This window comes from Streptomyces sp. IMTB 2501, from assembly GCF_001953885.1.
Taxonomy (GTDB): Bacteria; Actinomycetota; Actinomycetes; order Streptomycetales; family Streptomycetaceae; genus Streptomyces.
Window position 1 is genome coordinate 171,274 of the sequence record NZ_MQUS01000013.1, and the last position, 98,590, is coordinate 269,863.

Sequence of the window (98,590 nt, forward strand, 5' to 3'; positions counted from 1 at the left end):
GCGCCTGAACGCGCCCTGGCGCATCGGACGAGGCGCGCGCCTGAAGGTCGTACGCCTACAGGTCGTAGACGACCGTCACCGGCGCATGGTCGGACCAGCGCTCGGCGTGCGTGGCGGCGCGCTCGACGAAGCCCTTGACGGCCTTGCCGGCGAGACCGGGCGTGGTGACGTGGTAGTCGATGCGCCAGCCGGAGTCGTTGTCGAAGGCCCTCCCGCGGTACGACCACCAGGTGTACGGCCCCTCGGCCTCGGGGTGCAGGGCGCGTACGGCGTCGACGTAGCCCCCCTCCTCGGCAGCGAACACCCGGCCGAGCCACTCCCGCTCCTCGGGCAGGAAGCCCGAGTTCTTGGTGTTGCCGCGCCAGTTCTTGAGGTCGGCCTCCTGGTGGGCGATGTTCCAGTCGCCACAGACGACCACCTCGCGGCCGTCGGCGGCGGCCCGCTCACGCAGCGCCTTGAGGTGGACGAGAAACTCCCCCATGAAGCGGACCTTCTCGTCCTGACGCTCGGTACCGACCTCGCCGGAGGGCAGATACAGGGAGGCCACCGTGACGCCGGGCAGGTCGGCCTCGACATAGCGCCCGCTGCCGTCGAACTCGGCCGAGCCGAAGCCGACCCGGACGCGGTCGGGCTCACGCCGCGTGTAGAGGGAGACCCCCGCGCGCCCCTTGGCCGCGGCCGGGGCGTGCACGACGTGCCAGCCGTCGGGCTGGCGCACCTGCTCGGGCAGCTGGTGCGGTTCGGCACGCACCTCCTGCACGCAGACGACGTCCGCAGAGGTCTGCGCGAGCCACTCCACGAAGCCCTTCTTGGCGGCGGCTCGCAGTCCGTTCACGTTCACCGAGGTCACAGTCAGCACCAGGGCACGATACCGGCACACTGGACGGGGTCCACCCGCACAGCCCGACGATCACCGTCAGCATAGAAGTACGGTAGGCAGCATGAATATACGTCGTGTTCGTTTCGATCACCCCGACGCCGTCAAGCTCAACGACGAGGTCCAGGCCGAGTACCACGTGCGCTACGGCGACGGTGGCGACGCCACGGCCCTCGACGCCGCCGACTTCGACCCGCCCCGGGGCGCATATCTGATCGCGTACGACGAGCACGACCGCCCCGTCGCGACCGGTGGCTGGCGCAGCCAGGACCACAACGACGAGGGCAACACGGACGGCGACGCCGAGCTCAAACGCATGTACGTGATCGCGGGCATGCGGGGCCGGGGTCTCGCGCGCCGGATGCTCACGGCGCTGGAGGAGGATGCCCGCGCCGCCGGCCGCCTCCGCATGGTCCTGGAGACGGGCACCAAGCAGCCGGAGGCCATCGCCCTGTACACCTCCAGCGGCTACGAACCGTGCACGAAGTTCGGCTACTACCGCCACTACGAGGAGAGCCGCTGCTTCGCGAAGGCGCTCTGAGTCTGTAACTCGGATCACACCAGGCCCGCTTGAACCCAGGCGGGCCTGCGCGCGAGCCACGGCCGCGCACATAAACGATGGAGCCCCTGTCGACTACTGCCGACAGGGGCTCCATGCTGCGTGGACCTGAGGGGATTTGAACCCCTGGCCCCCTCGATGCGAACGAGGTGCGCTACCGGACTGCGCCACAGGCCCTTGCAACGAGTGAAACTTTAGCATCCCGATCGGGGTGCTTGGAAATCCGCTCCCTCACTGGTCACAGCGGGGGTTTCCGTAGGGGGCGCGCACGGCCCGGAGGGCGCCGAGGAGGGTGGGAGCGGGGTCACTCGTTGGCCGCGCGCGGGCGGTCGCCGTCCTCGTACTGATCGAAGAGGGGCGTGCGTCCGCGCTCGCGCGCCCGGCGCGCGGAGGCCGCGCGGCGCGCGTCGCTGCGGCCGTCCGCCGGGATATCTCCAGACGCGGACGCCTGCTCGCCCGCCTCGCCCTCCGGCGCCCGGCTCGCCCCGCGCTCCGGCGCGACCGAGCTGGAACGCGCCGAACTCCATGTGTCGGGCGCCCCCAGATCCACATCGGACGTGGCACGCGGCGCGACCGGCGCGGTCACGTACGTCGGCAGGGGCACCGGCACCGGGTCCCAGCTGTCCCCGCCGGGCCGCCGCTGGCGCTCCCGCTGCTGATCGACCCACTCGGCGTGATCCGTCTGCTCGACCAGTGCGCGCCGGTCCGCGGCGAGCGCGGCGAGCCCGGTCTCCGTCCCGGCCTCCGGGGCGTCCTCCGATTCGTCCGCGCCGGGGCTCGCGTCGAGGGACGCGCGCCGACGCGGCTGGCGTTCCCGCTCCCGCAGCCGCTGGGCCGCGACCTCGGCGCGCCGGCGGTCCATCTGGTAGGCGAAGCGACGGCGCTCCTGGGAGCGCAGGTACGCGATGTACCCGCTGAGCAACCCGGCCGGCACGGCGGGCACCCACAGGAAGGCGAGCCCGCCGATGGCGGCCCCGACGGCACCCAGCGTGAAGGCGAAGAAGAGCATCACGGTGGTGCGCCTACGGCGTGCAAGGACCTTCGAGCGCCGGGCGCGCGCTGCGGCCGCCTGGGCCGAGGGAGAACGCCGCGCGGGCGGCACCCGCTTCGACGCGGGCAGGGAGCCGGATACGGGCGCCGAGCCGGACGCGGGCGCCGACTTGGGCACCGGCGCGGCGGCTTGTTCGCGTGCCGGTTCCGCCCTCCCCGGCACCCCCGGCTCGGCGTCGGTGTGCACCTGACGTCGGGTCGGAGGCATGGCGAACGCCCGGACGTCCACCGAATCGGTGACGGCGCCCGGGTCGCCGGCGTCCGGCTCCCCCTCCTGGGTGGAGCGCGCCCGCAGGTCCTTGGCGTACCGGCGCTCCATTCCCGCCTTTCCGGACAGCAGCCGGATGGCGGTGCTGAAGCGTTCCGTCGGACGGGCCTCGTTCAGCTCGTCCTGCCTACGGAGCCACATCGGCACCAAGTAGGCGGCCCAGGCCCCGACAATGACTGCGTAGATGAGGCCGCTGCTGCTCACGCCTCACACCGTAGAGGGGTTTGCGCGAGGCCATCCGCCAATTGGGCCGGTGTGTCGCACGATCTGGCTGATATTTCCAGCATTTTTTGCGATCGATGCGATCAACGGGCTGCCACAGCCGCGAATTCAGCGCCCTGAGACGGTCAACGCCCGATCAATTTCGAACATATATTCAATTTCCGAGGGTTGGACGGGATTCCCCGCGCGTTCTACGGATTGCGCGCCGAGCCTGATGCGCCCGACGCCCCCGAGGCACCACTCGCGCCCTCTCCGTCGTCCGCGCGCCCGGTGCGCCGCTCTCCCTGAGAGCGTGCCCGCTGCCACCGCGCGAGCAACCCGTCGGGCACCTCTTCCGCGGTGAGCGCGAAGACCAGGTGGTCGCGCCAGGCCCCGTCGATGTGGAGATAACGGGGCCGGAGCCCCTCCTCGCGAAATCCGAGTTTCTCCACGACCCGGCGGCTGGGCCGGTTCTCGGGACGAATGCAGACCTCGATGCGGTGCAGTCCGACGGTGTGGAAACAGTGGTCCACCACGAGCGCGACAGCCGTCGGCATCACCCCGCGCCCGGCCACCGCCTCGTCCACCCAGTAGCCGATGTGCCCGGAGCACATCGATCCCCAGGTGATCCCCGCGACCGTCAACTGCCCGACGACCCGCCCCTGGTATTCGATGACGAACGGCAGCATCCGGCCCGCGTTGGCCTCGGAACGCAAGTGCCGGACCATCTGGCGGTAGGTCGGCCGGTGCGCGATCGGTCCGCTCGGCGTGGGCGGCGGGATGGTCGCCTCCCAGGGGCGCAGCCAGTCCCGGTTGCGCCGGTTCACCTCGCGCCAGGCCCGCTGGTCGCGCAGCCTTATCGGCCGGAGGACGACATCGCCGTCCGCCAGCACGACGGGCCAGGATGGGCTGTTCAGCTCGCACCCCCGCTACTGGGTCTGGGGTGGTCGCCGCCGCGGATCTGGTCGACGGCGTGGATCAGCAGGGGCTCCAGCACGGCCAGGCCGTCCTTCACTCCGCCCGTGGAGCCCGGCAGATTGACGATCAGGGTCCGCCCGGCCACCCCGGCCAGGCCTCGCGAGAGCGCCGCTGTCGGGACCTTCTCCCGCCCGAACGCCCGGATGGCCTCCGCGATGCCCGGCACCTCGCGGTCGATCACCGCGCGGGTCGCCTCGGGCGTGCGGTCGGTGGGCGAGATCCCGGTGCCGCCGGTGGTGACGATGGCGTCGTACCCGGCGTCGACTCCCGCGCGCAGGGCCGCCTCCACGGGGTCCCCGTCCGGAACGACCTGGGGGCCGTCGACGTCGAACCCGAAGCCCTTCAGGCCGTCGGCGATCAAGGGGCCGCCCTTGTCCTCGTAGACTCCCGCGGCAGCCCTGTTGGAGGCGGTGACCACCAGAGCACGGTAGGTCATGCCCGGCTCCAGTCGCCCGACTTGCCGCCCGTCTTCTCCTCCACCCGCACGTCCGTGATGATCGCTCCCTTGTCGACCGCCTTGACCATGTCGATCACGGTGAGCGCGGCGACCGTCACGGCGGTGAGGGCCTCCATCTCGACGCCCGTACGGTCCGTCGTCTTCACGGTGGCCTGGATCTCCACGGCGTCGTCCGCGACCGACAGATCCAGTTTCACACCGGACACCGACAACGGGTGGCACAGCGGGATCAGGTCCGGGGTGCGCTTGGCACCCATGATGCCGGCGATGCGCGCGGTGGCGAGGGCATCCCCCTTGGGCACTCCCTCGCCGCGCAGCAGCTCGACCACGCGGGGTGAGACGAGGACGCGCCCACTGGCACGGGCGGTGCGCGCGGTCACGTCCTTGTCGGATACGTCGACCATGCGGGCCGCGCCCGCCTCGTCGATGTGTGTCAGTCCGTCCTGCGTACTCATGCTGTGTGCCGCTCCCGGTCCGGGCCCGTCCACGGTGCGGTGCACGGGCCTGTTGTGCGCGACACGGTACCGCCATGTCCGCGCAGGCACCGGTCCAGGACCCCCGTGGGCCTGGCGCACGCGCACCCGCGCGGGCCTCAGCCGAGCAGCACGACCTCCACCTCGGCGCCGGGCTCGACGGACTCGACGTCCTCGGGAACGACGATCAGCGCGTCGGCGTGCGCCAGCGCCGCGATCAGATGCGAGCCGGAACCGCCGACGGGGGTCACCTCGCCGTCGCCGTACGCACCGCGCAGGAACTGCCGACGGCCCTTGGGTGAGCTCAGCGCCTTGTCCGCCTTCAGGATGGCCCGGACCCGGGGCCGGTTCACTTCCGTGAGGCCCATCAGGGCGCGGATGGCGGGGCGGACGAACAGCTCGAAGGAGACGTACGACGACACCGGGTTGCCCGGCAGGGCAAGCAGCGGTGTGTGGTCGGGGCCGACGGAGCCGAAGCCCTGCGGCTTGCCGGGCTGCATGGCGAGCTTGCGGAACTCCACGCCGCTTCCCGCCTCGTCCTCGTCGCCGACGTGCGACAGCGCCTCCTTGACGACGTCGTACGCCCCGACGCTCACCCCGCCCGTGGTCACCAGCAGGTCGGCGCGGATGAGCTGGTCCTCGATGGTGGCGCGGAGGGTCTCTGCATCGTCGGCGACGGCGCCCACCCGGTAGGCGATGGCGCCGGCGTCCCGCGCGGCGGCGGTGAGGGCGAAGCTGTTGGAGTCGTAGATCTGGCCGCGGGCCAGTTCCTCGCCGGGCTGGACGAGTTCGCTGCCCGTGGACAGGACGACCACGCGCGGGCGCGGGCGCACGCGTACCGTGCCGCGGCCGATCGCGGCCAGCAGTGCGATCTGCGGTGGGCCGAGGACGGTCCCGGCCTCCAGGGCGCGGTCGCTGGCCTTCACGTCGCTGCCCTTGGCGCGCACATGCGCGCGTGCCTCGGCGGGGCGGTGCACGCGCACGTGCCCCTCGGCACCCTCGGGAGCCAGGCTGCGGGCCCGCATGCCGCTCACCGGACCCTCGCCGAGCCCGCCGTCGGTCCACTCGACGGGGACCACGGCCTCGGCGCCGGGCGGCAGCGGGGCGCCGGTCATGATGCGGGCGGCCTGGCCGGGCCCGACCCGGACCGGGTCGAGCGCGCCCGCCGCGACGTCGCCCACGACCTCCAGGACGGCCGGGAACTCCTCGCTGGCGCCCGCGACGTCCGCGACCCGCACCGCGTACCCGTCCATGGAGCTGTTGTCGAAGGGCGGCAGGGACACCGGCACCGTGACGTCGTCGACCAGGACGCAGCCCTGGGCGTCGAGCAGCTGCAGCTCGATGGGTTCGAGGGGGCGGACGGTCTCGAGGATGTCCTCCAGGTGCTCGTCCACCGACCACAGATGGTCCGGGCCGGCGGGGCGGGTCGCGGCGCTGCTCAAGATTGCTGCATCTCCTCGGCTACGTAACTGCGAAGCCAGGTCCGGAAGTCCGGGCCCAGGTCTTCACGTTCGCACGCGAGTCTGACAATGGCACGCAGATAGTCGCCACGGTCGCCGGTGTCATAGCGGCGGCCCTCGAAGACGACGCCGTGCACCGGTCCGCCGACCTTCTCGTCCGTGGCGAGTTGCTGGAGGGCGTCGGTGAGCTGGATCTCGCCGCCACGGCCCGGCTCGGTCTTGCGCAGTATGTCGAAGATGTGCGGGTCCAGGACGTAGCGGCCGATGATCGCGTAGTTCGACGGGGCGTCCGCCGGATCCGGCTTCTCGACCATCCCGGTCACCTTGACCACGTCGCCGTCGGCGGTCGTCTCCACGGCCGCGCAGCCGTAGAGGTGGACCTGCTCGGGCGCGACCTCCATGAGGGCGATCACGCTGCCGCCGTGCTGCTCCTGCACCTCGATCATGCGCTGGAGGAGCGGGTCGCGCGGGTCGATCAGGTCGTCGCCCAGGAGCACCGCGAAAGGCTCGTGACCGACGTGCGGGGCGGCGCACAGCACGGCGTGCCCGAGACCCCGGGGGTCGCCCTGGCGCACGTAGTGCATGGTCGCCAGGTCGCTTGACTCCCGCACCTTCGCCAGCCGCCCGGCGTCGCCCTTCTTCTGGAGTGCCGATTCCAACTCGTAGTTGCGGTCGAAGTGGTCCTCAAGCGGACGCTTGTTGCGCCCGGTGATCATGAGGACGTCGTCGAGCCCCGCCGACACGGCCTCCTCGACCACGTACTGGATCGCGGGCTTGTCGACGACCGGCAGCATCTCCTTGGGAGTGGCTTTGGTGGCCGGCAGGAACCGGGTGCCGAGGCCTGCCGCAGGGATGACAGCCTTGCTGATCCTGGGGTGCGACTGAGTCATGTCCGCCACCATATCCGGTGTCTTTGTAGGAAAACTGTGACTCCGGTTGGTTGACCCTTTATGACCGCATTGAACAATCAAGAAGGACGCGAGAACGACCCGTGGAACACAACGGACGCACGAGCGAGCCTGACAAGCGCATGTTGCGGCGGGAGTTCCTCTCGGTGAGGAACAGGTTGACACAGGATGACGTCGACGCAACAGGGCGCGCGCTGGCGGAGCGTGCGCTGGGGCTGCCCGAGCTGGCGCATGCGCGCACGGTGGCTGCGTACGTCTCCGTGGGGAGCGAGCCCGGCACGCCGGCGCTGCTGGACGCGCTGCGCGCGCGGGGCGTGCGGGTCCTGCTCCCCGCGCTCCTGTCCGACAACGACCTGGACTGGGGCGAATACACCGGCCCGGGCTCCCTCGCTCGGGTCCAACACGGCGGGAAAATGGCGCTTTTCGAGCCCTCCGGCACGCGTCTGGGCCCGGACGCGGTGACGGCCGCGGACGTCGTTCTGCTGCCCGGACTCGCGGTCGACGAGCGCGGGATGCGCCTGGGGCGCGGCGGAGGGTCGTACGACCGCGTACTGGCCCGTCTGGAACGCGCGGGCACACGCCCCCGGCTCGTGGTGCTGCTGTACGACACGGAGGTCGTCGCGCACGTCCCGGCGGAGGCGCACGACAAGCCGGTGCACGCGGTGGTGACGCCCTCCGGCGTGCGCCGCTTCCCGAGCGCCTGACCGAGCGCCGCCCCCACGCCCCGCCGCGCCGACCGGCAGTACAGCGCGCCCCCTACGGTGCGGCACTGCCCCGGACGACGAAACGGCCCTCCACGCGTGCGCGTGGAGGGCCGTTCTCCGTGCTGTGCCGTCAGTGGCTCACGGCTTGAGGACGAGTGTGTCGCTCGTGCTCTGGTCGACCGCCTTGTCCGAGAACGACCAGGGCAGCAGCTCGCCCCTGGCCCACAGGCTCGTCTGGTCCGTGTAGTGCGCGCTGAAGGCGTGCCCGGAGGCGCCGGTCAGGTTGATCCACTTGGACTTGTCGAGATCGGCGAGGTTGACGACCATCCGCATGGACGGCACCCAGACGACGCTGTAGCCGCCGGCGGCGTTCCAGCCGGTCGCGTTCACCGTGGCCTCGCCGCCGCTGAGCCTCCAGGGACCGCGGTTGAGGATGTACTGCAGGACCTGGGGGCCGTCGGTGCCGAGTGTCTGGTTCTTCAGGAACAGCCGGTGCAGCCGGCCCCAGCTCCAGGTGTCGATGTCCTTGCCGAGCTTGGCGGTCAGCTCCCAGCGGGCGTCGATCATGGCGCGCGCGAAGAGCTGGTCCACGTTGTTCGCCGCGGGACGGGTGCCCGACTTCGGCGTCTTCCACCAGTCGCTGTCCGGCTTGTCCATCAGGGTGCGCACGACCTCGAACCAGCGGTCCCCGCCGTCCGGCTGCGCCTGGTCGGTGTCGCGCTCACCGCACTCGCGCACCTTGGTGTTGTCGTCGACCGGGCCGGTGCTGTCGATCTTGTTGACCCACAGGCACTGTCCGCCGACGCGCAGCTCCTTGGGGAGCTTGTTGCCGAAGGCGAGCTTGAGGATGTTGCGCCAGACGGCGTTGAAGTAGGCGGCCGCCGCGGAGTCGGCTTCCTGGGTGTAGTCCCAGCCCTCAAGCAGCTTCTGCGCGTCTCGCACGTTCTTGTCGTCGAGGTTGATCTTCAGCAGCCTGGGCACCAGGAGTTTGGCGATCTCGCTGCTGTTGTCCAGCTGCATCTGCCGCATGTCGTCGGTGGAGATCTTGCCGCCGTCCTTGATCTTGGACTCGATCAGGTCGGTGATGCGCTGGCTGCGGGTGCCGTAGCCCCAGTCAGTGGTGAGCGCGTACGGGTACTTGCCCTTGTCGACCACGGCCTGGTTGGCGGTGACGATGTAGCCGCGCTCGGGATCGAACTCGTACGGCAGCTCGTTCTGCTTGATGAAGCCCGTCCAGCGGTACTTCGAGTCCCAGCCGGGCGCGGGGACGGAGCCGTCGTCGACGGCGGAGCGGGTGGGGATCCTGCCGGGCAGCGTGTAGCCGATGTGGCCGTCGGTGTCGGCGTAGACCAGGTTCTGCGAGGGCACGTCGAAGAGGGCGGCGGCCTGGCGGAACTGGCTCCAGTCGGCCGCCTTGTCGATGGCGAAGACGGCGTCCATGGCGGTGCCCGGGTCGAGCGCGGTCCACCTCAGGGCGATGCCGTAACCGTCGCCGCGGTCGGGGGCGGCGGTGTTGACCGTGGCCCGCTTGCCCACCTGGACGAGTTCGTCGTCGCGGTCGGACAGCAGTGGCATGCCGTCCTGGGTCTGTCGCACGACGATCGTCTTGGACGCTCCGCCGGCGACCTGGATGGTCTCCTCGCGGGTCTTGAACGGCCGGATCTTGCCGTCGTACAGGTAGCCGTTCGCGCTGACCTTCTCCAGGTAGAGGTCGGTGACGTCGGCCCCGGAGTTGGTCATGCCCCAGGCGATGTCGGCGTTGTGGCCGATGACCACACCGGGCATGCCGGCAAAGGTGTAGCCGGTCACGTCGTACTGGCATGTGCTGGAGACGCTGCGGCAGTGCAGGCCCATCTGGTACCAGACGGACGGCAGCGACGCCGACAGGTGCGGGTCGTTGGCGAGCAGCGGCTTCTTGGTGATGGTGTACTTCCCGGACACCACCCAGGAGTTGGAGCCGATGCCCTGGCCGTTCACGCCGACGGCGGTCGGGACGTTGTCCAGGACGTTGTAGAGGCCCGCCAGCTGGCTCGTGAGCGCCGATCCGGTCTTGGACGAGGTGGAGGAGCCGGTCGCGCCCTTCGTGGCCCCAGAGGCGCTTGTGGCGCCGCCGGTCGTACCGGTCGCGCCCGTCGCGCCGGTGCCCTGGGAGGTGCCCGTGCCGCCGCTCTGCCGGAAGGACTTGGTCAGCTGGCTGTACTGGCCTTCCTGGACGATCGGCTTGTTGCGGCTGTACGGGTACTCCGGGTACAGGTCCTGGATCTGCTGCGGGCCGAGCCGGCTGGTCATCAGCGCGCGGTCGATCTCGTCCTTCATGTTGCCGCGCAGGTCCCAGGCCATCGCCTTCAGCCAGGAGACGGAGTCGACCGGAGTCCACTTGCCCGGCTTGTAGTCGTTGGTGAAGCCCAGAGCGGCGTATTCGAGGGAGATGTCCTTGCCGTCCTTGCCCTGAAGGTAGGCGTTGACTCCCTTGGCGTACGCCTGGAGGTACTTCTTCGTGGACGCCGACAGCTTGGTGTCGTACTCCTGCTCGGCGATCCGGTCCCAGCCGAGGGTGCGCAGGAACTCGTCGTTCTTGACCTGGCTCTTGCCGAACATCTCCGACAGGCGCCCGGACGTCATGTGCCGGCGCACGTCCATCTCGTAGAACCGGTCCTGCGCCTGCACGTAGCCCTGCGCCATGAACAGGTCCTCGTCGGAGGACGCGTAGATCTGCGGGATGCCGTTGCCGTCCCGCTTGACGTCGACCGGCCCCGACAGGCCGTCGAGCGTGATCGAGCCCTTGGTCTGCGGGAAGGAGGCGCGGACGGTGCTGATCGACCAGTACGCGCCGTAGGCGATGCCTCCGATGATGGCCAGTACCAGCACCAGCACGATCAATCGGGCTTTGCGCCCCTTCTTCCTGCCGGACTTGGCGGGCTTGTCACCCGTTGTGGCGGTGGTGTTGGGGGGCATCGCTGTCCTTGCTGTCCTAACGCGAGCGGCAGGTCGGGCTGTGACTTTGAATGAGCGCTGGAGCAACCATAGGCGCAGGGCCCTGTGCCGCTTGACGCGGAGTGGGGAACCAGCGCGCACGAGCGTTCGATCTTGCCTCCACGAGCGTCAAGAAAGCGTCAAGACTTAGGTAAGGTAACGAAGTACTTGGGTGCGGTGCGCCGCAGCCTCGGGTCTTGTGTACGTGAGCTCGCGCGCCCGGCGCGCGAGCCAAGGAAGGGAACCGCCGCTGACTGTTCACCATCTCAACCAGCTCTTGCTCGTCTGCTCCGTGGTCCTGCTCGTCGCCGTCGCGGCCGTGCGGATCTCCTCCCGCAGCGGGCTCCCCAGCCTGCTCGTCTACCTGGCGATCGGCGTCCTGATGGGCCAGGACGGCCTCGGTGAAATCCACTTCAACAGCGCCGCGGCGACCCAGGTCATGGGGTACGCGGCCCTGGTCGTGATCCTCGCCGAGGGCGGTCTCGGCACGAAGTGGAAGGAGATCAAGCCGGTCCTGTCGTCCGCCTCGGTCCTGGCGACCCTCGGCGTCGCCGTCAGCGTGGGTGTCACCGCGGCCGGCGCGCACTACCTGGTCGGGCTGGAGTGGCGGCAGGCGCTCATCATCGGCGCGGTGGTGTCGTCGACGGACGCGGCGGCGGTCTTCTCGGTGCTGCGCAAAGTTCCGCTCCCCGCGCGCGTGACGGGCACGCTGGAGGCGGAGTCCGGCTTCAACGACGCCCCGGTGGTCATCCTGGTCGTCGCCTTCTCCATGGCCGGCCCGGTCGAGCACTGGTACGTCCTGCTGGGCGAGATAGCCCTGGAGCTGGCCATCGGCGCGGCCATAGGCTTCGCGGTGGGCTGGTTCGGTTCCTGGGGGCTCAAGCACGTGGCCCTGCCCGCCTCCGGCCTCTACCCGATCGCGGTCATGGCGATCGCCGTGACGGCGTACGCCGCCGGCGCCCTGGCGCACGGCAGCGGCTTCCTGGCCGTCTACCTGGCCTCGATGGTGCTCGGCAACGCCAAGCTTCCACACTGGCCGGCTACGCGTGGCTTCGCCGAGGGGCTCGGCTGGATCGCCCAGATCGGCATGTTCGTCCTGCTCGGCCTGCTGGTCACCCCGCACGAACTGGGCGACGACGTCTGGCCCGCTCTCGTCATCGGGCTGATCCTGACCATGGTCGCCCGGCCGCTGAGCGTGGTGCTCAGCCTGGCGCCGTTCCGCATGCCGTGGCAGGAGCAGACGCTGATGTCCTGGGCGGGACTGCGCGGCGCCGTGCCCATCATCCTGGCCACCATCCCGATGGTGAACGGCGTCGCCGACAGCCGTCGCATCTTCAACATCGTCTTCGTCCTGGTCGTGGTCTACACCCTCGTCCAAGGGCCGACCCTGCCCTGGCTGGCGCGCAAGCTGCGCCTGGGCGAGGAGGGCGAGGCCTCCGACCTCGGCATCGAGTCGGCGCCTCTGGAGCGGCTGCGCGGGCACCTGTTGTCCATCTCGGTCCCCGAAGGCTCCAGGATGCACGGCGTGGAGGTCAGCGAGCTGCGCCTGCCGCCCGGCGCCGCCGTCACCCTCGTCGTCCGCGAAGGAAAATCGTTTGTTCCGCTGCCCACGACGGTGCTGCGCCAGGGCGACGAGCTGCTCGTCGTCGCCACCGATCCGGTGCGCGACGCGGCGGAGCGGCGCCTGCGCGCAGTCGCCCACGGCGGCAAACTGGCGGGCTGGCTGGGAGCGAACGGGGCGGGCAGGTCGCGTTAGGAGGTCTTCTCTCAGCGTTCATATCCGGATCCCAGGGTTCACATCCCGTGAATTCCCAGGTACCCACGCCAATGGTGCTCGTTTTCACAGCCGAGGAAGGCGGCACTCCCTGTACCATGAAGGCGCACCCTGATCGAACCAACTCTGCCTGACGCAGAGCTGGCGCGACCGTATGGCGGCCGCATCGTCCCCACCCGCAGTGGGCGCCGGCATCTACCGCAGTCCGCGCAAGAGGACAGCTCTCGGCGCCCTGGCCCACCCAGGCCCGCGCTACCAGGCGGCAGAAAGGCACGGGCCGTGGTATCCACGGTCACCACCACCGAGCCGGAGAAGACCTCCCCGGCCTCGTCCCGCCCGGGATACGGACAGCTGCTGCGCACCCGCGGCGCCTGGACCTTCCTGCTCCCCGGCTTCGCGGCGCGCCAGCCGTTCGCGATGCTCACGATCTCCATCGTGCTGCTGGTGCAGCACACCACCGGCTCGTACGGCGCCGCGGGCGCCACCGCGGCCGTCACCGGTGTCTCCATGGCGCTGTTCGCGCCGTACAGCGGCCGCCTCGCCGATCGCCACGGCCAGCGCGCCGTACTGATGCCCGGCATTCTGCTGCACACGGTGTCGGGCCTGTCGCTGACGACGCTCGCGCTGGCGCACGCGCCCCTGTGGGCGCTGTTCCTGGCGGCCGTCCCGACCGGCGCCTCGGTGCCGCAGGTCGGCCCCATGGTGCGTGCGCGCTGGGGCGTGAAGCTGCAGGGCTCGCCCCTGATGACCACCGCGGCGGCGTTCGAGTCGGTCACGGACGAGCTGACCTTCGTCTTCGGTCCGCTGCTGGCGACCGCGCTGTGCACCACCGTGACGCCGGCGGCAGGCCTGGTCACGGAGGGCGCGCTGACCCTCGTCGGCGGTCTGCTGTTCGCCGCGCAGAAGGGCACGCAACCGCCGGTGACCGGTGAGAGCGGGCACGCGCGCGTGCAGCACGCCTCAGCGTTGCGCGTGCCGGGCGTGCGCGTGCTTGCCGTGACCTTCCTCGGTATCGGGTCCGTCTTCGGCGGCATGCAGGTGTCGCTGGCGGCGTTCACGGAGTCGATCGGCGAGCCCGGCCTGAACGGCGTGCTGTACGGCGTCTTCGCCGCCGGAAACATGCTGTCCGGCATCGTCTGCGGCGCGATCGCCTGGAAGACCGCCCCCCAGCGCCGCCTGGTCGTCGGCTACACGGCGCTCGCGATCATCGCGTCCGCCCTGTGGACGGCGCACTCGGTGCTGCTGCTCGCCGGGCTCGGCCTGCTGGTCGGCATGTGCATCGCGCCGGCGCTGATCACCGGCTACACGCTGGTCGAAAGCCTGGTCCCGGCCGGCGCCCGCACGGAGGCCTTCACCTGGCTGACCGGCGCGGTCGCGCTCGGTCAGGCGGCCGCCGTCACGGTCGCCGGTCAGCTGGAGGACCGGCTGTGGGACGGCGCGGGATTCCTGGTGCCGATGGCCGGCACGGTGCTCGCGCTGGCGACCCTGCTGTCGCTGCGATCAAGGCTGGTCACGCGGCAGCAGAACCGCACCGTCGCACGTGGCGTCGGTCACCGCGTGCCGGTGACGGTGGACTGATCCCCGGGAATGCGTCACTATGGACCGTCGTTAGCACTCATTGAGTGAGAGTGCCAGGAGGAAGACAGTGCCGACCTACCAGTACCAGTGCACCGAGTGCGGCGAGGGCCTTGAGGCGGTGCAGAAGTTCAGCGATGACGCCCTGACCGAGTGCCCCAACTGCAGTGGCCGCCTGAAGAAGGTGTTCTCCGCGGTCGGCATCGTCTTCAAGGGCTCCGGCTTCTACCGCAACGACTCCCGCGGCTCCACGTCGAGCAGCAGCCCGGCGTCGAAGTCGTCGAGCACGTCGTCGGCCGGCTCCTCCCCGTCCGACTCCAAGCCGTCCTCGTCGAGCTCCGCCAGCAGCTCCGCGGCCTGACCTCTCTTCCCCGGACCCTGCCGTCGTACGACGGCAGGGTCTTCGGCGTTCAACGGCACCGGCTCCCGCGCTGTTTTGCCGCCCGCTAGTGTGCTGGTCATGGCGAACGCAGAGATCGGCGTAATCGGCGGTTCGGGCTTCTACTCGTTCCTCGACGACGTGACCGAGGTCCAGGTGGACACCCCGTACGGGCCGCCCAGCGACTCCCTCTTCTTCGGCGAGATCGCCGGCCGGCGGGTCGCCTTCCTGCCCCGGCACGGCCGCGGCCACCACCTGCCGCCGCATCGCATCAACTACCGCGCCAACCTGTGGGCGCTCCGCTCCGTCGGCGTACGGCAGGTCCTCGGCCCCTGCGCGGTGGGCGGACTGCGGCCCGAGTACGGCCCCGGCACCCTGCTGGTGCCGGACCAGTTCGTGGACCGTACGAAGTCCCGGGCGCAGACGTACTTCGACGGGTTGCCGCGTCCCGACGGCACCGTGCCGAACGTCGTGCACGTCTCCATGGCCGACCCGTACTGCCCCACCGGGCGGACGGTCGCCCTGAAGGCCGCCCGGGGGCGGGACTGGGAACCGGTGGACGGCGGCACGCTGGTCGTGGTCGAGGGGCCGCGCTTCTCGACGCGCGCCGAATCGTTGTGGCACCAGGCGCAGGGCTGGTCGATCGTGGGCATGACCGGTCACCCCGAAGCGGCGCTCGCCCGGGAACTGGAGCTGTGCTACACGTCGCTGACCCTGGTAACCGACCTGGACGCCGGCGCCGAAACCGGCGAGGGTGTCTCGCACGAAGAGGTGCTGCAGGTCTTCGCGGCGAACGTGGACCGGCTGCGGGGCGTGCTGTTCGACGCGGTGGCGGCACTGCCGGAGACCGGGGCGCGGGACTGTCTGTGCGTGCACGCGCTCGGCGGGATGGACCCCGGCTTCGAGCTGCCGTAACGCACGCGCGAGCAGTTCCCGTGGTGCTGTGCACGAGTCCCGTGGTGCTGTGCACGAGCACCGTCCGGACAAGCACCCTGTGGACAAACAGCGGACGAGCCAGTGGACAACCACGCGGAACTGCCCGTTCGGGTGGGCGAGTTGTCCACAATCCGTCCGTGATCCACCGGCTCCGGCGGGATTCGGCGCGAGGCCTCATCGTGGCATCGCAAGCCGAAATCCTCGTCGCAGGCGGTGATCCCCATGCCTCGGTCCTCGTCGTCCTCGAATCCGTCCCCGACTTCGCCCTGGCCCTCTCCTCCCTTTGCTCGTTCTCCGCGCTCTCGCCCTTCTCCCTCATCCACCCGCTCTCCTTTCCCGCCTCCCCTCCGGCTCCCGCGCCCGCTGGGCACGGATGCCCCGGCCACCTGTGAGGTTCCGCAGTTCCCTCCGGTGCGCGTACGCGGCGGGCGTTACCAGCTGCAGCGGCTCGTACGGCACCGCAGGCGGGCCATCGCGGCCGGCCTCGCGGTGACCGCGGCCGCGCTCGTCGCCGCGGGACCGCACACCGCTCCCGAACCGCACCGCGCGGAACAGGCCCGCGGTCATCCGGTCACAGAGCAGGCACGCCGGCACGCGGCCGTGGAGACGGTGACGGCGCCGGTGCGGATCGCCGACGCGGCCGCGGTCCAGCTTCTACGGCCCGGTGACCGCGTCGACGTGATCGCCGCCGAGGACCCCTCGGCCGGAGGCGTCGCCCGGGTGCTCGCGCGCGGTGTACGGGTGACCAAGGTGCCCGAGCCTGTGGAGGGCGGGGCCGAGAGCGGGGCGCTGGTCGTGTTGTCGGTGCCGCGCGCCACTGCGGCACGGCTCGTCGGCGCGAGCGCCACGGCACGCCTGGCGGTGACGTTGTGCTGAACCGACTCGGACGCTTTCCCGGCGACTTGCTGTCAAGTCGCCGGATCGAGCGATCGGACTGGACACCATGGCCTCATCGTGCCGTAGGTTGCGGAGCGTTTCGTTCCACAACCTGTGCATGCGAGGAGAGTCCCCTAGGTGAGCGCGAAGCAGGAACCGAGCGTCTGGCAGGGTTTCAAGGCCTTCCTGATGCGCGGCAACGTCGTCGATCTGGCAGTCGCGGTGGTCATCGGAGCCGCGTTCACGAACATCGTGAACTCAGTGGTGAAGGGGATCATCAACCCGCTGGTAGGCACGATCGGCACACAGAACCTGGACAACTACAGCACGTGTCTCAGCCCCTCGTGCAAGGGGACGCACGGTATCCAGCTGATGTGGGGCTCCGTTCTCGGCGCCACCCTGACCTTCGTGATCACGGCCGCGGTGGTGTACTTCCTGATGGTGCTGCCGATGTCCAAGTACCTGGCGCGGCAGGAGGCCCGCAAGAAGGCGCAAGCGGGCACGCAGGAGGTCATCGAGGTGACCGAGCTGGAGGTGCTCAAGGAGATCCGCGACGCCTTGGTCGCGCAGCGCGGGTCCGGGCACGACGAGCACTAGCCGCGCTCCTACGGACGGCTCAGAGGTGGTGGGGCGGCTTCTCGTCGAGGAAGCGCTTCAGGTCGGCGGCGCTGCCGCCGTCCGTGCGCTCGCCCCAGCCGCGATCGGTGTCGTCCGAGGACTGCTGGTCCAGCGGGTCGTCGAAGACCAGCGCGGGCTTCGGGTCGCTGGGCTCGGATTCGGGGGCGGCGCTCATGCCTCAAGGGTACGGCCCTGGCCCGAGCGGCCGGGCGGAGTGCTCAACTCGGGCGCAGGCCGGCCTTCCGCCCGAGCCGTCCGGAGACGCCGGCGAGGATGCCGGCTCACACTGCGCGGAGGCCGTGGGCGGTGAAGATGTTCTGGGCCGGCGTGGTCTGGTCGGCCGTGGGGCGCGGGGTGTCGAGGCGTGCTCAGCGGAGTCATCACGCTTCGCCCTCTCGGTCCTCCCGGCCCACACAGGGAGCCGTGGAAGGTGCGGCTGATGACGTCGAGCCGCTGCTCGCGGGGCAGCCGGGAAGCTCACCTGACCTGGGGATTCGTTCGCGACTTTGAATCCACGCCTGTTTGTGAATCCGTTCACAAGATTTTGGGGCGGTTTTCTGCTGTCCTGAGAGGCATGACGTCGAGTTCCGCTCCGGCGCCCGCCTCCCCGGGCGCACCACAGTCCTCCGGACCGCTGCGGCGGCTCACCGCGCGAGGGCGCGACGAGGCGCACCGGGTCTCCTCACCGCTAGAGCTCTTCTTCGACCTGTGTTTCGTCGTGGCGGTCGCGCAGGCGGGTGTGCAACTGGTGCACGCCGTCGCCGAGGGGCATGCGGGCGACGGCATCCTCAACTACGCCATGCAGTTCTTCGCCATCTGGTGGGCCTGGATGAACTTCACCTGGTTCGCCTCGGCGTACGACAACGACGACGCGCTCTACCGGGTCGTCACCCTGGTGCAGATCGCCGGCGTCCTGGTGCTGGCCGCCGGAATCTCCCAGGCCTTTCAGCGTCACGACTACCTGGTGGTCTGGCTCGGCTACCTGATCATGCGGCTGGCGATGGCCGCGCAGTGGCTGAGAGCCGCGAGATCGGCCGAGGGCGCCGAGAGAGCCATGGCGTCGCGGTACGCGTGCGGTGTGCTGCTGTGCCTGGTCGGCTGGCTCGGACTGGTGGTGTTGCCCGGGCCCGCGCGGCCCTGGGTGTTCCTCGTGATGGCGATCGTGGAAATGTGCGTGCCGCTGTTCGCCGAGAAGAACTACGAGACTGCCTGGCATCCCCACCACATCGCCGAACGGTACGGCCTGTTCACCATCATCGTGCTCGGCGAGACGATCTCCGCGGCGACCGTCGCCGTGAAGTCGGCCGTGGACGAGCACGACGCGCTGGGCGAGTTGCTGCCGATCGCGGCGGGCGGGCTCCTGATCGTCTTCTCCGCGTGGTGGATCTACTTCGTTGTGCCCATCCACGGCCATCTGCGCTCCAACGGGCAGGCGTTCCTGTGGGGCTACGGGCACTACCTCATCTTCGCCTCCGCCGCGGCGATCGGCGCCGGCCTGGAGGTGGCCGTGGAACACGCGGTCGGCAAGACCCACATCTCCACGCTGTCCGCGTCCGCAGCCGTGACACTGCCCACGGCGCTGTATCTGCTGACCGTCTGGGGGCTCCACTCAAGGCACTTCAAGGTCGGCATCGCCCAGCAGCTGGTGCTGCCGGTCACGGCGCTGCTGGTGATCTGCTGCACTTTCCTGGGCGACTGGGCCGTGCTCGCGGCGGGGCTCGTGTCCGCGGCCGCGGTCGCGACCGGAGTGACGCTGACGGCGCGTATGACCGGCCGGGAGCGCGCGGCGAGCGCCACCGCGCCGGCCGGCTGAGTCCTCGGCGGCGCTTGCAGGGGCGAGACTGGCGTCCATGACAGTTGACGCAATCACGGACGTCGCCGGAGTGCGGGTGGGGCACGCCACCCGCAGCGGGGACGGCTGGCTCACAGGCACCACGGTCGTCCTCGCTCCGGACGGTGGCGCAGTCGTCGCTGTGGACGTGCGCGGCGGCGGCCCCGGCACCAAGGAGACCGACGCGCTCGACCCGCGCAACGTCGTGACCCGGGTCGACGCGGTGGTGCTGACCGGCGGCAGCGCGTACGGGCTCGACGCGGCGTCCGGTGTGATGGCCTGGCTGGAGGAGCAGCGGCGCGGAGTGCGGGTGGGGGCGGACCCGGCGCATGTCGTGCCGGTCGTGCCCGCCGCGTGCGTCTTCGATCTGGGGCGCGGCGGAGACTTCCGCGCGCGACCGGACGCGGGCACGGGACGCGCGGCGGTGGAGGCCGCAGCGGATACGGCGCCGGGGGCGCGGGTGCCAGAGGGGTGCGTCGGGGCCGGCGCGGGCGCCGTGGCGGGACGGGTCAAGGGCGGGGTGGGCACCGCGAGCACGGTGCTCGACTCGGGGATCACCGTGGCAGCGCTGGCTGTCGTGAACGCTGCGGGGTCGGTGATCGAGCCCGGGACGGGGGCGCTGTACGGGGAGTTGTGTCAGGGGCGGGTGGAGTATCCCGCGGAGAGTGTGCACGAGGCCGCGCGCCGGCGCCTCGACGAAGCCGCCGTCAGGATGGTGCCGCCCCCGCTCAACACGACGCTGGCGGTGGTCGCGACCGACGCGAACCTCTCCAAGGCGCAGGCGCAGAAGCTGGCGGGCACGGCGCACGACGGGATCGCGCGCGCCATTCGGCCGGTGCACCTCTTGCACGACGGTGACACGGTGTTCGCACTGGCGACCGGTGCACGCTCGCTCACCGAACACCCGTTGGAGCTCAATGGGATCCTCGCCGCCGGCGCGGATGTCGTGACGCGCGCGATCGTGCGGGGAGTACGCGCCGCCGAGTCGGTGGACGGGCCGGGCGGGACGTGGCCGTCGTACAGGGAGTTGTACGGGGCGCGGTAAGGGCGGTGAGGGCGCAGGGCCGCGTCTCCACCCGTGCGCACCGCCCGCGTGTCTGTCAACGGTCGGCGTGGCGGGCCGAGTTGGGGCGGCGGTGTGCTTGACGGGGCTAGGGCGGGAGCGGGGGCGGGACCTGCCGGTCGGGCTCGAATTGTCGCGGTTCTGTCACGTGATGGCGTTCACGGGAGCGGGAAGGAACGTCCCCGGCCTCAGTGCCCTCTTTCTCCACGTACTGGAACGGATCACGCACATCACATGTACCTGGAGCAGCTCGTGACAACGCCGGACATTACAGCGCGGCGCGCACTGGGGGCCTGTGCCGCCCTGATGGTCGGCGCCCTCACCCTGACCGCCTGTGGTGGCAGCGCCAATGCGACCAGCGACGGCAAGGGCGGCAAGGACTCCCCCAGGACGTCGACGGCGAACATCGTGATCTCGGCCAAGGACGGTTCGACCGACGCGTCCATCAACGCGACCGGCGTGAAGGTCAGCGGCGGCAAGCTGACCGACGTGAAGATGACCGCGGCAGGGACGGGGCAGGCCGTGGCCGGGGCGATATCGGCGGACGGCAGCAGCTGGAAGCCGAAGGAGCAGTTGGAGCGCGGGACGAAGTACGAGATAGGCGCGACCGCGAAGGACGCGGACGGGCGCACGGCGGCGGCCAACTCCATCTTCACCACCGTCACGTCGGCGAACAGCTTCATCGGCACCTACACGCCGGACAACGGCGCCACGGTCGGGGTGGGCATGCCGGTGTCGTTCACGTTCGACAAGTCGATCACCGACAAGAAGGCCGTGCAGTCGCACATCAAGGTCAACTCCAGTGGTGGTCAGCAGGTGGTCGGGCACTGGTTCGGGGACCGGCGGCTGGACTTCCGGCCGCAGGAGTACTGGAAGGCCGGTTCCAAAGTCACGATGAAGATCGACCTGGACGGGGTCGAGGGGGCGAAGGGCGTCCACGGAGTGCAGAAGAAGACCGTCTCCTTCACCATCGGGCGGTCGCAGGTCTCCACGGTCGACGCCAACACGCAGACGATGACGGTGGTGCGGGACGGCAAGACGATCAAGTCGGTGCCGATCTCCGCGGGCAGCGCGCAGCACACCACCTACAACGGGCAGATGGTGATCTCCGAGAAGTTCGTGCAGACCCGCATGAACGGCTCGACGGTCGGCTTCGGCGGTGAGTACGACATCTCGGACGTGCCGCACGCGATGCGGCTGACGTCGTCGGGGACGTTCATCCACGGCAACTACTGGTACAGCAAGGGCAACCCGCCCTTCGGCCGGCAGGGCACCAGCCACGGCTGCATCGGCCTCGCGGACGAGCAGGGCGCGCAGGGGGCGACCTCGGCCAAGTGGTTCTTCGACAACACGCTCGTCGGGGACGTCGTGATCATGAAGAACTCCCCCGACACGACGGTCGCCCCGGACAACGGGCTCAACGGCTGGAACATGTCGTGGAGCGCCTGGACCGCCGGAAGTGCCGTCTGAACGGGAGCTTTTACGGCAGCTTTTGACGCCACGTGGGGCCGCGCGGGAACTTTTCGCGCGGCCCTCGCGTTTTCCCGGCATACGTTTTCTCGGTTCAGGGACATGATGTCCGACTGAGGGGCTACGGTATGCACCCACAAGGTGACATGCAGCAACGCCGGGAGATGCCTTGAGCGTTCCGTACGAGACGGCAGCGTACGAACCAGCCGAGTCGCCCGAGTCTCCGGAGGAGCATCTCGCGCGACTCCTCGGTCGCGCCCTGAACTCCTTCGAGCTGCCCGACGAAGTGATACGGCAGCTCGACTGCGCGCTGGCGCACGACAGTTCGCTGCACTCGGCGTACCACAGCGCGGGGCTCCACCGGGAGACGTACCGGCACACCTGGCTGCTCGCCGACGGCAGCGCGGTCACGCTGTGGGAGCTCGTGCACAACCCGGTGCCGGGCGCCGCCCCGGAACACGAGGTGTACGTCGACGAGGAAGAACTGCAGACGGCCACCGCGCGAATCGGGCTGCCGCCGGACACGCCGGAGTTCGAGCTGCCCGCGCTGATGCGGCTGTGGGCGATTCCGGAGCCCCGGCACGTATTCGCCTCCGACGACTCGGCGGACCACGCGCGCCGGCTTCTGCGCCGTGCGGAGAATCCGGACCGGCCCGATGCGGAGACGGCGGCACTGCTGGCGACCGCGACCGCGCACGAGATCACGCAGGCCTTCGGGCGCCCGGGGCGCACCGGGCGTGCGCGGCTGAGCTACGCGCTGTACGAGCACGCGTTCCTGCTGCCGGACGACCGTGAGGTCTCCCTGTGGGAGGTCGAGCACACGGCGACGCCGGACGGGCGGCACATGTGCGAGGTGTACATGTCTGAGGACTCGGCCCGGGACGCCATGGAGCGGCGCGCGGCGCGGCAGGGGTAGCGCGCGCAGAGGGGTGCGCCCGGTGTGAAGGGCGCTTTGAGGGTTCGGGGGCCGTTTCTCGTCGTCAGCCGTTGGCGAGTTGCCGTGCCAGGCCCGCGAAGGCGTCCTGCTCGGCGGGGGGCAGTTCGACGGACTCCAGAGCGGGGCCCGTCCGCCTCTGGCGCGGCAGGGCCGGGAGCGCGGTGGTGGGGCGCCGCGAGGGGGTCTGGAGGCCCGTGCGGCGCAGCAGGCGCGTCAGGACGACGGTCCAGGCGACGGCGGCCACGGCGAGGACGGCCACGCCGATCAGCTGGAGAGTCGAGGCGTGCTCAGGCATGCGTCCCAGTACACACCACGGTCCAGGACTGTGGTCCCGGACCGTGACGTATCTCGCAGGTGCCGTGAACAACTCACAGCGAACTAAAGGGACAAGGTGCGGCGGGGCGGTACGCCGGTCAGGCGGCCACGGGCTGCTTGGTCTCCTTCGTCGGGGTGGCCGCGTCCGAGGCGGGGTCGGTGGCCGGGCTCTCGGGGGTCTGCTTGCGCATGCCCTTGAGGAGGACGACCAGCGCGGTGGTGGCGCAGACGCCGGCCGCGATGGCGACGAGGTACAGCAGCGGGTTGCCGATCAGCGGGACGACGAAGATGCCGCCGTGCGGGGCGCGCAGGGTGGCACCGAAGGCCATCGAGAGGGCGCCGGTGAGGGCGCCGCCCACCATGGCGGACGGGATGACCCGCAGCGGGTCCGCCGCGGCGAACGGGATCGCGCCCTCGGAGATGAAGGAGGCCCCGAGGACCCAGGCGGCCTTGCCGTTCTCGCGCTCGGTCTGCGTGAACAGCTTGCCCCGGACGGTGGTGGCCAGGGCCATCGCCAGCGGCGGGACCATGCCGGCCGCCATCACCGCGGCCATGATCTTCATCGCGGAGTCGCTGGGGTTCGAGACGGCGATGCCAGCGGTGGCGAAGGTGTAGGCGACCTTGTTGACCGGACCGCCCAGGTCGAAGCACATCATCAGGCCGAGCAGGGCGCCGAGCAGGATCGCGTTGGTGCCGGTGAGGCCGTTCAGCCAGTCGGTGAGGCCCTTCTGGGCGGTGGCGATGGGCTTGCCGATGACGACGAACATCAGGAAGCCGACGATCGCCGAGGAGATCAGCGGGATCACCACCACCGGCATGATGCCCCTCAGGGCCGCTGGGATGTTGACCCTCTGGATGGCCAGCACCACGCCGCCGGCGACCAGACCGGCCACCAGGCCGCCGAGGAAGCCCGCGTTGATGGTCAGCGAGATCGCGCCGCCCACGAAGCCGGGGACCAGTCCAGGGCGGTCGGCCATGCCGTAGGCGATGTAGCCGGCCAGGACCGGGACCAGGAAACCGAAGGCCACGGCGCCGATCTGGAACATCAGGGCACCCCAGCTGTCGGCCTGGGTCCACACGAAGTGGTCCATCACCGACGGCGCCTTGTTGATCTTGTATCCGCCGATCGCGAATCCCAGGGCGATGAGAAGGCCACCCGCGGCGACGAACGGAACCATGTAGCTCACGCCGCTCATCAGCCACTTGCGGAGCCTGGTGCCGTATCCCTCGGTGGAGTCGCCCGCACGCTCGACCGGTGTGCTGCCCGACGCGGGCGCCAGGGCGCTCGTCTCGCCGCGCGCCGCCTTCTCACGGACCTCCGTGATGAGTTCGGCGGGTCGGTTGATCCCGGCCTTCACTCCGACGTCGACGGTGGGCTTGCCGGCGAAGCGGTCCTTGTCGCGTACGGGGACGTCGTGCGCGAAGATCACACCGTCCGCCGCGGCGATCACCGCCGGGTCCAGCCGGGTGAAGCCGGCCGAGCCCTGCGTCTCGACGATGAGTTCGACGCCCACCTCGCGTCCCGCGTTCTCCAGGGACTCGGCTGCCATGTAGGTATGCGCGATGCCGGTCGGGCAGGACGTGACGGCGACGATACGGAAGGGGCGCTCGCCGGAGTCCGAGACGGAGCCGGCGCCCGCCGGGGTTTCCTGCGCCGGGGCGGATGCGCCCGGCGCCTGCGCCGTAGTGGCCGCCGCGGCGCCGGCGGAGGCCGCCACCGGCGCCGCAGCGGTGTCTTGGGAGACGCCCGCCTCGCTCGTAGCGCTCACGGCGCCCTGAGCAGCGGTCGTCGAGCCGGTCGCGCCCGCGCTGACGTCCGCGCCCTCCCCCGCGGCCGACGGCGCCTGCGGCGCGCTCGGGGTCTCGTCCCCGCGGATCAGCGCCGCCGCCGTCTCCGCGTCGGTCGCCGCGCGCAGGGCCGAGGTGAAGTTGGTGTTCATCAGCTGGCGGGCCAGTGAGGAGAGGATCGTGAGGTGGGCGTCGTCGGCGCCGGCCGGGGCCGCGATCAGGAAGATCAGGTCGGCCGGGCCGTCCGGGGCGCCGAAGTCGATGCCTGCGGCGCTGCGGCCGAAGGCGAGGGTCGGCTCGGTGACGTGGGCGCTGCGGCAGTGCGGGATGCCGATGCCGCCGTCGAGGCCGGTCGGCATCTGGGCCTCGCGGGCGGCCACGTCGGCGAGGAAGCCCTCCAGATCGGTCACCCGGCCCTGGGCCACCATGCGTTCGGCGAGGGCGCGTGCCGCCGCTTCCTTGGTGTCGGCCGACAGGTCGAGGTCGACCAGGTCCGCCGTGATCATGTCGCTCATCGCGGGCTCCTATGCACGCGTATCGCCCGGGGAGAGGGGTGGGCGGAGATGGGGACGGGGGTGCTGTGGGGGGAGGCGGTGGGGATGGCGGCCGTGGGGAGTGACGGGGAGTCCCGCCATGGCCGGGTCGGGGTGGGCGTGAGGGACCGGATCACGGGGGTCATGACACGGGCTCCGTCAGTTCGCGGTCGAGGGGGATCTCGGCCGTGACGGTCACCGCCGCCGGGTCCAGGTCGGTGGGGGTCGGCATGACGCTGCCGGGGAGCTGGACGGCGGCGGCGCCGTGGGCGACGGCGGAGGCGAGGGCCTCGGGGCCGGTGCCGCCGGCGATCAGGAAGCCGGCGAGGGAGGAGTCGCCGGCGCCGACATTACTGCGGACGGTGTCCACGTCGGCGGTGGCGAACCAGGCGCCCGTGTCCTCCACGAGGAGCTGCCCGTCGGCGCCCAGGCTCGCGAGCACGGCGCGTGCGCCCATGCCGCGCACCTCCTCGGCCGCCTTCAGCGCGTCGCCCACGGTCGCCAGGGGGCGCCCGACGGCTTCCGCGAGCTCCTGGGCGTTGGGCTTCACCACGTCCGGCCGCGCGCGCAGCGCCTCCAGCAGCGCACGCCCAGAGGTGTCCATCGCGATGCGCGCGCCCCCCGCGTGCGCCTCCGTGACCACATCGGCGTACCACGAGGGCGCGAGCCCCCGGGGCAGGCTCCCGCAGCACGCGATCCAGTCGGCATCGCGGGAGTGCTCGCGGACGGTGACCAGGAGCAGGGCCTGCTCGGCCGCGGAGAGCTCCGGACCCGGCGCGTTGATCTTGGTGAGCACCCCGTCGGACTCGGCGAGCGCGATGTTGGAACGGGTGGCTCCGGCGATCGGGACCGGCGCGACCTCGATGCCCTGCGCGTCGAGCAGATCGGCGATGAGCGCCCCCGGAGCACCACCCAGGGGCAGAACGGCAACCGTGCGCCGCCCGGCGGCCGCGACGGCGCGCGAGACGTTCACGCCCTTGCCGCCGGGGTCCATACGCTCGGTGTCGGCACGGATGACCTCGCCGCGCTTCAGGGCCTGGACCTCGTAGGTGCGGTCCAGGGAGGGGTTGGGGGTGACGGTGAGGATCATGCGCGCACTACTTCCGTGCCGCCGCGCTCGATCGCGGCGGCGTCTTCGGGGCTCAGCCCGCTGTCGGTGATCAGCAGGTCCACATCGCTCAGGTCACCGAAGCGGGCGAAGTGCTCCTGACCGTGCTTGGCGGAGTCGGCCAGCAGTACGACGCGCCGGGCGGCGGCGACGGCGGCCCGCTTGACCGCGGCCTCGGCGAGGTCCGGGGTGGTCAGACCGTGCTCGGCGGAGAAGCCGTTCGCCGCCACGAACAGCACGTCGGCGCGGATCTCCCCGTACGCGCGGAGCGCCCAGGCGTCCACGGCGGCGCGCGTGCGGTGGCGTACGCGCCCCCCGACCAGATGGAGCTGGATGCCGGGGTGGTCGGCGAGGCGGGCGGCGATGGGGAGGCTGTGCGTGACGACGGTCAGGGAGGCCTCCAGCGGGATCGCGGCGGCGACCCGGGCGACCGTCGTACCGGCGTCGAGGATCATCGTGCCCTCGGTCGGGAGTTCGGCGAGGGCGGCCTTGGCGATGCGGTCCTTCTCGTCGGCGGCGGTGGACTCGCGCTCGGCGAGGTCCGGTTCGAAGTCGAGGCGGCCGACCGGGATGGCACCGCCGTGCACCCGGCGGACGAGACCGGCGCGGTCGAGGGCCTTCAGATCACGGCGGATCGTTTCCGCGGTGACCTGGAACTCCTCGGCGAGCGACAGCACGTCCACCCGGCCGCCGTCACGGGCGAGCCGGAGGATCTCCTGCTGCCGTTCCGGTGCGTACATGTCGTTGGCCTCCGCCTCGGTGTCCGTTCGTGGTGCCCGTTCCTGGCGTCCGTTCACTTCCGAGTGATGCCCGAACGTGTGGTTTCACTGCGAGGCTACGCCCGGATTTCTGGAAAGTAAACAGGTTCGGATTCCAATCGGGCACGAACGGACTTCCGACCCTGCGCGGAGGGTCCTGCGGAGGGTTCACGCGGACAGCGCGAGGGCCCGGCACCTGGTCGGTGCCGGGCCCTCGTCGTGCCTGGTCAGGGCACCAGTTCGGGTTCCTTCTGCAGCACCGGCGGCTCGGCGTCCACCGCCCCCTCGACATGCTGCGCGGGCCGCTTCGGCAGGGCGGACATCAGCAGGAAGATCGCGCCCATGATCCCGGCGACCCACCACAGCGCGTACTGGAAAGCGTGCACGAAGGCCGGGCCGACCTGCGCCGGGGCCAGTCGGTCGCCGATCTCGCCGAAGAACACGACCGACACGAGGCCCAGGCCGAGCGCGTTGCCCATCTGCTGCACCGTGTTGATCAGCCCGGACGCGGAACCGGCGTGCTCGCGCGGCACCTCCGAGAGCACCGCGTCGGTCAGCGGGGCGACGATCAGCCCCATGCCGGCGCCCATCACGACCAGCGGCAGCGCCATCTGCCAGGAGGCGATGGCGAGGCCGTACCGGTGCGCCTCCCACAGATAGAGCAGCACACCCGCGCCCATCACCAGCGCGCCCGCCTGGAGCACCTTCCGCCCGAACTTCGGGACCAGCTTCTGCACCGACATCCCGGCCGCAGTCGACACCGAGAGGGAGAACGGTACGCCGGTGAGCCCGGCCCGCAGCGGGGTCCAGCCCAGGCCGATCTGCATGTACAGCGTCCAGACCAGGAAGAAGATGCCGAGCGCGACACCGAAGACGGTCTGTACGGCGATGCCCGCGGCGAAGCTCTTCACCCGGAAGAGGGACAGCTCGATGAGCGGGGAACCGTCGCCGGCCGCCTTCCGTTTTTCGTACGACACCAGCGCCACGAAGACGACGAGCGCACCGGCCATGCAGCCGTACCCCCACAGCGGCCAGCCCAGCTCGCGGCCGCGCGTGAGCGGGTACAGCAGCATCAGCAGGCCGAGCGAGACCAGGGCGACACCGACGAGGTCAAGCTTCAGGGCCTTGGGGGCCTTCGATTCCGTGATGAAGCGGCGGCCCAGGATCCAGGCCAGGACGCCTACAGGGAGGTTGATGAGGAAGATGGGCCGCCATTCGAGGCCGAACAGGTTCCACTCCGTCAGCAGCGCGCCCAGCAGCGGGCCGGAGACCGCGCCCAGACCGACGACCGCGCCGAACATGCCGAACACCTTGCCGCGTTCATGGGCCGGGAAGGTGGCGTGCACGATCGACAGCACCTGCGGCACCATCATCGCCGCCATACCGCCCTGCAGGAGGCGCGAGGCGACCAGCATCTCCGGGTTCGCGGCGAAGCCGCACAGGGCGGAGGCGAGGGTGAATCCGCCGATGCCGATGAGGAACAGCCGTTTGCGGCCATGGATGTCGCCGAGACGGCCGCCGGTGATCAGACCGGCGGCGAAGGCCAGGGCGTAGCCCGCGGTTATCCACTGGATCTGGCTGACCGAGGCGTCCGCGCTCCGCTGGATGGACGGGATGGCGATGTTGACGATCGTCACGTCGACCAGGTCCATGAAGGCTGCGGTCATGACGATCGCCAGAGCCAGCCAGCGGGTTCGGTCGGGTGAACGGTCGGGCAGCGCCGTGGGGGCTCCCGAGTCGTCCCGGCCGCCCGTCGTCTGCGGCTTGTCGCGCTCAGCGGCGGGTCCGCTGATGGACGCAGTCCCGCGATCCTTGAGGGTGTTGTCGTCGTGCGAAGTCATGACATGAAGGTAGGACGCGATTAGGTCAGATTGTGTCCTAGTCGTGCGGCATGCTCGTAGGTATGACTACCGACACACCCGCCCGGGTGCTGCAGCTGCTCTCGCTCCTCCAGACGCCTCGCGAGTGGCCCGGTGGGGAGCTGGCCGAGCGGCTCGGGGTGTCGCGTCGTACCGTGCGGCGGGACATCGACCGGCTGCGGGAGCTGGGGTATCCGGTTCAGGCCACCAAGGGTGCGGACGGCGGGTACCGGCTGGTCGCGGGCAAGGCGATGCCGCCGCTGGTGCTGGACGACGAGGAGGCGGTGGCGATCGCGGTGGGCCTGAGGGCCGGTGCCGGGCATGCGGTGGAGGGCGTGGACGAGGCGTCCGTACGAGCCCTGGCCAAGCTGGAGCAGGTGCTGCCGGCCCGGCTGCGCCACCGGGTTTCCACGCTGCAGGCGGCGACAACTTCGCTGACCAGCGGGGACGGACCGAGCATCGCGCCGGAGACGCTGACCGTCATGGCCTCGACGGTGGCGGGGCACGAGCGGCTGCGGTTCGCCTACCGCGACAAGGACGACAGCGAGTCGCGGCGGCTGACCGAGCCGCATCGGCTGGTGTCGACCGGGCGACGCTGGTATCTCGTCGCCTACGACCTCGACCGCGCCGACTGGCGCACCTTCCGGGTGGACCGGGTGAGGGAGCCGTTCGCGACCGGAGTCCGGTTCGCGCCACGGGAGTTGCCGACGGGCAGCGCCGCCGAGTATCTGCGGCGGTCCATCCATCGGCGACAGGAGACGTATGAGTTCGCGGTGCGGTTCGCCGCGCCGGCGGCGCAGGTCTCCACACGGGTGCCGGCCTGGCTCGGGGTGCCGGAAGACGACGGCAAGGGCGGTTGCGTCCTGCGGGGCACCTCCGGCGAACCCGTGGAGTGGCTGGCGATGCGGCTGGCGATGGCGGGGTGCGAGTTCGCGGTGCGAAGGCCGGGTGAACTGGCTGAATGCGTACGGGAGTTGGGGGGACGGCTGAGTCGGGCGGGTGGTTGAGCCGGGTGAGGTGTGAGTCGGGTGGGTGATTGAGTCGGGTGGGTCGTCGAGCCGTGCGGGAGGTGAGTCGGGCGAGGGTTGGGGCAGGCCCGTGGGGCGGCCGATCCTGAGGCCCCGGTAGTTTCGGCCTGCGTGAGGTCCCCGGCTGGGGCGAACTAGCGCCCCGGCAGGCAACGTTTGCCCGTCAAGGAGCGGCGTCCGGTGCGTGCTCTGGGGGTCCCCCCGGCCGAAGGCTGGGGGAGTGCCGGCCGGAGGCCGTACCCGATGGGCTGGGCGTACGTGGGCTTTCGGCCGGTGCGGCGAGAGGGCGTGCCGGGCGTCACGACGGGGCGAACGTCGCCTGTTGGGGCACTAGGTGTCGTCCTGGGTTTGCCCGCCCCATCCGAAGCCCCGCAAGGATCCGAGGTTGTGCAGCGCCAGGGCTGCGGGGCCTTCGGGGCCGGTGGGCGGGGAGGAGGTAGCGGCCCAGGACTCCACGGCCACGCGGACTGCCGCGCCGGCGACAGCCGCGGCGAAGCGGAGGTCCGGGGTGATCGGCCCGGGGGGTGTGGACGGTGTGGGACACGGGGCAACGTTGTCGTTCGCTTCGCGTCCTACGCGTCCATCGTGGCCTCCCCGGCCTCCGGATTCTTCGCGGTCTTTGGCCGCCTCGGCTCCGCCGGCTCCGCTTGTGCCAACTTCACTACTCTTTGGGCCAGTTGACCGGGACATCAGGATCTCGGCCAGGGTCCGGTCCGACTCCTGGCACACCTCGGCCCAGACCTTGCGCAGGGCGGGGCTGGCGTCGGCCAGGCGGATGAGGGTGCGGACCCATTCCCAGGACGCCGCCGACACACCGGCACCGGGGGTGAGGGTGTGGTGGACGGCGTGTTCCAGGGCCTCCGGGACGGTGAGGTGGGCCGGGGCCGCACGGACGGCTTCCGCCCAGCACCGGGCGCCCGCCGCGTAGAGAGGGGCGACCGCTTCCTCCTTGGTGGCGAAGTAGCGGTAGAACGTACGCGGTGCGATGCCCGCGGCCTGGGCGATGTCCTCGGCGCGGGTGGCCCGCAGGCCCTGGCGGACGAACAGGGCGGCCGCCGCGCGGGCGATCTCCGTCCGGGTCTCGGCCTTCCGGCGCTCGGTCAGCGAGACCGGCGCGGAAGCGGGAAACTGCTGGTGGGCGGGGCTGGGGGTGGTGCTCACTCCGGCAGGCTATGCCCATGTGGCAGAATCTGCCATCCGGCGGTCCACCCCGGGGTTCAGGTACGGGGTGGGCCGCCATTCCAAGTTCCAGGTTCCGGCAGCGCCCCATCACCCGCGAGGACTTGAGTCTCCCCCAGGGGGAGACCGGAAGGTGGGGCTCATGCATGGCGGCATCTCGTACTCGATCGGTGAACTGGCCCGGTGTACCGGGCTGTCGGTCAAGACCATCCGCTTCTACTCGGATCAGGGCCTCGTGGTGCCGGTGAGCCGCACCGCGGCCGGATACCGCCGTTACGCCCCCGACGCCGTCGCCCGGCTCGCGCTCGTGCGAACGCTGCGCGAACTGGGCCTCGGCCTGGTGGTGATCCGGCGGATCGTGGACCGACCGTTCGACCTCGGCCGGGTCGCGGCCGAGCAGGCCGCCGCGCTGGACGTGCAGATCAGTGTGCTGCGCCTGCGCCGGGCGGTGCTCTCCGCCGTGGCCGCCCGGCGTGAGCCGAGCCTTGAGGAGATGGAAATCATGCACCGGTTGGCGACCCTGTCCGAGGCGGAACGGCGCCGTCTGATGGACGGTTTCCTCGACTCCGTCTTCACCGCGCCCACCGCGCCCGACTCACCGGAGGCCACAGCGCCCGGCTCACCGGAGGCCGCCGCGTCCGGCTCATCGCAGGCCGATGTCACCGACCCGCCGCCGCCGGAGGCTTACGTGACCGACGCGCCTGGGCCCTACGTACCTCACCCTTCCGAAGCCGCCCTGCGGCGTTCCCTCACGCCCGAACTGCCCGGCGACCCGACAGAGGAGCAGGTGGCGGCCTGGGTGGAGCTGGCCGAGCTGTCGCTCGACGACGGGTTCCGGGCCGCCCTACGACGCCTGGTCCAGGACCATGCCGGGCACCGGCCCGGGCACGAGGGCGGAGACAAGGGCGGGGGCGGCAGGCCGCCCGTTCCGGACCTCGTCGCCGTCACCCGAGATGTCGTCGACACCGCCTTGGCCTCCGGTACCAGGCCCGAGGCCCCGGAGGCGGATCCCGTCGTCGCGGACCTGATCACCCGGTGCGCCCTCGTCTCCGGACACCCCCGCCACACCTCGCCGCGCGAGTCGCCCGAGTCGCCCGAGTGGCTGCTCCGGCGTCTGCAGGCCGCCCGCGACCCCCGCCGGGACACCTATCTCCGTCTGCTGGCCCTCGTCAACGGCTGGCCGGCTCCGCAACCGGTGACCCCGGTGATCGACTGGGCGGCCACGGCGCTGCGCGCACGGGCGGCTGTCTGACGGAAAAGGGCGGCCGGGAACAGCCCCCAACGGTCAGGCAGCACCGAGCAGTTGGCCAGAACCTCAGCCCTTTGACGGCCCTATGGGCACCCTGCGAACGCCGACACAGAAGAAGCCGGGCTTCGGCACCCGGGGGGACAGGTGCCGAAGCCCGACTTGGGAAGGTCCCGGCGCCGGGGGGGATTGCGTCGGGACGTGGCTGGGGGTGGGGTGGGTCGTGCAGGACGAGCGCGTGGGGTCGGCCGGTCTGTTCGGTGCGGTGCGGTGCGGTGCGGTGGGGGGAGTGCGATTCCCTGGGCCTGGCTGCTGCTGGACCCGGAGAGGTTGTTCCCGCGGGTCCGGGACTTGAAGCGATGGGACCACGCCATGTTTGCGCCGTCTTTCGCCACCGGCGTGCGCGGCCCCCAGGCACCGTACGCCCACTGGCGCCACCCGCCCCCGAACACCGTGCCCACGCACCGTACGCCCACCAGGGCCACCCGCCGCCAAGCAGCGCACCCCCGCACCGCACGCCCGCAGGCGCCACAGTCGGCCAGGCACGGCACACCGGAGAACCGCAGGCACGGCCCAAAGGCTGCCGGACACCAGAGCCCGCCAGGCGCCGTACATCCGGCGCCTGGCCCATTCAGCCGTGCCGTTACGCCGCCGCGTCGAACCCCGTGTCCCGCGCCAGCTTCTTCAGTTCGAGCAGCGCGTGCTTCTCGATCTGGCGGATGCGTTCGCGGGTCAGGCCGTGCTCCTTGCCGACCTCGGTCAGGGTTCGCTCGCGGCCGTCATCGATGCCGTACCGCATCTTGATGATGGAGGCCGTGCGCTGGTCCAGGCGGCCGATCAGGTCGTCCAGTTCCTCGCTGCGGAGCAGCGTCAGCACCGACTGCTCCGGCGACACCGCCGACGTGTCCTCCAGCAGGTCGCCGAACTGGGTCTCGCCCTCGTCGTCCACCGACATGTTCAGCGAGACGGGGTCGCGGGCCCAGTCGAGGACGTCGGTGACGCGCTCCGGCGTGGTGGCCAGCTCCGCGGCGATCTCCGCGGGCTCCGGGTCGCGGCCGTTCTCCCGGTTGAACTCGCGCTGGACGCGGCGGATACGGCCCAGCTCCTCCACCAGGTGGACGGGGAGCCGGATGGTGCGGGACTGGTCGGCGATGGAGCGGGTGATGGCCTGACGGATCCACCAGGTGGCGTACGTCGAGAACTTGAAGCCCTTGCGGTAGTCGAACTTCTCGACGGCGCGCACCAGGCCGGCGTTGCCCTCCTGGATCAGGTCGAGCAGAGGCAGGCCGCTGCGCGGGTAGCGCCGGGCGACGGCGACGACCAGGCGGAGGTTGGAGCGGATGAAGACGTCCTTGGCCCGCTCGCCGACGGCGACCAGCGCCTCCAGTTCCTCGCGGGTGGCGTCCGACCTGGACTCCTCCTCGCCGTCGAGGACCTGCTGCGCGAAGACACCCGCCTCGATGGTCTGGGACAGCTCGACCTCCTTTGCGGCGTCGAGCAGCGGCGTACGCGCGATCTCGTCGAGGTACATGCCGACCAGGTCGCGGTCTGCGATCTCGCCGCCATGAGCGCGAACACTGCTTGCCGAGTCGGCCGTCTCGCCGGTGGCGGACTGACGACGGGCGACGGCACGGGTTGCCATGCGTGCTCCCTTGCGATGGTGGGCTGGCGGGTGGTCCTGACGAACGCTCGGCACCGGGGGGAGTGTCTCTGGGACTCTCTCCGAGCACCCTGCATCCGTGGGAAACAACGACTGGAATCCGGACAGAATTCCCAACCCGCCCCCCAATTTTTCTGATCATGCAGTACCCTGTCCGCCACCGGGGAGGCAGCATGCCGACAGAACGCACAGAGGTGCAGGTCAGGGCGGGAATCGAGGGAGACCTCGACGCCCTCACAGCGATCTACAACCACTATGTACGCGAGACGGCCATCACATTCGATACCGCGATCTTCACCCCGGAAGAACGCCGTCCTTGGCTGCTCTCCCACCCGGAAGACGGCCCGCACCGCCTCATGGTTGCCACGGATGCGGAATCACAGCAAATCCTGGGGTACGCCACATCCAGTCCTTACCGACCGAAGCCCGCGTACACGACATCCGTGGAGGTTTCGGTGTACGTCGCCCAGGACTCCGGCCGGCGCGGCATCGGGACGCTGCTCTACGACGCCCTCTTCAAGGCGCTGGCCGACGAGGACGTGCACCGCGCCTACGCCGGGATCGCCCAGCCCAACGCGGCTTCCGAGCGGCTGCACGCCCGCTTCGGCTTCCGCCACGTCGGCACGTACCGCGAGGTCGGCCGCAAGTTCGGCCGCTACTGGGACGTGGCCTGGTACGAGAAAGAGCTGTAGCCCCGCCGAAGAGCCGTGGCGGCCCGCCGGAGAGCCGTAGCCCCCGCCGAAGGACCGTGACCCCGCCGCGGCTCAGCCGAACTGCACCGACCGCTTCGCCATCCCCATCCAGAACCCGTCGATCACCGACTTCTGCGCGTCCAGCTCGCCGCCCGCCTCGGCCGCGCCCATGGTGACGAACAGCGGGGCGAAGTGTTCGGTGCGCGGGTGGGCGTAGCGGCCGGCCGGGGCCTTGTGCAGGAAGTCCAGCAGGGCGTCCCAGTCCCGGGCCTCCAGGGCTCGCCGGCCCCAGTCGTCGAACTCGGAGGACCAGCTGGGTACTCCGCTGCCCGCGTATCGCAGGGCGGCCAGGTTGTGGGTGAAGAAGCCGGAGCCGACGATCAGCACACCCTCGTCCCGCAGCGGGGCGAGCTTGCGGCCGATGTCCATCAGGCGGACCGGGTCGAGGGTGGGCAGGGAGATCTGGAGCACCGGAATGCCGGCGTCGGGGTACATCTCGACGAGCGGGACGTAGGCGCCGTGGTCGAGGCCGCGGTCCGGGATGTCCTGGACGGGGACGCCGGGGGCGCGCAGCAGCTTGCGGACGGAAGCGGCCAGCCCGGGGGCGCCGGGGGCGGCGTACCGGACCTGGTAGTAGTGCTCGGGGAAGCCCCAGAAGTCGTAGACGAGCGGGACGGTGTCCACCGCGCCCAGGGCGAGCGGGGCCTCCTCCCAGTGGGCGGAGACCATGAGGATCGCCTTGGGGCGGGGCAGGGCGGCGGACCAGGCGGCGAGCTGACCGGGCCAGACGGGGTCGTCGGCGAGGGGAGGCGCGCCGTGACTGAGGTAGAGGGCGGGCATGCGCTCCTGGGCGGCGGACGTGACGGCGGACATGGCTACGGCTCCCGGTCATCCGAATGCTTTAACTCTCAAGTTCTACGCCAAACCGTACGCCCGACTTGTTCAAGTTTCAAGGAGCTGACTCGTACAGTGGGACACATGAACACGGCATCCGACTCCGCCGCACAGCCCCGCTGGCTCACCGACGAGGAACAGCGCGTCTGGCGCGCCTATCTGCACGCCACCACCCTGCTGGAGGACCACCTCGACCGGCAGTTGCAGCGCGACGCGGGCATGCCGCACATCTACTACGGCCTGCTCGTCGGCCTCGCCGAGGCCCCGCGCCGCCGGCTGCGGATGACCGAGCTGGCGATGCAGGCGAAGATCACCCGGTCCCGGCTGTCGCACGCGATCGCGCGGCTGGAGAAGAACGGCTGGGTGCGCCGCGAGGACTGTCCCTCCGACAAGCGCGGCCAGTTCGCGGTACTCACGGACGAGGGTGTCGAGGTGCTGAAGCGCACCGCGCCGGGCCATGTGAACGCCGTACGGCAGGCGATGTTCGACCGGCTCACCCCTCAGCAGCAGAAGGCCCTCGGCGAGATCATGGAGATCGTCGCCGAGGGCCTCCAGCCCAACGAAGCGGGTGCGGACCTGCCCTGGCTCCGCTAAGTCACCGTACGGAAATCACCGTACGGACCGGGGTCAGTGGGCCACCACCGGCACCGGCACCTCGTCCTCGACGCCCTCGCCGCGGATCACCTCGGTGCCGCCCGGACGGCCGGCGTTGACGAAGGTGAAGGCGATCAGGGCGGCGAGCCCGAGGATGCCGACGGCGAACCAGATCGCGGTGCTGTAGCCGTGCACCATGGCCTGGAGACCGACCAACTGCTGCTGCGGCTTGGTGGCCGCACCGGCGATGTGGTCCTTGAAGTACGACGTCTTGGCGGACGCGGCGATGGTGTTCAGCAGGGCGGTACCGATCGCGCCGCCCACCTGCTGCGAGGTGTTCACCATCGCGGAGGCGACACCGGCGTCCCGGGGCTCGACACCCGTGGTGGCCAGGGACATGGCCGGCATGAACGCCGTACCCATGCCGAGGCCGAGCAGCAGCATCGCGGGCAGCAGGAGCATGCCGTACGAGGAGTCGATCTTCAGCTGGGTCAGCAGCAGCATGCCCACGCCGGCGACCAGGAAGCCGGGGCCCATCAGCAGCCGGGGCGCGATCCGGGTCATCAGGCGGGTGCCGATCTGGGTGGAGCCCGTGATCATGCCGGCGATCATCGGCAGGAACGCGAAGCCCGTCTTGACCGGCGAGTAGCCCTTCACGACCTGCAGGTAGTAGGTCAGGAAGAGGAACAGGCCGAACATGCCGATGATGGCGAGGCCGAGGGAGAGGTAGATACCGCCGCGGTTGCGGTTGCTGACCACGCGCAGCGGCAGCAGCGGGGCCTTGACCCGGGATTCGACCGCCACGAAGGCGAGCAGCAGCACCGCGGACGCGACGAACATCGAGACGGTCACGGTGTCACCCCAGCCGTCGGACTCGGCACGGGTGAAGCCGTAGACGAGGGCGACCAGACCGAGGGTGGACAGGATCACGCCGGGGATGTCGAGCGGGGCGCGGTTGCGGCCGCCCTCCGGCTCGCGGATGACGAAGTAGGCGCCGGCCGCGGCGGTCACGGCGAACGGGACGTTCACGAAGAAGGTCCAGCGCCAGTTCAGGTACTCGGTGAGGAAGCCACCGAGGATCAGGCCGACAGCACCGCCGCCGCCGGCGATGGCGCCGTAGATACCGAACGCCTTGGCGCGCTCCTTGGCGTCGGTGAACATCACCGCGAGCAGGGAGAGGGCGGCCGGGGCGAGCAGCGCGCCGAAGACACCCTGGAGGGCGCGGGCGCCGAACATCATCGGGCCGCTGGTGGCGGCGCCGCCGAGCGCGGAGGCGAGGGCGAAGCCGGCCAGGCCGGTGACGAAGGCGCGCTTACGGCCCCACTTGTCGGCGATACGGCCGCCGAACAGCAGCAGACCACCGAAGGCGAGGGCGTAGGCGGTGACCACCCACTGCCGGTTGCCGTCGGATATGCCGAGGTCGGTCTGGGCCGAGGGCAGGGCGATGTTCACGATGGTGGCGTCGAGGACGACCATCAGCTGGGCGAGCGCGATGAAGACGAGCGCCTTCCAGCGGTTGGCGTCGCCGGCCGGTGCGGCGGCGCCGGGAGCCTTGAGGGCTGTTTCGGACATGGGGATACCCACTTCGGGACTTCGTGACGGAAAAACGGAAGACAGTGGACGCGGCTCGTCGACGGTGACGGCCGGGGGTCGGCGGTCGGGCGTTGTGGTGGACTGGGGTGCGGGGCCGAACTAATCGGTCAGGACGCGCGCAGCTCCTCGATCGTCACGGCCTCGCCCGGCAGGGCGGAGCGGGCGGGTGCCCGCAGCCCGTCGAGGAACAGCTGCAGATGACGGTGGACGAAACGGTCGCCGCGCAGACAGTCCGTGCCGGCCGGGGGCCGGCTCAGCTGGGCCACGACGATCATCAGGTCGCCGACGCCGACGTCCGGCCGGAGCTGCCCGGCCGCCCTGGCCCGCCCCATGACCTCCTCGATGAGCTGCTCGACGCGCTCGCGGGAGGCCTGCAGGTCGGGATGGTGCTGGTCGAAGGTGCTGGAGATCATCGGGCACAGCGCGCTGATCCGCTCGTCGGCGGAGGCGTGCACGAAGCGCTCCAGTGCGGCGAAGGCGTCCCCGGTCTCGGCGAGGGCCAGCTCGGCCGCCTCGGCCGTACGGTCCATGACGGAGCAGACGACCTCGCGGACGAGGGCCTCGCGGTCGGGGAAGTTGCGGTACACCGTGGCGTTGCCGACGCCGGCCCGGCGGGCGATCTCGTCGAGCGGCACATCCGGGCCGTGCTCGACGAACATCTCCCGGGCGGCGGTGACGATCCGCTCCCGGTTGCGCACGGCGTCGGCGCGGGGCCGGGTCACCTTGCGCGGTGCGGGGGCGGTCGCGGTCGGCACGGCGGACTCCTCGGAAGCGATGAGGGCGATCCGGGGAGCTTCTCCCCGTTTCGCTCGGACACAGGTCCAAACGGGGAGAGGCTCCCCGGTTATTTCCCGACCGTCAAAAGAATCCCTGTGACCTGAGACACACACATCTCCTGCCGGGATTCACCCTGCTGCGGGCCGGCTTTCCCACGGTCGGTCTCCTCCAGCGCGCGCCCCGCACCCCGCCGCCACAGGGTGATCGCAAGGGTGCAGCCGGAGAACGGCGGCTGCCGTGGAGCGAGAGGTCCATGCATGCAGCCGCAGCCGCGCCCGGTATCCCTCTCCATATCCGGGGGGCGCACGACCGGCGGACGCGGGCGCATACGCGCGCGCCGGGTGGCCGCTCTCGCCGCGGTGACCGCGCTGACCCTCGCGGTCAGCACCTCGGCCGGGACCGGACACCTGCCGGCGCCCACCACCGCCGGGCCCGTCGGCCTGGCCCGCTCCTCCGCCCTCGCCCCCTGTACCGTCCACGCCGGTCTGGACATCCAGATGACCGAGGGCCTGCCCACCCCGCACGGCTACGCCCGCTCCACGGGCACGCTGCACGCGCTGACCCTGATGATCGACTTCTCCGACGCGCCCGGTGAGGGCAACGCCATGGACCGCTTCCACGAGTTCTTCCCGCAGACCGAGGAATGGTTCCGCACCGCGTCGTACGGCCGCCTGCGCTATCAGGCGGAGACTCCGGTCAACGGCTGGCTGCGGATGCCGAAACCCTTCAAGGCGTACGGCATCGAGCGCGGCGCGCCCTTCGATCCCGGCTACCGGCAACTGGTGAAGGACATGGTGGCCGCGGCCGGCCCGAAAGTGGACTTCCGCTCGTACGACATCCTGAACGTCCTGGTCACCCCGAACGCCGGCCCCTCCGCGCTGGACACCGTCCTGTCCGTGACCTTCGCCGGGAACGGTGACGCCCCGGTCGCCGACGGAGTCCCCGTCTCCAACGCGTCGTTCATCTACTCCCGGCAGGACGACGGCTCCGGCTCCTACGCCCGCACCGGCTACCGGGTGCTGCCGCACGAGAACAGCCACACCTTCGGGCTGCCCGACCTGTACACGCAGGAGGGCGGTGGTGCGGTCGGGCACTGGGACATCATGAGCGAGGACTGGGGGGCGGACAACGATCTGCTCGGCTGGCACAAGTGGAAGCTGGGCTGGCTGGACGGCTCCCAGGTGGCCTGCGCGGCGACCCGGGGCAGCACCGAGTACCTGCTGACGCCGCTGTACAAGCCCGGCGGCGGGAAACTGGTCCTCGTGCCCGTCAGCACGCAGAGCTCCTACGCGCTGGAGGTGCGCGCACAGGGCGGCAACGACGAGGCGGTGTGCCGGCCGGGCGTGCTGATCTACAAGGTGGACGGCACGATCGACACCGGCCGCGGCCCGGTCACCGTCTACGACAGCCATCGCAACAGCGGCGGCTGCACCCGCAGCCCCAACGTCCAGGCCGAACTCTCCGACGCCACCTTCACCTCCGGCGAGAGCTTCAAGGACCCGCGCCACGGCATCACCGTGGAGATCCTCGACACGGACGCGGACGGGAACTACCGGGTGCGGGTGACTCGGGGGTAGGGAGACGGGCGGGCGGGGGGATTACCTTAGGCGTGCCCGTATGCCGTACCGGAGAGCCGATGCCCGCGAAGACCGCACTGGATGCCGACGCCCGTGGTGAAGCGGGGGAAGCGGTCGGGCCGTTGGTGCGCGGGGTCGGTGTGCTGCGGCGGCTGACCGAGGCGGGCGGCACGCTGAGCCCGAGCGCGCTGGAGCGGGCCACCGGGCTCGCCCGGTCCACGGTCGACCGGATCACCGCGACCCTGGCCCGCATGGGCTACGTCCGTCCCGACGGCCGGGACGTCGTCCTCACCGCCGGTGTGATGGAACTGGGCAACGCCTATCTGGCCGCCCTGCGACTGCCCGCGCTGCTCGGCGCCCGCGCCGACGCCCTCGCCGACGAGCTGGACGAGTCGGTGTCGCTCGCGGTCGCCGACCTCGACGGGATCCGGTTCATCCACCAGGCCACCCGCCGTCGCGCGATGTCGGTGAGCTTCCGGATCGGCGACCTGCTGCCGGCCGAACGCACGGCGCCGGGGCCGCTGTTCGCGACCGGGTGGACCGAGGGCGACTGGGCGCGGTGGCGGGAGCGCCGGGCGGCGGATCCGGCGGACGCGGCCTTCCCCGCCGTACCGCCCCGCCAGACGCCCGCCGACGACTTCGCCTTCGCACGGCGGGTGGAGCGGGCGCGCCGGGACGGCTGGGCGGTGGACGACCAGCTGATCGAACCGGGTCTGGTCGCCGTGTCCGTACCGGTACGGGAGCCGGGCACCGGCCGCCCGGCCTGCGTGGCGAGCGTGGTCAGCCACACCAGCCGGCACTCCGCGGCCGGCCTGCGCACCAGCCTCCTGCCGCGCCTGCGTACGGCGGTGGCCGCGATGGAGGCCGAGCTGCGTACGGCGCCGCCGCCGGAGCCGGGGCCGCCGCCCGCGGGCCTGGCGACCTGGACGGCGGCCTCCAAGCATGAACTGGGCCGGGAGTTCGTGGAGTCGCTGGCTCGTGGCCTGACCGTGCTGACCGCTTTCGGGGCGGACCGCCCGGCGCTGACGCTGACGGAGGCGGCACGGGCGACCGGCCTGAGCCGGGCCACCGCCCGGCGCGCCCTGCTCACCCACGAGCACCTGGGCCTGGTGACCGCGCACGCCGACCGCACCTTCACACTCACCCCGCGCGTCCTGGACCTCGGCTTCCCGCCGCTGTCCCGCACCACGCTCGCCCGGCTCGCGGCGCCCCGGCTGCGGGCCCTCGCGGACCGGGTGCACGAGCCGGCGGGGCTCGCGGTGCTGACGGGGGACGGTGCGGAGATCCAGTACACGGCCGGGGCGGGCACGAGCCGGGTGCTGACGGTGGACGTCACCGTGGGCGCGCGTCTGCCCGCCGCCGCGACCTCGCTCGGCCGGGTGCTCCTCGCGGACGCGGACCCGCCGTCCCCCCAGTTCGCCGAGGTACGTGCCCGGGGCTACGCCCTGGTCGACGAGGAGCTGGAGTCGGGACTGCGGTCGATCGCGGTACCGGTGCGCGACCGGACGGGCCGTACGGCGGCCGCGCTGAACGTGACCACCCACCCGGCCCGCCGCACCCTGAAGGACTGCGTCCACACCCTCCTGCCCGAACTCCGCGCCACCGCCGACGAGATCCAGCGGGACCTGCACACGGCGTCGCGATTCACACGGGTGGCGCCGAGGTGAGCGAAGCGGGCTCCGGAGTCTTCACGTCCACCGGTGGTGCGGCGCGGCGTTCCGGGCGGGCCGCGAGGACCGCCACCGCGATCAGCAGGGCGATGAGGGCGCAGGTCACCGCATCGAGGGTGCCGCCGAACAGCGACTGGCTCAGGTAGACCAGGCCGGGCAGGGTGCTGAGCAGGACCATGGCCGACAGGGGTTCCGCGCGCTGCAGGCCGATCTGCAGCAGGAGCAGCGGGAGGGCGACCGCCCCGAGGGCCGTCAGCGCCATGAGGGGCAGGGCCGGCCCGGCGGACGCGGTGCCGCCGGCGCCGAGGAACAGCAGGGCGCCCGCGCAGACGTAGGTCAGGTGGAAGCGGTGGGTCATCACCCAGGTCGGCTCCGCGCCCGCCTGCCCCAGCTGCCGGGACAGCCGGGCCAGCAGCGCCGCCGAGACGCCCGACAGCGCGACCAGGGCCGTACCGCCGAGCGCGGCGCCGTCGAGGGTGCCGGCCCTGCCGTCCAGTCGCAGGGCGATCGCCCCCGACAGGACCAGGAGGCCGAGTGCCGCGGCCACCCTCCCCGGTCCCGGCCGCCCCTCGCCGCGCACCAGACCGGTGCAGATCACCGCGAGCGGCCCGACCCCTGACTGCACGCTGCTGGCGAGCGCGGCCGGAACCCAGGCCAGCGAGACGTAGAAGCCGAGGAAGGTGACGGCGGTGGCCAGGTTCATCAGCGCCATGAGCCGGACGGTCCCGCGGCCGCGTGGCGTGGGGCGCCGGGTCGTACGGCGGCTGCGCACGGCGTGCAGCGCGCCGCAGGCCACGGTGGCGGTGACGAAGGCGATGCAGGAGAACTGCAGGCTGCCGCCGAAGCCCAGCCGCCCGGAGAGAAAGCCGTCGGCGAGGGCCTGGAGCAGGACCGAGACCAGGATGAGGGCGGTCGGCACGTCAGCTCACACCCTCCAGTACGGGCCGCGGTGCCGCCTCGGCCAGCCGGAAGAAGCGGCCCTCGTCCTCGATGGCGTGCAGTGTGGCCAGCGAGTCGAGCAGCACCGTCTCGTCCTCGTGGACCAGGAAGGCGATCCCGGAGGTGCCGGTGGTCAGGTAGCGGTCGCGCACCGGCTCGCCGATGACGGGGGCCCGGTCCAGGCTGTGGAAGCCGGGCAGCCGGCGCAGCACGCGCAGGCCGTCCACCGCCTGCAGCACCCCTTCGCGGTGGGGGCGCAGGAACGCCTTGGCGACCGTGCGCGGCGGCGCGTACGGCTGCTCGAACCGGGCCGCGAACTCGGCCGGCCGCAGATAGCGCTCCACCACCAGGTGCTGCTGGCTGTAGGAGAGCGCGGAGAAATACGGGTCCGGTGCCAGGGAGGGGCCCATGACCCGGGAGTTGACCTCGATCAGCCGGGGTCCGCGCGGAGTCAGCATGACCTCGGTGTGGGCGGCGCCCTCGCGGATGCCGAGCGCGTCGAGGCAGTCGAGGACGTAGGCGGTCAGCTCCTGTTCGGCCGCTGTCAGGGCGGGCCGGGAGATGATGTGCCGCAGCACCGGGGCGCCCTCGATGTGGTCGATGCGCTCGCGGTAGACCTCGGTGAGCAGATGACGCCCGTGCAGGCTCACGGTGTTGACGATGTACTGGGTGCCGGCCAGGAACTCCTGGACCAGTACCTCGTCGTTGACCTCGCCCATCAGGTTCCGCTCGGCCGCGATCGCGCCGAACGCCTCCTGGGCCTCCTCGCGGCTGTGGCAGATCCGGCAGCCGTCGCTGCCCGCGCTGTTGCGCGGCTTGATCATCAGCGGATAGCCCTCCTGCCAGGTGTCGAGCGTGGTGCGCAACTCCTCGCCGGTGCGGACGGAGACGGTGCGCGCGGCCGGGACACCGGCGGCCCGGAGCGCCTCCACCATCAGCTGCTTGTCGCGCCGTGCCTCGATCAGTTCGGGGCGGTGGTGGTCCAGGCCCAGTGCGGCGGCGAGGGTGTCGGCGAGGATGACGCCGTACTCGCTGGCCGCGATGACCGCGGTGGGTCCGAGGGCACGCAAGTGCGCGAGGGTGGTCGGCAGGTCCTGGTGGAGCAGCTTGTGCGGGGAGGTCCGGTCGGCCTCCCAGGCCTCGCGCAGCTCGGGTTCGTAGAGGTGCAGGCAGTCGGCGCCCTCCTCGCGGAAGGCGCGGGCCAGTTCGGCGCCGGTGGAGACGGGGTTGACGAGAACGATCACGGGAGTCTGCTTTCGAAGGGGCGGGCGGGGGTCAGGCGGCCAGCACGCTCGGCGCGGTCCGGGCGGTCGCGGTGAGCTGGGCGGCCACGCGCTGGGCCTGTTTGGCGGCCGTGTTGAGGTAGTTGACGATGGCGGTGCGCGGATGCGCGGCGGCGCCCAGCACCCAGATCCGTTCGACGGAGCCGCGCTGCGGATCGCACAGCCGCAGCTCCTCGGTGATCGCCGGGGCGGCGCCGTGGGTGACGGAGGGGCCGATCCGGTAGTGGCCGGGGGCGGCCATGTCGAGCTGCGGGGTGTGGAATCCGGTCCCGCACACCACGTGGGTGAAGCGCTCGCGGCGGCCGTCCGGCCACTCCACCTGCCAGCCGTCGTCGTCCGCCGCGGGCTCGATACCGACGGGGTAGCCGGGCGCGAGCGCCAGTCGGCCGGTGTCCAGATGGCCGCTGAGCAGGCGGGCGTTGCGGGCCGGTATGGAGGAGATGTACCGGGACATCAGTCCCCGGTACCGGGCCAGCACCTCGGCGCGCAGGGCCGGGTCCCACGGCGCGGTCCACGCGTTGATCGCGTCGATGACCTCGGCGATCACGTCCTGCCAGGGCACCCGGCCGGCCGCGGCCAGGGCCAGCTCCTCGCGCAGCCGCTCGTCCGGCACGGCCGCCGCCGAGGTCTGCGCCCGCAGCCCCAGCCCGGATCCGGCGCGGCCGATCGCCCGCAGCAGCAGCCGGGTCAGCTCCCGGTCCAGGTCCTCGGCCCGCGGGTCGAGCCGCTGCCAGCGGCGGGAGTCGAGCAGCGGCCGGTCGGGGCGGCACAGCCGGGTGCGTACGGCGGGGAGTCCGCCGGACGGGGAGGCCATCACCGTCCGGCGGCCGCCGGCGCACAGCACCAGGGCGGCGTCGATGGCCGACAGCTTGGTGCCGAGGACCAGCACCTCGGCCTTCTCCGGCAGCGCACGAAGGCGGTCGGTGGGGTACGGCTGGGGCAGCAGCCGCGGATGGCCGTCGTAGGGGCGCAGCAGCTCGGGCAGCCGGGGCCGGTCGAGGCCGAGGCAGACCAGGACGTCGGTGGCGGACAGCCGTCGGCCGTCGGCGAGTTCGACGCGGTAGCCGTCCGCCGTGGACCGCACGGCGGTGGCCCGCGCCGGGTGGTGGGACACGGCGATGCCCTGCCGTTCGGCCTCGCGCCGGCCCGCCAGATAGCGCTCCCGGCAGTAGTGGCCGACGAGATAGCGCGGCACGAAGTCCTCGGGCCGTGCGGCCCAGCCCCGCTCGGTCAGATAGTCGAGCAGGTCGGAGGGGCCGTCAGGACGGAGGGAGGTGACGTCTGCCGAGGTGTTGCACAGCAGCATCGGATCGGTGACGCCGAAGGCATGGCCCAGGCCCACCGGATTCGGGTCGACCGTGGTGACGGAGGCGATGCCCGGCGTCCGTACGACCTGGGTGAAGGCAGCGACCGCGGTGGCCCCGCCGCCGATGATGACGATCTCGCGATGCATGGGCGAACCATTCGTGGGACTCAGGGGACTCAGGGGACTCAGGGGACTCATGGGACTCATGGGGGGACACTCGGACTCCAGACGATGATCTGACGTCGCGTCAGGCTCCTACGGGGTGACGGGCGGGGCGGCGCGGGGCGACGGCCGCGTGCAGCGCCAGCGCGTCCTCGGCCCGATTGAGGGTGATGAAGTGCAGCCCGGGCACGCCCTCCGCGACCAGTCGCGCGCACATCGCGTGCGCGTGCTCCATACCGATCCGGCGTACGGCGGCCGGGTCGTCCCGGTGCCGGTCCAGCCGGGCGGCGAGTTCGGCGGGCAGGGGGGCGTCGCTGAGCGCGGCGAACCGGCGCAGCTGCTTGTGGTCGGTGATCGGGATGATCTCCGGGACGATCGGGGTCGGGCAGCCGGCGGCGGCGACCCGGTCGCGCAGCCGCAGACAGGCCTCGACGCGGAAGAACATCTGGGTGATCGCGTAGTCGGCGCCGGCCCGGCACTTGTCCACGAAGTGGCGCAGCTCGGTGTCCGGGTCGGCGGACCGCGGGTGTCCCTCGGGGAAGGCGGCCACGCCGATGGAGAACTCCCCGCAGGACCTGACCATCTCCACCAGTTCCGCCGCGTGCCTGAAGCCCTGCGGGTGGGGAATCCACTCGCCGCCCGGATCGCCCGGCGGATCGCCGCGCAGCGCGAGCACATTGGTGATGCCGGACTCGGCGTACTGGCCGATGATGTTGCGCAGTTCGGCCCGCGAGTGGCCGACGGCCGTCAGGTGCGCGACGGGGGTCAGCGTGGTCTCGGCGGCGATCCGTTCGGCGATGCGCACGGTCTGGTCCCGGGAGGTGCCCCCGGCTCCGTAGGTGATGGAGACGAAGGCCGGTGCGACCGCCTCCACCCGGCGCAGCGCCTTCCAGAAGCGGCGCTCGGCGAGTTCGTTGCGGGGCGGGAAGAACTCGAAGGAGTACGAGGTGTCCCCGGCGGCGATGACCTCGCCGAGCTTCGGCTGCGACGCCTGGTGCCGGACCATGATGGTGTCCCCTCTCTGCAGCTGTGGGCTCAGCGGGCGTTGAAGTACTTGGCTTCGGGGTGGTGGATGACGAGGGCGTCGGTGGACTGCTCCGGGTCCAGCTGGAACTCCTCCGACAGATGGACGCCGATCCGCTCCGGCTTCAGCAGTCCGGCGATCTTGGCGCGGTCCTCCAGGTCGGGGCAGGCGCCGTAGCCGAGGGAGAAGCGCGCCCCGCGGTACTTGAGCGCGAACATGTCCTTCATCTCCTGCGGGTCCTCGCCCGAGAAGCCCAGCTCGGCCCGGACCCGGGCGTGCCAGTACTCGGCGAGTGCCTCGGCCAACTGGACGGACAGGCCGTGCAGTTCGACGTACTCGCGGTAGGAGTCGGCGGCGAACAGCTCGGCCGCGGCCGTGGAGACGCGGGCGCCCATGGTCACCACCTGGAAGGCGACGACGTCCTTCTCGCCCGACTCCTCCGGGCGGAAGTAGTCGGCCAGGCACAGCCGGCGGCCGCGGCGCTGGCGGGGGAAGGTGAAGCGGGTGTGCTCCTGGCCGTCGTCTCCGAGCACCAGCAGGTCGTTGCCGCTGGAGGTGGCGGGGAAGTAGCCGTAGACGACGGCGGGTTCCAGCCAGCCCTCGGTCTGCAGGCGGTCCAGCCACATCCGCAGCCGGGGCCGGCCCTCGGTCTCCACCAGCTCCTCGTAGGAGGGGCCGCCGGTGCGCGCGGCCTTGAGCCCCCACTGGCCCTTGAACAGCGCGTCCTCGTCCAGCCAGGAGGCGTAGTCGGCGAGGTGCAGCCCCTTGACGACGCGGTCCCCCCAGAACGGCGGCACGGGCACCGGGTTGTCCGTCGCCACGTCCGAGCGCCGCGTGGACACGTCCGGCTCGGCGACCTCGACGCGTGCGTGCCGGCGCTGTTTCAGCTCGGGCAGCGCGGCGCCGGGCACCCCGCGTTTGACGGCCATCAGGGCGTCCATCAGGTGCAGGCCCTCGAAGGCGTCGCGGGCGTAGCGGACCTCACCGTCGTAGATCTCGTGCAGGTCCTGCTCGACATAGGCGCGGGTCAGGGCGGCGCCGCCGAGGATCACCGGGAAGTCGGCGGCGAGGCCGCGCCGGTTCAGCTCCTCCAGGTTCTCCTTCATGATCACCGTGGACTTCACCAGCAGCCCGGACATGCCGATCACATCGGCCTTGTGCTCCCGGGCCGCCTCCACGATGGCCGAGACCGGCTGCTTGATGCCGATGTTGACCACGTCATAGCCGTTGTTGGACAGGATGATGTCGACGAGGTTCTTGCCGATGTCGTGGACGTCGCCCTTGACCGTGGCCAGCACGACGGTGCCCTTGCCCGCCCCGCCCCTCCCGTCCTCGGCCTTCTCCATGTGCGGTTCGAGATGAGCCACCGCGGCCTTCATGACCTCGGCGGACTGCAGCACGAACGGCAGCTGCATCTGGCCGGAGCCGAACAGCTCGCCGACCGTCTTCATGCCCTCCAGCAGCACCTCGTTGACGATCTCCAGCGCCGGCCGGACGGTCAGCGCCTCGTCCAGGTCGGCTTCGAGACCGGTGCGCTCGCCGTCCACGACGCGCCGCCGCAGCCGCTCCTCCAGCGGCAGCGCGGCCAGCTCCTCGGCCTTGCCGGCCTTCAGGGACGTGGCGGTGGCGCCCTCGAACAGGGTGAGGAAGCGCTGCAGCGGGTCGTAGCCCTCCCGGCGCCGGTCATGGATCAGGTCGAGGGCGGCCTCGCGCTGCTCGGCGGGGATCCGGGCCATCGGGAGGATCTTGGCGGCGTGCACGATCGCCGAGTCCAGGCCGGCCGCCACGCACTCGTCGAGGAACACCGAGTTCAGTACGATCCGCGCGGCCGGGTTCAGGCCGAAGGAGATGTTGGACAGGCCCAGCGTGGTCTGTACGTCCGGGTGACGCCGCTTCAGCTCGCGGATCGCCTCGATGGTCTCCACGCCGTCGCGGCGCGACTCCTCCTGCCCGGTGCCCAGCGTGAACGCGAGACAGTCGACCAGGATGTCGTGCTCGGGAATGCCATGGCGGCTGCCCAGGGTCTCGATCAGCCGCTCGGCGACCGCGACCTTCTTCTCGGCGGTCCGGGCCTGGCCCTCCTCGTCGATGGTCAGCGCGATCAGCGCGGCGCCGTACTCCTGCGCCAGCCGCGCGATCCGGGTGAAGCGTGAGTCCTCGCCGTCGCCGTCCTCGAAGTTGACCGAGTTCAGCACCGCGCGTCCGCCGAGCATCCGCAGCCCGGCCTCCAGCACCCTCGGCTCGGTCGAGTCCAGCACGATCGGCAGCGTGGAGGCGGTGGCCAGCCGGCCGGCAAGCTCCCGCATGTCCTCGGTGCCGTCCCGGCCGACGTAGTCCACGCACAGGTCCAGCAGGTGCGCGCCCTCCCGGATCTGCTCCCGGGCGATCTCCACACAGGTCTGCCAGTCGGCCGCGAGCATCGCCTCGCGGAACCTCTTCGAGCCGTTGGCGTTGGTGCGTTCGCCGATGGCCAGGTAGGAGGTGTCCTGCCGGAACGGCACCGACTGGTACAGCGAGGCCGCCGACGGCTCGGGCCGCGGGGAGCGCGGGCTGAGGGCGCGGCCGCGCACCCGGTCCACCACGGCCCTCAGGTGCTCCGGCGTGGTGCCGCAGCAGCCGCCGACCAGGCCGAGGCCGTAGTCCTGGACGAACACCTCGATCGCGTCGGCCAGTTCGGCCGGGGCCAGCGGATAGTGCGCCCCGTCGGAGGTGAGGACGGGCAGCCCCGCGTTGGGCATGCAGGACAGCCCGATCCTGGCGTTGCGGGCCAGATGGCGCAGATGCTCGCTCATCTCCGCGGGGCCGGTCGCGCAGTTCAGGCCGATGTGGTCGATGCCGAGCGGCTCCAGCGCGGTCAGGGCCGCGCCGATCTCCGAGCCGACCAGCATCGTCCCGGTCGCCTCGACCGTCACATGGACGAGCAGCGGCAGCGCGAGCCCGGCCTCGGCCATGGCCCGCTTCGCCCCGAGAACGGCCGCCTTCGCCTGCAGCAGGTCCTGGCTGGTCTCCACCAGCAGGGCGTCGGCGCCGCCCGCGATCAGCCCCGCCGCGTTCAGCCGGTAGCCCTCGTGCAGCGGCTCGTACGGCACATGGCCCAGGGTGGGCAGCTTGGTGCCGGGGCCCAGGGCGCCGAGCACCCAGCGGGTACGGCCGTCCTGCGCGGTGAACGCGTCGGCGGCCTCCCGGGCGATCCGCGCACCCGCCTCGGCCAGTTCGAGGATCCGGTCCCCGATGCCGTACTCCCCGAGCGCCGAGAGATTGGCGCCGAAGGTGTTGGTCTCCACGCAGTCGACGCCGGCCGCGAAGTACTCCTCGTGGACCGAGCGGACGATGTCCGGGCGGGTCACGTTGAGGATCTCGTTGCACCCCTCCAGCTGCTGGAAGTCCGCGAGCGTCGGGTTCTGCGCCTGCAGCATGGTGCCCATGGCACCGTCACCGACCACGACCCGGGTGGCGAGCGCCTCGCGCAGCGCGGCCACCCGGACGCGACGAGCGTCGGCACTCATACCGCCACCGCCATCCGCTCCACCGGACGCGCGGCCACCTGCTCGCCGTAGGCCCGGCGCAGGCGGTCGATCACGGCAGCCGGGCCGAGGCTCAGGTCCTGTGAGCCCACCGCCTCCAGCACCAGCGTCGCGCAGGCGCTGCCCAGCCGGGCGGCGTCCTCGTCGCCGAGCCCCCGGCTGACGGCCGCGAGGAACCCGGCCCGGAAGGCGTCCCCGATACCGGTCGGGTCGGCGACGGCCTCGGCGGGTACGGCGTCCACGGTCACCGTCGGCGCGCCCAACCGCTGGATACGGGCACCGAGCGGGCCCAGCGTGGTGACCCAGGCACCCACCCGGTCCAGCACCTCCGCCTCGCTCCAGCCGGTGCGCTCCAGCAGCAGGGCGGCCTCGTACTCGTTGGTGAAGAGGTAGCGGGCGCCGTCGACCAGCGAACGGATCTGCTCCGGGCTGAGCCGGGGCAGCTGCTGCGAGGGGTCGGCGAGGAAGGGGACGGCGAGTTCCCGCGCCTCCTCGGTGTGCCGGACCATCGCCTCCGGCGCGTTGGGCGAGATCACGACCAGGTCGAGTCCCCCGGCGGTCTCGGCGACCGCGCGCAGCGAGATCCGGTCGGCCTCGGCCATCGCCCCGGCGTAGAAGGAGGCGATCTGGTTCTGGTCGAGGTCGGTCGTGCACATGAAGCGGGCGGTCTGGGCGGTGCCGGACACATGGACACATCCGGTGTCCACGCCGTTCTCCTCCAGCCAGGCGCGGTAGGGGCCGAAGTCGCTTCCGACGGCGCCCACCAGCAGCGGGCTCAGCCCGAGCCGGCCGAGGCCGAAGGCGATGTTGGCGGCGACCCCGCCGCGGCGCACCTCCAGATGGTCCACCAGGAAGGACAGCGAGACCGTGTCGAGGCGGTCGGCTATCAGCTGATCGGTGAACCGGCCGGGGAACTGCATGAGGTGGTCGGTGGCGATCGAACCCGTGACGGCGATGCGCACGGTCTGCTCCTTGTCTCGTGCGGGGTGGTCTCGTGTGAGGTCGTCTCGTACGAGGCGGTCAGGACTGGGCGGCGGCGCGCAGGTCGGCGGCGCGGTCGGTGCGCTCCCAGGTGAAGTCGGGCAGCTCGCGGCCGAAGTGGCCGTAGGCGGCGGTCCGGGCGTAGATCGGGCGGAGCAGGTCGAGGTCGCGGATGATCGCGGCCGGGCGCAGGTCGAAGACCTTGGTCACCGCCTCCTGGATGCGCGCCACCGGCACGGTCTCGGTGCCGAACGTCTCCACGAACAGGCCGACCGGCTCGGCCTTGCCGATCGCGTAGGCGACCTGGACCTCGCAGCGGGAGGCGAGCCCGGCCGCGACGACGTTCTTCGCGACCCAGCGCATCGCGTACGCGGCGCTGCGGTCCACCTTGGACGGGTCCTTGCCGGAGAACGCACCGCCACCGTGGCGGGCCATACCGCCGTACGTGTCGATGATGATCTTGCGGCCGGTCAGGCCCGCGTCTCCCATCGGGCCGCCGATCTCGAAGCGGCCGGTCGGGTTGACCAGCAGCCGGTAGCCCTCCGTCTCCAGGGTGATCCCGCTCTCGGCGAGGGCCCTCAGCTCGGGCTCCACCACGAACTCGCGGATGTCGGGCGCCAGCAGCGACTCCAGGTCGATGTCGGCGGCGTGCTGCGAGGAGACGACCACCGTGTCCAGGCGTACGGCCCTGTCGCCGTCGTACTCGATGGTGACCTGTGTCTTGCCGTCCGGGCGCAGGTAGGGGACGGTCCCGTTCTTGCGGACCTCGGCCAGGCGGCGGGAGAGCCGGTGGGCCAGGTGGATCGGCAGCGGCATCAGCTCGGGGGTGTCGTCGCAGGCGTAGCCGAACATCAGACCCTGGTCGCCGGCGCCCTGTTGGTCCAGCTCGTCGTCATCACCGTCCACACGGGTCTCGTAGGCCGTGTCGACACCCTGCGCGATGTCGGGCGACTGCGCGCCGATCGACACCGACACACCGCAGGAGGCTCCGTCGAAGCCCTTCTTGGAGGAGTCGTAGCCGATCTGCAGGATCCGGTCGCGGACCAGCGTCGCGATGTCCGCGTAGGCCTTCGTGGTCACCTCACCGGCGATGTGCACTTGGCCGGTGGTGATCAGCGTCTCCACGGCGACCCGGGAGGCCGGGTCGGCGGCGAGCAGGGCGTCGAGGATGGTGTCGCTGATCTGGTCGGCGATCTTGTCGGGGTGGCCCTCGGTCACGGACTCCGAGGTGAACAGGCGGCGAGACATGGTGGATTCCCTTTGCTGGTCGGGGAGTTGGCAGACGTTGACGGCTGGTCAGTAGCGGTACTGCTCGGACTTGTAGGGGCCCTCCACCGGCACACCGAGGTAGTCGGCCTGGACCGGGGTCAGGGTGGTGAGCTCGACGCCGAGGGCGGCCAGGTGGAGGCGGGCGACCTTCTCGTCGAGGTGCTTGGGCAGCACGTAGACGCCGACCGGGTAGTCCTCGGGCTTGGTGAACAGCTCGATCTGGGCGAGCGTCTGGTCCGCGAAGGAGTTGGACATCACGAAGGAGGGGTGGCCGGTGGCGTTGCCCAGGTTCAGCAGGCGGCCCTCGGACAGCACGATGACCGTGTGGCCGTCCCGGAAGCGCCACTCGTGGACCTGCGGCTTGACCTCGGTCTTCACGATGCCCGGGATCCCGGCGAGGCCGGCCATGTCGATCTCGTTGTCGAAGTGGCCGATGTTGCCGACGATCGCCTGGTGCTTCATCCGCTCCATGTGGCCGGCCATGATGACGTCGCGGTTGCCGGTCGTGGTGACGAAGATGTCGGCGATCCCGACGACGCTCTCCAGGGCGGCGACCTGGTAGCCGTCCATCGCGGCCTGGAGCGCGCAGATCGGGTCGATCTCGGTGACGATGACGCGGGCGCCCTGGCCGCGCAGCGACTCGGCGCAGCCCTTGCCGACGTCGCCGTAGCCGCACACCACCGCGACCTTTCCGCCGATCAGGACGTCGGTGGCGCGGTTGATGCCGTCGACGAGGGAGTGTCGGCAGCCGTACTTGTTGTCGAACTTGGACTTGGTGACGGCGTCGTTGACGTTGATCGCCGGGAACAGGAGGGCGCCGTCGCGGTGCATCTCGTACAGACGGTGGACGCCGGTGGTGGTCTCCTCGGTCACCCCGCGGATCTCACCCGCGAGCGCGGTCCAGTCGAGGGTGCTCGCCTTCAACAAGCTCTGTACGACGGCCAGTTCCTCGTTGTCGGCGGGCGGGAGCTGGCCGGTCTTCTGGTACTCGACGCCCTTGTGGACGAGGAGGGTGGCGTCACCGCCGTCGTCCAGGATCATGTTCGGGCCCGCCTGGCCCGGCCAGGTCAGCGCCTGCTCCGTGCACCACCAGTACTCCTGGAGGGTCTCGCCCTTCCAGGCGAAGACCGGGATGCCGGCGGCGGCGATCGCCGCGGCGGCGTGGTCCTGGGTGGAGAAGATGTTGCAGGAGGCCCAGCGGACCTGCGCGCCCAGCGCCACCAGGGTCTCGATCAGCACGGCGGTCTGTACGGTCATGTGCAGGGAGCCGGTGATCCGGGCGCCGGCGAGGGGCTGTGCCTCGGCGTACTCCTGGCGGATCGCCATCAGGCCGGGCATCTCGTGCTCGGCGAGGGTGATCTCCTTGCGGCCGAACTCGGCCAGGGACAGGTCGGCGACCTTGAATTCAGCGGTGTTCAGGGCGGTTTCGGACATGCCGGTACTCCAGACGGGGTCAGCGGGGCAGGGGGCATCGACGGTGCGGCCCGCGCGTGGGCTGCCGCTGATGCGGGTCAGGTGAGGGTGAGGTCAGTGATGTCCGGCGGTGCCGGAAGGGTCACTGTGCGGCGGTGCCGGAGAAGTCCTCGACGATCAGGGCCTCGGGCAGATCGCGGGCGCGGTCGAGGACGAGCGAGGCGAGGGCGATGTCGAGGGAGCCCAGACCGAAGGGGGCGTACACGGCACGGCGGTCCGGGGTGCGCCGGCAGTCGCCGATGAGCACCTCGCCCACGGCGCGGATCGCGGCACGCTCCACCGTGCCGGCCTCGACGGCGAGGGCGAGCGAGGTGCGCTCGCGCAGGGCGTGGGAGACGTCGTCGACGAAGTGCTCGGCGCCGGCGAGGGCGTCGGCGGTCAGGTCCCGCAGGGACATGTGCAGGACGGTGGCGTGCGGGGCGAGCAGGTCGAGGCTGTCGATGTGCGGGGTGATCGCGGTGGTGGTGAGCAGCACCAGGTCGGCGTCGGTCAGTGCCTCCTCGGCGCTGTGTGCCACACCCAGCCCGGCCCTGCCGGCGAACCGGCCGGCGAAGGCCTCGGCGCGCTCGGTGGCGAGGTCGAAGACCACGGCCCGGTCCCACGTCCAGCCGTCGGCGAGGAACGCGGAGACCGTGTTCGCGGCGATGTACCCGCTGCCCAGGATCGCGACCTTGGCGGCCCGCCGGGCGCCCGCGGTCAGCGCGTTGGCGCCGACCAGGGCGGACAGCGCGGTGCGCAGCCCGCTGATCCGGGCGCCCTCCAGGAGGGCCACCGGGAAGCCGGTGGCCACGTCGTTGAGGACGATGGCCGCGGAGGCCCGGGGCAGCCCGAGGCTGAGGTTCTCCGGGAAGCTGGAGATCCACTTGATGCCCATGGCCGGGGTCGGCTCGGGCACATAGGCGGGGAGGGCGATCACCCGTTCCCGCGCCTCCGCGTCCGGGCGCAGGAACAGGCTCTCCGGGTTGACCAGGCGGTTTCCGACGGACTGGACGTAGACCTCCTCGACGATCCGGAGCGCCTCCGCGTGGGCGTCACGCAGGACGTCCTCGACGAGGGCGCCCGGTATGACGGCGAGGGGCGTTGCAGCGGTCATGAATCCTCATCTCCTGGATGTTCATGACTCCCCGCGGCTACTTCCACAGGGAGAACTTCTTGGTGAGCGGATCGAGTTCGTCGCGCCGACCGAACGCGGCCACGGCGTAGTACTCCAGCTCCTCCTCGGGCAGGGCGGCGACCCGCTCCAGCTGTTCGGCGTAGGTGTCCCCGGTCATCGCCGAGACGAAGTCGTTGACCAGCAGCCCGGCGGCGCTCGCCTCGGCGCGGAAGCGGCGCAGTCCGGCCGCGCGGCCCTCCAGGACGACCAGGGAGAGGCCGGAGATCGGCGCGTGTGTGCCGCCGTCGGCGTCCAGGAAGTTCAGGAAGGACATCTTGGCGGCCAGTTCGGGGTGCTCGGCCGCGGCCTTGGCGGCCAGGCCGAGAGCGGTGTGCGTGGCGGCGTTGATCGCCACCCCGGCGGGCAGCTTCGCCTTGAGGACCACGGCGAACTTCCAGTCCGCGGCGACGTCGGTCGGCTCGATGATCAGGTGGGACACCCGGGCTCCTTGAAGGGTTCGAATTGATGGAGAGTCAAATTATCGGTCAGGCCGTGGACTTGCCGCCCGGCACCAGCCGGAACTCCACCTCGCCGACGACGGTCGGGCTGAGCCGGTAGCCGGGCCGGCCCTGGAGCACGTCGTCCGGTTTGAGGCCCAACTCGGTGCTGCGGTCCAGCTGTTCCTGGCAGACGGCCCGGAACCGCCGTACCACCTGGACCACGGCACTGCTGGTCCGTCCGGTCCGCTCGGCCAGCTCGGCCGCGGAGAGGTAGGGGACCTCGCGCTCTTCGGCGCGGGCCTCCTTCAGCTCGCGGCCGAGTTCGCCGAGGATCGCGACGAGTGCGGCGGGAGCGGTCTCGTAGATCAGGATTCCGTTGATCCACAGGCTCTCCCCGTAGCAGGCGAGGTCCACCTCGGCGGGCAGCTCCCGTCTGCTGCGCAGGTCCCGGCGGAACACCCCGAACGCCGGCATGAAGTCCGGCACCCGGTGGGCCGCGCGGGCCCCGAGGTAGTGCGCCAGCGGGGTCTGCAGTCCGGCCTGCGGCGGCACCTGGAGAGCTTCCACGACGGCTTGCAGGGGGCCCGGCACCAGCCGGCGCAGCTCGGCGAGCTGCCGGGAGAGCCAGGACGCGGTGGCCGCCTTGCCGTAGAGGGCGAAGTGGAGCATGCCCGCGTCCAGCAGGGCGATGTCGGCCTCCTTCTCCAGGCCCGCGGCCTGCAGGCGCTCCCTCAGGTCCATCGCGGTGCGGATCAGATCGGCCGACCGGATCCGCAGCTGGCTGGCCTGGAGCAGGCCGCGCCAGCGGACGTGCACGGTGAGCAGCAGGGGTGCGACCGGTTCGGGGCCCTCCAGGTGCCGGACCAGCCGGTGGAAGATCTCCGGGTAGGGCGAGTCGAGATAGCCCAGCCAGCCGAAGGAGAACAGGTCCAGTGCCGCGTCGAGGTCCCGGCGGGAGCGCGAGCCGGCATAGGCCAGCAGGCTCTCGCTGACCCGTACGTAGCGGTGCAGCAGCGCCCGGTCGTCGGGGCCGAGCCCCTGCGGCCCCACCGCCGCCGAGTCCACGAACGAGCTGTACCCGCCGCTTCGTACGTCACCGAGGTGGAAGGCGTAGGAGGAGCCCTCCGTGGCCGGCCGGTGCCCGGCCGACGCGATCACGTCGTCCACGTACCGGCGCTGCTCGTCCAGCACCCGGACCGCCGCCTGGACCTCCCCGGCGAGCAGCCGGGCGATCACCAGGTCGGTGTAGAGCCAGGCGGCATCCGCGTAGTAGGAGTATTTCCGGTATTTCTCAAGGCTGGTCCCGAAAGCCGCGAGCGCCTCCTGGACGGAGCCGCGGGCGCTGTCCTCCAGTCCCCGCTTCCAGGAGACGTACGAGGTCTCCAGGAATTCCTCTCCGCTGCCCTCGATCCCCAGTGCCGAGGCCAGCCGAGAAAAGGCTGCGGGGAAATCGGAGCGGACGTATTCCGCCCAGCCCTGGCTGATGGCGTCGGCCGCCTCCAGGAGGATCTCCGCGGATTTCTCCTCGACCCCCCGGTAGATCAGCTCGACGGTCTCCTTGATCCGGGGCAGGACCCGGCCGGTGTAGAGGATGGAGGTGTCGGCGTACCGGTCGGCCACCGCGCGGAGTTCGAGCGCCGACGGTCCGCCGCCCGCCAGGCCGGCACAGACGCCGGCCAGGCACAGCAGCATGGCCACGTCATGCTCGTCCGTGCGCTGCAATTCGCTGTCGGCCAGCTGCCCGACGGCGGCGAACGCCGGCTCGACAGCGGCCGGCCGGCCACCGCCGCGCACGAACTCCTGGAGTTCGTCCCGGATCTCCGAGACACTCTGCATTGGCATGCCCCAACCCTCTAGAATTCCCTGAAATTCCTTCGGAATTCCGCACAGTTCGCTGTATTTATTTCATCCGACTCCAGAGAGGATAGCGCTCCCGGAGAGAGCGGAGCCGGCCGCGTCGCCGCCGGGCGGTGCCACCCCGATCGAGCGCAGCCAGTGGTCGTTGTAGACGGTGCCGGCGTACTTCTCCCCGCCGTCCGCGCAGAGGCAGACCACGAGTTCGGCCTCGGGATGGGTCTCCAGGTACCGCACACAGCCCGCGAGGACCGCGCCGGCCGAGGCGCCGATGTGCAGTCCGGCCTCCCGCAGCACCAGGCGGCAGTAGTGCGCCGCGCTCCGGATGTCGGCGACCTGGAGGTGGTCGACGAGGGAGTCGTCGAGGAACGCCGAGGGCCGGCTCGCTCCGATGCCGGAGAGGTGCCGCCGCCCGGGCCGGCCGCGGAAGGCGACCGAGCCCTCGATGTCCACCGCGACCATCTCGGTGGTCGGGCTGTGCTCCCGGAAGTACCGGCTGACGCCGGCGAACGTCCCCCCTGTGGAGATCGCGGCGAAGACCGCGTCCGGGGACTTCGGCAGCTGCCCGAGCAGCTCCGGGCCGGTCAACTCCCGGTGTACGGCGGGGTTGTCGGGGCTGCCGTACTGGTTGGTCCAGACGTAGCGGGGGTTCTCCTTCAGGAGTTCCGCCACCCGGTCCAGCCGGGAGAGGAGGTATCCGCCGGAGGCGTCCCGCTCGGTGACCGTGACCACCTCGGCGCCCAGTTCCGACAGCCGCCGCAGACTCTCCGGCGCCACCAGCGGGTCCACCACGGCGGTGAAACCGATCTGCAGATAGCGCGCCAGCATCGCGAGCGCGATGCCGAGGTTCCCGGAGGTGGACTCCAGGAGCCGGTCGCCGGGCCGCAGCCGTCCCGACTCCAGCAGGCCGCGCACCAGCCCGTAGGCCGTGCGCGCCTTCACCGAACCGGCGAGGTTGTGCCCTTCCAGCTTGAGGTGGACGGTTCGCGGGCGACCGTCGACGTTCAGGGTGACGGGCGTGACGGGGGTGGGGCCGAGGAGCGCCCTGAAGTGGCGCAGACGCTCCTGCAGCGCCGACCCGGCCGGGCCTTCGACCGTGGTCATCCGGCTCAGTCCACCGGGGTCGCGTAGACGATCCAGTTGTCGTGGGTGTGCGCGTAGGGACGGAAGTCGCCGTGCGGCGGGTCGTCCCAGGACACGCGCTCCAGCGCGATGATCTCCCACCCGTCGAACAGGGCCCGGATCTCCTCCTCGCTGTAGTAGCGGAAGAGGGTGTCCTTGTAGGCGAAGGTGTTCGGCGCGATCTCCTCGCCCTCGCCGTAGGTGTCGTCCTGCGGGGTGAAGGCGTTGGTGACGAAGATGCCGCCCTCTACCAGGAGCCGGCGCGCCTCGGTGATCAGGGCGCTCGGGTCCTGGATCTGGCCGAAGACGTCGAAGCAGGTGACCGCGTCCACCGAGGCGTCGATGAGCGGGAGTTCGGTGGCGTCCGCGCGGAGCAGGAAGGAGCGCTGCCGGATGATCCGGCGGGCGTGCTGCAGACCGGTCGGCGCGATGTCCACACCGAGCGCGGTGAAGCCGGCGTCCACCAGCGCCGCGAGGTTACGGCCGTCACCGCAGCCGAGGTCGACGACCGTACGCGCCTCACGTGCGGTGAGCGCCTTGATGGCCTGCGGGATCACGGGGATCGGGTCGTCCTGCCAGAGCGGCCCTTCGGACTGCTGCTGGTACGCGGCCTCCCAGCCGTACTGGAGATCCTTGTACGAGACGTCCGTGGTCATGCTTTCCTCCACAACTGAGGGAAATGCCTGGGTGTTCGGTCCGGCCGGAGAACCTTGTCGGTGCGTTCCCCCTGCCGCAGGAACAGATTGCAGGGGGGCTGCCAAGCGACGGCCAGAGCGCGACCAAGCGCCGGTGAAGCGGGCTCGGGAGACTGGAAAGCCCCTGTTCACAAGGGAGTTCACGACTGCTGCCGCAACACAGCGAGGGCCGGTGCGGACCTCCGTTCGGAGATCGCGCACCGGCCCTCGGTGAAAGCCCGTGTCCGTGTCACATCCCCGGCCGGGGGTGTGACACAGGCCCTGAGGGAGTGTCAGGCCGCAGGCGGCTCACGGTCGCGGCACAGCGCCTCGACCATGTCCCAGAGCAGTTCGACGTCGTCCTGTACGGCGCCGGCGGCGTCCGGGCCGCCGATCCCCGCGTGGCTGGCGAGCAGCATCGCCCCGACCGAGAGCCGGGCGAGCCCCTCGGCCGAGGTCCACCGGGGTACGGCACCGGCCCGCTGGGCGTGCCGGAACTCCTCGGTCAGTCCGCCGAGCAGTTCCTGTGCGAAGCCGGGCTGTGCGAAGGGGTCGTCGGGCTGCTCGGCGAGGATCCGGAAGACCGCGTGGAACCGCGGTTCCTCGTGGTGCCGGCGGGCCAGCCCGGCGAGCAGCCGGCGCAGCGCGGACGCGGCCGGGATCCCCGGCCTGCGCGACGCGTCTGTCACCTGGCGCCAGGACTGCCCTGCCTGGCGCACGAGTTCGGCCGCGAGTTGCTCCTTGCTGGTGAAGTGGCCGTAGAGGGCGCCCTTCGTCAGCCGGATGCGTTCGGCCACGGTCTGCATGGTGGTGCGGCCGTAGCCCTGCGCGGAGAATTCCTGGGCCGCCGCGTCGAGGATCCGCTCACGCGTTCTGATGGCCCGTTCCTGTTTCACCCTGACCTCCCCAACCCTCCCCGTCCTTGTGTCACTCGACAGGAACAACATACCTTCTCAACGGTATGTTATTTGTGGATCCGAACGAGCCTCTCTACGCCCGGGAGCCACTGCCAGCCGTCCCGTGCCGCGTGCCCGGCCAGTGCGGGGTCGTCCCCCACCACCGTGGGGTGCCCGCACAGCCGGAGCAGCGGCAGATCCGAGCTGTGGTCCCCGTACGCATGGCAGTTCGCCGGATCGGCGCCGTGCCGTGCCATCACCTCGGCCGCCGCGTCGGCCTTGGCGGCGCCGATCATCGGGCGCGTGATCTCGCCGGTCAGCCGGCCCCGCCCGTCCGTCAGCTGCTCACAGCCGAGCACCAGCCCGGCACCCAGATCACGGGCGAGCGGCAGCAGGCAGGCCCGCGGCGCGCCGGACACCAGCACGACCGGATCACCGGCCGCCCGGTGCGCGCGCAGCGCGGCGAGCGGCGCCGGGAGGAAGGGCTGCGCGGTGGCCCGGAAACCGGCGTACCAACGGGCCCCGGCCCGCCTCAACTCCGTGGCGGACACACCGGCGAAGAGCCGGTAGTAGTCCCGGTTGCGCTCCTCCCGCGCCGCCCCGGCCGCCGTCGGCAACGCCCGCCCGGCGGCCAACGGCGCGGTGCGCGCGGCGGTGGACCAGTACTCCCAGAAGAGGGCGGGAGTCGTCACGGTGGTGAGGGTGTGGTCCACGTCGAAGAAGGCGATGCGGGCGGGGTGGGGGTGGAGGAGGGGATGGGTGGTGGAGCTGGGGTCGCCGTGCGGGTGGGGAGCGCGGTGGGCGTTGGTCATCGGAAGTCTCCGGCGGGGAAGGAGGGGTTGGCCGGGGTGGCCGTACCACCATCCGCGCCCCACCCCGAAGTCGCCGTTTCCCCCGCCTCGAAGGCCGCCGTCCGCTCCGCCATGAAGGCCGCCGCAGCCGCGCCGAAGGCGAGGGTGGCGTGCGAGGCGCCGGTGGTGAGGTCGCGCCAGGCGCGCTGGAGGGGGTCTCCGTCGAAGTGGACCCGGGTGCCGCCGGCGCGGAACAGGCGGTCCACCGCGGTCGTGCACAACTCCGCGGCCAGGGCGGCATCGCGCTGGTTGCGGGCCACCGCGTCCGGCCCCCTGTCGGCCGCGTCCGCCCGGTCGGCGGCGGCGCCCAGGAGCAGCCGGGCCGCCTCGATCTCGCCGTCGGCGCGGGCGAGCACCTCCGGCGCCACGGCCCCGCGCGGCCCCGGCCGCCCCACCCGCCCCGCCTGCTCCGCGGCGAACGCGTACCGCCAGGCACCGCGCGCCGCCCCCAGGATCGGCGCGGCGAACTGGAGCGGGGCGACGAGCCGGAAGGGCACGGCATGACAGCGGGCCACCCCCGCGCGCACGGTGTCGAGATCGGCGAGGGTGAAACTCCGGTGGCGCGGCACCCGTACGCCCGCGCCGCCCGCGACGACCGTGTTGCTGCCCGTGCCGCGCAGCCCGAGGCTGTGCCAGCTGTCCTTGATCACCAACTCCCGCCGCGGAACCGCGAAGCAGCGGACCTCGGGGCCGCCGCCGTCCGCCCCGTCGACCCGCACGGCGACCAGCACCCAGTCGGCGTGGTCGACACCGCTGGCGTAGTGCCACTCGCCCGAGATCCGCCAGCCCTCCCCCTCGGGGACGGCCCGTCCGGCGGGCGGTACGACGGCGGCGGCGATCCGCACGTCCGGGGAGGTGTCCCACAGCTCGCGCTGACCTCGTTCGGGCAGGTAGGCGGCGAGCCGTCCGTGCGCGGCGTACAGGGCGGCGCACCAGGCGGTGGCGACGCACTCCTCGCCCAATGCCGCGACGGCGTCCACGAGTTGCCGGAAACCACCGGCGGCCCCGCCCCAGCGGCGCGGCACGAAGTGGGCCGGAAATCCGGCGGCGGTGATCTCGGCGGCGAGGTCCGGGGACAGCCGCCGCTCCTCGTCCACGCGGGCCGCCGAGGCCCGGGCCGACCGGGCCAGCCGTGCCACCCGCTCCGTCCGCAACCCGCCCCCGGCGAGCTGTGCGGTGTCCATCAAGGTGCCCATGCCCATGCGTTCCCCTCCCCCGGCCCGCCCGGAGGCGAGCACACACGGCTCACACAGAGAGCGCATGGCTCCATCACCTGCGCCCGTGGCAAATATACCTACAGGAAGGTATATTAAAAGTGGTACCGGCGCACCCCTACATCCGAACTCACGGCCGTGTACCGAAGGAGCGCGATCACCGTGACCTCGAAGATCACGATCCCGGGCTGGACAGGCTCCCCCACCGAGGACCGCCTGCCCGACCTGCGCCAGGAACGGGCCGTGCAGACCCGCGCCCACGTACTGCGCGCCGCGGCGGAGGAGTTCGCCGAGAAGGGCTTCAAGAGCACATCCATCCAGGACGTGGCCAAGCGCGTCGGCATGACCAAGGGAGCCGTCTACTTCCACTTCCCGAACAAGGAGATCCTCGCCATCGCCGTGGTCGAGGCGCACTACTCGCGCTGGCCCGAGCTGCTGGAGGGCATCCTCGCCGAGGGCCACGCGCCGCTCGACACCGTGGTGCGGGTGCTCGACGGGGCCGCGGAGGCCTTCGCCACCGACATCGTCGTCCAGGCCGGCGCCCGGCTGCAGCTCGAACGCTCCCTGATCGACGCCCAGTTGCCCCAGCCGTACGTCGGCTGGACCCAGCTCCTCGCCCACCTGCTGACCAGCGCGAAGGAGGCCGGTGAGCTGCGGGCGGGCGTCGACCCCGAGGCCGCCGCCCGCGCCCTGGTCTCCGGCTTCTTCGGCGTCCAGCACGTCTCGGACACCCTCACCGGCCGTGCCGACCTCCTGGACCGCTGGCCGGAGTTCCGCGACCTCGTCATGACCTCGCTCCGGGCCTGACGAGCCCCTCCGGAGGAGGAGCCGCGGTACGACCACCGCGGCGGCCGCACTCTCCGGATCCCCGAGGAGCACAGCCGCCGGACCACACCCTCCGGACCACGCCCTCCGGTCAAGATCTGGGCTTCTCAGAGGCTGCGGGCGGTGATGTCGCCGCAGGCGGTGGTCACCCGGATGTTCAGACCGGGGGTGCCGTCGGCGTTCTTGAGCGCGTTGCGGATCCGGCCGGAGGAGGTGCCGGCGTCCAGGGAGGCGGAGACTCCGGCGGCGGCACCGACCGACACGTCGCCGGCCTGGGTCCGCAGCGTGACCGTGCCGCGCACGGCCTCGGCGATGCGGATGTCGCCGTGCTGGGTGCTGATCTCCGCCGGGCCGCCCAGACGGCCGACCGAGACGTCACCGGCCTGGAGGCTGAGGCGGACGCCCTCGGTCTCGTCGAGTTCGACCGAGCCCTGCGCACCCTCGAAGGTGACGTCGCCGAGCCGTCCGACACCCCGGAACTCGGCGCTGGCACCCTTCGCCTGGACACGGGAACCGGCGGGCAGCTGGATCGTCACCTCGATGAGTCCAAAGTGGCCGAGGAGCCGGTTCTTCGCCGCCGGGGCCTCGACCCGCAGAACACCGTCGCCGTACACGACCTCCATCTGCTCCGCCGCCTTCACGTCGCGGCCCTTCGAGGCGTCCGCGGGCAGGACCTCGACCGTGGTGTCACCCCGGTCGGCGGCGATCAACCGGACGCGCCCCGCGGGGATGTCGAGGACGGCGGCGATCGGGGCGGGGGTGTCGAACTTCCGCATCGCGCTCTGGCTCTTCTGCATCGTGCGCTCCTTCGTCCCGTTGTTTCTGATGATGGAAACGCTACGTTGCATTCATAGATTCGGCAACGATGTCGTTGCGAACAATCGCCATCACAGCAGCTCAAGACAGAGAAATCGTTGCAACGGTTTTGAATCTAATGCAACACCCGCCACCTCGTTCGTTGCATTGAATGGGGAGTGAACGCTATGTTGGAGGCATCAGGGAAGCGTGAAGGGAGATCGCGATGCCGGGAGGCAGGCTCACCCAGCAGGAACGTCAGCAGATCGCGCTGGGACTGGCCGACGGGCTCGCCTACGCGGAGATCGCCAGACGCCTCGACCGCCCCACCTCGACGATCACGCGTGAGGTGATGCGCAACGGCGGCCCCACCACCTACCGCGCCGACCTGGCCCACCGTGCCACCGAACGCCGCGCCCATCGCCGCAGGCAGACCGCACCCCGGGACCCGAAGGCGCTCCCGCAGACCCACGGGCGCGACGCCGAGGCCGTGCGCGAGTACGAGGAGGCGTTCACCACCCTCCTCATGCAGCAGGGCCTGCCCAAGATGATGTCCCGGGTCCTGACCTGCCTCTACACCACCGACGCGGGCAGCCTCACCGCGTCCGAGCTCGTCCAGCGCCTCCAGGTCAGCCCGGCGTCCGTCTCCAAAGCGGTCACGTTCCTCACCGGCCAGGGCCTCATCCGCCGGGAACGCGACGAACGCCGCCGCGAGCGCTACGTCGTCGACACCGACGTCTTCTACCAGGGGATGATGGCCGCCGCCCGGTCCAACGCCCAGCTCGCCGAGACCGCGCGGCAGGGCGTCGGCCTCCTCGGCCCCGACACCCCGGCCGCCGACCGCCTGGAGAACATCGCCCGCTTCGTCGACTTCGTCGCCGAGAGCATGGCCCGCGCCGCGGAACAGGCCCGCGACATCCTCTCCACGAAACCCGGAACGACCCCGGACGGCACAGCCACGCCAAGTCCAGATCGCGGATGACTCGCGGGCAGGACGCCGAGGCCGTCGCCCCCTTGGCCCGGAAGCGGCTGCCAGAGCCCGACGCCGTCGAGGGGGCAGGGTCCTTCCATACCGAAGGAGTCAGGGCGCTTCCACGTCGGAGAGCCCTGTCCGCCCGCTCAGGACCCGTCCGGCGGATCCCGTCGCAGACGCGGGGCCCGGCACACCCTCCCCCACTGCCTCAAGGGTGGGGGCACCCCCAGCCGCGTTGTAGTCGGTTGCCGACTCCCCCACACCCGGCTTCTCCCCTACGCCCGGCTTCTCCCCCACGCCCGACCTCGCTCGAACGGGAGGGCCCCCACCGCGTCGCCGCCCTCCTCCGCCTCGCAGCTGGCCGCACCACCCCCGCTCACCAGCGCCGATGAGGCGCCGTCGATGTCCTGCGACCTGAGCCGCCGGACAGGCCCTGGCGCCGTACGCCCCACGACATCAGCGACTCACACATCGTCATCCGCCGACGACCGCACCGGACAGGCAACCGGAACCCGGAGCATCACCGGCCGGCTCCCCCTGAGCCAGGCGCGTGCCGCCAGGCCGGTCCGGCGCAGCAAGGCGGTCAGGATGGGGCGCATCGCCGTCAGGCCCCGCTGTCCGGCCGTACCCGCAGGACACCCTGCGCGACGATGTCGCCGTTCTGCGCCGCCGCGACCCGGACGGGCACCGTGCCGTCGGCGCGGGCCGGTTCGGGGGCCGCGTGGATCTCGGTGGGCAGGCCGAGTTCGGCGTACCGGAGGAACTCCATCGCGCAGCCGACGAGCAGCGGCCGGCCCCCGGACCGGGCGAACGCGGCCTGCCGCATCGCCTCCAGGACGACCATGCCCGGTACGTGGTCGACGGGGTGGTCGAAGAGCACGGGGTGGTCGGGGTCGCAGCGCAGCAGCCAGCTGCCCGGCCGGTCCGTGGCGGAGAGCACGACGTCGCCCGCGCTCTCCTGGCCGACCAGCTCCGGTGCGACGGGCGGCGGGAGTTCGCCGCACAGCGATGCCGGACCGGCACCCGTGTCGCCGCCCGCACCGGTGCCAGCTCCCGCGGCCTGCCCGCGCAGCCGCCGGTAGACCGACGGCGAGACACAGGTGAAGCCGCAGTGCGCGGAGCCGACCTGGACCATGTCGCGGTAGAGGTCGATCCGGTATTCCAGGCCCAGCAGCCGCTCGCCGCGGCGCTGGATGTTCTCGCAGCGGGTCTCCAGCATCAGATGCGCGGGGGCGGCGCCCCGGGCGAGGCCCTCCGGCGTGATGTCGAACTCCATCCCGTTGAGGATGAAGGGGTTGGCGAGCGGGACCTGGTAGCCGGTGTGGCCAATGATCAGGCCGGCCTGCCGGATCGTTTCAGCGAATATCAACGGGTCGTGGAAGCCGTGCCGGCTGCGGTAGAAGCTGTGCTGCCGGGGCCACTGCGCGCTGATCAGGAAGCGGTCGGGGCCGTCGGGATGGATGCTCGTGAGGAAGACCTCGGAGACCGAGGCCCGGTGCACCAGGCTGCGCGGAACGGGCTGCTCGAAGAGCCCCGAAGGAGCAGCGGCAGCAGGGTCGACCAGCGTGTTGCTTGAGTGGCGCATGACAGAGTCAGCCTCCTAGTGGCACCTCAGTGGGCAACTTGGCTCGCGAAAAAAAACCTACGGGACAGAATATTCACCGCTCAAGCGGTGTCTCACATCCCAAGATCGCTCAACAACCCACAGGCCAAAGGGGACTCGACCCCTCCGGCCGTGGACTGTTGTTGACCGCCGAACGGCGAGCAGTTATAAAACCTTCTCGAAGGTATCTTACGAGGGACTGGAGGGACGGACCGTGGAGTTCTCCGTGCTGGGACCCGCCGAGGTGCGTGACGGAATCGAGGACCTGACCCCCGCGGCGGCCATGCCGCGCCGTGTGCTCGCCACCCTGCTGCTCAACGCCGGCCGGGTCGTCTCGCACGCCACGCTCATCGAGGAACTCTGGGACGAGGAGCCGCCGCGACTGGCCCGGAAGACCATCCAGACCTACCTCTACCAGCTGCGCAAGGCCCTGGCCTCGGGCCCCTCGGGCTCACCGGGCGAGGGACGGCAGTGGCTGGAGACCCGCCCGAACGGGTACCGGCTCCTGCTCCAGCCCGGCGAGCTCGATCTGCACGTCTTCCAGCAGCGCGTCGCCCTCGGCCGCTCCGCACTCGCGGACGGCGACCACGCCAGGGCCGCCCAGCTGCTGCGCGAGGCGCTCGGCCTGTGGCGCGGCGACGCGCTCGACGACGTACCGCACGGCCCCGTGCTCGCCGCCGAAGTGGCCCGGCTGGAGGAGACCCGGCTGGCCACCCTGCAGCAGCGGATCGAGGCGGACCTGCGCCTCGGTCTGCACCGCGAACTCGTGGGCGAACTGCAGACGTTGACGCGCCGGCACCCGCTGCGGGAGGAGTTCTCGGCGCAGCTGCTGCTCGCCGCGTACCGCTCCGGGCTGCGCGAGGAGGCGCTCAGCTGCTACGCGCGGCTGCGCCGGGCCGTCGTGGAGCACACCGGACTCGAACCCTCCGAGCGGCTGCAACGGCTGCACAGCGCCGTACTCGCCGACGCCCCCGGTCTGAGCGCGCCGGAGCGGCCCGCCGCGCCCCGGCCGGGCTCCCGCCCGATCCGGCCGGCCGAGATTCCCGCCGGTATCGCCGAGATCGTCGGACGGGCGGCCGAGACGGAGGCACTGGAACGCCAACTGGCCCGCCCCGCCGCGCTCGTCCCGCTGGTCGGCGCCCCCGGCACCGGCAAGACCGCGCTCGCGGTGCACGTGGCGCACCGGGTGCGCGAGCGTTTCCCCGACGGGCAGCTCTTCCTCACCCTGCACGACGCCGAGGGCCGGCCGCTCGAACCGCTCGCGGCACTGCGCAGCATGCTGCGCACGATCGCGCCCGGTGAGCCGCCGGACTCGCTGGAGGAGGCCGCGCGGATGTTCCGCAGCTGGACGGCCGACCGCCGGGTGCTGGTCTTCCTCGACGACGCCGCCTCCGTCCAGCAGGTGCTCCAACTGCTGCCCAGCGGGCAGAAGTGCGCCACGATCGTGACCAGCCGGCGGCGGCTCGGCGGGCTGCCCGGCAGCGGCGGCGTCCGGCTCGGCCGGCTCACCGCGAAGGACGCGCTGGCCCTGCTCGGCTCGGTCGCGGGGCGCGAGCGGGTGGAGCGGGAGCGGGGCGCGTCGGCCGAACTGGTCACGTGGTGCGAGGGGTTGCCGCTGGCGGTGTGGGCCGCGGGTCAGCGGCTGGCCGCGCGCCCGGCGCTCGGGGTGGGCGAACTGGCCGCGCGGATGCGGGCGGAGCGGCAGCGGCTGGGCGAGCTGCAGGCGGGTGACGTGGACGTACGACAGCGGATCGGGGCCGCGGTGCGACGGCTCGGCGGGGCCGACGAGCGGGCGCTGCGGGCGCTGGCCGCGCTCGGCGACCGAGGGCTGGACCTCGGGGAGCTGGGCCGCGCGCTCGACCTCGCGCCGGAGCGGACGGAGGCGCTGGTCGAACGGTTCCTGGACGCCCATCTGATGCTGGACGGCGACACCGAGACGGGCTTTCGCATCCCGGCCCTGGTCAGGCTCGCCTGCCTCGGCCCGGCCGCGTCCGCGCCCGCCGCGACCTGCCCCCAGTCGACCACCCCGCCCCGCCCTCTCCCCGACCGCCGCCTCTCCCCCCGCTCCCGCCGGACCGTTCCCGCCGGGTCCCGTGCGCATTGCCGTACGGCGTCGTACTCGGTACGGGACTGAGGGGTACGGCGTACGGGACTGAGGGGTCGGCGTCGTACCGGGTACGGGGCCGTCCCGGTCCTCATCCGTCCGTCGGCACCACCCGTACCTCCAGCCCTGCCAGGAGTTTGTCGGCCAGCGGGCCCGCGTCCGACGGGTCGGGCGTGCCGACGACGAAGACGCCGTGGCGTTCGAGGTTGGAGGTGGTGGGGTGGAGCGTGGCGCCGGGGGCGACGGCGAGGTCGGCGGTGTGGACATCGGGGTGGGAGGCGATGTCGGACCAGCCGGTGACGGATGAGACCGTGCCGGAGGGGAGCGTGACGAAGCGTGCCGCCGCGCCACGCGTGGGCGCCTCGGGCAGGGTGACGGGGCGGCCCAGCAGGTCGTCGAACCAGGAGCCGTAGAGCTCCAGGCCGGGGTTGACCCACTCCGTCATCGCGTGGATCCAGTCGCCGCCCTGGCGCACATGCAACTCCCCGAGGACCACACCCTCCCCGGTCAGCCAGCACTCCACGTGGAACGGGCCGTGCCGCAGGCCCAGCGCGGTGAGCGCGCCGACGACCTCCACGGTGATCGCCTCCGTCACCTCGGGGCCGATCGGCGCCGGCATCGTATGGCCGCACTCCACGAAGGACACCGGCAGCACCTGCTTCGCGGTCACCGCGAGCACCCGCGGCCGCCCGCCGGCGATCAGCCCTTCGACGCTGAACTCGGGGCCGCCGACGAAGGTCTCCACCAGCGCGACGCCCTCCGCGTCGCAGGACTCCGAGAACGCCGCCGCCATCCGCCGCGGGTCCTCGACCTGCTGCACTCCCTCGCTGCTCGAACCGCTGCGCGGCTTGATGATCACGGTGCCGCCGACCTCGCGGTGGAAGTCCGCCGCCTCCCGAGCGCTCCGGCACAGCCGCAACTGCGGCTGACGGAAGCCCAGTTCGCGCAGGCGTTCGCGGCAGACGTCCTTCAGCCGCACCGTCCGTACCGCCTCGGGCGGATTGCCCGGCAGGCCGAGCGCGGCCGCGACCTCCGCGGCGGCGACGACCGCGTACTCACGGAAGGCCAGCACCGCGTCGATGCGGTGCCGTTCGGCGTAGGCGGTCGCCCAGGCCACGCAGGACTCGGCGTCGGTGAAGTCCAACTCGGCGATGTCGTCGGCCAGTTGGGTCAGCTCGGGGGCGGCGGCCAGGTTCTCCGGGAGGTCCGTCAGCACGATCCGGCTGCCCCGGGCGCGGAGTTGGGCCAGGGCCCGCGCGCAGATGTCGTGCACGTACCCGGTCGCCGCTCCGGCGGCCCCGCCAATGATCAGTGTCGTGGTCATGGTTCCTCATCACCTCGGTGTACGACGGCCCTTCACATCTGTCATCTTAGATGCTTAAGATGACATCGCCAAGACATCGAAGCCACTCAAGATGACTTGTTGAAAGTGACTTGCCCTCTCTTCCCGCCGTGACCGCCCTGCCGGCCCTGACTGCCCGAGGAGCGCCATGTCCGCCCGCAGCACCCACCAGACCGCCCTGATCATCGAGCCGAACTCCTCCGGGATCGGCCTGGTCGACGCCGCCCGCCGCCTGGGGCTCCGGCCGCACGTGTTCGACCGCAAGCCCGTGACCGAGCTGCCCGCACAGGTGCGCGCGGCCGTGCACTCCGGCTGGGCCGACTACACCCGCGTCGAGATCCGCGACCTGCCGACCGTGCTCCGGGCGAGCCGGGAGCTGGCCGCCCGCACCGACCTGGTCGCCGTGGTGCCGGGCTACGAGTACGCCGTGGACACCTGCGCCCACCTGGCCCGGGACCTCGGCCTGCCCGGCCTGGCCCCGGAGGTGGTCGGGGCGCTGCGCGACAAGAAGCAGATGAAGGAGGTGCTGGCCGCGGCCGGCGTCCTGGTGGCCCGCAACCACCTGGTCGGCACCGACGCGGACCCGGTCGCCGTACTGGCCGACGTGGGCACACCGGCCGTACTGAAGCCGGTCGACGGCTCCGGCAGCCAGTACGTGCGCCGCGTGGACGGCGCCGCCGAACTCGCCGACTACTTCGCCGAGGTGCGGGCCAACCCGATCGAGGACTACGGCAAGCTGCTCGGCCCGAGCCTGCTGGCCGAGAGCTACGTCCAGGGCCCCGAGTACAGCGTCGAGGGCTACGTCGAGAACACCGGCGACGGACCGCGCGTCCACGTCCTGGCCGTCACCGAGAAGCAGCTGGGGCCGGAACCGACGTTCGTGGAGGTCGGGCACGCGGTGGACGCGCCGGTCTCCCCCGCCGACCGGGCGCGACTGGCGGACACCGCGCGGCGGGCGGTCCGCGCCCTGGGCATCACGGTCGGCTGCTTCCATCTGGAAGCACGGCTGACCCCGTCCGGGCCCTACGTCATGGAGGTCGGCGCCCGGCTGGGCGGGGACCGGATCCCGTGGCTGGTCCAGGCGGTGTGGGGCGCGGACATGTGGGAGCTGGCGGTGCGCTCCTTCGCCGGTCTGCCCCAGCCGGCCCGGCCGGCGAACGAAGTGCCGCAGGGAGCGGCCGGGGTGCGCTTCTTCAGCGTCGAGGAGGAGGCCGTCTTCGAGGACCCGGACGGGCTGCTCTCCCGGCTGCTGAAGGTCGAGGGCTGCATCGAGGCCGAGGTCACGGCGGCGGCGGGCGCGGTTCTGCGGCCGGCCGTCGATCTGCACAGCCGGTTCGGGCACATCGCACTGGCCGCGCCGAGCCGGACGGAGCTGGAGCGGCGCATCGCGCAGGTCGACCGCTACGTCCGCGAGGCCGTACGCCCGGCAGTCCCCGCAGCGGCCGCCGTTCCCGCCTACATCGCCCTCCCCGACTACGCCGCCGCCGGCGCGCCCGTCACCATCACGGCCTGCGCGGTCTGAGCCGCCTGCCCCCGCAAGGAGAAGGACCACCATGAAGATCCTGATCGTCAACCGCTGGGACGACGACCACCAGAGCGACTACGCCTCGCGCATCGACCACGAGCGGCACCAGGTCAGCTACGTGACCGTGCCCAGGCATGTGCCGCGCATCCCCGCCGCAGCCGAGCACATCCAGGTGGTGCCGAACCTGGCCGACCCCGACCCGGTGATCGCCGCAGCCGAGGCCGCCCACCGGGCCTGCGGCCCCTTCGACAAGCTGCTGGCGCTCTCCGAGTTCGACCTGCTGACCGGCGCCACGATCCGCGAGCGGCTCGGCATACCCGGGCCGGGCACCGAGGACGTCCTGCTGTTCCGGGACAAGACCCGGATGAAGGCCAGGGTCGCCGAGGCCGGACTGCGCGTGCCCCGGTTCCGGGAGATCACCTCGGTCGCGGAGGCCGAGGCGTTCCGCGCGGAACTGGGCGGCCCGGTGGTGGTCAAGCCCCGCACCGGCGCGGCCAGCGTAGGCACCTTCGTGGTCCGGCCGGAGGAGGACCTGGCCGCCGTACTGCACGAGACGGATCTCGGCGACTACGAGATCGAGGAGTTCGTGCAGGGCCCGGTCTGGCACGTGGACGGCCTGATGGCGGACAACCGCATGATCTTCGGCCGGGCCTCGCGCTACATGGACACCTGCTACGGCTTCTCCCAGGGCCGCCCGCTCGGCTCCGTCGTCCGGACCGGCCCCGAGGCCGACGCGCTGCTCGCCTTCACCGAGGCCTGCCTGCGCGCCCTCGGACTGGACCGGGGAGCCTTCCACTTCGAGCTGATCCAGACCACGACCGGCCCGGTCTTCCTGGAGGTCGGGGCGCGGTTCGGCGGCGGCGAGATCCCCTGGGTCTTCCAGGACGTCTACGGCGTGGACCTGATCGGTGACTGGATCCGCCTGGAACTGGGCGAGCCGCCCACCACCCTCCCCCCGGCCGACCGGCCCGACACCGAGCACGGCGGCTTCCTCCTCGTCCCCGAACCGCGCGGCAAGCGACTCGTCTCCCGGCCCTCGATGGTCGGCGCGGTACCGGGCCTGTACACCGAGGAACTTCCCGCCCCCGGCCACGAGTTCGACGGCAAGGGCGGCTACCGCTTCATCCTCGGCCGCTTCCGCTACCGCGGCCCGAGCGCGGAGGCGGTCGAGCGGGCGATCCTGCGGACGCAGAGGGAGTACGACTGCGTACTGGAGGACCTCGACAGCGCGTACGACGGTCCGGGTGAGGTCGACGCGACGGGCACGGCCGTGGCCGTGGACGTGACGGACACGCCGGTGCCGGCGTCGGCCGGGGTGGGGTGACCGGCATGCTGACCGCGTACCGCCGGATCTTCTCCCGTCCCGGGGCCCTGGCCTTCAGCTCGGCGGGCCTGACGGCCCGTCTGGGCGTGGCCATGACCCGCTTCGCGATCGTCGCCATGCTGGCCCAACGGCCCAGCGCCTACGCCCTGGCCGGGGCGGTGACGGCCACCCAGGCCATCAGTTACGCCGTCGTCGGCCCGCGTCTGGCCCGCGCCGTGGACCGGCACGGGCAGCGGCGGGTGCTGCTGCCGGCCGCCGCGGCGGGCAGTGCCGCGCTGACCCTGCTCGCCCTCTGCTCCGCGCTGGGCGCGCCGAGTTGGACGCTGTTCGTGGCGGCGGCCGGGGCGGGTGTCATCCCGAATGCGGGGTCGATGGTCCGCGCCCGCTGGGCCGCGCTGCTCGGCGGCACGGAGGACCTGCACCCGGCCTACTCGCTGGAGTCGGTGGTGGACGAGGTCGTCTTCACCATCGGGCCCGTGCTCGCGATCGGCCTGGCCACCACCGTCGCCCCGCAGAGCGCGCTGTTCACGGCCGCCGCGCTGCTGCTGCTCGGCTGCTGGCTGCTGGCCCGGCAGACGGCGACGGAACCACCGCGTGCCCCGCGGGCCCACACCGAGCGCCGCGGCAGCGCACTGCGCTACCCCGGCATGCCGGCCCTCGTCCTCACCTTCCTGGCGATCGGCGCGATCTTCGCCTCCGTCGAGGTGGTCACCATGGCCTTCGCGGCGGACCTCGGCCACAGGGAACTGGCCAGCCCCGTGCTGGCGGTCTACGCGGTGGGCAGCGCGGTGGCGGGCCTGGTGTACGGCGGCCTGCGTCCGCCGGGCACGCTTCGGCAGCGGGTGGTGGTGGGAGCGGCGCTCATGACGCTGACCATGCTGCCGCTGCTGATGACGAACGGCCTGCCGGCCCTGGGCGTGGTGCTGTTCGTCGCTGGCGGCGCCTGCGCGCCGACCCTGGCGACCGCACTGGGCCTGATCGAGGCGACGGTGCCGCGCGAGCAGGTGACCGAGGGGATGACCTGGTCCAGCACCGGCCTGGGCTTCGGCATCGCGCTCGGCGCGGCCCTGGCCGGCCAGGTGGTTGCCACGGCGGGCCCCCGCACGGCCTTCGCCGTCCCCGTGGCCTTCGGCCTCCTGGGCGTCGCCGCGGTCGCCCTGGGCCTGCGCGGGGTGGACACCCGGAACGGCACCCGGACGACGAGCGAACAGTCCGGGGTGACGACGGCGACCGTACCGGCGGAGGTGTGAAGTCCTCGTTACGGGGGCGGAGTTGGAAAGCCGGGGCTGCCCGGCGGAGAGCACGGCGACCGACCACCACCCAAGGGACGCTCAAAGGGACGTCCACACAGACGTCCAGAGGGGCGTCCGGGTGAAGGGACGTTCAAGTGCCGGACAAGCCGGCCGCCCGGCCGTTACCGGCCCGGCCCACCCGTCTGTTCTGCTGGAGCGGCACGGGCCGACGACCTCCCGGACCACGCCCGAGCTTCTTCGCTGCCGACCGCAAACGAGGTGTGCTGCTCATGTTCGTACTGGTCGATCCCGTCTTCAGCGGCGCCGATCTGGCCCGCGCCTTCAAGGAACTGGGCGCCGACTGGATGCCCCTGTACACCGACGGCCCCGGGCGGGCGACGGGCGGCGGGGCGGCCGTGGCGGTCGAGCGGAAACCGGCGTCGGTGGTAGCCGCAAGCCGCTTCGGCACGGAGTACGCGGAGCGCCTGGCAGCGGAACTCGGCCTGCCGCAGCAGGATCCGCGGCAGGCCGTGGCACGCCGCAACCTGGCCCGGATGGGACAGACGCTACGGGCCGCCGGCATACCGACGGTGCAGGGGGCGTCGCTGACCACGGACACGGCCGCGGAGCCCGGACCGACCCTGCCCGCGGCCTGGGACACCTGGCCCGCCGTACTCCGGCCGGACTCCGCCGCGGACGCGGGCGTAGCCGTGGAGGTACAGGACGCCGAACGGGCCGGACACGCGCTCACGGCGCTGCGCGCGCTCGCCCCGACTGCGGCGCTCCTGCACATGTCCGCGGGGGACGGCACCTACCAGGTGCACACCGTCAGCTCGGCAGGACGGCACCTGGTCGCGGAGGTCCAGCGACACCACGAGACGGTCGCGGACGGCGTGATACGACGGCGGCACAGCGAGAGCCTGGCCGGGCTGAGCGAGCCGGAGCGGCGGTTCCTCACCGTCGTACCGGACTGCCTGGACGCGCTCGGCATCCGCGAGGGCGCCGCCGTGACGGAACTGCGGCTCGGCCCCGACGGACCCGAGGTGGTCCGGGTACGGTCCGGCCTCGACGGCCCGCGCGGCTCGGACGACCCCTACTTCGCCGCCTTCGGCTTCACCCGGGCCCACCTGCTGGCCGAGAGCCTGCTGCACCCGGACCGCTTCGAACAACGCCTGACGCGGAACTTCACCCGCCCCCGCGCCCTGATCCGAATCGACCTCCGCCCGCCGCAGGGCGCCTACGGCCGCCTGAGCGCGATCCCGGGCCTCAACCGCCTGCGCCGCCTGCCGGGTTTCCACAGCGTGACGTCCCTGCCGTCCTTCGGCACCCCCGCACCGACCGACGCGCTCTCCCCCCTCTCCTGGGGCGCGGCGTACTTCGTCCACGAGGACGAAAGCCTGCTGCGCAGCGCGGCCGCCGTGGTCCACGCCATGGAGGACACGGGCGACCTGTTCACCTTCTCCTCCTGATCACCCACCACACCGTCCCATCCGCTACCCTGTCAGGGACCGTCCCAGCGACGGTCCCCGCAAGGCCCGCCTTCGTAGCTCAGGGGATAGAGCACCGCTCTCCTAAAGCGGGTGTCGCAGGTTCGAATCCTGCCGGGGGCACAGAGAAACACCAGGTCAGGAGCCCTTCCGTCCAGCGGACGGGAGGGCTCCTGCGCTTGCAGCACACATATGGCACACATGCCGTGCGCGCGGATGGTGGGGAGCTGTGCAGGATGCCCGACAGGGATGAGCTGGCCAGGCGCCGGTACCAGAAGCTGGTCGACCGACTTGAATCGATGATGCGGGCGGCCCTGAAGCCGCAGTTCAAGGGCTACCGCGGGCAGCTGATCCTGAGCGGCGACGATCTTGCGGAGCTGGGCGACCTCAAGGATGTCCGGCACGCCGCTCGGGAAGCGGGACGCCGTCTCGGCTGGAAGACCACCACCCGTCTCGTCGGTGACCGTCTCTTCGTGCTGGACGAGCGGAAGGTACCTGAGGAGATCAAGCAGCTGGCCGGCGACGAGGCCGCTGCTGCAATCGACCGAGCCCGGCATGAGAGCCAGCGACCGCGCGGCTGACCTGATCCGAGGAAGACGCAAGGGGCCGCCTGTGACTGAGCGCGCTAGTTGGCCACTGTGTACTTCAGTTGGGCGCTGCGCGCTCAGTCCGATGCCCTTATGCCTGCTGCTTAAGGCGGGGTGATCAGAGGCGGCATGCCCAAGAAGCCGCGTTCGACCTCCTGGGGATGCCGGTGGGGGCACGCTATTTGCTGATCTTGGTGACCTGGCCAGCGCCGACGGTGCGGCCTCCTTCGCGGATGGTGAAGCGCAGACCCTCCTCCATCGCGACGGGCTGGATGAGACTGACCGTCATCGTGGCGTTGTCACCTGGCATGACCATCTCTGTGCCCTCCTGGAGGGTCACGACTCCGGTGACGTCGGTGGTGCGGAAGTAGAACTGCGGGCGGTAGTTGTTGAAAAAGGGGGTGTGCCGGCCGCCCTCGTCCTTGGACAGGATGTAGGCGGTGGCCTCGAACTCGGTGTGCGGGGTGACCGAGCCGGGCTTGATGATGCACTGGCCGCGTTCGACGTCCTCACGCTTGATGCCGCGCAGCAGCAGGCCGACGTTTTCACCGGCCTGGCCCTCGTCGAGCAGCTTGCGGAACATCTCGATGCCGGTGACCGTGGTGGTGGTCTTCTCGGTCTTGATGCCGATGATGTCGACGGTCTCGTTGACCTTCAGGACACCACGCTCGATGCGACCGGTGACGACCGTACCGCGACCGGTGATCGTGAAGACGTCCTCGATCGGCATCAGGAACGGCTGGTCGACGTCGCGCATCGGCTGCGGGACGTTCTCGTCCACGGCCTTCATCAGTTCGACGACGGTCTTGGTCCACTCCGGGTCACCCTCAAGCGCCTTGAGTGCGGAGACCTTGACGACGGGCAGATCATCGCCCGGGAACTCGTACTCGCTCAGGAGCTCACGGACTTCAAGCTCGACGAGCTCCATGATCTCCTCGTCGTCGACCATGTCGGCCTTGTTCAGGGCGACGACGATGTAGGGAACGCCGGACTGGCGGGCCAGGAGCACGTGCTCCTTGGTCTGCGGCATCGGGCCGTCGGTGGCGGCGACCACCAGGATCGCGCCGTCCATCTGGGCGGCACCGGTGATCATGTTCTTGATGTAGTCCGCGTGACCCGGGCAGTCGACGTGGGCGTAGTGACGGGCGGCGGTCTGGTACTCGACGTGCGCGATCGAGATGGTGATACCGCGCTGACGCTCCTCCGGCGCCTTGTCGATGTCCTCGAACGGCGTGAACGGGTTCAGGTCCGGGAACTCGTCGTGCAGCACCTTCGTGATCGCCGCCGTCAGCGTCGTCTTGCCGTGGTCGACGTGACCGATCGTGCCGATGTTCACGTGCGGCTTGGTCCGCTCGAACTTCGCCTTCGCCATGTGTCGTCTCCTCGCGCCTGGGCGGCGGTGCGCTGTTGCGAACCCGCCTGGCTCTTCTGTCCGATGGGCTGACGCACGAGTGCGGTACCGCTCAGCGCCGAACCACTCCATAGCCCACGACTGCCGGTAACCGCACTCGCACACTTGGTGATCATAGGGGTGCTCGCTGCAGGCGCACGCCGATGGCCCGACCCTCACCGTGCAAGATCACGCGGAAGGGGATCACCGAAGCCGCGGCATCCCGACTGGGCGTGCGAGCGGCCAACTGAAGTACACAGTGGCCAACTGGCGCGCTCAGTCATACCGCCACCGCGGCAGCACGGCGGGGCGGCCCCTTCGGCTACGGCTCCCCGGCACGGATCAGGCACACATCACGCGGCATCGCCCTCCAGGGCGGCCACTTCCTCAGCGGCCTCGCGAGCCTTCCGCTCCGCCTTCTCCAGCTTGGCCTTCGCCTTGGCCAGTTGCTTGGAGCGGCGCTTGTGCATCTTCTTGGACACCTCGTCCAGGCGGTCCGGGAAGAGGTGCCCGTACGTGTCCAGGGTCAGCGTCGCGGACTTGTGGCCCAGCATCGTCTGGACGACGTTGACGTCCGCGCCGCTGGCGATGGCCAGCGAGGCCGCCGTGTGTCGCAGCTTGTGCGGGGTGACCTTGAGGTGCCCCAGCCCGGCCTTCACGACCGCTGGCGCGAAGAACCGCTGACGGAAGTTACGGGCCCGCAGCGGTCCGCTTTGCGGGGCAGCGAAGAGCAACTCCTCATCTCCCCGCCCTTGGACGTGGGGCTTCAGCTCCTCGGCCAGGAACCGCGGGATCGGCACGGACCGACGCTCGTGGTTCTTGGGGGTGTCGAGGTAGAGCTTGCCGTTGTCCTCGGCGTACGCCTCGACGATGTGGGCCCGGCAGGCGTCCAGGTCGACGCGGCCCACCTTCAGCGCGGACGCCTCGCCCCAGCGCAGGCCGGTGTACGCCAGCAGCAAGATGAACACCCGGTAGGCGCCTGACGCGTTGGCCAGCGCGTCGACCTGCATGTCGTCGAGGTACACGTGGTCAGCCGGCGCCGCCTTCGGCAGGGGCACGCCGACAGCCGGGTTCACTGCCAGGCGGCGGGCCTTGACCGCGTAGCCGAGAACGCGGCTGAGGACCACGTACGCCTTGCGGACCGACCGGGGGCTGAGCTTCCTGCCTCCGGTCGCCTCGCCGGACAGCAGGTCCGCGAGCCACTCGGCAATGTCCTCGAACTGGATGCGGTCCAGCGGAGTGGTGCCCCACCTGGGGATCACGTGGACGTCGAGAACGCCGCGGTAGCGACAGCGGGTTGAGCGCTTGAGGTGGAGCTGCGCAGCCAGCCAGGACTCCGCCACCTCTGCGAACTTCACCCGCGCGGCTGCAGGATCGCGGTAGGAGCCGTCATTGAGACGGGACTCCATCCTCGTCCGCTCCGCCTCGGCGTCGACCTTGCGGGCGAAGGTCTTCATCTTCGGCTTGCCGTCGGGGTCGTACCAGCGCACGCGGTAGCGCCCCGGTGGCGTACGGCCCGCCCGCTTGGCTTCCGCCACGGCCCGTGCGTACGCCACGTGCCCTATGCGGTCCTCAATCCAGACCCGCGCCAACTAGCACCCCCTCCAGTCATCACGGGACACCGATGGGAGCGGCAGGAGCAGGGTTGTGGGAGGGACGCCGAGCGCAGTGGCGATGGCGACGAGGTCGTCGATGTCGCAGCGGCGGTGTGCGCGTTCGGTGCGGCTGAGGGCGGTGTTGGTCATCGGGCGGCCCAGTGCGGTGCAGTGGGCGGCGAGTTGGTGCTGGGTCAGGCGGCGCACGAGACGTAGGTGCTCGATGGCGCGGGCGGTGTGGAGGCCGGCGGGGCCTATTTCGACAGGTCGGGTTGCCATGACAGTTAGCTGTAACTTGCAGCCGGACGCCTTGGCAAGGGTTTACTCACAAACTCCGTAATAGTCGTTCGGCAGCGAAGTGGCATTCGTCTCGCCGAATTCCGGTACATCACGAGCCTTTTCGGCTGGGAGGGCGTGCTATGTTCCCTCCGCATCCTGGAGGTGGGCGATTTGAGCGGCTATCGGACGGGGTGTCCGGCGGCCTGGCCGCGTTACTCCTGACTGCTGGTAGCTGCCTCTGAACTGCGGGGGGGGCAGATTCCGACCCCCCGAGGGGTCACTTTCCGGCAGAAAATTTCAGGCACTGCGGGAGCGATTTCGGCAACCGGGGATCCGCCCTTACTGTCTTGCTCTCACCGGTCACGCCGAGAGAAGTAGTACAGGGTTTCTGAGTTAACTCTGGACTTTTCCCCGGGTGGTGTGGCTGTGTTGTCCAGGCCCGTTGTTCAAGACCGAAAAGGAGCCCTGTGCCGAAGACCTCTCCCCGTAGCACCGACGACCCTGACACCGCTGCGGCTGCCAAGCGCGGCCCGCTGGCCACCCCTACGGAGGTCGCCGCGTACCTCGGGGTGCCGGTGAAGACCCTCTACCAGTGGAAGTACCGGGGCATCGGCCCCAACGTGCACAAGGTCGGCCGCCACCTGCGCTACCGCTGGCACGAGGTGGACGCCTGGCTGAAGAGCCAGGCCACGTACGACCTCGCGGTCTGACCCCGGCCTTTCAGGGACAGCGAAACGGCTCTCGGCGAGCCACCGCCGAGAGCCGCACAGTCCCTGCCCCATCGCCCCTGAATGACCGATCCGATGGGCCGGGCCTTGCCCGTCCGGCCCACTAGGGAGGAACGCCTGTGGACGAACCTACGTCCTCCACCACCCCCACCACATCCCCGACGCCCACCTGGCCGCCCGTCGCCGCCCCCGGCCAGGCAGCCCCCGCAACGCCCGAACCCTCGCCCGCCGAGGACGCGAAGCCGCCCCAGGCTCCAGAGGGCGCCGCCCTGCTGGACGAGCTGCGGGACGCCATCGCCCGGTACGTGATCCTGCCCAGCAGCGAGGCGCTGACCGCCGTCACGCTGTGGGTCGCGGCCACGCACATCCAGCCCGCCCTCCAGCACGCGCCCCGTCTCGCGGTGGTCGGACCGGCGAAACGGTGTGGCAAGTCCCGCCTGCTGGATGTGATCACGGAGACCGTGCGCGAGCCGCTGATCACGGTCAACACCAGCCCGGCGGTCGTCTTCCGCGCCATCGGCGATGACCCGCCCACCCTGCTGGTGGACGAGGCCGACACCATCTTCGGCAGCATCAAGGCCGCCGAGAAGAACGAGGAGCTACGCGGCCTGCTCAACGCCGGCCACCAGCGCAACCGGCCCGCCCTGCGCATCTCCGGCCCCGAGCACAAGCCGCAGGCGTTCCCCACCTTCGCCATGGCAGCGCTCGCCGGCATCGGGGATCTACCGGACACGGTCATGGACCGGGCGGTGGTGATCCGCATGCAGCGCCGCAAGGACGGTGAGCGGGTCGAGCAGTTTCGCTCCCGCCGGGACATCCCCGCCCTGCACGGCCTGCGCGACCGGCTGACCGGCTGGCTGCGCCCCCTGATGGACACCGCAGCGGACCTGGTACCGCCGATGCCGGTGCAGGACCGGGCGGCAGACACCTGGGAACCGCTCGTCATCGTCGCGGAGCTGGCAGGCGGCGCCTGGCCCGAGCAGGCCCGCACCGCGTGTGCAGCCATGTGCGCGGCCGAGGCAGGCAAGGACGACGAGTCGAACCTGAAGACCCGCCTGCTGCAGGACATTCACCGCGCCTTCGCACGCTGTGGTGATCCCGACATCATGCGCACCCGGGACCTGCTGGACGAACTCCTCAAGGACCAGGAGGCGCCGTGGGCCGAGTACGGCACCGCCGGTCTGAGCCCACGCCACCTGGGCATCCTCCTGAAGGACTTCGACATCAAGGCCGCCACGCACCGCTTCGAGGGCGGTCGGCAGGCCAAGGGCTTCGCCCGCCTCCGCTTCACCGACGCCTGGGCGCGCTACTGCCCGGAGGAGCCGGCGCCCGAGGACGACGACGAGAGCACCACCCCCAGTCCGGGCCTGCACCCGTAAAGACTCGTCGCACTCGTCGCGTCGCAGGTCAGCCCCGCGACGAGTGTCGTCGCCGTGACGAGTCCACTCGTATCACGCCGACCTTCCGTACCTGCTCTGACCAGGCACGCGACGAGTGCGACGAGACCACACCACCTCCCACCAGCCTCACCCTGTGCCCATGGCACCCGCTCCCCGCCTGGAGTACCCCGCTTGCCTTCACGCACCACCCCCACCCCCGCGCCGATACTGACCGCAGCGATCCGCATCGGGGTCGCCCTGGTCGGCACGATCGGCTTCGCCCTCTCCTACGACGCTCTGCGGCAGATGGCCGTCGCCATCCACGTCCGCGGAATACTCACGTACGCCTTCCCCCTCGTGATCGACGGTTTCATCGCCATCGGCGTCGCCGCCCTGCTCATCCTGCGCACCGCACCCTGGCGGTCCCGGTTGTACGTCTGGGCACTCGTCGGCATCGCCACGATCACCAGCATCTGGGCCAACGCCCTGCACGCCGTCCGCCTCAACGAGCAGGCTCACACCACCGGGCTCCACCTGGACGACGTCACCGTCGGCGCCCTGTCAGCCATCGCCCCGCTGGCCCTGGCCGGAGCCGTCCACCTCGACCTCGTCATACGCCGCCACCCCGCACGCCACGTTCAAGAGGCCGCCGCCACAAAGAGCCACAACGCCCCCGTGCACGGCCACAGCCACACCGTGAGCGCCGCGCCGAATCCGCCATCCGAGGGCGACGCCGGTCTGCCGGAGCATGCAGAGATGCCCGATGTGGCCGGTCACCCTGGCGACGTGGTGCGGGACGCCGTCAATGTGCCGCAGGCCCAGAGACCACTCGCCACGGCAGAGAGCCACGAGCGCGACGGCATCTTCAACGAACTCCTCGCCCTCGCCCGCACGGCACCGCTGGGGCGCGGAGGCCGTGCTTCACGCCGCAACATCGAGACGGCGATCCGAGACGCTGGCTTCCCCATAGGCAAGGACCGCCTGACCCAGATCAAGGACCGGGTGCAGGCCGAACTCGACCAGGCCACCCGTCAGCGGCACGCCGAGCCCGACAAGGAACCCGCCGGCGCCCTCTGAGGATCCCAGCCGCGCCTATCACCCTGCGTACTCGGCTTCTCTCGCTCGTCCCCACGCTGCCCCGTACAGGGCCGAGCAGCACTTCGAATCGCATGGCCGTCGCGCCTGCAACACCACATGGAGAACCGCTCGATGTCCAACCTTCACACTGAACTCCCGGCTAGCCAGCAGGAGGTGACCACCACCGTCACCCAGCCAGCAAGGTATGCCGCTGGACCGTCCAAGGGCGGCCTCGACGGGGATGTCTCCGCCCCGGGGGTGGCGGAGGCGCTCGGGCACCGGGGGGCGCCCGAGGGGGGACAGCCCACCGGCACCGCTGCCGCCCAGCTGCCTCGTGCCGCCGAAGCTGCCGCCCTGCACCGCGTCGCCCGACGCCGTAAGCCCGACCCGAACGGCCAGCGCAAGCAGCGCGTCGACGCACGCTACAGCCTCGAGGAGAAGGCCAAGATCCTCGGCCAGGCCCGGAAACTGAACGTCAGCGGCGCCTACCTCGTCGGCGCTGCGGTCATGGCCTACATCGACGGTGACCTCACCCTGCCCGGCCAGCGCACCCCGCTCGACGACTACATCGACGAACTCAACGCCCTGCGCAGCCAGGTCGCAAAGATCGGCAACAACATCAACCAGATCGCCCGGAAACTCAACTCCGGCGGCCGTCCACACCCTGGGGACACCGCCGTCCTGGCCCAGGCCGAACGCACCCTTACCGCAGTCCGCGCAACCATCGGCGACATAGCGACAGCCGCGAACCAGGCCGTCTCGAAGAAGGCGGCCTGGTGATCGCGAAGATCGGCAGCGGCAAGGACACCGCCGGCCTGATCCGCTACCTGTTCGACACCAAGAAGGCCACAGACCACACCGACCCCCACCTCGTCGCCTCCTGGGACGGCTTCGCCCCCGACCCCGGCCGCGCCGACGACTTCGCCGCCACAAAGAAGCGCCTTGTGGCCGACCTCGACCTGCACGTCAAGCAGGCCCGACAGCACGGCCGCGCCCCAGAGAAGCACGTGTGGCACTGCTCCATCCGCGCCGCCACAACCGACCGCCACCTCAGCGACGAGGAGTGGGCCGACATCGCCCGCCGAGTCGTGGCAGCAACCGGCATCGCACCCGACGAAGACCCGGACGGCTGCCGCTGGGTCGCCGTACGCCACGCACCCGACCACATCCACATCGCCGCCACCAAGGTCCGCGGCGACCTGCGCACCGCACGCCACTGGAACGACTACCTCACCGCCGACCGCGAACTGGCAGCCGTCGAGAAGGAATACGGCCTGCAGCAGGTTGTGCGCGGGGATCGCACCGCCGCCAAGCGACCCACCCGAGCAGAGCAGGAGAAGGCCCGCCGCCACGGTCGGCAGAAAACCTCCCGCGAACAGCTGCGCACCACCGTCCGTCAACTGGTGTCCGTAGCCGCCAGCCCGGAGGAGTTCCTCCACCTGCTCGACGGGGTCGAGGGTGTCCGCGTCGACGTTCAGCGCTTCCCCTCCGGGGACGTACGCGGCTACAAGGTCGCCATCGAAGGCGACACCAACGCCGCAGGCCAGCCAATCTGGTTCTCCGGCTCCCAACTCGCCCCCGACCTGTCCTTCCCCAAGATCGCCGAACGCTTCACCGGCATCGACACCCCACCCGCCATCGGGGCGGGCAGCCGGCGCAGGCCGAACCCCTGGCACCAGGCCACCGCAGCGGCCGAACGCATCCCCGACCACCTCGACCGCAGCAACGACACGGTGGCCCAGGCGCACATCGCGGCCTTCGCCGAGGCCCTCGACGTCCTGCCGCTGATCGCCCCCGCCCACCAGCGAGCACAGCTTCAGCAGGCGGCCCTCGCGTTCGAACGCGCCTCCCGCTCCCGCATCCGCGCCCAGCAAGACCAGGCCCGCGCCCTGCGTAACGCGGTACGCGCGCTGCGCACCGCGCCGGTCACCGGCGACGGGAGCGGGCTGGCGATGTTCCTCGACATGGCCGTCCTGGTCGTCATCGCCGCCGCCCGCTGGCACCAGGCCCGCCGACACGACCAACAGGTCGCAGCCGCCCACCAGACCCTGATCCACCTCCAGGCTGCCTACGAGCATGCTGCGGCTCAGCCACTGGCCGCACTGGCCCAGCGCACGCCACCGGCCCGCACCATGGAACGCCACGTCCAGCATGTACGAGCCGTCCTGCCCGACCATGCCGATCAGGTCCTCGACGACCCCGCATGGCCGGCACTGGCCGCCGCTCTCACCCAAGCCGAGACCGCCGGCCACGACCCCCGCCAGCTCCTCCAGCACGCCGCCGACCAGCGCGCACTGGACGACGCCCGCTCCGCCGCGAGGACTCTCACCTGGCGCATCCAACGCCTCTCCCAAAGGCACGCACCCAGTGACCGAGCGCGAGCCGCCCAAGCTCGCACGGCCGCGATAGCGCAACCGGGGCAGCCTGCCGACCCTGCACTGAGCCGCTCCCACCAGCCCACTGCGGCTGCGGCACGTCCCCGACACCGCTGATCCGGGCGCAACCGCCTCGCTTCAGCGAGGCGGTGCGGCCGAGACCGAGACCTTCAGCTCTGCCGTTCCCTGGCGAGTTTGGCCAGCAGACCATCGACACTGCCGGTATGGACGATCACTTCCTCGTCCTCGGCCGGGATGTCGAACCGGGCGAAGAAGTCGTCGAGGGCCTCGGGGGTGACGGTGAGGGCGTTGGCGTCTTCGCGCTGGTTGCGCCCGGCGAGGCGCCGAAGCAGTTCCTCCCGGTCGGCGGGGAGGTAGACCACCACGGGGTGGCCGCCCCCTTCGCGGGCGGCCTGCTGCCAGGCGTCGCGCTCGGCGCGGCGCCACAGTCCGTGGTCCAGGACGATGTCGTGGCCGGCCTGGAGTTCCTTGATGAACCGCTGGCGGATCGTCTCGACCACGGGCCGTTCGCGCTCGAAGTAGGTGTGCTCGGGGTAGTCCACGCCGTAGCGGCCATGGAGGCGGTGTACTTCCTCGTCCACGGACAACCGGGTGAAACCGTGCGCTGCCAGCGCCTGAGCGACGGTGGTCTTCCCGGAGCCGGTCAGGCCGGCCAGGAGAACGGCGAGGGGCACGTGCTCATCCCTTCCGCAAGGAGCTGTCCGCGAACATGGGCCATTGTCGGTCAATCCTGGCCGCTGTAGGCGTACGGCCGCCAGGCGGTGACGATGGCACGGGCCTCGGCGTGCCAGTTCGCGGGCATCCGGGCCAAGCTCACGCGGCGGAAGGCGAACCGCGGGTCGCTGGTGTTGATGCCGCCGCCGTGCTCGCCGAGGTGGGCCAGCAGGCGGCGGGCTTCGGCGAGCCGGGCCGGGGAGGCGGTCTGCCAGGTCCCATCCGCCGAGTGTGTGGCCCTACGTTCGATGTCCTGCCGCACGCCGTCGCGCCACTTGAAGTGGTGCACTGCGCAGATGCGGTCCGGATCCGGGCGGTGACCGGGAGCCCGGTGGTTACCGGAGGCCACGGTGACGTCGTGGCGGGCCAGGACGATCTTGCGAGGATCGGCGTTCAGGAGCCTGTGGGTGAGGTGGCCGCCGAGGGGATAGGCGTGGTCAAGTCCGCCTTCCGGGCGCCAGCCGGTCAGGCGTCCACTCGCGGTAACCCGGTCGAGCATGAGCCCGCCCACCACACTGTGACCTGTCTTCTCTGCGTGCGCGATCACCTGGTGCAGCGGGCCGGGGTACTGGTGGAACTCGTCGGCGTCTGCGAGCAGGTGCCAGCCCGGTCCGGCTCGGTGACGCAGCGCGTCTCGCAGTTCGCTGTTGGTGTGTTCGTGCCAGGGACCGGTGCTGGTGTGGGCGGGGATGATGCCCGCCTCCCGGGCGGCAGCCTGGAGTTCGTGCCGACGGATGTCGGGGACGTGCTCGGGGAAGTGGAACGCGATCAGGAACCGCTCGATGCCCAGCTTGCGGTAGTGGCGGGCCCAGGCTGCCAGCAGCGGAGGCTCGATGGGGCCGATCACGGCGATCAGGGCGGGAGGCATGCTCAGCATCGGGACCCCTTCGTGTGCAGGGAGGCGAAGGTGCGGGTGAGGAGGTCGGCCTGTTCGGCGGCCGAGCGCATGCCCAGCAGGGCGGGCGCGTCGGTGCCGGGGGGTTCGGGCGGCTGACGGATGACGTCGTGCAGGGTGCCGACGAGGGCGTCCGGATCGCCGGTGGGGAAGGGAAGGGCCCACGGCTGCCCGCGCAGGCGGGCGGTGAGAGCCGGGTCGTGGTCGGAGAAGATCAGCGGGACGCCGAGGCGGGCGGCGTCCATCACCAGCCCTGATTCCTTGGCCACGCCGGGGCGCCGAGCGACCAGGACGGCGTCGGCGGCGCCGTAGATGAGCCGGAGCACGTTGTCCGTGACCGGGCCGGGAACGATGTGCAGCCGCAGGAAGGGCAGGTTCCGCCACCGCTGAAGGACCTGCTCGTCGAGGGGGTGGCCGGTGACCACCAGGTGCAGCGGTTCCTTCAGCCGGGCCAGGGCGGCGTCGATGGTGTCGATGTCCTTGTAGGGCCACCAGCCGCCGACCAGGCAGACCACTGCGTCAGGGGCAGGGATGTCGAACGCGGCCCGCCCGCCGTCGCGTTCGGCATCGGTCAGGCGGCGGCCGTCGTCGACCGCGAAGGCGGCCACCAGTGCGGGCAGGTGAGGGAAGGACGCGGCGAGCTGGTCGCCGACAGCTCTGGTCGGGGCCAGGGCGATCACCTCTTGCTCACGGTGACGGGCGAGTCGGCCCAGCCACCGCACGACGGTGTCCTCGGTGGTGACCAGTTCGTGGATGAACCGCAGGTGCGGCTGGCCGCCGAGCAGTGCGGCGGCTCCGTGCAGGGCCTCGCTAGCGGTCAGGATCACCACGGCGTCGGCGGCGGGCTGAAGACGGCGGGCACTGCGCAGGGCTGACGCCTCGGTCAGGCAGCGGGCGACCAGCGTGACCTGATGCGGCAACCGCCGCAGGACGCGGGGCCAGCGGCGATGACTGAAGATCCGCCGGCCGGCCGCGGACAGCCCGGTCGCCGCTCGCGCGGCGACCAGGAGCATGGCCGCCCCGCGTCCGGTCGGCGTGGTGACCAGCCGGGCACCGGTCTCGCGCAAGGAGGCCACCGCCTCGGCAGCGATCCCGTGCGGGGCGATGACCAGGCTGCCGGGCCTGGCCTGGGCCAGGGCCGCCAGCGTGCGCTGAGGGTGGCCGCCCAGGCGGTGAGCATGGGGCTCGATGAGGACGAGCGGGCCGGTCATCCGGAAACCACCTGGTCGCCGTGAGCGGTGGTGAATCGCTCACGCAGCCACGCGGGTTCGTTGAGGTGGTCGAACTGCGTCGAGTCGCGGGCGGCCTCGCGGGCGAAGGCGACGCCTTCACGGGCCCCGGCGGCGGCGTAGTCGGCGAACTCACCGTCGCGGCTGGTCGTCCATGCCTCTACTCGCTGGCGCGCGTCGTCGTCCGGCATGCCGTACTCGCTGCCTCGGGCGAGCATCGCGCACTCGCGGAAACCTGCCTTCCAGGCGTGAAAGGGGCTCTGGTTGAACCGCGTGATGCCCGCCCTCTGCTGGGCGAATTCGATCCGGCCGGGAAGCGCGGCCAGCACGTCCACGGCCTCGCCCATCGCGCGCAGGGCACTTCGGCGGATCAGCTTCAGCCCGCCGTAGCCGTACGACAGGCCGTTGACCGGGTTGACCGCCTGCCAGACCCGCATGGACGCCCCCTCCTCCAGCGGCTCGACGCCTGAGGCGTCGAAGCCGTTGTCGATGGCGAAGTCGCCGTCGGCGAGGAAGAACTGCTCACGATCGACCAGCTCTGCGCACAGCCGGTAGGCCCGGCGCATCCCGTGCACACCGTGCAGGCGCTTGACCGTGCCACCCAGCGTCCGCTGCAGCCGGGCGTGCAAGGAGCTGGCCATCGGCTCGTCGTACGACAGGAAGACGGCGTCGAACAAGCTCATGCGACGGCCTCCAGGTAGCGGGCGGCAACCAAGGCGGGAGTGAACTCGGAGGTGGAGGCGTGGGCGCGTTTGGCGTGTACGGCGTGGAACTCGTCGTCCGTCACGAGACGTTCGGCCAGGGCCACGGCCTCCTCGGTGGTGGTGAAGCACAGCTCGGGGTCGATGTGCTCGGCGAGCCAGCCCAGTCGGGGCGAGATCACGGGCAGGCCCATGCCCTGGCAGTCGATCACGCTCATCGACCACGGGCAGCCGGGCCGGAACGGGGCGATGCCAAAGCGGGCGCCAGCCAGCAGACTCCGGTAGCGGACGCGGTCGCCCCGGTCGGAGACGACCTGGACGTGCGGCAGTGCGGCGAGCTGGTCACGCATCTTCTCGGGGCTGTCGTCCAGGCCGACGCGCTCAGTGCGGCGCTGTCCGAACAGGTCCATCACGCGCAGCCTCACCGCCCCGGAGGCCGCCAGCTCGCGGGCCAGGGCGACGAACTGCTCGGTGCCGTAGTGCGCGTACAGGCGGTGGTTGTAGATGCCGATCGCCCCGCCGGTGCAACCGGACCGGGCGGTGGCGGGGTCACGGACCAGGCGCTCGTCCCTGGGCGCAGGCACCACCCGCAGCTTCTCGCCCAAGTCCACCGTCATCCGAGCGGCGGCGGCCGACGCCCAGGAGGCTGCCGTCGAGGAGTGGACCAGTACCCGGTCGCAGGCAGCCAGGCCGGCGGCGAACGCCAGCAGCACCGGCCTGCCCAGACCAGCATCGCTCAGGGACGGGTCGAGCAGGAGCTGGCCACCGTTGTTGAAGGAGAACGGCAGGTAGTGGCAGTACCCGGCCAGCAGGGCATCGGACCGGGCCTCCAGCAGGGCGGTGCGGATGGCCGGTGCCTCCTCGATCTGGTTGGCCACCACCACATCCGGCCGCTCGGTCCGAATGAGCGCGACCAGTTCGTCGATGTCCGCCGAGAACCGGGCCCGGTACTTCGTCCCCGGCACCTTGGTCTGGTGGAAGCCGCAGCGGTCGTCCCCGGCCGGAGCCGGGGCGGCCACGGTCACCTCCGCTCCAGCGTCCGCCATCGCCGGTGCCAGGAGGTCGGCGAAGATCCACCCGGAATCCGCCGAGAGCCGGTCAGGGTTGGAGATGTTCAGCAGGTACAGCACGCGCATGGAGCGTCGCCTCCCTCATCTGCCCGGACGGGTCGATCCGGGTCGGTGAGGGAAGGAAATCGGCGACGTGAGCCGTGACGGGATGATGAACTGGGATCACTCACGGTTCATTCATGGTCACTGAAGATGACGCGGGGCGGGGCTTCGATGGACGCGCAGGGCGAGGAGATCACCGTCGAGCAGGCGGCCGAGGACTTCGCGGCCGAGCTTGCACGCTGGCGGGAAGTACGCGGCATGTCCAAGCGGGCACTCGCGCAAGCCATGGGCTTCGACCCGTCCTACGTCAGCCACATGGAATCCGGCCGCCACAAACCCAGCGAGGACTTCGCCCGTCTCGCCGACGAGTCCCTCAACGCTGGCAAAGCGATCTGGCGGCGCTGGTGCGACTACGAGCAGGCCAGAGCCAGGGAGACCCGTGCCAGGCGCCCGCCGACAGTCCCGCCATCCCCGCGCAGGCCCGAGCAGCCGTATGCGACCGGCTCCGCCCTCGTCGTCGAACACGACGCCGCCTGCCTGAAGTACGACGGCCGCAACTACCGGCTCACCATGCGCCGGCTGCTACGGAACACCGGCACCGAGCCGGTGACCCGATACCTGATCCGCATCAGCGTCGACCGCTACCCCGGTGACCCCGAGCGGTCCAACGCCCACTACCGGACCCATCCGTTGACCTGGGACGAACTCGCCCTGACCGCCACCTGCCGGGGCGAGACGATGCGCTGGCAGGCCAAGCACGACCGCGACGCCTTCAAGGAAGTCTGGCTGCTGTTCGACAACGAGCAGGGGCGCTTTCCGCTCTATCCCGGCGAATCCGTTTGGATCGAGTACGCATACACCGTCGGCGACGACAAGTGGGGCAACTGGTTCCAGCGAGCCGTCCGCCTGCCCACCGAACAACTCGAAGTCCAGCTCGTCTTCCCCGCCGACCTCGACCCCGTCGTATGGGGCACCGAAACCTCCATGACCGCCGAAGCCTCCCCGCTGCGCACCCCGCCTGTCCGCAGCGACAACACCGGACTACGGCAATTCACATGGATCACGACCACACCCGCCCTGCACGCTCGGTACCGTCTGGAATGGCGATTCCGGGCAAGGCCCGACGGCGAAGCAGATCAAGGGAGTTCAGGTGACTGACGTGCGGCCCAGCCAGCGCATGCGAGACCTCGGCGTCGTCCAGCACGGTGCCGGCATCCTCGCCGAACCGGCCCGTGCCTTCGACCTGCCGGCCGAGCGTGACGAGGCCGAACGCATCGTGGACGAACTCTTCGCCGCCATCGAGCGCATCGGCCAGGTCCACCCCTTCGCCAAGGGCATGGGCATCGCCGCCCCGCAGATCGGCATCGCCCGGGCCGCCGCCGTCGTCATGCCGGCCGACGACGCCCCCGCCGTCATCCTGCTCAACCCCCGCATCACCGACCGCTCCGAGGAAATGGACGAGCAGTACGAGGGCTGCCTCAGCTTCTTCGACGTCCGCGGCCTTGTCCCCCGCCCGCTGAAGATCACGGTGCAGGCCACCACCCCAGCCGGCGAGACCACGACCACCGTCTACGAACGCGGCCTCGCCCGCCTCATCCACCACGAAATCGACCACCTCGACGGCCTGCTGTACACCGCTCGCATGCGGAACGGAGTCGACCCCATCCCCGTGGAGGAGTACCGGCAGACAGGCCGAGCCTGGGCATACGAGTAGGCCACTGTCTGGGGCCCGTTCCTGGGCCGGAGCCATGGTCCGCCCCGCTGGCCCCAGCAGGAGATCTCGAAGCGCCAGCACGAAATGCTGCTGAAGCGGCGCACCGAGAGCCTCGCGTGCCCCTGGCCTGCGAAATACACGCAAGTTGCAGCAGTGTGCGGGAGCGCCGAGGGACACGGTAGGCCATGTTCCCGCCACACCTGGCGGGCCGCAGTTCTCTGGGCGGCGTCACCAGGTCACCGGCAGTTCTCGCCCAGCCCTGCAGGGGGCCGGCCTCTGCCGCGAGCACGCTCTGTGACGACGAGGCCGACCGCCGGGCTGTCTCCTACCGGGTACCCCGATGGTTGCTCATTCCTCTTCCCTGGCGGGATCCTTGACGTGCGCTCTCACGAGATCGGGTCCGCCGCCGCCCCAGCTGGTCCCCCGGCCGGGCGGGACCACGCTGAAGGTCGGATCGCCCATGAAGTGCTCCTTGCCATCGATCACGTGATACAGCGCCACCCAGCCGCTCGTATCGTTGCGCAGCTCGTGCGGATCGGATCCTCCCTCCCAGTGCAGGATGAACTTCTCCCGGTCCGTGGTGGGGTAGTGGATGTCCCGCACTTCACCGCCCCGCTTGTAGGTGAACTTGCCGGTGATGGCCATTCTGTCCGTACCTCTCTTCGTGGGTTGAGATCTTCCGCAACGGCGGTGGAGCCGGGACTACTGGAAGGACACGTTGGTGATCGGTACGCGTGCGAGAGGGCGTACGTTCTCGGCGAGTTGCGTGGTGGGCATGGCTGCCAGAGCGGCAGATGCGTCCGTTGCCGGCAACAGCGAGGTGCCTTCTTCGGCCAGGTCCTCGATCAGAGCCTTGATCTTCTTCTCCGTCACCGAGCTCATCACGAAGACGTGGGCGTAACTGCGCCAACTCTCCTTCTTCTTGGGTTCCTCCGGGTTCATGAGCACGTCCTCGCAGGACAGCGACCACTTGGCGACCAGAGCTTCACTGGGCTTGCGGAACCGGACGGTGAGGGCGCCGGGACTGCGGGCGGGCCACAGGTCGAGACCGTGAGTCTTCTTGAGGTCCTGCAGCTGGCGCAGCAGTAGTTCGGCGAGGCGCTGTGCCTCCTTGATCTTGCTGATCTGGTCCTGGTACGAGTGCCTGGCCAGGTGGTCCCAGAGCACCAGCGGCGAGAAGCCGTTGCGCGATCCGGCGAACGTGGTGTCCGGGGCGCCGATGTACTGCGGCTTCGCGGGCGGCTCCAGCTGGTACTTGACCTTGGTCATGTAGATGCCGCAGGGCCACGGGGCGCCCGGCCACTTGTGACCGCTCATCGCGATCGACGCGACCATGTCCATCTGCACGCCCTGGGGACTGATCGCCGTCAGCCCGAAGTCGAATTCGGGCAGCTCCACCTCCGGCGTCCAGTCGAAGACGCCCGGCTGCTGGTACGCCATCCGCATGAACGGCACATAGGCCGCGCCGAGAGCACCGTCGACGTGGATCCAGAAGCCCCGGCGGATCTCCTTGACCGGCTCCCCCGTGACCGCGTTCTTCCCGAAGACGAGCTCACGCCGGAGCAGGTCGCGGTTCTCGAAGATCGGCAGCAGCTTCTCGCACACCGCCCGAACGTCGTCGTGGGCGCCCTTGAACGTACTGCCGAGGTTGAGGCTGACCAGGATCGGATGGCCCCGCTCGGCGAAGAAGTCGACCAGCGTGGCCAGCGCCTCGATGTCGATCTGGCCGGTCCCGTCCGCGGACGTCTGCGAGGGGCCGGTCAGGGAGGGGACGTCCTTCGGCCACGGCAGCTGCTTGCCGTCCTTGTCCGTGAGCGGGCACTGGTCCTTGTAGAGGTCCTGGGCGACGGCGTAGAACGTCTCGACGTTCAGCACGCGTGCGGCCTTGGCGAACGAGTAGTGGGTGTCCTCTGAGTAGAAGGCGACCGGGCGGAACATGGTGGGCTTGTCCGGTGCGATGGCCTGCACCCACTCCAGGCCGGCGGCACCACCGACCGCACCGGCGGCGGCGCCGGCCAAAGTGGCCTCGTCAGGCTTGAGCAGTGCCTTGCCGCTGAGGTAGTCACGCGCGTTCCACAGCGCGTACATGTTGCCCTCGGTCGATCCCATGGAGAGCATGTAGCCCCAGTACGACTCCGGGTCCTGCGGGTCGTGCGGCCACTGCGCGTTCCACAGCGCGGCGTAGTAATCGAGCACCGCCCGCTCGGCCACCTTTGTGTTCGGTTTGTAGCCGCCGGAGCGGAACGGATCGCCGACGTTGTTGACGTGGTCCTCCATGAACCTGCTGAGGTCCGCGGGGTAGCCGTTCATGTCCTGGGTGACCTGGTAGCCGAGCATGTGGTCCCGCTTGTCGGCGAGATAGAGCTCCATCGAACAGATCGCCTTGCGGCGCTGGGCATCGGTCAGCCCGCAGGGCGAGAGCTCGAACTCACGCGTCTCCAGACCGGGCTCGGCCGGGTACGAGGTTCGGGGATCCCTCGTGGGATGACTGACCGGGCCTCTGTGCCCATCAGCCAGTCCCTGGGACTTGACCAGCTGCTCCCAGCTCTCACCGTTCGGGCCGAAGGGGAACTGGGGCAGTTGCTGCGAAGGGGACGTGACTTCTGTCATGGGGGACACTCCCTGCCGACGCCGGGCACGGGCCGACGCACTGTGTTGGACACCAGGCATCGGTACCGCGTACAGACGGCGGGGAATCGTACGAACGACCGACAGGCGGAAGGCGTTCACCGCACCGGCCCAGCCGCCTCACCCGCAACCGGCGATCTTCCCTGAAACCCCAGCGCAGGACCGGCCCGATCAGCTGCCGTGTCTCATCCGGCAGATCACTCGGGTACGGCCGGCGCCCGCCCACTCTTCCCAGCAGACCGCCTCCCTGGCCGACCGCGCAGCACCGGAACCGGACAAGCCGCCTGGACCGCGAAGCCCCGGGAGGAGGGGCTCGTCCAGGTGTCACCTGGTCGGCTGCCCCCTGTCGCGGTAGGAGGGGAAACGTAGGACGCTGCCCTCAGTTGCGGCGATGCCACTCCGCAGCACCACCGCAAAGGGGTCTTGAACCGGCATGGTGGCTGTGCGGATCGTTGACCAACCCGGAACCGGCCTCGGCCTGGTCACCGAGGTTGCCCGCAGGGAAGGCGATGTGGTGGCCACGATCTGTGGGCCTGAGTACCGTTCCCACCCCACTCGCACCTCCATCCAGATCGCCGCTGACCGGCACATCGACGGCCTTCAGGTCGTGGCCTACCTCAACCACTCCTGTGATCCGGGCACCTACGTGGACGTCAAGTCTCTGACCGTCATCGCCGCCCGGGACCTGGTCCCCGGGGACGCGCTGACCTTCTTCTATCCCTCCACAGAATGGGCCATGGCCTGCCCTTTCGTCTGCGCATGCGCGAGCGACGAATGCCTGGGCCGTATCCACGGAGCTCACAGGGTGCCCACAGCCGTACTCAGCCGCCATCGCCTCAGCACACACATCCGGGAGCTGGTCACCGTACGAGACGCTGCCGCGGCACGCTGACGAGGATCACCGGGCACCGGGACCACGGTCACCGGGCAGACGCAGCAGCAGGCCCGGGCAGTGACAGGGCCGACCACACTGGGAGCAGTCCGCCTCGCCCGTCGTCGTCGCCCGTACCCAGTAGTCATGCAGAACGGTGACCGGCTGCCAGCCGAAAGCCTTCAGCACGCCTTCGCTACGGTCCGGTTCACTGTGCAGCCAGGAGATCACGAACGCCTCGGTGCATCGTTGCCGCAACCATTGCGTGCACTGTGCGGTGAGGGCGCTTCCGACGCCACGTCGGCGCATCGAGGCGGCCACGGCCAGGGTGCCCAGACGTCCGATCCGTCGGCCGTCGACGGAAGGTGGGGTGGCAGCAAGGGCACTGGCCGGCATGGGAGCGACAAGTTCCCCGTAACTGTCGTCATCCAGCACGCAGGCAGTAGCCGCACCCACCACAGCCGATTGCATCCCTGCGCGAGCAGCCAGGAAGAGCAGCGTCCCGTCGTGGAGACCTTGGAGCGCCTGGTCGACGACGAGCGCGCTGTGCCCCACGACCGCCTCGAACAGGGTCATGGCCTCCGTCACGACTCGCCGGTCGAGGGGACCGAGTTCGACAACGGCCCAGTCCGTCATCGCTGACAGCGCTCCTCTCCGTGTGCCGCTCGGGTTGGTGGCGGTGCGCGGTCCACGGCTCGAGGAAAATGGACGCCGAGCCGCAGTCGGCTTCCTCCTCGGCTGTGTCACAACCTCGTCGTGCTGGTCACCATGTCATGAGTCGGCAGCGGCACCGCGCCGCGGCACACCGAAGGCATACGCGCCATGCTGAAACGCCTGGTCGACCGCGGCATCCTCACCCAATGCGAACCCGGACTGTTCACCCGGGCTTAGCCAGCACCGACCGCCCAAGAAACCATCGTCTGGCAGTGCTGACCTGGCACTGACTCAATCCGGCGCAGGGAGCCAGAACAGGGGTGCGGACGATCGTCTCGCGATCCGCAGGGCACTGTCCTCCGGCCGCTGCAGGGCGGCGACGGGCAGGGGTGCCCCTCGCCGCCTTGCTGCTCGCACTGGGGTGGAGGCACTGGCTCAGCCAGGGTGCTTCCAGGCTCCCACAATCGCGCGCCCGTACCTTTCCGCGTCCGGGTTGGGTTCGCCCTTCACAGCCGACTCGCCGGGCGCGAGGAAGAGGCTCACTTGAGCCCCGACGGTAAGGCCACCTGCTCCCTCACCCGGGGCCAGATTCTTCGTGTGCATCCACACCTTGGTGCCGTTGAGCAGCGGGCAGTGCCAGACGGGCCCTGCGGACCCACGGCCCCAGAGCTTCACGGTGACCCACTGGAGCAGCCACATGTCATCTTTGTTCTCGACCTTGAACTCGATGTGCTTGGGGTCGCCGAAGTCGCCTGGTGCGTAGACGGAGTACGTGTCGTCGTCGCCCTTCTCGAAGTCGTTGTAGTCAGGCTTGTCCAGCTTCGTCCATCCCGACTTTCGGTCGCCTCTGGCGAACTGACAGAAGACGTCGGCGTCGGTGCCGGCCCAGTCGTCTTTCGCGGTGATGATGCGGACTTCGTACAGTTCCTCCCTCGCCGCCGCCTTTTGTGCTGCCGCTTTCTCTGCGGCGGCCACCTGTTCGGCTTGCTGATCCTTGCCGGTGATCTTGCCACCGGTGGCCACGTAGCCGACGTTCGCGAAGGCGCCGAACATGCCGGAAGCGCCCTCGGCGGTACCCGATTCCTTGTCGACCTTGCCGCCGAACACCTGGTAGCCGGAGTTCCGGAACTGGTTGATCAGTCCCTGAGACGGAACGTCGCCGATGCGTGTGGAGGACACATCGTCGTTCAGACATGCACCGCGCTCGTTCTTGAGCTCTCTCAGGTCGTAGGGGCCACCCGGTGGCACCTTGAGGCATTCGCCTTTGAGGTCGGGATGCTGGAACAACTCCAGGGTGCGCTTGGTCTTGTTCACCACGCAGGTAGCCGTGTCACTGAAGCCGCGATCGCCGATCTCGCCGAAGTTCTTGGCTATCGACTCGTCCGCGATCACGACCCGCCCTTCGACGGAGCCATTGCAGTTGGGGTGCTCATACAGGGCGTAGGAGCCGGACGGGCAGACGTCGGAGCCTTTTGCTCGGATCACTTTGACGGTCATGGCGACACACTCCCTGCTCGCGCGTTCGACGGACATTTACGCCATAACCACCCTTCGTCAGGGCTCGTCACCTCAACAGTCGAATTAGGCCATTCGGGTGACATATCCCGTAGTCGTGCACCCCGCTCGCCGTCCGCGCCCGGGCTGAGCTCTACAGACACACGTCGGCGAGGGAAGCGTGTTGTGAGGACGCGCATAGTCGGTCGTTATGCCGGTTCCCATCGAGAGCCCCCGCCGGATGGTGGTCCCGACGGGGGCTCTTCTAGGCGCTGTCCGATGGGTCATGTGACCGGTGCCGGGTACATGACGTTGCGGTGGATGTGGGGCGGGGTTGGGGCTCCACCAGCGCGTGTGTCGGACTGCTGCACCGTAAGCTCGCGGCGCACTCCGGCGTGCCGCGCATCCGTGCAGTGATGGGACGTGCCGGTCATGGCTTCAGGAAGAACTCCGGTCCGTAGCTCCTGATGGTGCTGCCGGGCAGCCTGATCTTCATGATCTCGGTCGCGAGCCCCGCCATGTCCCGCATGACGTCGATCGACTTCTGCAGCGCGTCGGAGGACCCCTCCGCCCAGGCCTTCTGCAGCGCCCCGAGCATCGCGGCGTACGCGTCATTGAACTTGTCCAGCGCGGCGGCGGTCTTGTCGTCCGGCTTGGGCCAGCGCCGCTGCGTCATCCTGTCCATGCCGTGGGTCTCTGGCCAGCGGATGCGGTCGCCCACGAACTCCCACTTGTCCGGGTCTCGCGAGACCAGCCGCAGGGTCTTCCCCGCGGCAATCTCGCCGAACCGGTAGTAATGCGCCAGCTCCCCCTTGTTGTGCGGATCGTTCGGGAGCTTCTCGGTGCCCTCGCCCTGCTCTTTGATCACCTTGATCGCGTTCAGGACGGCGTCGAGGTTGTTCAGCACCTTGAGCTCGTTGGCACCGATGTTCACCGCCTGCTGCTTGGCGGTACGGATCTCGGGTACCGGCGTCAAATCGCGCAGGGCGTCGGCGATGCCGTCGTAGAACTTACCGATGGTGGGCTTGCTGCTGAGCACGGCGAGGGGGTTCTCGGGCTCCTCGATCTTCATGAAGTCCTTGAGGGCCTCCGACGACAAGCCTCCCAAGTGCACCTTGTGCCCGGGGTGGACGTTGCCCGGCAGTGCCATGGGGTAGTTCATTCGGCGGGCGGCGCCGACAATGTCCGGAGTGCCGCCGAGTCCGGTGAGGATGTTGCACACCAGGCCCATGTGGAACATCTCGTCGAGCACCACACCCGAGATGCGGCCGCTCACCTGGTGCTCTCTCGGCTCCCTGATATCCCACAGGGCGCAAAGGTATGGCGGGATGGTGCTCAGCTCCAGGTCGATCGCGGCCTGCAGAGTGTCCTTGACCCACTTCAGGTCGCGCTTCTTCTCGTCCACGGCCATCAGTTGGACGATGCGGTCGTTGGCGAGATCCTCGATGCCAATGATGTCGTCGAGGTCGGCTTCGGTGGGTGCGGCCACAGCTATCCTCACTGTTTGCATTCTTCTGATTACATACAGTAGCCTCCTTGGTTCGCTGAGGACCTGTCAACGAGGCGCGCTGTCGCAGTCAGCCCAGCGCACAGTTCACCGGCGCGTTTTCCTTACTAGGGCCTGTCCGACGGGTCGGGTCAGCGGCCCCGCTCCAGACAGCCATGTCACCCGAATGGAGCAACCCAACGTGCCACTCACATGGGTGAAGATCACGCTGGCCAGTGCCCCAACCGAGGCAATCCGTGAAAGGCGAACCAGATGCACATTCGACGAATCCTCGCCGCCGTCATCGCCACAGCGGCCCTCGCCGGACTCGGCCTCACAGGCGCCACCACCGCGCAAGCAAGCGCACCGAGCGACAACCCCTGGGACCCGATTTCCGCCGCAACGTGCCAGCAAGGCGGCGGAACGGTTACGAAGGCACAGTTCGGCCGGAACCCGTACTACTGCAAGGGCGGCACGTACGACAACCGGATCGTCCAGTGACACAGGCGACCCAGCAGGCGCCCCGTAGCCGCGTGCTACGGGGCGCTCCCGCACGAGCGTGGCCGGGAGAGTCGTAGAGTCGGTGTCGACCCGCCGGACACGCCCTAGTAGTGCCTGGTCAGGTTGATTCGCTGGTGGCGTGTCCGT

Annotated in this window: 88 protein-coding genes and 2 tRNA genes (1 of these 90 cut by a window edge); 38 read left to right on the plus strand and 52 right to left on the minus strand. The window is 70.8% G+C overall.

The window, feature by feature from the left end:
- Positions 1-8 carry the 3' end of a MerR family transcriptional regulator gene (locus AV521_RS23210; RefSeq protein WP_076090526.1) on the plus strand. The gene continues 628 nt to the left of window position 1, outside the view, so the window shows 8 of its 636 coding nt (coding positions 629-636); its start codon lies off the left edge, out of view; it ends in the stop codon at positions 6-8.
- Positions 9-55: 47 nt separating this feature from the next.
- Here AV521_RS23210 and AV521_RS23215 read toward each other — a convergent pair whose 3' ends face one another.
- Positions 56-859 (minus strand): exodeoxyribonuclease III, encoded by an 804-nt coding sequence (locus tag AV521_RS23215; protein WP_076090528.1) that lies wholly within the window; start codon positions 857-859, stop codon positions 56-58.
- Between the two features lie 82 nt (positions 860-941).
- Here AV521_RS23215 and AV521_RS23220 point away from each other — a divergent pair, with 82 nt between their 5' ends.
- Positions 942-1,418 (plus strand): GNAT family N-acetyltransferase, encoded by a 477-nt coding sequence (locus AV521_RS23220; RefSeq protein WP_076090416.1) that lies wholly within the window; start codon positions 942-944, stop codon positions 1,416-1,418.
- A 121-nt stretch (positions 1,419-1,539) separates the two neighbouring features.
- Here the strand turns inward: AV521_RS23220 and AV521_RS23225 are convergent.
- From AV521_RS23225 to galU, 7 genes are all read right to left on the minus strand, one after another.
- A tRNA-Ala gene (locus AV521_RS23225) sits at positions 1,540-1,613 on the minus strand.
- Between the two features lie 127 nt (positions 1,614-1,740).
- On the minus strand, positions 1,741-2,958 hold the full coding sequence (gene glpR, locus AV521_RS23230) for a gephyrin-like molybdotransferase receptor GlpR (protein ID WP_179023320.1): 1,218 nt from the start codon (positions 2,956-2,958) through the stop codon (positions 1,741-1,743).
- Between the two features lie 209 nt (positions 2,959-3,167).
- The gene (locus AV521_RS23235; RefSeq protein ID WP_076090417.1) at positions 3,168-3,848 is read right to left on the minus strand and encodes a GNAT family N-acetyltransferase; all 681 of its coding nucleotides are present in this window, start codon (positions 3,846-3,848) and stop codon (positions 3,168-3,170) included.
- 20 nt (positions 3,849-3,868) lie between these two features.
- A complete protein-coding gene (locus AV521_RS23240) occupies positions 3,869-4,369 on the minus strand; it encodes a molybdenum cofactor biosynthesis protein B (RefSeq protein WP_076090418.1) in 501 nt (166 codons plus the stop codon).
- Positions 4,366-4,845 carry a cyclic pyranopterin monophosphate synthase MoaC gene (moaC, locus tag AV521_RS23245; protein WP_076090419.1) on the minus strand — a complete coding sequence of 160 codons (480 nt, stop codon included), beginning with the start codon at positions 4,843-4,845 and terminating at the stop codon, positions 4,366-4,368. Before moaC ends, AV521_RS23240 begins: the two co-directional genes overlap by 4 nt.
- 137 nt (positions 4,846-4,982) lie before the next feature.
- Positions 4,983-6,305, minus strand: a complete 1,323-nt coding sequence (gene glp, locus AV521_RS23250; RefSeq protein WP_076090420.1) for a gephyrin-like molybdotransferase Glp — start codon at positions 6,303-6,305, stop codon at positions 4,983-4,985.
- Positions 6,302-7,213, minus strand: coding sequence for a UTP--glucose-1-phosphate uridylyltransferase GalU (gene galU, locus AV521_RS23255; protein ID WP_076090532.1), 912 nt, complete (start codon positions 7,211-7,213; stop codon positions 6,302-6,304). Before galU ends, glp begins: the two co-directional genes overlap by 4 nt.
- 140 nt (positions 7,214-7,353) lie before the next feature.
- On the opposite strand from galU, the gene AV521_RS23260 reads away from it, so the two are divergent.
- Entirely contained in the window at positions 7,354-7,935 is a 582-nt protein-coding gene (locus AV521_RS23260; protein ID WP_076090534.1) for a 5-formyltetrahydrofolate cyclo-ligase, read from the plus strand.
- A 138-nt stretch (positions 7,936-8,073) separates the two neighbouring features.
- On the opposite strand, the gene AV521_RS23265 is transcribed toward AV521_RS23260, so the two are convergent.
- Positions 8,074-10,890: a penicillin acylase family protein gene (locus AV521_RS23265; protein ID WP_076090421.1), complete on the minus strand. Its 2,817-nt coding sequence runs from the start codon at positions 10,888-10,890 to the stop codon at positions 8,074-8,076.
- Positions 10,891-11,107: 217 nt separating this feature from the next.
- On the opposite strand from AV521_RS23265, the gene AV521_RS23270 reads away from it, so the two are divergent.
- The 7 genes from AV521_RS23270 (at position 11,108) to mscL (ending at position 17,045) form a co-directional block, all read left to right on the plus strand.
- On the plus strand, positions 11,108-12,664 hold the full coding sequence (locus AV521_RS23270; RefSeq protein WP_076090422.1) for a potassium/proton antiporter: 1,557 nt from the start codon (positions 11,108-11,110) through the stop codon (positions 12,662-12,664).
- Between the two features lie 297 nt (positions 12,665-12,961).
- Positions 12,962-14,260 carry an MFS transporter gene (locus tag AV521_RS23280; RefSeq protein ID WP_076090423.1) on the plus strand — a complete coding sequence of 433 codons (1,299 nt, stop codon included), beginning with the start codon at positions 12,962-12,964 and terminating at the stop codon, positions 14,258-14,260.
- 67 nt (positions 14,261-14,327) lie between these two features.
- On the plus strand, positions 14,328-14,618 hold the full coding sequence (locus AV521_RS23285) for an FmdB family zinc ribbon protein (RefSeq protein WP_076090424.1): 291 nt from the start codon (positions 14,328-14,330) through the stop codon (positions 14,616-14,618).
- A 99-nt stretch (positions 14,619-14,717) separates the two neighbouring features.
- A complete protein-coding gene (locus AV521_RS23290) occupies positions 14,718-15,551 on the plus strand; it encodes an S-methyl-5'-thioadenosine phosphorylase (RefSeq protein WP_076090425.1) in 834 nt (277 codons plus the stop codon).
- Positions 15,552-15,751: 200 nt separating this feature from the next.
- Positions 15,752-15,964 carry a hypothetical protein gene (locus tag AV521_RS49395; RefSeq protein WP_179023304.1) on the plus strand — a complete coding sequence of 71 codons (213 nt, stop codon included), beginning with the start codon at positions 15,752-15,754 and terminating at the stop codon, positions 15,962-15,964.
- Positions 15,965-15,983: 19 nt separating this feature from the next.
- Positions 15,984-16,448 carry a hypothetical protein gene (locus AV521_RS23295; protein WP_371917057.1) on the plus strand — a complete coding sequence of 155 codons (465 nt, stop codon included), beginning with the start codon at positions 15,984-15,986 and terminating at the stop codon, positions 16,446-16,448.
- A 138-nt stretch (positions 16,449-16,586) separates the two neighbouring features.
- On the plus strand, positions 16,587-17,045 hold the full coding sequence (gene mscL / locus AV521_RS23300; RefSeq protein WP_076090426.1) for a large conductance mechanosensitive channel protein MscL: 459 nt from the start codon (positions 16,587-16,589) through the stop codon (positions 17,043-17,045).
- A 19-nt stretch (positions 17,046-17,064) separates the two neighbouring features.
- Here mscL and AV521_RS47805 read toward each other — a convergent pair whose 3' ends face one another.
- A complete protein-coding gene (locus AV521_RS47805) occupies positions 17,065-17,241 on the minus strand; it encodes a hypothetical protein (protein WP_107480984.1) in 177 nt (58 codons plus the stop codon).
- 399 nt (positions 17,242-17,640) lie between these two features.
- Between AV521_RS47805 and AV521_RS23305 the strand changes: the two genes are divergently transcribed.
- From AV521_RS23305 to AV521_RS23320, 4 genes are all read left to right on the plus strand, one after another.
- Complete coding sequence (locus tag AV521_RS23305; protein ID WP_076090427.1) at positions 17,641-18,879, plus strand: low temperature requirement protein A; 1,239 nt, start codon at positions 17,641-17,643, stop codon at positions 18,877-18,879.
- A 37-nt stretch (positions 18,880-18,916) separates the two neighbouring features.
- The gene (locus AV521_RS23310; RefSeq protein ID WP_179023322.1) at positions 18,917-19,942 is read left to right on the plus strand and encodes a P1 family peptidase; all 1,026 of its coding nucleotides are present in this window, start codon (positions 18,917-18,919) and stop codon (positions 19,940-19,942) included.
- A gap of 252 nt (positions 19,943-20,194) precedes the next feature.
- Positions 20,195-21,430, plus strand: a complete 1,236-nt coding sequence (locus tag AV521_RS23315; RefSeq protein ID WP_179023324.1) for an Ig-like domain-containing protein — start codon at positions 20,195-20,197, stop codon at positions 21,428-21,430.
- 169 nt (positions 21,431-21,599) lie between these two features.
- Positions 21,600-22,346 carry a DUF6227 family protein gene (locus AV521_RS23320; RefSeq protein WP_076090428.1) on the plus strand — a complete coding sequence of 249 codons (747 nt, stop codon included), beginning with the start codon at positions 21,600-21,602 and terminating at the stop codon, positions 22,344-22,346.
- Positions 22,347-22,410: 64 nt separating this feature from the next.
- Here AV521_RS23320 and AV521_RS23325 read toward each other — a convergent pair whose 3' ends face one another.
- The 5 genes from AV521_RS23325 to AV521_RS23345 form a co-directional block, all read right to left on the minus strand.
- The gene (locus AV521_RS23325) at positions 22,411-22,662 is read right to left on the minus strand and encodes a hypothetical protein (protein WP_076090429.1); all 252 of its coding nucleotides are present in this window, start codon (positions 22,660-22,662) and stop codon (positions 22,411-22,413) included.
- A 118-nt stretch (positions 22,663-22,780) separates the two neighbouring features.
- Positions 22,781-24,985, minus strand: coding sequence for a fructose-specific PTS transporter subunit EIIC (locus AV521_RS23330; RefSeq protein WP_076090430.1), 2,205 nt, complete (start codon positions 24,983-24,985; stop codon positions 22,781-22,783).
- Positions 24,986-25,145: 160 nt separating this feature from the next.
- Entirely contained in the window at positions 25,146-26,093 is a 948-nt protein-coding gene (gene pfkB, locus AV521_RS23335; protein ID WP_076090431.1) for a 1-phosphofructokinase, read from the minus strand.
- Entirely contained in the window at positions 26,090-26,851 is a 762-nt protein-coding gene (locus AV521_RS23340) for a DeoR/GlpR family DNA-binding transcription regulator (RefSeq protein ID WP_076090541.1), read from the minus strand. Before AV521_RS23340 ends, pfkB begins: the two co-directional genes overlap by 4 nt.
- 245 nt (positions 26,852-27,096) lie before the next feature.
- A complete protein-coding gene (locus AV521_RS23345) occupies positions 27,097-28,536 on the minus strand; it encodes an MFS transporter (protein WP_256725660.1) in 1,440 nt (479 codons plus the stop codon).
- Between the two features lie 236 nt (positions 28,537-28,772).
- Here AV521_RS23345 and AV521_RS23350 point away from each other — a divergent pair, with 236 nt between their 5' ends.
- Positions 28,773-29,735, plus strand: coding sequence for a YafY family protein (locus AV521_RS23350; RefSeq protein ID WP_179023326.1), 963 nt, complete (start codon positions 28,773-28,775; stop codon positions 29,733-29,735).
- Between the two features lie 351 nt (positions 29,736-30,086).
- Here the strand turns inward: AV521_RS23350 and AV521_RS23355 are convergent, their stop codons facing one another.
- Entirely contained in the window at positions 30,087-30,860 is a 774-nt protein-coding gene (locus tag AV521_RS23355) for a TetR/AcrR family transcriptional regulator (RefSeq protein ID WP_076090545.1), read from the minus strand.
- A 217-nt stretch (positions 30,861-31,077) separates the two neighbouring features.
- On the opposite strand from AV521_RS23355, the gene AV521_RS48700 reads away from it, so the two are divergent.
- Positions 31,078-32,187, plus strand: a complete 1,110-nt coding sequence (locus AV521_RS48700) for a MerR family transcriptional regulator (RefSeq protein WP_079249368.1) — start codon at positions 31,078-31,080, stop codon at positions 32,185-32,187.
- Positions 32,188-32,824: 637 nt separating this feature from the next.
- Here the strand turns inward: AV521_RS48700 and AV521_RS23365 are convergent.
- Positions 32,825-33,823, minus strand: coding sequence for an RNA polymerase sigma factor RpoD/SigA (locus AV521_RS23365; protein WP_076090435.1), 999 nt, complete (start codon positions 33,821-33,823; stop codon positions 32,825-32,827).
- A gap of 191 nt (positions 33,824-34,014) precedes the next feature.
- Between AV521_RS23365 and AV521_RS23370 the strand changes: the two genes are divergently transcribed.
- Positions 34,015-34,533, plus strand: a complete 519-nt coding sequence (locus tag AV521_RS23370; protein ID WP_076090437.1) for a GNAT family N-acetyltransferase — start codon at positions 34,015-34,017, stop codon at positions 34,531-34,533.
- 72 nt (positions 34,534-34,605) lie between these two features.
- Here the strand turns inward: AV521_RS23370 and AV521_RS23375 are convergent, their stop codons facing one another.
- Positions 34,606-35,406 (minus strand): dioxygenase, encoded by an 801-nt coding sequence (locus AV521_RS23375; protein WP_179023328.1) that lies wholly within the window; start codon positions 35,404-35,406, stop codon positions 34,606-34,608.
- Positions 35,407-35,511: 105 nt separating this feature from the next.
- On the opposite strand from AV521_RS23375, the gene AV521_RS23380 reads away from it, so the two are divergent.
- Positions 35,512-36,021, plus strand: a complete 510-nt coding sequence (locus AV521_RS23380; RefSeq protein WP_076090439.1) for a MarR family winged helix-turn-helix transcriptional regulator — start codon at positions 35,512-35,514, stop codon at positions 36,019-36,021.
- Positions 36,022-36,054: 33 nt separating this feature from the next.
- On the opposite strand, the gene AV521_RS23385 is transcribed toward AV521_RS23380, so the two are convergent.
- Together AV521_RS23385 and AV521_RS23390 are read right to left on the minus strand one after the other, a co-directional pair.
- Entirely contained in the window at positions 36,055-37,593 is a 1,539-nt protein-coding gene (locus AV521_RS23385) for an MFS transporter (RefSeq protein ID WP_179023330.1), read from the minus strand.
- Positions 37,594-37,721: 128 nt separating this feature from the next.
- Positions 37,722-38,369: a TetR/AcrR family transcriptional regulator gene (locus AV521_RS23390; protein ID WP_076090443.1), complete on the minus strand. Its 648-nt coding sequence runs from the start codon at positions 38,367-38,369 to the stop codon at positions 37,722-37,724.
- Between the two features lie 279 nt (positions 38,370-38,648).
- Between AV521_RS23390 and AV521_RS23395 the strand changes: the two genes are divergently transcribed.
- Together AV521_RS23395 and AV521_RS23400 are read left to right on the plus strand one after the other, a co-directional pair.
- Entirely contained in the window at positions 38,649-39,968 is a 1,320-nt protein-coding gene (locus AV521_RS23395) for a M6 family metalloprotease domain-containing protein (protein WP_076090445.1), read from the plus strand.
- Positions 39,969-40,027: 59 nt separating this feature from the next.
- On the plus strand, positions 40,028-41,635 hold the full coding sequence (locus AV521_RS23400; RefSeq protein ID WP_076090447.1) for an IclR family transcriptional regulator C-terminal domain-containing protein: 1,608 nt from the start codon (positions 40,028-40,030) through the stop codon (positions 41,633-41,635).
- On the opposite strand, the gene AV521_RS23405 is transcribed toward AV521_RS23400, so the two are convergent.
- The 16 genes from AV521_RS23405 to AV521_RS23480 all read right to left on the minus strand — a co-directional run bounded on the left by AV521_RS23405 (position 41,613) and on the right by AV521_RS23480 (position 61,791).
- The gene (locus AV521_RS23405; RefSeq protein WP_076090448.1) at positions 41,613-42,557 is read right to left on the minus strand and encodes a hypothetical protein; all 945 of its coding nucleotides are present in this window, start codon (positions 42,555-42,557) and stop codon (positions 41,613-41,615) included. The two genes, AV521_RS23400 and AV521_RS23405, sit on opposite strands and share 23 nt — an antisense overlap.
- A gap of 1 nt (position 42,558) precedes the next feature.
- Positions 42,559-43,821: an ATP-grasp domain-containing protein gene (locus AV521_RS23410; RefSeq protein ID WP_076090449.1), complete on the minus strand. Its 1,263-nt coding sequence runs from the start codon at positions 43,819-43,821 to the stop codon at positions 42,559-42,561.
- A gap of 31 nt (positions 43,822-43,852) precedes the next feature.
- Complete coding sequence (locus AV521_RS23415) at positions 43,853-45,313, minus strand: FAD/NAD(P)-binding protein (RefSeq protein ID WP_076090450.1); 1,461 nt, start codon at positions 45,311-45,313, stop codon at positions 43,853-43,855.
- A gap of 100 nt (positions 45,314-45,413) precedes the next feature.
- Positions 45,414-46,334 carry a methylenetetrahydrofolate reductase [NAD(P)H] gene (metF, locus tag AV521_RS23420; RefSeq protein WP_076090451.1) on the minus strand — a complete coding sequence of 307 codons (921 nt, stop codon included), beginning with the start codon at positions 46,332-46,334 and terminating at the stop codon, positions 45,414-45,416.
- Positions 46,335-46,363: 29 nt separating this feature from the next.
- A complete protein-coding gene (metH, locus tag AV521_RS23425) occupies positions 46,364-49,858 on the minus strand; it encodes a methionine synthase (protein ID WP_076090452.1) in 3,495 nt (1,164 codons plus the stop codon).
- Positions 49,855-50,838 carry a carbohydrate kinase family protein gene (locus tag AV521_RS23430; protein ID WP_076090453.1) on the minus strand — a complete coding sequence of 328 codons (984 nt, stop codon included), beginning with the start codon at positions 50,836-50,838 and terminating at the stop codon, positions 49,855-49,857. The genes metH and AV521_RS23430 overlap by 4 nt, the downstream gene beginning before the upstream one ends.
- A gap of 58 nt (positions 50,839-50,896) precedes the next feature.
- On the minus strand, positions 50,897-52,105 hold the full coding sequence (gene metK / locus AV521_RS23435; RefSeq protein ID WP_076090454.1) for a methionine adenosyltransferase: 1,209 nt from the start codon (positions 52,103-52,105) through the stop codon (positions 50,897-50,899).
- Positions 52,106-52,153: 48 nt separating this feature from the next.
- Positions 52,154-53,560, minus strand: a complete 1,407-nt coding sequence (gene ahcY, locus AV521_RS23440; protein ID WP_076090455.1) for an adenosylhomocysteinase — start codon at positions 53,558-53,560, stop codon at positions 52,154-52,156.
- A gap of 121 nt (positions 53,561-53,681) precedes the next feature.
- Positions 53,682-54,692, minus strand: coding sequence for an NAD(P)-binding domain-containing protein (locus tag AV521_RS23445; protein WP_076090456.1), 1,011 nt, complete (start codon positions 54,690-54,692; stop codon positions 53,682-53,684).
- Positions 54,693-54,729: 37 nt separating this feature from the next.
- Positions 54,730-55,191, minus strand: coding sequence for a DUF2000 domain-containing protein (locus AV521_RS23450; protein ID WP_256725655.1), 462 nt, complete (start codon positions 55,189-55,191; stop codon positions 54,730-54,732).
- Between the two features lie 46 nt (positions 55,192-55,237).
- Positions 55,238-57,034 (minus strand): hypothetical protein, encoded by a 1,797-nt coding sequence (locus AV521_RS23455; RefSeq protein ID WP_076090457.1) that lies wholly within the window; start codon positions 57,032-57,034, stop codon positions 55,238-55,240.
- 63 nt (positions 57,035-57,097) lie between these two features.
- Entirely contained in the window at positions 57,098-58,150 is a 1,053-nt protein-coding gene (locus tag AV521_RS23460; RefSeq protein ID WP_107480987.1) for a pyridoxal-phosphate dependent enzyme, read from the minus strand.
- 5 nt (positions 58,151-58,155) lie between these two features.
- Positions 58,156-58,824: a class I SAM-dependent methyltransferase gene (locus tag AV521_RS23465; protein WP_076090458.1), complete on the minus strand. Its 669-nt coding sequence runs from the start codon at positions 58,822-58,824 to the stop codon at positions 58,156-58,158.
- A gap of 311 nt (positions 58,825-59,135) precedes the next feature.
- Positions 59,136-59,738, minus strand: a complete 603-nt coding sequence (locus tag AV521_RS23470) for a TetR/AcrR family transcriptional regulator (protein ID WP_076090460.1) — start codon at positions 59,736-59,738, stop codon at positions 59,136-59,138.
- Positions 59,739-59,806: 68 nt separating this feature from the next.
- On the minus strand, positions 59,807-60,550 hold the full coding sequence (locus tag AV521_RS23475; protein ID WP_079249372.1) for an HAD family phosphatase: 744 nt from the start codon (positions 60,548-60,550) through the stop codon (positions 59,807-59,809).
- A complete protein-coding gene (locus AV521_RS23480) occupies positions 60,547-61,791 on the minus strand; it encodes a hypothetical protein (RefSeq protein ID WP_076090462.1) in 1,245 nt (414 codons plus the stop codon). The genes AV521_RS23475 and AV521_RS23480 overlap by 4 nt, the downstream gene beginning before the upstream one ends.
- 174 nt (positions 61,792-61,965) lie before the next feature.
- Between AV521_RS23480 and AV521_RS23485 the strand changes: the two genes are divergently transcribed.
- Positions 61,966-62,610 (plus strand): ScbR family autoregulator-binding transcription factor, encoded by a 645-nt coding sequence (locus tag AV521_RS23485; RefSeq protein WP_107480988.1) that lies wholly within the window; start codon positions 61,966-61,968, stop codon positions 62,608-62,610.
- Positions 62,611-62,735: 125 nt separating this feature from the next.
- On the opposite strand, the gene AV521_RS23490 is transcribed toward AV521_RS23485, so the two are convergent.
- On the minus strand, positions 62,736-63,404 hold the full coding sequence (locus AV521_RS23490; protein ID WP_076090557.1) for a DUF4097 family beta strand repeat-containing protein: 669 nt from the start codon (positions 63,402-63,404) through the stop codon (positions 62,736-62,738).
- 245 nt (positions 63,405-63,649) lie between these two features.
- On the opposite strand from AV521_RS23490, the gene AV521_RS23495 reads away from it, so the two are divergent.
- Positions 63,650-64,405, plus strand: coding sequence for a helix-turn-helix domain-containing protein (locus AV521_RS23495; RefSeq protein WP_076090464.1), 756 nt, complete (start codon positions 63,650-63,652; stop codon positions 64,403-64,405).
- 595 nt (positions 64,406-65,000) lie between these two features.
- Here the strand turns inward: AV521_RS23495 and AV521_RS23500 are convergent.
- Positions 65,001-65,981 (minus strand): ScbA/BarX family gamma-butyrolactone biosynthesis protein, encoded by a 981-nt coding sequence (locus tag AV521_RS23500; RefSeq protein WP_076090466.1) that lies wholly within the window; start codon positions 65,979-65,981, stop codon positions 65,001-65,003.
- A gap of 232 nt (positions 65,982-66,213) precedes the next feature.
- Between AV521_RS23500 and AV521_RS23505 the strand changes: the two genes are divergently transcribed.
- Positions 66,214-68,133, plus strand: coding sequence for an AfsR/SARP family transcriptional regulator (locus tag AV521_RS23505; RefSeq protein ID WP_076090468.1), 1,920 nt, complete (start codon positions 66,214-66,216; stop codon positions 68,131-68,133).
- Between the two features lie 61 nt (positions 68,134-68,194).
- Here the strand turns inward: AV521_RS23505 and AV521_RS23510 are convergent, their stop codons facing one another.
- Positions 68,195-69,427 carry an ATP-grasp domain-containing protein gene (locus tag AV521_RS23510; RefSeq protein WP_076090470.1) on the minus strand — a complete coding sequence of 411 codons (1,233 nt, stop codon included), beginning with the start codon at positions 69,425-69,427 and terminating at the stop codon, positions 68,195-68,197.
- A 166-nt stretch (positions 69,428-69,593) separates the two neighbouring features.
- Between AV521_RS23510 and AV521_RS52290 the strand changes: the two genes are divergently transcribed.
- From AV521_RS52290 to AV521_RS23540, 6 genes are all read left to right on the plus strand, one after another.
- Positions 69,594-70,967 carry an acetyl-CoA carboxylase biotin carboxylase subunit family protein gene (locus tag AV521_RS52290; protein ID WP_076090472.1) on the plus strand — a complete coding sequence of 458 codons (1,374 nt, stop codon included), beginning with the start codon at positions 69,594-69,596 and terminating at the stop codon, positions 70,965-70,967.
- A gap of 31 nt (positions 70,968-70,998) precedes the next feature.
- Positions 70,999-72,294, plus strand: a complete 1,296-nt coding sequence (locus AV521_RS23520; RefSeq protein WP_076090474.1) for an acetyl-CoA carboxylase biotin carboxylase subunit family protein — start codon at positions 70,999-71,001, stop codon at positions 72,292-72,294.
- A gap of 5 nt (positions 72,295-72,299) precedes the next feature.
- On the plus strand, positions 72,300-73,544 hold the full coding sequence (locus AV521_RS23525) for an MFS transporter (RefSeq protein WP_076090559.1): 1,245 nt from the start codon (positions 72,300-72,302) through the stop codon (positions 73,542-73,544).
- A 272-nt stretch (positions 73,545-73,816) separates the two neighbouring features.
- Positions 73,817-74,995 (plus strand): hypothetical protein, encoded by a 1,179-nt coding sequence (locus AV521_RS23530; RefSeq protein ID WP_143658639.1) that lies wholly within the window; start codon positions 73,817-73,819, stop codon positions 74,993-74,995.
- 68 nt (positions 74,996-75,063) lie between these two features.
- Positions 75,064-75,136: transfer RNA gene (locus tag AV521_RS23535), tRNA-Arg, on the plus strand.
- A gap of 113 nt (positions 75,137-75,249) precedes the next feature.
- Positions 75,250-75,594 (plus strand): hypothetical protein, encoded by a 345-nt coding sequence (locus AV521_RS23540; protein WP_076090478.1) that lies wholly within the window; start codon positions 75,250-75,252, stop codon positions 75,592-75,594.
- Positions 75,595-75,778: 184 nt separating this feature from the next.
- Here AV521_RS23540 and tuf read toward each other — a convergent pair whose 3' ends face one another.
- From tuf to AV521_RS23555, 3 genes are all read right to left on the minus strand, one after another.
- Positions 75,779-76,972, minus strand: a complete 1,194-nt coding sequence (gene tuf / locus AV521_RS23545; protein WP_076090479.1) for an elongation factor Tu — start codon at positions 76,970-76,972, stop codon at positions 75,779-75,781.
- Positions 76,973-77,343: 371 nt separating this feature from the next.
- On the minus strand, positions 77,344-78,528 hold the full coding sequence (locus AV521_RS23550; protein WP_256725656.1) for a site-specific integrase: 1,185 nt from the start codon (positions 78,526-78,528) through the stop codon (positions 77,344-77,346).
- Between the two features lie 54 nt (positions 78,529-78,582).
- The gene (locus AV521_RS23555) at positions 78,583-78,864 is read right to left on the minus strand and encodes a helix-turn-helix domain-containing protein (RefSeq protein WP_076090480.1); all 282 of its coding nucleotides are present in this window, start codon (positions 78,862-78,864) and stop codon (positions 78,583-78,585) included.
- A gap of 467 nt (positions 78,865-79,331) precedes the next feature.
- Between AV521_RS23555 and AV521_RS23560 the strand changes: the two genes are divergently transcribed.
- From AV521_RS23560 to AV521_RS23580, 5 genes are all read left to right on the plus strand, one after another.
- Positions 79,332-79,574 carry an AlpA family transcriptional regulator gene (locus tag AV521_RS23560; RefSeq protein WP_179023334.1) on the plus strand — a complete coding sequence of 81 codons (243 nt, stop codon included), beginning with the start codon at positions 79,332-79,334 and terminating at the stop codon, positions 79,572-79,574.
- Between the two features lie 137 nt (positions 79,575-79,711).
- Entirely contained in the window at positions 79,712-80,971 is a 1,260-nt protein-coding gene (locus AV521_RS23565) for a DUF3631 domain-containing protein (RefSeq protein ID WP_076090481.1), read from the plus strand.
- Positions 80,972-81,163: 192 nt separating this feature from the next.
- Positions 81,164-82,048: a DUF2637 domain-containing protein gene (locus tag AV521_RS23570; RefSeq protein ID WP_076090482.1), complete on the plus strand. Its 885-nt coding sequence runs from the start codon at positions 81,164-81,166 to the stop codon at positions 82,046-82,048.
- Positions 82,049-82,180: 132 nt separating this feature from the next.
- Complete coding sequence (gene mobC / locus AV521_RS23575) at positions 82,181-82,828, plus strand: plasmid mobilization relaxosome protein MobC (RefSeq protein WP_076090483.1); 648 nt, start codon at positions 82,181-82,183, stop codon at positions 82,826-82,828.
- Positions 82,825-84,540, plus strand: a complete 1,716-nt coding sequence (locus AV521_RS23580; protein ID WP_076090484.1) for a relaxase/mobilization nuclease domain-containing protein — start codon at positions 82,825-82,827, stop codon at positions 84,538-84,540. The genes mobC and AV521_RS23580 overlap by 4 nt, the downstream gene beginning before the upstream one ends.
- Before the next feature lie 53 nt (positions 84,541-84,593).
- Here the strand turns inward: AV521_RS23580 and AV521_RS23585 are convergent, their stop codons facing one another.
- From AV521_RS23585 to AV521_RS23605, 5 genes are read right to left on the minus strand one after another with little or no spacing between them, the layout of a single operon-like run.
- Entirely contained in the window at positions 84,594-85,118 is a 525-nt protein-coding gene (locus tag AV521_RS23585; protein WP_076090485.1) for an ATP-binding protein, read from the minus strand.
- Between the two features lie 50 nt (positions 85,119-85,168).
- Complete coding sequence (locus AV521_RS23590) at positions 85,169-86,035, minus strand: glycosyltransferase family 2 protein (protein ID WP_076090486.1); 867 nt, start codon at positions 86,033-86,035, stop codon at positions 85,169-85,171.
- Positions 86,029-87,264, minus strand: a complete 1,236-nt coding sequence (locus AV521_RS23595) for a glycosyltransferase family 1 protein (RefSeq protein WP_076090488.1) — start codon at positions 87,262-87,264, stop codon at positions 86,029-86,031. Before AV521_RS23595 ends, AV521_RS23590 begins: the two co-directional genes overlap by 7 nt.
- Positions 87,261-87,965, minus strand: coding sequence for a hypothetical protein (locus AV521_RS23600; protein WP_076090490.1), 705 nt, complete (start codon positions 87,963-87,965; stop codon positions 87,261-87,263). The genes AV521_RS23595 and AV521_RS23600 overlap by 4 nt, the downstream gene beginning before the upstream one ends.
- Positions 87,962-89,119 (minus strand): glycosyltransferase, encoded by a 1,158-nt coding sequence (locus AV521_RS23605; protein WP_076090492.1) that lies wholly within the window; start codon positions 89,117-89,119, stop codon positions 87,962-87,964. Before AV521_RS23605 ends, AV521_RS23600 begins: the two co-directional genes overlap by 4 nt.
- A 126-nt stretch (positions 89,120-89,245) precedes the next feature.
- Between AV521_RS23605 and AV521_RS23610 the strand changes: the two genes are divergently transcribed.
- Together AV521_RS23610 and AV521_RS23615 are read left to right on the plus strand one after the other, a co-directional pair.
- Complete coding sequence (locus AV521_RS23610) at positions 89,246-90,253, plus strand: helix-turn-helix transcriptional regulator (protein WP_256725657.1); 1,008 nt, start codon at positions 89,246-89,248, stop codon at positions 90,251-90,253.
- Entirely contained in the window at positions 90,246-90,809 is a 564-nt protein-coding gene (locus AV521_RS23615; RefSeq protein ID WP_076090496.1) for a peptide deformylase, read from the plus strand. Before AV521_RS23610 ends, AV521_RS23615 begins: the two co-directional genes overlap by 8 nt.
- A gap of 348 nt (positions 90,810-91,157) precedes the next feature.
- Here the strand turns inward: AV521_RS23615 and AV521_RS23620 are convergent, their stop codons facing one another.
- Together AV521_RS23620 and AV521_RS23625 are read right to left on the minus strand one after the other, a co-directional pair.
- Positions 91,158-91,454: a hypothetical protein gene (locus tag AV521_RS23620; protein ID WP_076090498.1), complete on the minus strand. Its 297-nt coding sequence runs from the start codon at positions 91,452-91,454 to the stop codon at positions 91,158-91,160.
- Positions 91,455-91,511: 57 nt separating this feature from the next.
- Positions 91,512-93,419, minus strand: coding sequence for a hypothetical protein (locus AV521_RS23625; RefSeq protein ID WP_076090500.1), 1,908 nt, complete (start codon positions 93,417-93,419; stop codon positions 91,512-91,514).
- Between the two features lie 451 nt (positions 93,420-93,870).
- Between AV521_RS23625 and AV521_RS23630 the strand changes: the two genes are divergently transcribed.
- Positions 93,871-94,329, plus strand: coding sequence for an SET domain-containing protein-lysine N-methyltransferase (locus tag AV521_RS23630; RefSeq protein ID WP_076090501.1), 459 nt, complete (start codon positions 93,871-93,873; stop codon positions 94,327-94,329).
- Positions 94,330-94,335: 6 nt separating this feature from the next.
- On the opposite strand, the gene AV521_RS23635 is transcribed toward AV521_RS23630, so the two are convergent.
- The 3 genes from AV521_RS23635 to AV521_RS23645 all read right to left on the minus strand — a co-directional run bounded on the left by AV521_RS23635 (position 94,336) and on the right by AV521_RS23645 (position 97,945).
- Positions 94,336-94,944, minus strand: coding sequence for an N-acetyltransferase (locus tag AV521_RS23635; protein ID WP_076090503.1), 609 nt, complete (start codon positions 94,942-94,944; stop codon positions 94,336-94,338).
- A 453-nt stretch (positions 94,945-95,397) separates the two neighbouring features.
- Complete coding sequence (locus AV521_RS23640) at positions 95,398-96,459, minus strand: PLAT/LH2 domain-containing protein (protein WP_076090505.1); 1,062 nt, start codon at positions 96,457-96,459, stop codon at positions 95,398-95,400.
- A gap of 427 nt (positions 96,460-96,886) precedes the next feature.
- Positions 96,887-97,945, minus strand: a complete 1,059-nt coding sequence (locus tag AV521_RS23645; RefSeq protein WP_179023336.1) for a ferritin-like protein — start codon at positions 97,943-97,945, stop codon at positions 96,887-96,889.
- Positions 97,946-98,215: 270 nt separating this feature from the next.
- Between AV521_RS23645 and AV521_RS23650 the strand changes: the two genes are divergently transcribed.
- The gene (locus AV521_RS23650; RefSeq protein WP_076090507.1) at positions 98,216-98,443 is read left to right on the plus strand and encodes a hypothetical protein; all 228 of its coding nucleotides are present in this window, start codon (positions 98,216-98,218) and stop codon (positions 98,441-98,443) included.
- Positions 98,444-98,590: the final 147 nt, after the last annotated feature.

Bases quoted from the DNA above. Each gene is read 5' to 3' on its own strand.
- AV521_RS23345 (WP_256725660.1), bottom strand. From the start codon at position 28,536: ATGACCGCAGCCTTCATGGACCTGGTCGACGTGACGATCGTCAACATC.
- AV521_RS23640 (WP_076090505.1), bottom strand. From the start codon at position 96,459: ATGACCGTCAAAGTGATCCGAGCAAAAGGCTCCGACGTCTGCCCGTCC.
- AV521_RS23260 (WP_076090534.1), top strand. From the start codon at position 7,354: ATGTTGCGGCGGGAGTTCCTCTCGGTGAGGAACAGGTTGACACAGGAT.
- AV521_RS23240 (WP_076090418.1), bottom strand. From the start codon at position 4,369: ATGACCTACCGTGCTCTGGTGGTCACCGCCTCCAACAGGGCTGCCGCG.
- AV521_RS23290 (WP_076090425.1), top strand. From the start codon at position 14,718: ATGGCGAACGCAGAGATCGGCGTAATCGGCGGTTCGGGCTTCTACTCG.
- metH (WP_076090452.1), bottom strand. From the start codon at position 49,858: ATGAGTGCCGACGCTCGTCGCGTCCGGGTGGCCGCGCTGCGCGAGGCG.
- AV521_RS23475 (WP_079249372.1), bottom strand. From the start codon at position 60,550: ATGACCAACGCCCACCGCGCTCCCCACCCGCACGGCGACCCCAGCTCC.
- AV521_RS23370 (WP_076090437.1), top strand. From the start codon at position 34,015: ATGCCGACAGAACGCACAGAGGTGCAGGTCAGGGCGGGAATCGAGGGA.
- moaC (WP_076090419.1), bottom strand. From the start codon at position 4,845: ATGAGTACGCAGGACGGACTGACACACATCGACGAGGCGGGCGCGGCC.
- AV521_RS23365 (WP_076090435.1), bottom strand. From the start codon at position 33,823: ATGGCAACCCGTGCCGTCGCCCGTCGTCAGTCCGCCACCGGCGAGACG.
- tuf (WP_076090479.1), bottom strand. From the start codon at position 76,972: ATGGCGAAGGCGAAGTTCGAGCGGACCAAGCCGCACGTGAACATCGGC.
- AV521_RS23375 (WP_179023328.1), bottom strand. From the start codon at position 35,406: ATGTCCGCCGTCACGTCCGCCGCCCAGGAGCGCATGCCCGCCCTCTAC.
- AV521_RS23445 (WP_076090456.1), bottom strand. From the start codon at position 54,692: ATGACCGCTGCAACGCCCCTCGCCGTCATACCGGGCGCCCTCGTCGAG.
- pfkB (WP_076090431.1), bottom strand. From the start codon at position 26,093: ATGATCCTCACCGTCACCCCCAACCCCTCCCTGGACCGCACCTACGAG.
- mobC (WP_076090483.1), top strand. From the start codon at position 82,181: ATGTCCAACCTTCACACTGAACTCCCGGCTAGCCAGCAGGAGGTGACC.
- AV521_RS23590 (WP_076090486.1), bottom strand. From the start codon at position 86,035: ATGCTGAGCATGCCTCCCGCCCTGATCGCCGTGATCGGCCCCATCGAG.
- AV521_RS23305 (WP_076090427.1), top strand. From the start codon at position 17,641: ATGACGTCGAGTTCCGCTCCGGCGCCCGCCTCCCCGGGCGCACCACAG.
- AV521_RS23330 (WP_076090430.1), bottom strand. From the start codon at position 24,985: ATGAGCGACATGATCACGGCGGACCTGGTCGACCTCGACCTGTCGGCC.
- AV521_RS23630 (WP_076090501.1), top strand. From the start codon at position 93,871: ATGGTGGCTGTGCGGATCGTTGACCAACCCGGAACCGGCCTCGGCCTG.
- AV521_RS47805 (WP_107480984.1), bottom strand. From the start codon at position 17,241: ATGAGCGCCGCCCCCGAATCCGAGCCCAGCGACCCGAAGCCCGCGCTG.
- AV521_RS48700 (WP_079249368.1), top strand. From the start codon at position 31,078: ATGCATGGCGGCATCTCGTACTCGATCGGTGAACTGGCCCGGTGTACC.
- AV521_RS52290 (WP_076090472.1), top strand. From the start codon at position 69,594: ATGTCCGCCCGCAGCACCCACCAGACCGCCCTGATCATCGAGCCGAAC.
- AV521_RS23625 (WP_076090500.1), bottom strand. From the start codon at position 93,419: ATGACAGAAGTCACGTCCCCTTCGCAGCAACTGCCCCAGTTCCCCTTC.
- AV521_RS23395 (WP_076090445.1), top strand. From the start codon at position 38,649: ATGCAGCCGCAGCCGCGCCCGGTATCCCTCTCCATATCCGGGGGGCGC.
- AV521_RS23350 (WP_179023326.1), top strand. From the start codon at position 28,773: ATGACTACCGACACACCCGCCCGGGTGCTGCAGCTGCTCTCGCTCCTC.
- ahcY (WP_076090455.1), bottom strand. From the start codon at position 53,560: ATGTCCGAAACCGCCCTGAACACCGCTGAATTCAAGGTCGCCGACCTG.
- metF (WP_076090451.1), bottom strand. From the start codon at position 46,334: ATGGTCCGGCACCAGGCGTCGCAGCCGAAGCTCGGCGAGGTCATCGCC.
- AV521_RS23530 (WP_143658639.1), top strand. From the start codon at position 73,817: ATGTTCGTACTGGTCGATCCCGTCTTCAGCGGCGCCGATCTGGCCCGC.
- AV521_RS23540 (WP_076090478.1), top strand. From the start codon at position 75,250: ATGCCCGACAGGGATGAGCTGGCCAGGCGCCGGTACCAGAAGCTGGTC.
- AV521_RS23510 (WP_076090470.1), bottom strand. From the start codon at position 69,427: ATGACCACGACACTGATCATTGGCGGGGCCGCCGGAGCGGCGACCGGG.
- AV521_RS23385 (WP_179023330.1), bottom strand. From the start codon at position 37,593: ATGTCCGAAACAGCCCTCAAGGCTCCCGGCGCCGCCGCACCGGCCGGC.
- AV521_RS23400 (WP_076090447.1), top strand. From the start codon at position 40,028: ATGCCCGCGAAGACCGCACTGGATGCCGACGCCCGTGGTGAAGCGGGG.
- AV521_RS23495 (WP_076090464.1), top strand. From the start codon at position 63,650: ATGCCGGGAGGCAGGCTCACCCAGCAGGAACGTCAGCAGATCGCGCTG.
- AV521_RS23380 (WP_076090439.1), top strand. From the start codon at position 35,512: ATGAACACGGCATCCGACTCCGCCGCACAGCCCCGCTGGCTCACCGAC.
- AV521_RS23610 (WP_256725657.1), top strand. From the start codon at position 89,246: ATGACGCGGGGCGGGGCTTCGATGGACGCGCAGGGCGAGGAGATCACC.
- AV521_RS23415 (WP_076090450.1), bottom strand. From the start codon at position 45,313: ATGCATCGCGAGATCGTCATCATCGGCGGCGGGGCCACCGCGGTCGCT.
- AV521_RS23220 (WP_076090416.1), top strand. From the start codon at position 942: ATGAATATACGTCGTGTTCGTTTCGATCACCCCGACGCCGTCAAGCTC.
- AV521_RS23595 (WP_076090488.1), bottom strand. From the start codon at position 87,264: ATGACCGGCCCGCTCGTCCTCATCGAGCCCCATGCTCACCGCCTGGGC.
- AV521_RS23650 (WP_076090507.1), top strand. From the start codon at position 98,216: ATGCACATTCGACGAATCCTCGCCGCCGTCATCGCCACAGCGGCCCTC.
- AV521_RS23525 (WP_076090559.1), top strand. From the start codon at position 72,300: ATGCTGACCGCGTACCGCCGGATCTTCTCCCGTCCCGGGGCCCTGGCC.
- AV521_RS23605 (WP_076090492.1), bottom strand. From the start codon at position 89,119: ATGCGCGTGCTGTACCTGCTGAACATCTCCAACCCTGACCGGCTCTCG.
- AV521_RS23265 (WP_076090421.1), bottom strand. From the start codon at position 10,890: ATGCCCCCCAACACCACCGCCACAACGGGTGACAAGCCCGCCAAGTCC.
- AV521_RS23460 (WP_107480987.1), bottom strand. From the start codon at position 58,150: ATGACCACGGTCGAAGGCCCGGCCGGGTCGGCGCTGCAGGAGCGTCTG.
- metK (WP_076090454.1), bottom strand. From the start codon at position 52,105: ATGTCTCGCCGCCTGTTCACCTCGGAGTCCGTGACCGAGGGCCACCCC.
- AV521_RS23600 (WP_076090490.1), bottom strand. From the start codon at position 87,965: ATGAGCTTGTTCGACGCCGTCTTCCTGTCGTACGACGAGCCGATGGCC.
- AV521_RS23310 (WP_179023322.1), top strand. From the start codon at position 18,917: ATGACAGTTGACGCAATCACGGACGTCGCCGGAGTGCGGGTGGGGCAC.
- AV521_RS23465 (WP_076090458.1), bottom strand. From the start codon at position 58,824: ATGACCACGGACGTCTCGTACAAGGATCTCCAGTACGGCTGGGAGGCC.
- AV521_RS23455 (WP_076090457.1), bottom strand. From the start codon at position 57,034: ATGCCAATGCAGAGTGTCTCGGAGATCCGGGACGAACTCCAGGAGTTC.
- AV521_RS23340 (WP_076090541.1), bottom strand. From the start codon at position 26,851: ATGTACGCACCGGAACGGCAGCAGGAGATCCTCCGGCTCGCCCGTGAC.
- AV521_RS23635 (WP_076090503.1), bottom strand. From the start codon at position 94,944: ATGACGGACTGGGCCGTTGTCGAACTCGGTCCCCTCGACCGGCGAGTC.
- AV521_RS23620 (WP_076090498.1), bottom strand. From the start codon at position 91,454: ATGGCCATCACCGGCAAGTTCACCTACAAGCGGGGCGGTGAAGTGCGG.
- AV521_RS23325 (WP_076090429.1), bottom strand. From the start codon at position 22,662: ATGCCTGAGCACGCCTCGACTCTCCAGCTGATCGGCGTGGCCGTCCTC.
- AV521_RS23480 (WP_076090462.1), bottom strand. From the start codon at position 61,791: ATGGGCATGGGCACCTTGATGGACACCGCACAGCTCGCCGGGGGCGGG.
- AV521_RS23315 (WP_179023324.1), top strand. From the start codon at position 20,195: ATGTACCTGGAGCAGCTCGTGACAACGCCGGACATTACAGCGCGGCGC.
- AV521_RS23555 (WP_076090480.1), bottom strand. From the start codon at position 78,864: ATGGCAACCCGACCTGTCGAAATAGGCCCCGCCGGCCTCCACACCGCC.
- AV521_RS23500 (WP_076090466.1), bottom strand. From the start codon at position 65,981: ATGCGCCACTCAAGCAACACGCTGGTCGACCCTGCTGCCGCTGCTCCT.
- AV521_RS23490 (WP_076090557.1), bottom strand. From the start codon at position 63,404: ATGCGGAAGTTCGACACCCCCGCCCCGATCGCCGCCGTCCTCGACATC.
- galU (WP_076090532.1), bottom strand. From the start codon at position 7,213: ATGACTCAGTCGCACCCCAGGATCAGCAAGGCTGTCATCCCTGCGGCA.
- AV521_RS23520 (WP_076090474.1), top strand. From the start codon at position 70,999: ATGAAGATCCTGATCGTCAACCGCTGGGACGACGACCACCAGAGCGAC.